We start from the raw sequence: 113,714 nt of genomic DNA, 5'->3' as shown, positions 1-113,714 counted from the left end.
CGGGCCCTGGACGAGCGGCTGGCGCTGCTGTCGGAGACCCTGCTGGCGCCCGTGCTCCCGGTCATCGGGGACCGGCGGCTGGCGCTGGCCGCGGCGGCGATCCTGAACGGGGTGCCCTGGGGGATGCTGCCGGCGATGCGGGGGCGCGTGTTCACCCTCACCGACTCGGCGACGCAGTGGCTGCGCTCCCGCGATCCCGCCCCCTTCCGCGGCGCGGGCTTCGCGATCGGCCCGCGGGTCGCCCGCGGGTCCGAGGAGGTCGCCCGCGCGGCGGGGATGTGGCCCGCGGCGCGGGTGCTCGGCGACGACGCGGCGACGGTCGGTGCGGCGACGGAGCTGTCGGCGCAGGTGAGCGTGCTGCACATCGCCGCGCACGGACGTCACGCCGACGGCAACCCGATGTTCTCCGGTCTCGAGCTCGCGGACGGCGCGCTGTTCGGCTACGACATCGACCGGATGGCGCGGGTCCCCGAAACGGTCGTGCTCTCGGCCTGCGAGGTCGGCCGCTCCTCGGTGCGCTGGGGGTGGGAGGCGATCGGGATGACCCGGGTGTGGCTGCACGCGGGCGCCAGGGCTGTCATCGCCACGCCCGTGATCGTCGCCGACGACGACGCCTGCGAACTGCTCGGGGCGGTGCACGCCGGGCTCGCCGCGGGGCTCGCGCCGGCGCACGCGCTCGCCCAGGCGTCCGAGCACACGGGCGTGCTCTCACCGTTCCAGACGCACGGGAGCGGATTCTGAGATCCGTGTATCACCGACCGGCCACCGTGCTCTAGTTCTCCAGATCGGTGCGGTGTGGCCGGTGCGAGAGCACCGGCCACGGGGGGGCCGCATACTGGGGACGTGCGGAGACGCGATACCGCACCACGATCCGAAGAGGGGGTGCCGTCGGGCGGCACCCCCTCTTGTTTCCGGATCCGTTCAGGCCGGCACGCGGGCCGGTACGTTCTGCTCGAGGTCGACGCAGCCACTCGGCGCAGAGCGCGGGTGCGGCATGCCGCGGTCGGCCGCGGACACCGGCGACTACTCGTCGAGCGGATCCTCTTCGGCCGGCACCGCGCCGACCTCGATCGGGCGACCAGGGGTGTTCGACCACGCGCTCCAGGATCCGGGGTACACGGTCACCTCGCGGCCGATGAGCGCCCCCGCGAGGGCGAGCTGCGCAGCCGTCACGCCGGATCCGCAATACGCCGCGATCGGGACCTCCTCGGCCGCGCCGACGACCTCGAACGCGGACAGGATCTCTTCGGGGCTGCGGAAACGGCCGTCGTCGGTGAGCAGGTCGGCGATCGGCAGGTTGCGCGCGCCCGGGATGTGCCCGGCGACCGGATCGATCGGCTCGGTCTCGCCACGGAACCGCTCGGGTGCGCGGGCGTCCAGCAGCACCCCGCCCCAGCCGGCGACCTGCTCCGTGCTCAGCACGTCGGTGGCCCCGGGCCGGCCGAGCACGACGTCCCCGCGCGGCGGGGTGACCTCGCCCTCCTCGGTCGCCGCGCCGATCGCGCGCCAGGCTCCGAGTCCGCCGTCGAGCACCCGCACGTCGGCGATCCCGGCCCGGCTCAGCGCCCACCAGGCTCGGGATGCCGGCAGCGAGCGGGAGTCGTCGTAGACCACGACCGTCTGCCCCTGCCCGATCCCCCACCGGCGCGCGGCCTCCTCGAGTGCCGCGTCGGAGGGCAGCGGGTGCCGGCCGTCCGAGGGCTCGCCGTGCCCCGCGAGGTCGGCCTCGAGATCGGCGAACACCGCGCCGGGGATGTGCCCGGCGAGGTAGTCCTCGTGCCCGTCGGTGAAGCCGAGTCGATAGCGCACGTCGAGGATCCGGATGCCGGCCCCGCCGGCGAGCAGGGCGCGGAGATCGTCGGCGGTGATGAGCACGGAAGCGGTCATGGACCCATCATGCCAACCCCGTGCTCGGGAGCCGTCGTCGCCATCGAGGAGACCGCCGCGGAATCGGATACCCGTACGCTGGAGCCATGACCGGACTTCGTTGGGGCATCCTCGCCACGGGCGGCATCGCCGCCGCCTTCGCCGCCGACCTGCGCACCGCGGGTCTCGACCTCGCCGCCGTCGGATCCCGGTCGCAGGAGTCCGCCGACGCGTTCGCCGCGCGCTTCGACATCGCACGCGCGCACGGATCCTACGACGCGCTCGTGGCGGATCCCGGGATCGACATCGTGTACGTCGCCACACCGCATCCGATGCACCGCGACGACGCCCGCCTGGCGCTGGAGCACGGCAAGCACGTGCTCGTCGAGAAGGCGTTCACTCTCAATCGAGCCGAGGCGCAGGAGCTCGCCGACCTCGGCCGGGACAAGGGCCTCCTGGTAATGGAGGCGATGTGGACCCGTTACCTGCCGCACATGGTCCGCCTGCGGGAGATCATCGCCGCAGGAACGCTCGGCGAGATCCGCGCGGTCTCCGCGGATCACACCCAGTCCCTGCCCACCGACCCGGCGCACCGCCTGAACGCGCTCGAACTCGGCGGCGGGGCACTGCTCGACCTCGGCATCTACCCGATCTCGTTCGTGTGGGACGTGCTCGGCGCGCCGACGACGGTGCAGGCGACCGCTCGTCTCGCCGAGACCGGGGCCGACGCCGAGGTCGCCACGATCATGACGCACGCCGGCGGCGCGGTGTCCACGACACTGTCGTCCTCGCGCGCGGCCGGACCGAACACGGCCGTGGTGCTCGGCACGAAGGCTCGGATCGAGATCGAGCGGTGGTGGTGGTCGCCGTCGGTCCTCCGCGTGATCGACCCGGACGGCACAGTCCTCGAGGAGTTCGACGGGCGGATCCGGCCTGGCGACGCCCGCGGGATGCAGCATGAGGCCCTCGCGGCCGAGCGCCTCGTGCGCGACGGCCTGCGCGACAGCGACCTGCTCCCCGTCGCCGAGAGCGTCGCGATCCTGGGGCTGCTGGACGAGATCCGGGCGCAGATCGGCGTGCGCTACCCGAACGAGACCGCCTGACCCACCACGAAGGGCACGACATGGCAGAGCCGCAGGACACCCGCGTCGCCGTCTACCTCGACTTCGACAACATCGTCATCTCCTGGTACGACCGCGTGCACGGGCGCAACGCCTACAGCAAGGACCGGCAGCGGATCCAGGAGGGCACGGCCGACGCGGAGGTCGTCGAGCGCCTGAACCGGGCGATGATCGACATCGGCGCGATCATCGACTACGCGTCGTCGTTCGGCACGCTCGTGCTGACCCGCGCCTACGCGGACTGGTCGTCGCACGTGAATGCCGAGTACCGCTCGCAGCTCGTCGCCCGGGCCGTCGACCTCGTGCAGCTGTTCCCCGCCGCGGCCTACGCGAAGAACGGCGCAGACATCCGCCTCGCGGTCGATGCCGTGGAGGACATGTTCCGCCTCCCCGACCTCACCCACGTGGTGATCGTGGCGGGCGACAGCGACTACGTGCCGCTCGCGCAGCGCTGCAAGCGGCTCGGCCGCTACGTCGTCGGGATCGGCGTCGCCGGATCCACGGCGAAGGCGCTCGCCGCCGCGTGCGACGAGTTCGAGGCCTACGACTCCCTGCCCGGCGTGGCCCGGCCGCAGCCGGCGCAGACGCAGGAGCCGAAGAAGACCGCGAAGCAGGCGCCGCGCAAGCAGGCCAAGCCCGCGACGACCGAGACGGTGGCGGCCGAGCCCCCCGCCGAGAAGGACGAGGCGCGCGCGACCGAGCAGGATCAGGCCACCGCGACCCTGGAGCGCGCGCTGCGCCTCGGCCGCGACAAGGGCGACGCCGACGAGTGGCTGCACAGCTCGGCCGTAAAGACGCAGATGCGCCGGATGGATCCGTCGTTCAGCGAGAAGGCCCTCGGCTACCGATCCTTCAACGATTTCCTCAAGTCCCGCAGCGACATCGCGGAGCTCGAGGAGACCGGCCACGAGCGCCTGGTCCGCCTCCGCGACGACTGAGCCGGCGGCTATTGATTGCTGAAGGCGGCGTCGAACGAGGCTGTCGGCTTCGGCCACAGCAGGGACCGCACGAAGCCGACCGCTTCGGCGGCGCCGTGCAGGCGGTCCATGCCGGCGTCCTCCCACTCGATCGAGATCGGGCCGTCGTAGCCGACCGCTTCCAGGGCACGGAACGAGTCCTCCCACGGCACGTCGCCGTGGCCCGTCGAGACGAAGTCCCAGCCGCGCCGTGGGTCGCCCCAGGGCAGGTGCGAGCCGAGCACGCCCGCGCGGCCGTTCTGCGGGCGCATCCGGGTGTCCTTGCAGTCCACGTGGTAGATCCGGTCCTGGAAGTCCCAGATGAAACCGACCGGATCGATGTTCTGCCACATCATGTGCGACGGATCCCAGTTGAAGCCGAACGCCTCGCGGTGCCCGATGGCCTCGAGGGCGCGACGCGAGCTCCAGTAGTCGTATGCGATCTCTGAAGGATGCACCTCGTGCGCGAACCGCACGCCCTCTGCGTCGAACACGTCCAGGATCGGGTTCCAGCGGGTGGCGAAGTCCTCGAAGCCCGCGGCGATCACGTCCTCCCCGACCGGCGGGAACATCGCCACGTACGGCCAGATCGAAGACCCGGTGAAGCCGACGACCGTGTCGACACCGAGCTTGCGGGCCACGCGCGCCGCGCGCTTCATGTCCTCCGCGGCACGCTGCCGCACCCCCTCCTCGTCGCCGTCGCCCCACACGTAGTTGCGCAGGATCGCACGATGACGGAAGTCGATCGGAGCGTCGCACACCGCCTGGCCGGCGAGGTGGTTCGAGATCGCGAAGACGTCGAGCCCGTGCCGTTCCAGGATCTCGCGCCGCGACGCGAGGTAGGCGTCGTCCTCGTCGGCGCGCTGCAGGTCGAGATGGTCGCCGCTCGCGGCGATCTCGAGCCCGTCGTAGCCCCAGGACGCTGCGAGCCGGGCGACCTCCTCGAAGGGCAGGTCGGCCCACTGTCCGGTGAACAGGGTGACCGGATGCGTGCTCTGGCTCATCGTCTCGTCCTCTCAGGCGGTGATGTCGGCGACCCAGCGCGCCGTGTGCTGCGCGCTCTGCACGGGGTCCATGCTCGCGCGGTCCACCTCGATGATGATCCATCCGCCGAAGTCGTCCGGCAGCGCGGAGAGCGTGTCGACGAGGTCGATCTGCCCGAGCCCCGGCTCCTTGTACAGCCCGAGGTCGGTCGCGCGCTCGTAGCCGAGGCCCTCCTCGCGGCTGCGTCGTGCGAGGTCCAGGTCGAGGTCCTTGAGGTGCAGGTCCTGCACTCGCCCGGCCCAGTCGGTGATGGCCTGCTTGGCGCTGATGCCGGCCCATTCCAGGTGGCCGATGTCGAACGCGGCGCCGAGACGGGATGCGTCGATCGCGTTCAGGACGTGCTCGTACTCGTGCTGTGTCTCGATCCAGGTCCCGACGTGGTTGTGCAATCCGGGCTTCACACCCTCCGCGTTGAGCACGTCGACGGCCTCGTCGATGAGGTCGGTGAGCTCGTCCAGCCGGTCCTGGGAGAAGTCGTGGCCCACCGCCGGCCGCTGCCAGCGGATCCCGTCCTGATTCACCTCGGCGGCGAGGAAGATGCGCGACAGCCCGAAGTAGTTCGACTCCTCGGCCTTGCGGCGCACCCCGTCGAACCAGTGGATCCGCTCGAACGTCCCGCGCTCCAGCCGGCCTCCGTGCTCGCTCGCGAGCGGCACCTGCACGTAGCCGGGGGCGAGGGCGAGCCCCGCGTCTGCGATCATCGCGGCGTAGTTCTGCAGGGTCTGCGTGTCGAGCACCTCGAGCATGGTCGCGTCGAATCCTGCCCGGCGGATCTCGCGGAGCACTCCCGGGTACTCCGCGACGAACGAGGGATCGGCGAAGCGCCACAGGCTCGCGCTGTCGAGGTCGCCGGGATCCTCCTTGACGTTGATCCACTGGATGGCGTTGAGGGCGAACGCGAAGTCTTTCACCGGCATGGCGGCGTCCTTTCGACGGGTCACTTCAGTCCGGTGGCGGCGACGCCCTGGATGAAGTACTTCTGCAGGAAGAGGAACAGGATGAGAATCGGCAGCAGCACGACCATGGCGCCGGCCAGCAGCATGCCGAACGCGATGGTGTTGGACGCCTGGGACGCGACCGCGAGTCCGACGGGCGCCGTGTAGACGTCCTGCGACTGCGCGACCACGAGCGGCCAGAGGAAGTTGTTCCAGGACGACAGGAACGACAGGATGCCGACGGTCGCGAGCCCCGGCCCGGTCAGCGGCAGGAAGACCCGGAAGAAGATCCGCGCCTCCCCCGCGCCGTCCAGGCGCGCCGCTTCGAGCAGTTCGAACGGCACACCGTGCGCGAACTGGCGCATGATGAACACGCTGAGCGGCATCACGAGCAGCGGCAGCGCGATCGCGAGGAGCGTGTTCACGAGACCCAGCTGCACGACGATGACGAACTGCGGCACGAACAGAGCGACGTAGGGCACGATCATCGAAACGATCACGAGCGGGAAGATCACGGCCCGGCCGCGGAAGCGCAGCTTCGCGAGCGCATAGCCCGCCATCGCGCTGAACAGGACGTTGCATACCACGACGATCGCCGAGACGACGATGCTGTTGACCATGTAGCCGCCGAACCCGCCGTTCATGAACAGGCCGACGTAGTTCTGCACCTGGAACGAACGCGGGAACCAGGCTCCCGGATCCGAGAAGAACTCGGCCTGCGTCTTGAACGATCCGAAGAACACCCAGACGAACGGGAGCAGCATCAGGACCGTGATCACCGCGAGAGCGACGTAGGTCAACGTGGAGCGGAGGGGGGTCGTCTTGTTCAATGCTTCGGCCTCAGCATTCGGAACTGGATGAAGGCGACGATGCCGACGAGGATCAGCAGGATCACGGATCCGGCCATCGACGAGGCGATGTTGCCGAAACCGAACTGCTGATAGACCCACAGCGCCATCGGCGTGGTCGATCCGAGCGGACCGCCCTTGGTGAGCAGGAACGGCTCCTCGAAGATGTTCAGGAACGACACCGTCATCAGCACCGTGACGAGGAGCGTCGTGGGTCGCAGCAGGGGCAGCGTGATCGACCAGAGCCGGCGCATCGTGGAGGCCCCATCCGTCGCGGCGGCCTCGTAGATCTCCTCTGAGACGGCCTGGAGACCGGCGAGGAACAGGATCATGCAGGTTCCGGCGTTGCGCCAGACCCCCATCATCACCACGGTCACGATCGCCCACTCCGGCTTGCCCAGCCAGTTCACGACCGGGACGCCCAGGTTCGAGAAGGCGCTGTTGACCGGACCGGAGATCGAGAAGGCGTACTGCCAGATCACGGCGGCCGCCACGATGTTCGTGATCACCGGCACGTACACGGCCGCACGGAAGAAGGTGCGCAGCCGCCGGATGCCGTTGTTCAGCATGAGCGCGAGAGCGAACCCGAGCCCCATGCTGAGCGGCACGCACAGCACCACGAACATCACCGTGTTCCCGAACGCGCCCTGGAACGCCGAGGATCCCAGGACCTTGCCGTAGGCCTCGAACCCGGTGAAGTTGACGTTGAACGGATCGCGGATGTCGCGGGCCGTCATGTCGGTGAGGCTCGCGCCGACCGCCAGGGCCGTGGGTACGGCGGTGAAGACGGCGAAGATCAGCAGGAACGGGATCAGGAAGATCCATCCGGTGGCCGCCTCCGCGCGGGAACCCTCATGCACGGAGGCGGCCCGGGTGGTGCCCCGGGGGCGTCGCGAGGACGCCCCCAGGGTGAGCAGAGCGCGCGTGGCGGTCGACATCGGCGACTACTTCCCGCCCAGCCCGATCGACTCCGCCTGCTGCTGCGCGGCATCGAGCGCGTCCTTGGCCGAGACCCCGCCGCGCACGACCCGTTCCATCTGCTTGCCGATCACGTCGCCGACCTGCGACCAGGTCGGGACGTTGGGCTGCGCCACGCCGTTGTCGAGCGCGGAGCGGACGGTCTCCAGCATCGGGTCGCCCTTCATCGCCGAGTCGTCCCAGGCGGCCTTGAGCGCCGGCATGTTGCCGAAGATCTGGTACCACTTCACCTGCTGCGCGGAGGCGGACATCCAGCGTACGAACTTCCAGGACGCGTCCTTGTTCTTGGCGTCCTTGGGCACGAGCCAGCTGCCTCCGCCCGTCGTCGCGCCCTTGCCTCCGTTCGGGCCGGTGGGGTTCTGCCCGAAGGCGAGGTGGTCCTTCGCCCAGTCGGCGCCGTTGGCGTCGTTGAACCAGGCCTTGAACCACGGTCCGCCATCCACGATGGCGGCGTTCTTGCCCTGCGAGGACCACGGCACCGTGTCCAGGAACTGCGGGCCGTCCGGCGACGACAGACCGCTCTTGATGAGACCGGCCCAGTAGTCGAGCGCCGCGACGTTCTTCGGGTCGTTCAGGGTCCACTTCGTGCGGTCCTTGTTCAGGAAGGCACCGCCGTTCTGCACGGCCATGACCTGCAGCTGTCCCGCGCTGTACTTGTCGTAGTTGACGGCGAGCGCGAACGGGAACTCGGACCCCGCGGCCTTGAGCTTCTCGCCGAATGCCTTCTGCTCGTCCCAGGTCTTCGGAGCGGCGGTGACCCCCGCCTTCTGCGCGAGGTCGCTGCGGTAGATGAGCATGTTCGCGTAGGTGTACCACGGCACGCCGTACTGCACGTCCTTCACGATCGAGTTGTTCCAGATCGCCGGGAAGAAGTCGTCCTTCTTCGCCAGGCCGTCCGGCACGGCGTCGAATCCGCCGGTGTTCAGCAGGGCGGGCTGATCCTCGGTATAGGCGAACAGCAGGTCCGGCACGGTGCCGGCGGTGATCGCGGCCGTCATCTTCGACGCGAACTGGTCCGAGGGGATCTTGGTCAGCTTGATGTCGACGTCGGGGTTGGACTTCTTGAACTCGGCGATCATGTCCGGCAGCTTGTCGCCGTCGGCGCCTTCGGCCCAGAGCTGGACCGTGCCCTTCGCCGGCTTGTCGTCGATCGCGGCGCCGGTGCCGCTGCTGGGCGAACCGGTGTCGCTGCTGCGTCCGCAACCGGTCAGCAGCAGGGCGCCGGCGGTGAGGACGGCGGTGCCGAGCAGCATTGCTCGACGCGACCGTCGGGTGGTGAGGTGCATCGCATTCTCCTCTGTATCGGGGTGGGGGGTCGGGTTCGGGTGATACTCAGAGGGCGGCCGCGACGGCGCGGGCGATCCGCACCGAGAGCGTCGCCCCGGTCAGGGTGGCGTTGCAGGTCAGGGCCGTCGGGACGACGCCGTTCCCGGCGAGGTAGAGGTTCTCGAAGCCCCAGACCCGGCCGTCGGTGTCGACGACGCTGGTGCCGTCGTCCTCGGCTCCCATGCGGACCGTGCCGGTGTAGTGCAGCGAGGCGCCGGGCGGCAGGATCTCCGAGTCGCCGTCGGGGAACACCCCGACGGCGTTCGCGGCGGCGCGCTGCACGTCCATCGTGCGGCGGATCACCGCCATGTCCTTCTCCGAGTAGGAGAAATGCACGGTCATGTGGGGCATGCCGACGGCATCGGTGGTTTCGTCGGAGAACTCGATCCGGTTCTCCGGACGGATCTCGGTCGCGCAGTACCAGCCGACACCGAGGATGTGCTTCCCGTCGACCTCGCGCTCCATGAGCTGGCCGTGGGCGGGGCGCTCGGCGCCGATCGACGGGCTCCAGTACGAGCCGATGAACGGCTCCCCGGCGGGCGGGACGGGAATGTCCGCGTCGGTCAGCCCCAGACGGGCGGCGTCGATCTCCACATCGCCGTCGATCGACGCGTGCTCGTTCAGCCGCACGCCGAGCGCCTCGGGGCGGATGCCGGACGCCCAGAGCAGCTGCGGCGTCCGCAGCGCGTCGCCCGCGATCAGCACGACGCGGCCGCGGAACTCCTCCTCGGCACCGGTCGCGAGATCGCGGCCGACGAGGCCGGTCACGCGCCCTCCGTCGTGCTCGATCCGGGTGATCAGCACCCCGGAGCGCAGTGTCAGATTGGGCTCGCTCCCGTCGAACAGGGCGGGCGCAATGTCGCGGGGACCGGTGCGCGCGAACGGACGGTCCGTGTGCGTCACCCCGGCCATGGGCATGTACCCGAACCGCCGCTCGGGGTCGGGGCTGGGCACGGCCGCGCGGATCGCGGCGAAGATCGGCTCGGTGAACGGGTTCTCCACGAGTCTGCCCTCGGTGGTGCGCAGCAGCGCGCGGGCGGTCTCGAGGTCCTCGTCCCACTCCGCGCGCGGGAGGAACGCCGGGATCTCCTCGGCATAGGGCCACGGCGTCGCCGCCGTCCAGTGCACGCCCATGCCGCCGATGTTCCATGCGAGGGACGCACCGGGGAACGAAGCGAAGTTGTGCCCGAAGAAGGCGGCGGGGAAGATCCCGGTCGCGCCCGGGTTCCAGGTGTCCCCCGCGATCTCGTTCATCGACGCGGCACCCTTGACATACTCGATCTGGCGGGCGCGCCGCATGAGGTCCTCGTATGAGGCGTTCATCGCATTCTCGTCCACCTCCACGAGGTGCTCCCCGGCGATGCCGGTGATGGCGGGGCCGGCCTCGACGACGAGGATCCGGGCGTCCGGGTCCTGCTCGTGCACCCGCCGGGCGACGATCGCGCCGTTCGGGCCGGATCCGACGATCACGAGATCGAAGTCGACTGTCATGCTGTCTTCCTGTTCGAGAGGTGGTGCGGCGGGCGGATTGGTCAGGGCCGGCTTTCGGCGACGTCGACCCAGCGCTGCTCGCCGGCGGCCATGAGGACCGCCTCGGTGAGCCGGACCGCGCGCACGCCGTCGTCGAAGGTCGGCAGGCCGTCGGGGGCGTCCCCTGCGATCGCTGCGTAGGCGTCGGCCACGAACGCGTTGAACGCGTCCTGATAGCCCTGGGCGTGGCCGACGGGCAGGCGGGAGAACCGGGCGACGCCGGGGTGCGCGGCCTGCGGGTCGCGGAACAGCTGGCGATTGCCCTCCCGGGCGCCGATCCAGAGCTCTTCGGGACGCTCCTGGTCGAAGCGGATACTCTCCGCCGACCCGTGCAGTTCCAGGGTGAGCGCATTCTTGCGCCCGGCGGCCATCTGCGACACGAGCAGGGTGCCAAGCGCACCGGAGGACATCTCGACGAGGATCGCGACCGCGTCCTCGTTGCCGACCGGGTGGCCGCCGCGCTCGTCGTACACCCGGCGGCTGCGGGCGGTGAGCCGCACGATGCGCTCCCCGGCCACGAACTCGAGCAGGTCGCACAGGTGCGAGCCGATGTCGGCGAAGGCCCGGGAGGGGCCGCCGCCGTCCGAGGTCGCGCGCCAGTCGTCATCCGTGGGAAGGAGCATCCAGTCCTGCAGATAGCCGCAGTCGACGGTGAGCAGCGCGCCCAGTTCGCCGGCCTGAACGCGGGCCCTGGCTTCCCGGACCATCGGGTGGTAGCGGTAGACGAACGGCACGGCTGCCACCGCACTGCGCAGGTGTGCCGCCTCTGCGAGCCCGACCGCATCGACCAGCGCGGTGGCGAGCGGCTTCTCGCAGATGACGTGCTTGCCCGCCTCGAGCGCCCGCAGCGCCAGGGACGCGTGGGTCGCGTTCGGCGTGCAGATGTGCACGACCGCGACATCGCTCGCGAGGAGCTCCTCGACAGTGCCGGACCCGGTGACGCCGAGCTCCGCGGCGGCCGCGGCGGCGCGCTCCGGGGTCGAGCTGGCGAGTCCGGCGAGGACCGCACCAGCGGCCCGGGCGGCGCGGGTGTGCGCCTGCGCCATGAAGCCTCCGCCGAGGAACCCGGCGCGGATCGTTCCGACGTCGACCTGGGTGACATCCGTTGTCATGTCGTCGATTCTGACACAGGTCGACACTCTTTTGTCAAGCAACAGACAAAAGATATGCACCTCCCGTCGAATGTTGGTGAGTAGTTCCGCGGATCCGGTGTGGTTTACTGACGCTATGAACGACCCCGACCGGCTGAACGGCGGCGCGTCGCCGGGCGCGGGCGACATCCTGCAGCTGCTCCTGGACGGCCGCGCCCGCACGAAGGCCGACCTGGTGCACCTCACCGGGCTGGCGCGGTCGACCGTGTCCGCCCGGGTCGACGCGCTTCTCGCCTCCGGCCTGGTCACGCCCGCGGGCGAAGGGGTCTCCACGGGCGGCCGCCCCCCCTCGCGCGTCGCGTTCAATGCGCGCGTCGGCGTCGTCCTCGGCGTGGACCTGGGCGCGTCGCATGCGACGGTCGCCGTCTCGGATCTCGCGGGGCGGATCCTGGAGAGCACGACCCGCACCCTCAGCATCGCCGATGGCCCCACCACCGTCCTCGACCTGGTGATCTCGGACGGCCAGGAGCTCATGGCTCGCGAGTCGATCCGCTCCCAGCGGCTGCTCGGCGTCGGTATCGGCGTGCCCGGGCCGGTGGAGCACTCGACCGGGCGCCCGTACAACCCCCCGATCATGCCGGGCTGGGACCGCTTCGACGTGCCGGAATACGTGCAGCGCACCTTCGACGTGCCTGTCCTCGTGGACAACGACGTGAACGTGCTCGCCCTCGGCGAGCACGCCGTGGGCTTCCCCGACGTCGGCGACCTCGTGTTCGTGAAGGTCGCGACGGGCATCGGCGCCGGCATCATCGCGGGCGGTCAGTTGCAGCGCGGCGCACAGGGCTCGGCCGGCGATATGGGACACGTCAAGGTGCCCTACTCCCCGGAGTCGCCGCACGCCCCGGGTGAGGACCGCGACCTCGAGGACCTCGCCAGCGGCACCGCGATCGCCGCGGCGCTGCGCGCGCACGGACTCGACGCGCGCAGCAGCTCGGACGTCGTGGAGCTCGTGCGCAGCGGCAACGCGCTCGCGATCGAGGCCACCCGGCAGGCCGGGCGCGATGTCGGCGAAGTCCTGGCGACCGTCGTGAATCTGCTGAATCCGTCCGTGATCGTGCTCGGCGGGAGCATCGCCCGCGCCGGGGAGCACCTGCTCGCGGGGGTGCGCGAAGTCGTCTACCGGCGCTCCATCCCGCTCGCGACTCAGCACCTCGCGATCGTGCAGACCCAGGCCGGCGAGCGTGCCGCCGTGCTCGGCGCGGCGATCATGGTCGCCCGGGACGTGCTCTCCACGGCCAACGTCGACGCCTACATCGCCCGCGCCGCGGTGCGCGCCTGACGGCCTCAATCCGACGCTCTGTATCAGACCGGTCTCAGCGCCGGACGATGTCCTGCACCGCGCCCTCGATCTCGGGGAAGCGGAAGACGTAGCCGGCGTCGAGGAGCACCTGCGGGGCGACCCAGCGGCTCTTCAGCACGAGCTCGGTCTCGGTGCCCAGCACGAGCATCGCGGGCTCCAGCATGAACCGCCAGGCGGGGATGCCGAAGGGCGCGTGCACGGCGCGGCGCAGCGTGCGCATGAGCTCGCGGTTCGGTACGGCGTGCAGTCCGATCAGCCGCGCAGCAGCGTGAGCTCGCCCCGCCACGGCGGGTTCGCGCCCGGGCGTGAGACGGTGATCCCCGCACTCTCCTGAGCGATCCGCAGCGCTCCCTCCCAGCCCATCGAGGGCGCCCGGCCGGGCGGCAACCTCGCGAGCGCACCCGTTCACCGTCAGCGCGGCGAGAAGGCCGGACATGAAGGCGTCACCCGCCCCGACGGTGTCTGCGACGACGACGGTTCGGCCCGGCAGCTCGATGAGCTCGGATCCGATCAGCGCGAGGCAGCCGCGCGCGCCGCGGGTGATCACCGCAATACGCGCCCCGAGTCCCGCGAACCGCCGAAGCACGTCTTCGAGGGGCTCCCCGGGGTAGAGCCAGAACGCGTCCTCATCGCTGAGTTTCACCACGTGGCAGAGCGCGGCGATGCCCTCGGTATGCGCGACCGCGTCGGCACGCGTGCCCAGCAGCGCAGGACGGATGTTGGGGTCGAAGCTCACCAGGGTGCCCTCTGGCACGTCGGCGAGCGCCGCAGCGACCGCGGTCGCGCCGGGCTCGAGGTAGACGCCGATGGATCCGACGTGCACGAGATCGACGCCGTCGGCTGTTGCCGCCGCGACGTCCCAGTGCACGTCGAACACGTAGCGTGCGGCGCCCGCGCCGTCGACCGTAACGGTCGCGGTGGATGTGGGCAGGTCGTCGACCGACCCGGGGGCGAGAGTCACACCCGCGCGGGACAGATGGTCCGCGAGCAGGCGGCCGTAGTCGTCCCGGCCGATCCGGGTGCGCAGCTCGACCTCGGTTCCGAGCCTCGCGAGGCCAACGGCGACGTTCACCGGGGAGCCACCGGGGTGCGGATCCCCGGCGATCACGTCGACCAGCGCCTCGCCGATCACGAGCGCGCAGGTCACGATTGCGACCACAGGTCGACGACCTCGAGCCGCTCCGCGACCGCTCCGCCCGCAGCGCGGACGGTGAGGCGGCGGCCGTCTCCGAACGCGACGAGGTCGGTGATCGAGCGTGTGCCGGATCCGTCGAACACCTCGATCGAGCCGGTGTCGACCACGATCGTGAGGTCTATGGCCTCCGCGTCGCCCGCGAGCGGAGCGGATTCCACGCTGCCGCCCGGCCTGACGAAGCTGCCCGCCCCGCTGCGGTGCACGGAGATGCTCTCCGCATCGCAGCGGACCGTGGCCTGGCCGTCGGCTCCGGCGACCTCGAGGTGCAGGGCGGCGCCCGGTGCGCCGCCGAGACGCACGCCGGCCCGGATGCGCGCCACGGGAGGGAGCTCGGCGGCAGGGTCGACAGCCGCGCCCTCGCGCAGGATCGGGTCGGCGCACAGCTGCGGACGCCCGTCCACGGTCGCCAGGCTCAGCCGTCGGGCCAGGGTCATCGCGCCCCGCCACGGCGACGTCTCCGCCGGGGTCAGGCGGGCATAGTCCCAGTTGCCCATCCAGGCGATGAAGGTGCGCTCCTCCTGCGGCAGACCGTTGAAGGTCACGCCGGCGTAGCAGTCGCTTCCGAAGTCGACCCAGTCGACGTCGGTCAGCGTGTCCGAGACCGGACGCTCGGGCGTGAACGTGACCCCGTCGAAGTCACCGACGACGTACTGGGTGCCGGAGCCACCGGCGATCCCGCCGGGGTTGAGGCTGATCACCATCACCCAGCGCACGTCGTCCGGGTCTCCATCCAGGGAGAGCGGGAACAGGTCGGGGCACTCCCACTCGCCGCCGACCGCCCCCGCCGGGCCGTAGGCCGACAGGAACGACCACGAGCGCAGGTCGTCCGACCGGTACAGCATCACCTGGCGGTCGCCGGCCTCGACCGCGACCATCACCCAGTACGCGCCCGCCGGCCCCTCGTAGCGGAAGACCTTGGGGTCGCGGAATGCGAGCGATCCGCGGTCGAGCACGGGGTTGCCGGCGTACTTGGTCCAGGTCATCCCGTCGTCCACGCTGTAGGCGAGGGCCTGGCTCTGGATCGAGGTCTGCGCGTCGACCGAGGTGTAGACGGCCACGAGGGCGGTCTCGCCCTCCGCGGCGAACCCGCTCGTGCCCTCGTTGTCCACGACGACCGATCCCGAGAAGATCTGCTCGTTCTCGTCGGCCGGGATCGCGACAGGATGCTCCTGCCACCGCACGAGGTCGCGGCTGGTGGCGTGGCCCCAGCTCATGTTGGCGTGGACCGGGCCGTGCGGGTTGTACTGGAAGAACAAGTGATACCGCCCCTCGTGGAAGACGAGCCCGTTCGGGTCGTTCATCCAGTTGCGCGCCGGGGTGAAGTGAATGAGGGGTCGCTCGATCATCGGCGGTGAACTCTCCTTGCTGAGTTGGTGGGTCAGTTCCGGCAGCGGGCGACGGGCGATGGCTCGCCGCCGCCTGCGAGGAACCCGAGGCAGGCACCGGACCGGGCGTGGGAGCGTGTGCGGGGACGCGACGCGGTCGTCACCCCTTCACGCCCGACGAGGCGATCGAGTTCACGAACGACCGCTGGAAGGCGATGAACAGGGCAAGCACCGGGATCGTGATCAGGCTGGCGTAGGCCATGATCTGCCCCCACGACACCTTCCCGAGCTGATGGAAGTACCCCATGCCCACCATCACCGGACGCACGGATTCGCTCTGGGTCACCATGAGCGGCCACAGATACTGATTCCAGGCGGGGAGGAAGGTGAGGATCGCAACCGTGGCGATCGCGGGGCCTGCGAGAGGCATGACGATCGAGCGGTAGATGCGGAACCAGCCTGCGCCGTCCACCCTGGCCGCTTCGTCGAGCTCCTTCGGGATCGAGTCGAAATAGGTGTAGAAGAGGTAGATCGAGAACGCGTTGGCGATGAACGGCACGATCTGCACCGCGTAGGTGTCGAGCCATCCCTGCGATCCGTCGATGTAGGGCAGCTGATTGACCTCCCAGAGCATCGGCAGCGCCATCACTTCGAAGGGCACGATCAGGGTGGCCAGCACCACGGCGAGCAGGATGCGCCGACCGGGCAGCTGCATCCGCGCGAGCACGAAGGCCGCCATCGAGTTGATGATGAGACCGAGCCCGACCGTGACGACGGAGATGAGGATCGAGTTCATCATGAACTGCCAGAACGGGACCCGGTCGAACACGCCGGTGTAGTTGTCGAGCGTCAGGCTCCCGACCGGGAGGAAGGCCTGCGGGCCGCCGAGATCGGAGAAGATCTGCAGGTCGGGCTTGAAGCTCGACACGATCATGAAGACGAGCGGCAGCCCGAACACGAGTGCGAGCAGGATCTTGCAGACCAGCAGTACGATCCGGGTACCCCGGCCCTTCCTCCGGTCGGGCGAAGCGGTCCGCCCCGTGACGATGGCTTCGGTGGTCATCGACGTGCCTCCTTGTCGCGAGTCAGGAAGGTCTGGATGATGGTGACGACCAGCACCAGGACGAAGAACACCAGCGAGATCGCCGACGCGTAGCCGGTCTGCTGCTGCTGGAAACCGGATCGCACGGCCTGGAAGACGAGAGTGGTCGTCGAGTTGAGCGGGCCGCCCTGGGTCATCACATTGATCTGCGTGAACAGACCGAACGCGGCGATCGTGATGGTGATCAGGATGAACGTGCGCGTCGCGCGCAGCCCCGGCCACGTGACGTTCGCGAACTTCTGCCACGGGCTCGCTCCGTCGAGAGACGCGGCCTCGTAGAGCTCGGCGGGGATCGTCTGGAGCCCGGAGAGCCAGATGATCATGTGGAACCCCATCGCCTGCCACGCCGACATGACGATGATCGCGATCAGCGACCAGTGCGGGTCACCGAGCCAGTCCGGACCGGAGATCCCGACTTTCGCGAGCAGCACGTTGATCAGGCCGTCCTTCTGGTACATGAACAGCCAGAGCATCGACACGACGACCATCGACGTGACGACCGGCAGGAAGTACACGGTGCGGAAGAACGTCGTGCCCCGGGCCCTGCGGTTCACGAGCAGTGCGAGCACGAGCGCCAGCCCCGACTGCAGCGGCACGATGACGATCGTGAACACGATGGTGTTGCGCAGCGACGCCCAGAAGGTGTCGTCTGTGAAGAGGTTGGCGAAGTTGTCGAGTCCGATGAACTGGGGCGGATCCGGCGAGACGAGCCGCGTGTTCGTGAACGCGAGCCAGAACGTGAGCAGGACGGGGACGATGAGGAAGGTCAGGATGAGGACACCGGCCGGGACGAACATGGCCACGGCCATGGCCTTCTCCCGCCCCTGCCCCCGCACCCTGTGATGCGCGATCGATGTCTGCGTGGTCACGGGAATACTCCTTTGTATCTGAGGACCAGCGGTGCCTGTCGGAGTTGAGGAAGACGGGGCCGGCCGATCGGCCGGCCCCGGGGACGCTCACTGGAAGTAGTTGTTCTGCTTCTGGTTCGCGTCGATGTCCTTGACCGCCTGGTCGAGGGTCTGCTTCGGGTCCGCGCCGTTGATGATGTCCTGCGCGGCCTTGCCGAAGGTCGTGGCGATGAACGGGTAGCCGGGCGTCACCGGCCGCAGCACGGCGTAGTTCTTCGAGTACTGCCGGAAGATGTCGTTCCCGCCGCCGGCCGCGTAGCCCGGCACCTTGGCCGCAGCGGCCTCGGTGGTCGGAATCGTCTTGGTGGCCTTGGCCATCAGCGCGATGTTGTCGTCGGACGCCAGGTACTTCAGGAACGCGGCCGCTCCGTCCGGGTTGGAGCAGCTCTTGGACATGCCCCACTGCCATGAGGCGCCGCCCACCTTCGGGCCCTTGCCGAGGTCCACCGACGGCAGGAACAGGGCGTCATCGCCGAACTTGTCACGGGCCGGCTGCGCCGCCCAGCTTCCCGAGTAGACGATGCCGGTCTTGCCGTTCACGAAGTCGGCGACGGGGTCGGCACCCGACTTCGCCGACACGTATCCCTTGGCGACGAGCCCGTGGAACCAGTTCGCCCAGGCGACCGCCGCCGGGCCGTTCAGCGCACCGTCCGCCGTCTTGTAGTCCGAGCGGTTGATCAGGTCACCGCCGAAGCTCTGCAGGAAGGGCGAGTAGGCGTAGGGCCACCACTCCCCGGTCTGCCCCGTGCCGAGATCGCCCGCCTGCTCGAACTTGCCGCTCGCCTTGAGCTTGGCGAGGGCGGCCTCGTACTCCGCTGCGGTCCAGGGCTGCTGGATCGTCGGGACCCGGATCCCGTTCTCGTCGAGCACGCTCTTGCGCGCGATCATGACGAGGGAGACATCGTAGAGACCGAAGGAGTAGATCTTGTCCTTGAACTTCCCGACGGTCGACGGCAGGAACTTCGAAAGCGTGTCATCCATGCCGCTGATCGGCGCGAGGTAGCCGGCCCAGGCCCAGTTCGGAACGTTGGGGCCATCGATGTCCATGATGCAGGGCAGCTTCTTGGACGCCGCAGCCGCGGTGACCGACTGGTTGTACGAATCCTGCGGGAAGGCCTGGACCTTCACCTTGACCTTGCTCTGGCTCTGGTTGAAGGAGTCGACGACCTGGTTGACCGCCTTGAGCTCATCCGGGTTTCCGGCGTTATGCGTCCAGAGGGTGACGGATCCGTCAGAGTTGCTCGACGATCCGCCCTTCGCGCATCCGGCGAGTCCGAGGAGTGCGCCGACCGTCGCGACGGCGACCGCGACTTTGAAAGCTTTGCTCATCATTGAGATTCTCGTTTCTGTGGGGGAAGGTTCGTTGCAGATTTGGAATGGGTCGGGCTTCTTGGGCCCCTCACCCGGTGCCCGCGGTATCGATCACGACAAGGGGATGTTGAACCGATTTATCAGAAGGTAACACCGGCCCTACCCGCCCCGCAAGAAGAAAGATAAACTGATTCATCATGTTCTCGATCCGTTAGATTGATGAAGGACGAGAGGGAGGCAGCATGGGTGCGACGCGGAGACCGACGCTCGCGGACGTCGCGCGCCTGTCCGGCATGTCCAAGACCGCCGTCAGCCTCATCCTCAACGACCGCCCATCCCGCCTTTCCACCGAAGCTGTCGAGCGCGTCCGCCAGGCGGCGGCGCAACTCGACTACAAGCCCAATCTCGCCGCGCAGAGCCTGCGATCCGGAAAGACTCGCTCGATCGGCTTCATCTCCGACCGGGTCACGATCACCCGACTCGCCACGCCGATGCTGAGCGGCACGCTGCGCGCGGCGAAGGAGCTGGATCACACGGTCCTGATCGCGGAGACCGGCGACGACGTGTCGGAGCTCGCGGATGCGTTCCGGGAGATGATCGACCGCCGGGTCGACGGCGTGATCGTGGGCCTCCTGGCCGCCCGCCTGGTGGACGTGCCGCCGGCACCCCCGAGCTTTCCCGTCGTCATCGTCAACGGACGCACCCCCGACGATCTGCCGAGCGTCCTCCCCGACGAGTATGCGGCAGGGCGCGCGATGGCCAGCGTCCTGCTGGACGCGGGCCACACCCGCGTCGGCTTCATCGGAGACATCCCGCACATCGCATCGGATCCCCGGCGCTCGGTGACGATCGCCGACCGGCTCGCCGGGATCCGCGACGCGTTCGCAGCGCGGGGATTGACGCCCGTCGAGGTGATCGTGCCGGACTGGACCCCCGAGTACGGCTTCATGGAGACGCCGAGGATGCTCGACGAGCACCCCGATCTGACGGCGCTCATCGCCGCCACGGACGCCGTCGCGTTCGGGGTGTACCAGGCGCTCGCGGAACGCGGGCTGCGGGTGCCCGGCGACATCTCGGTCGTCTCCTTCGACGACGAGGAGCTCGGAGCCCTCCTGCGCCCCGGGCTCACCACCGCGCGGCTCCCCTACGAGCAGATGGCCCGACTGGGCGTCGAGATGCTGCTCGGAGTGCGGGAGCTCGCACACGAGACGCTGCCCGTCCCGGTGATCGCGCGCGACTCCGTCCGCGCACTCCGGTAGCGCCGGCTTCCGCCCATGCCCGTTACCCCCTGCGGCTCCGTGCGCACGCTGGTCTGAGATGCCTATCAGACCGGCTCAGCGACGGACGATGTCCTGCACCGCGCCCTCGATCTCGGGGAAGCGGAAGACGTAGCCGGCGTCGAGGAGCACCTGCGGGGCGACCCAGCGGCTCTTCAGCACGAGCTCGGTCTCTGTGCCCAGCACGAGCATCGCGGGCTCCAGCATGAACCGCCAGGCGGGGATGCCGAAGGGCGCGTGCACGGCGCGGCGCAGCGTGCGCATGAGCTCGCGGTTCGGCACGGCGTGCGGCGATGCCATGTTCACCGGGCCGGCGATCTCGTCGTGGTCGCGGAGGAACCGGATCGCCTGCACGAAATCCTGCTCGTGCATCCAGCTGAACATCTGCCGTCCGTGCGATCGCACGTAGCCGGGCGCCGCCGGCTCGGTCGGGTGCGTGCCGATGCCCCGGTAGCGGCGGTGCGGGAACCACCAGCCGTCGAGCTGCGGGCCGCCCGCGCCGAGCCGGGCGAGACGCAGCAGCATGGTCATGACCGGTGCGGTCCGGCCGAGCACGAGCGAGGTGCGCAGGGCGATCCGGCGCGTGCCGGGCAGATCGCCGGCGAACAGCGCCGCCTCCCACTCCCGTGTCACGTCGGGCGAGAACCCGGTGTCGATCGAGTCGTCCTGCTCGGTCTGGGCGCGGTCGAGGGCGTAGCGGTACGCGGTCGCGGAACTGCCGTTCATCCACACCCGCGGCGGGTGCTCGGCGGCGGCGATCGCGTCGTGCAGCGCCCGGGTGGTCCCGACGCGGGAGCGCAGGATCTCGTCGCGGTTGCGGTCGGTGTAGCGGCAGTCCACCCGGCGGCCGGCGAGCCCGATCACGAGGTCGACGCCGTCCACGAGGCGGAGGATCCCCGCCGGGTCGTCCCAGCCGGCGTCGGCGCCGGAGCGGCCGATCGTGCGCACGTCGTAGCCGTCGACGCGCAGCGCGTCGCGGATCGCCGTGCCGAGGTAGCCGCTGCCGCCGCCGATGACGGCGCGCGGCGCGTTGCCGGACGGGGCGGTCATTCCGCGTCCGCCCCGCCCTGGCCGGATCCGTCCTGCTCCTTCTTCTTGCGCTTCTCGATCTCGGCGCGCAGCCGCCACTCCTCGATCTCGCGGTCGAGGTCGGCGATCTGCTGCTCGGTCGAACGGGTATCGGCCGGAGCGGACCGCGACGGCGCGGTGGGGCGGGCCCGGCGCTCGCGCGCGGGCCGCGGCAGCCGCACGCCCTCGCCGGAGTACTCCCGCCCGACGAGGAACCAGATCAGGGATCCGGCCAGCGGGACGAGGATCACGAGGATGATCCAGACGATCTTCGGCAGGTGCTTCACCTGGTCGTCTCGTCGCGTGATGATGTCGATGAGCGCACCGATGACCAGCGCGAGCAACAGGATCGAGAACAGGACGGCCATGCCGACAGCCTGCCAGATCCCCCCGGTCCCGGGGTCGCTCAGGGCAGCGTGTGCCCGGCGGCGCGGAACAGCTCGTACCACTCGGGCCGGCTGAGCACGACGTCGGATCCCTCGGCCGCGTCGCGCAGCCGCGACGGGGTGGTGGTGCCGAGCACGACCTGCATGCCCGCGGGGTGGCGGGTGATCCACGCGGTGGCGATGCCCGTCGGGGTGACGCCGTGCACGGCGGCGATCCGACGGAGCGCGGCGTTCAGCCCGGGGTAGTCCGGGTGGTCCAGGAAGACCCCGTCGAAGAAGCGGGCCTGGTACGGCGACCAGGCCTGCACCGTGATGCCCTGGATCCGGCAGTACTCGAGCACCCCTCCCCCGTCGCGGACGATGCTCTGGTCGAGGCCCGCCATGTTCGAGGCGATCGGCTGGGAGATGATCGGCGCGTGCGTGATCGAGAGCTGCAACTGGTTCGCGACGATCGGCTGCCGCACCGCGGTCTTGAGCAGGTCGATCTGCCGCGGCGTGTGGTTCGAGACGCCGAATGCGCGCACCTTGCCCGCGGCCTCGAGATCGTCGAAGGCGCGGGCGACCTCCTCCGGCTCCACGAGCGCGTCGGGGCGGTGCAGCAGCAGCACGTCGATCCGGTCGGTGCGCAGGGCCCGGAGGGATCCCTCCACCTGTCCGACGATGTGCTCGTAGGAGAAGTCGAACATGCCGTACTCCGGCACGATCCCGCATTTGGTCTGCAGCACGATCTCGTCGCGCTCCGCCGGGGACAGCGCGAGCGCCTCTGCGAACCGGTTCTCGCAGGCGTGCATGGCGGTGCCGTAGATGTCGGCGTGGTCGAAGAAGTCGACGCCGCTGGTCCGGGCCTGCGTGTAGAGCTCGCGGATCTGGGCGTCCGTGCGATCCTCGATGCGCATCATCCCGGCGACGACGGCCGGGGCTGCGCCCTCGCCGAATCGGACCTGCTTCATGCCGTGCTCTCCTTCTTTCGCTTGGTCTTGTTCCGCTGCGCCTGCGCGACGAACGCGCGGTAGTCCTCCGCGGCGAGGTCGGCGTAGGCGTTCGCCCAGCCGACCAGCACCTCGGCGAGCCGGCGCCCCTTGCCGACGTAACCGGAGACGGCCGTCGCGGCGGGGGCCTGCGCGTGCGCGCGGGCGAGCGTGATCGCGCAGGCGATCGCATATTCACGATAGCCCTCGTCCTCGATGACGTCGGTGTCGATGGATCCCTTCATGTCGTGGAACTGCCGCACGTAGTAGTCCTGCTCCGTACCGCGGATGTGCCCGAGGAACGGATCCGAGAAGGCCTGCAGCACCCGCTGCATCCCGACGACCCTGGCGCCCTCGCCGCGCGCCTCGATGAGCTGCTGCAGGTCGGCGGGCTGGTCGATGCCGCCGTATTCGGCGAGCACGCTCCGCGCCGCCTCCTTGACCTGCAGGATCATCGGCTCCGCGTCGGGCGTGCCGAGCACCGCGAGATAGCAGCGCGTCCCCACGCTGCCGACGCCGACCACACGGCGGGCGACGTCGCGCACCCGGTACTGCCGCAGGAGCAGCTGCACGTCGACGTTGGCCGACTCCGCGTACTGCCGGAACGCCCGGTCGCTGATCGACCGGATGTCCGGATCCGCGTGCGTCATCACCGGGGGCTGCTCGACGAACCGGAGGTGCCCGTCGGCGCCCTTCACGGTGAGCCGCCGCGCGGCGCGCTTGCCCGTGCGCTTCTCGGCGGCCGCGATCGCGGTCTGCAGATCCTGCCGGGAGTCGGCGTCGAGCCCCTCCAGGCGGGTGCTCGCATCGAAGTGCGCGAAGTAGCGCTGCAGCGGATCCGCGTCGATCGCCGCGCGCAGCGCCCGGGCGTAGGCGATCACGCCCGACCGCGCCGCCTGGTCGGCGACGGCGGATCCGCGGGCCTCCCGCGCGCCGATCACGATGCTCGCGACGAGCCGCTTCAGGTCCCACTCCCAGGGTGCCCAGGCGGCCTCGTCGAAATCGTTGAGGTCGAACAGCAGCGTGCGCTGCGGCGAGGCGAAGAAGCCGAAGTTCCCGATGTGCGCGTCGCCGCAGGACGGCACGAGGATCCCGGTGTTCGGCTCCCGTGCGAAGTCGGCGGCCATCAGCGCCGCGGTGCCGCGGTAGAACGCGAACGGGCTGGCCGCCATCCGCTCGGTGCGCAGCGGGATCAGGTCCGCGAGCCGGGAGCGATTCTGCCGGTCCAGGATCCCGAGCGGATCCCGCCCCTTCGTCGTGATCTCGGCGAGCGCGGCGCGCGGCGTGCGGGCGCGGGCGGTACGCCCGGCGTCGAGCCCTTCGGCGCGGGTGAGCGCCGGTGTCCCGATGACGTTGGTTTCGACCATGCCTCATTGTGCCGCGGAGGGCGGACATCGGCCTGTAGCGGTCTGCGTCCTCCGGGAGAAGAATGACGCCATGAGCGACCGCGAGGAGTTCCTGGCCTGGTTCGACACCACCTGGCGCGCCGCGGAGGACGCCCTCCATGGCGGCGACGCCGCTCCCCGCCTCGAGACGTGGTCGACCAGGGAGCCGGTCAGTCTGCTCGGGCTCTGGTACGAGGCGTTCGGTGCGGACGAGGCCCGCGACGTCTTCCGGGCCTTGGGCGGCACGTTCTCCGACGTGGCATCCACCCGGATCGAGCTCCTGGTGGCGGACGTACGCGGCGACTTCGCCTACACGGTGCACCGGGAGCTGACGTCCGTCGGCGTCGACGGCACGCCGCGCGAGTATGCGCTGCGGGTGACGCAGGTGTACCGCCGCGAAGACGGCGCATGGAAGGTCGTGCACCGGCACGCCGACCGCGGCACCATCGCGATCGACGACATGTGAGCGGCGCGGACCGGTCCGACGGACGGAGCGGCGCACCCCGCCCTGGCATCACACCGTGTCGCAGTGCGCCGGCCGGAATGTCGGTGCCCCGGCGTAGCGTCGTCCCTGGTGGGAGAGATGCTTCCGCCGCGGAGGAGCGTGGAGCATGGACTGGAAGATCGAACTCATCTTCGTGCCGGTGACGGACGTCGATCGCGCGAAGGAGTTCTACGAGCGGATCGGCTTCCACGCCGACCACGATCGGACGCCCATGGAGGGCCTGCGCTTCGTGCAGATGACCCCGCCCGGATCCGCGTGCTCGATCGCGTTCGGCACGGGCCTCGGCCACACCGAGATCCAGCCCGGTCAGCAGAACACGATCCAGGTCGTCGTCCCCGACGCGGACGAGGCCCTCGCGCACCTGCGTGACGCGGGCGCAGAGGCCGAGGGCGTCGACGAGCTGGCCTGGGGCCGCTTCGTCACGTTCGACGACCCCGACGGCAACACCTGGACCCTGCAGCAGCTGCCGGACTACAGCGCGCGGGTCTGACCCGGAGCGCGGCGAAGGAGGCGCGGAGATGACGTCGGAGGATCATGTCGCGACCGCGGAGGTCGAGATCGCAGCACCGGCGGAGAAGGTCTGGGCGGCGCTCACGGATCCGGCCCGATCGCCGGAGCTGTGGTTCGGCGCCGAGGTGCACACCGACTGGGCGCTCGGGTCCCCGATCACGTGGAGCGGCGAATGGGAGGGCAGGCGCTACCAGGACAGGGGCGAGATCCTCGCGTTCGAACCGGATCGGCTGCTCCGGTTGACGCACTTCAGCCCGCTCAGCGGAGAACCGGACCTTCCGGAGAACCATCACACCCTCGCGTTCACCCTGTCCGGCGACGATGCGACCACACACGTCGTCATGACCCAGGACAACAACCCGAGCGAAGAGGCGGCTCTGCACTCGTCGGGCATGTGGAGTCAGCTGCTGCAGACCCTGAAACAGGTCGTCGAGGCCTCCTGAGCCAGAACATGACGCACGAGAGGAGCCCGGATCCGCGGACGCCTGCGGATCCGGGCTCTTCTCAGCTCCGGCCGATCCTGGTCCCGGGTCTCAGAGCAGGTCCTCCTCGCTCTGCGCATTCGGGTGCCGACGGCGCGAGAGCAGCAGGATCAGGCTGAGGAGGAAGACCACTCCTCCGGCGATCATCAGGATGTAGCCGACGAGGTGGACGTCGATCCATGTCACGGTGACGCGCAGCGCGAACTCGAGGATCGCGCCGACGACGAACAGTACGATGCCAACTCCCATGCCCATGAGGGGTGCCTCCGTTCGGTAGCCGGATGTCGTGCAGGATCACCATCTCCCGGTCGCCGTCGAAGCGGTAGGGGCTTGACAGGACGAGAAGTGTCGTGTTGTCCAGGCCTCCCGCCTCGGGCCCTAGCAGCCCGATCCACAGGGAACGCGCTCGATGGCGGTTCCGGATTATGGAATACATTCCCGCTCGATGGACGGCCTTCGGCATCCTCGACCCTCAATGCCAGCCAACGGCACCCTGTTTTGGTATACCTATTATTTCATTCTGCGGATTTTGATTTCCTTATTGCGGAAGTTTCTCGACTCCGGTTACAGTTCTCGAACGCCCTCCGCACCGGGGCGTCCAGACTCAACTCGACGTCGAGCAAGAGAGGTCTCCGCATCATGTCGTCCGTCCCTTCCCCCGATCCCGCACCTTCCCCCTCCCACAACGCCGCCGCCACGATTCCCCAGACGGGGACGATCGTCCCCCGCGCCGGGAAGATCGGCTGGGTCCGCTGGTCCATCGGCTTCCTGCTGTTCTTCGCCGTGCTCATCAACTACATCGACCGCAGCTCGATGTCGGTCGCCGAGCATGACATGCGCCTGGAGTTCGGCCTGACCGAGGGCCAGATCGGCATCATCCTGGGCAGCTTCGGCTGGTCCTACGCCCTCATGCAGATCCCCATGGGCATGCTGCTGGACAAGATCGGCATCAAGTGGGTGATGCGTGCCGCGACGACGCTGTGGGCGATCTCCTGCTTCCTCACCGCCATGATCAGCGGCATGGGCCTGCTCCTCGTCGCCCGCCTGATCCTGGGCCTCGCCGAGGCGCCGATCTTCCCTGGCGCCATGAAGGTCACGAGCTACTGGTTCCCGCGCTCGGAGCGAGGGCTGGCCACCGTGATCTTCGACAGCGGTCAGCGCCTGTCCAACGTGATCGGCTTCCCGATCGTCGGCGCCGCGGTGGCCGTCTTCGGATGGCGCGGCGCATTCATCACCATCGGCGCGCTCAGCCTCATCTACACGGCGGTCTTCTTCTTCCGCTACCGCGACCCCAAGGAGATGAATCGCCGGGGCAAGCTGAGCGACGCGGAGCTGGACCACATCCTCTCCGGAGGCGCCCAGCACGAGGACGCGCCGAGGCCGAACCCGCTCGCCAACATCGGCTACATCCTTCGCCAGCGCAAGGTGTGGGGCATGTCGCTCGGCCTGGGATGCGCCGGCTACGTGCAGTGGATGCTGCTCACCTGGCTGCCGGGCTTCCTGCAGTCCCAGATGCACATGGACGTCGCCAAGTCCGGTCTCTTCACCGCGATCCCGTGGCTGTTCGCCGTGATCGTCCAGTACTTGCTGCCGGGTTTCTGGCTGGATCGCCTGATCCGCAACGGCAAGTCCAGCACGACCGTCCGCCGGGTGTTCATCGTGAGCGGCATGCTGCTGGCGACCACGATCGTCGGAACCGCGTTCACGCAGGACCTCTTCTGGTCGCTGGTGTGGATCACACTGGGCACGACCGGCATCACCATCGCGTTCAGCGTGACCAACTCCCTCCCCGCCCTGATCGCCCCGGAGGGAGCGGTGGGTGCCACCGGAGCCGTCATGAACACCGTGAACAACATCATCGGCACGACCGCTCCGATCGTCACCGGGTTCATCGTGCAGCTGACCGGAAGCTTCGCCTGGGCGTTCCTCGTCGCCGGCATCATGCTGGTGGTGGGTCTCTTCTTCTACATCGTCGTGCTCGGCCGGATCGAGCAGATCCCGACCGCCGCGGAACGAGCCGAAGCGGTCGGCGTGAAGGCCTGAGGCCGGCATCCTCGCTCGAAGCGGGGAGAACGAAAGAGGCCCGGATCCGCGAAATCTCGCGGATCCGCGCCTCTCATCAGCCCTTTCGGGCAGCCAGCCGAGTCAGGGACTCAGAAGTCCCAGTCCTCGTCCTCGGTGGCCTCGGCCTTGCCGATGACGTACGAGGATCCGGATCCCGAGAAGAAGTCGTGGTTCTCGTCCGCGTTGGGCGAGAGCGCCGACAGGATCGCCGGGTTCACGTTCGTCACGGTCGACGGGAACATCGCCTCGTAGCCGAGGTTCATCAGCGCCTTGTTCGCGTTGTAGTGCAGGAAGCGCTTGACGTCCTCGGTGAGGCCGACCTCGTCGTACAGATCCTGGGTGTACTGCACCTCGTTGTCGTAGAGCTCGTACAGCAGCGAGAACGTGTAGTCCATCAGCTCGTCCTTCTTGGCCTGATCGAGCGTCTCGAGGCCCCGCTGGTACTTGTAGCCGATGTAGTACCCGTGCACGGCCTCGTCGCGGATGATGAGGCGGATGAGGTCGGCCGTGTTGGTGAGCTTCGCCCGGCTCGACCAGTGCATCGGCAGGTAGAAGCCCGAGTAGAACAGGAAGCTCTCCAGCAGGGTCGACGCGACCTTGCGCTTGAGCGGCTCGTCGCCCCGGTAGTAGTCCATGACGATCTGAGCCTTCTTCTGAAGGTTCGGGTTCTCCACGGACCAGCGGAATGCCTCGTCGATCTCCTTCGTCGAGCACAGCGTCGAGAAGATCGACGAGTAGCTCTTCGCGTGCACCGACTCCATGAACGCGATGTTCGTGTAGACGGCCTCCTCGTGCGGGGTGATCGCGTCGGGGATGAGCGACACGGCGCCCACGGTGCCCTGGATGGTGTCCAGCAGGGTGAGGCCGGTGAACACGCGCATAGTGAGGGTCTGCTCCTCGGCGGTGAGCGTGTTCCACGACTGGATGTCGTTCGACAGCGGCACCTTCTCGGGCAGCCAGAAGTTGTTCACCAGGCGGTTCCAGACCTCGAGGTCCTTGTCGTCCTGGATGCGGTTCCAGTTGATCGCCTGCACGCGGTCGACGAGCTTGAGCGGTTCGGGTGTCATGTCTCTTCCTTCAGAATTCCCGGATCAGCGGACGATCAGAGCGTGCAGGAGACGCACTCGGTCATGTCGGTGCCCTCCAGCGCCATCTGCCGCAGGCGGATGTAGTAGATCGTCTTGATGCCCTTGCGCCAGGCGTAGATCTGCGCCTTGTTGATGTCGCGGGTGGTGGCGGTGTCCTTGAAGAACAGCGTCAGCGACAGGCCCTGGTCCACGTGCTGGGTGGCCGCGGCGTACGTGTCGATGACCTTCTCGTAGCCGATCTCGTAGGCGTCCTCGTAGTACTCCAGGTTGTCGTTCGTCATGAACGCCGCCGGGTAGTAGACGCGGCCGAGCTTGCCCTCCTTGCGGATCTCGATCTTCGCGGCGATCGGGTGGATCGAGCTCGTCGAGTTGTTGATGTAGGAGATGGATCCGGTCGGCGGCACCGCCTGCAGGTTCTGGTTGTAGATGCCGTGCTGCTGCACGGACGCCTTCAGCTCGCGCCAGTCGTCCTGCGTCGGGATGTGGTGGCCCGAGAACATGTCCTTGACCTTGTCGGTCGCGGGCACCCACTCCTCGTCGATGTACTTGTCGAAGAACGTGCCGGACGCGTACGTCGAGTCGGCGAATCCGTCGAACGTCTCACCGCGCTCGATGGCGATCCGGTTGGAAGCCCGAAGCGCGTGGAAGAGCACCGTGTAGAAGTAGATGTTCGTGAAGTCGACGCCCTCCTCGGAGCCGTAGAACACGTGCTCGCGGGCGAGGTAGCCGTGCAGGTTCATCTGCCCCAGGCCGATCGCATGCGAGCGGTCGTTGCCGTCCTCGATCGAGCGCACGGAGCCGATGTGGCTCTGGTCGCTCACCGCGGTGAGGGCGCGGATGCTGGTCTCCACGGTCTGCGCGAGGTCGCCTCCGTCCATCGTCAGGGCGATGTTGAGCGAGCCGAGGTTGCACGAGATGTCCTTGCCGATCTGGGCGTAGGACAGGTCCTCGTTGAACGTCGTCGGGGTGTTGACCTGCAGGATCTCGCTGCACAGGTTGGACATGTTGATCCGGCCCTTGATCGGGTTGGCCTTGTTCACCGTGTCCTCGAACATGATGTACGGGTAGCCCGACTCGAACTGGATCTCGGCGAGGGTCTGGAAGAACTCGCGCGCGTTGATCTTGGTCTTCTTGATCCGCGGGTCGTCGACCATCTCGCGGTACTTCTCGGTGACCGAGACGTCGCCGAAAGGCACGCCGTAGACGCGCTCGACGTCGTACGGCGAGAAGAGGTACATGTCCTCGTCGTTCTTCGCGAGCTCGAACGTGATGTCCGGCACGACGACGCCGAGGGACAGCGTCTTGATGCGGATCTTCTCGTCGGCGTTCTCGCGCTTGGTGTCGAGGAACCGCATGATGTCGGGGTGGTGCGCGTTCAGGTACACCGCGCCCGCGCCCTGGCGCGCGCCGAGCTGGTTGGCGTAGCTGAAGCTGTCCTCCAGGAGCTTCATCACGGGGATGATGCCGGAGGACTGGTTCTCGATCTGCTTGATCGGGGCGCCCGACTCGCGGATGTTGCTCAGCAGCAGGGCCACGCCGCCGCCGCGCTTGGACAGCTGCAGGGCGGAGTTGATGCCGCGGGCGATCGACTCCATGTTGTCCTCGATGCGCAGCAGGAAGCAGCTGACGAGCTCGCCGCGCTGCGCCTTGCCGGCGTTGAGGAAGGTCGGGGTCGCCGGCTGGAAGCGGCCGGAGATGATCTCCTCGACGAGCGCGATCGCGAGCTTCTCGTCGCCGTCGGCGAGCGCGAGGGCGGTCATCACGACGCGGTCCTCGAAGCGCTCGAGGTAACGCTTGCCGTCGAAGGTCTTCAGCGTGTAGCTCGTGTAGTACTTGAACGCACCGAGGAACGTCTCGAAGCGGAACTTCTTCGAGTAGGCCAGGTCGTTGAGCTTCTGGATGAACTCGAACGGGTACTTCGCCAGGACCGCGCCCTCGTAGTACTCCTTCTCGACGAGGTAGTCGAGGCGCTCCTTGAGCGAGTGGAAGAACACCGTGTTCTGGTTCACGTGCTGCAGGAAGTACTCCCGCGCCGCGCGCTTGTCGGCGTCGAACTGGATCTGCCCGTTCGCGTCGTACAGGTTCAGCATCGCGTTCAGGGCGTGATAGTCCATGCCCTCGTACGCCGCGTTGACCTTGAAGGCCGCTTCTTCCTTCACTGCTGCTGCTTCCACCATCGTTCCAATCCGCCGGTCACCCGAGCGACGTCGTCCTGTGTGCCGAAGAGTTCGAGCCGGTACAAGTGCGGCACGTGGCACTTGCGGCTGATGATGTCTCCGGCGGCGCAGAACGACTCGCCGAAGTTGGTGTTGCCTGCGGCGATCACGCCGCGGATGTATCGCCGGTTGCGCTCGTCGTTGAGGAACCGGATGACCTGCTTGGGTACTGCGCCCTTCTCCTCGCCGCGCCCCTGCCCGCCGCCGTAGGTCGGCGTGATCAGCACGAAGGGCTCATCGACGACGAGCGGCTCCTCGGTGCTGTGCAACGGGATCCGCCGCGCCGGAAGGCTCAGCTTCTCGACGAATCGGGCGGTGTTGCCCGAGATGCTCGAGAAGTAGACCAGCAGCGGCGCGGCGGTCGCGATGGCGGCGTTCATGCGGGCGCCCCCTCAGGACGGTTATGCGAGACGGGCGGCGAGCTCGTCGATCTTGTCCGGGCGGAATCCGGACCAGTGGTCCTCGTCGGTGACGACGACCGGCGCCTGCAGGTATCCGAGCGATTTCACGTGCTCGAGCGCCGCAGCGTCTTCGGAGACGTCGTGCACTTCGTACTCGATGCCCTTCGCGTCGAGCGCGCGGTAGGTCGCGTTGCACTGCACGCAGGAGGGCTTGGTGTAGACCGTGATGGACATGTATTACGCCTCTTCTTTCCCCTCAGAACCCGGCTGTCGGGCAGGAGGCCCCGCCGGGACTTCAATACTACATATAGGGACAGACATTCGGGTCGACCACAAGGGGTAGTAGTTACATCCTTGTAGTTTTCCACCGCTCTCCACCGGTTCACCACAGGTTCTCCACGGTCTTGTCCACACCCGGCGAGAGGCTCGCCGGCCTCCCGAACCGCGATTTCCCGCGGGTCGGGAACGACCTCGGAGGATCCGTCCACAGAAGCGACGCTAGGAGGGGCCTCCGACATTCCCCAGGCTGTGGAATCCGCCCTCCGGCGTGTCGTCGGCGTGTCGCACCGGAGGCGTCCCGGACGCGCCTCCGAGGCCCCCGCATCCGGAGCATCCCGACCGGTAACGTGGGTCCGTGGCCGGATCGGGATACAGGGAGCTGCTGCGCACGCACGGGGTGGGGCGGATCATCGCCGCTCAGCTGACCGCGCGCTTCCCGAACGGCATGTCGAGCCTCGCGATCCTGCTGCACATCGAGCACGCGACCGGCTCGTACGGCGCCGCGGGCCTCGTGCTCGCCGCCTCCTCGGTGGGCCAGGCCGTCGCCGGCCCGATCACGAGCCGCTGGATGGGCCGCTGGGGCATGCGCCGCGTGCTCACGCTGACGCTCTCGGTCTGCGTGCTCGCGTTCCTCGGCCTCGCCCTCCTGCGGCTGCCCCTCCCCGGGTACATGGCGCTCGGGCTCGTCGCCGGACTCTCCACGCCGCCGATCCAGTCCGCAGTGCGCACCATCTACCCCAAGCTCGTGAACGCCGCGCATCTGACGCCGCTGTTCTCCCTCGACGCGTCACTGCAGGAGATCATCTGGATCGTCGCGCCCGTGCTCATCACGATCGTGTCCACGCAGCTGGGCACGGTGACGGGACTGCTCCTGGTCGCGGGAGTGCTCGTCGCGGGCGGCGCGTGGTTCATCCTCTCCCCCGAGGTCGGACGCGTGCGGATCCCCCGCAGCCGTCGCGGCTTCGGGGCCGTCGTGCTCAAGCCGCCGGTGCTGCTGGCCACCGTGATCGGCTTCCTCCTCATCGGCAGCTGCGCCGCGGTCGAGGTCGGCGTGGTGCGGACCTTCAACGAGGGAGGACTTTCGGCCGGCCTCGTGCTGGCGGTGTTCTCGGTGGGCAGCCTCGTCGGCGGCCTCGCCTCGGGCACGGTGCCGATCGGACCGTGGGCGATGGCGCGACGGCTCGTGATCGTCACGGTCGGCCTTGCACTGACGATGGTCTCGCTCAACGTGTTCTGGCTCGGCGGTACGCTCATCGCCGCCGGCGTCGGGATCGCACCCGCGCTCGCCGTGCTCTTCGCGATCACCTCCGCGAGCGTGAAGTTCTCCGAGACCGCGGAGGCGTTCGGCTGGGTCGGCACCGGCCAGCTCATCGGCGCGGCCGCGGGATCCGCGATCGCCGGCTTCCTCATCGACGGCACGGGCTCCCCCGTCGGCGCCTACCTCACCGCGACCCTGTTCGCCGCCGCAGCCCTCGTCGTCTCGGTCGCGTTCGTGCGCGCGTTCCCCGACCTCCGCGGCCGCGACGCCGCCCCGATCCCGGACACCGAGGCGGTCACGCTGCCCTGACCGCCCGGCCGCCGCCGAACTAAGCTCTCCCCATGGCGTTCGATCCCTCCGCTTTCCTGCCCGACGACCTGCTGGAGAGGATCCGCGAGCGCGCGCCGATCCACGACCTCGAGAACACGTTCCCGCAGCAGGATCTGGACGAGCTCCGCGACGCCGGGTACCTGTCGATCCTCGTTCCCGCCGAGCGGGGCGGTGCGGGGCTCGGGCTCGAGCAGGCCGCGCTCCTGCAGCAGCGGCTCGCCGAGGCGGCGCCCGCGACGGCGCTCGCGATCAACATGCACCTCGTCTGGACCGGGGTCGCGAAGGTGTTCTCGGATCGCGGCGTGCCGGGGCTCGGGTTCGTGCAGGACGGCGCGGTGCGCGGCGAGGTGTTCGCGTTCGGGATCAGCGAGGGCGGGAACGATCTCGTCCTCTTCGGCAGCGACACCGACGCCGCGCCGACCGGCGACGGCGGCTACTCCTTCACCGGCACCAAGATCTTCACCTCCCTCGCCCCGGTGTGGACGATGCTCGGGCTGCACGGCCTCGACACGACGAGCGAGGACGCGCCGAAGCTCGTGTTCGCGTTCGTCGAGCGCACCGACGCCGTCACGACCTCCGACGACTGGGACACCCTCGGCATGCGCGGCACGCAGAGCCGCACCACCCGGCTGAACGGCGCGACCGCCGAGGACGCGCACATCGTCCGCCGGATCGATCCCGGCCCCAACCCGGATCCGATCGTCTTCGGCATCTTCAGCGTGTTCGAGATCCTGCTCGCCTCCGTCTACACCGGCATCGCCCGCCGGGCGCTCGACCTCGCCGTGGAGACCGCGAAGAGCCGGCGATCCAAGCGCACCGGCGCGAGCTACAGCCAGGATCCGGACATCCGCTGGCGGGTCGCGTCGATGGGCCTCGCCTACGACGCCCTGCCGCCGCAGATCGCCGCCCTCGCGCGCGACGTCGACACGCTCGCCGACCACGGCCCGCGCTGGTTCACCCTGCTGTCGGGCCTGAAGCACCGCTCCGTGACGATGGCCAAGCAGGTCGCCGACGAGGCGATGCTCGTCGCGGGCGGCGGCTCCTACTTCTCCCGCAACGAGCTGTCCCGGATCTACCGCGATGTGCTGGCCGGCGCGTTCCACCCCTCGGATCCGGAGTCGGCGCACTCGACCGCCGCGACCGCCTGGCTGGGCCCGCTCGACGACGCCTGATCGTCAAAGCCTCGGAATCCGAAGGCATTCCGGATATTCACATACGATTTCAGTTGTCATCTTCGGACTCGAGTGTCAGAATCAGCACATGAGCGCCGATCTCCAGCAGAAAGCACACGATCACCTCTGGATGCACTTCACCCGCCAGTCCACGATGGACCGCGGCGGCGTGCCGATCATCGTCCGGGGTGAGGGCCACCACATCTGGGACGACACCGGAAAGCAGTACATCGACGGGCTCGCCGGCCTGTTCGTCGTCAACGCCGGCCACGGCCGGCGGCGTCTCGCCGAGGCCGCAGCGAAGCAGGCCGAGCAGCTCGCCTTCTTCCCGCTGTGGTCCTACGCGCACCCGGCGGCGATCGAGCTCGCCGACCGCCTGGCCGGCTACGCACCCGGCGACCTGAACCGGGTCTTCTTCACGAGCGGCGGCGGGGAGGCGGTGGAGACAGCGTTCAAGCTCGCCAAGCACTACTGGAAGCTGCGCGGCAAGCCCACCAAGCACAAGGTCATCTCGCGCTCGATCGCCTACCACGGCACGACGCAGGGCGCGCTCGCGATCACCGGCATCCCCGCGATGAAGGCGATGTTCGAGCCGGTCACCCCGGGCGGCTTCCGGGTGCCGAACACGAACATCTACCGCGCCGCCGAGATGGGCGCGCCGACGGACCCCGAGGCCTTCGGCGTCTGGGCGGCCGACCGGATCGAGGAGATGATCCAGTTCGAGGGCCCCGACACCGTCGCCGCGGTCTTCCTCGAGCCGGTGCAGAACTCGGGCGGCTGCTTCCCGCCGCCCCCCGGCTACTTCCAGCGCGTGCGGGAGATCTGCGACCGCTACGACGTGCTGCTCGTCTCCGACGAGGTGATCTGCGCCTTCGGCCGGATCGGGCACATGTTCGCGTGCGACGCCTACGGCTACGTGCCCGACATCATCACGTGCGCGAAGGGCATCACGAGCGGCTACTCGCCGCTCGGCGCCGCGATCGTGAGCGAGAGGATCTACGAGCCCTTCTCGCACGGCGACCTGTCCTTCCCGCACGGCTACACGTTCGGCGGCCATCCGGTCTCGGCCGCGGTCGCGCTGGAGAACCTCGACATCTTCGAGGAGGAGAAGCTCAACGAGCGGGTCAGGGAGAACTCCCCTCTGTTCCGCGCCGAGCTGGAGACCCTGCTCGACCTGCCGCTGGTCGGCGACGTCCGCGGCGACGGCTACTTCTTCGGGATCGAACTCGTCAAGGACAAGGCGACGCGCGAGACGTTCGACGACGACGAGTCGGAGCGCCTGCTGCGCGGCTTCCTCTCCGGGGCGCTGTACGAGGCCGGGCTGTACTGCCGCGCCGACGACCGCGGCGACCCCGTGATCCAGCTCGCCCCGCCGCTCACGATCGGTCCCGCGGAGTTCCGCGAGATCACCGGGATCCTGCGCGGGGTGCTGAAGGAGGCCGAGTCGGTGCTGTAGCCCGCCGGCCCACGTGGCCTGGTCGCGGGTCTCCGCCCCCCTCTGCGCATCTTCGCCCCCTCGTACGGGCGTCGCCCAGAGGGGGCGAAGACGGCGCGAGGGGGCGAAGACGCGGTTCGACGCGGCGGGTCAGCGCATCGAGTTCCGCGGATCCCGACCCTGGTCTACTTGGCCTGGAAGTCGAACGCCTTCAGCAGTTCGTCGATTGCCTGCTCGCGCTGGTCGCCGCCCTCGTCGAACATGTGCGCGACATGGGTGCGCAGGTGGTTCTCCAGGAGCAGCTTGTTCAGCGACTCGAGGGAGCGCTGGATCGCTCGGGACTGCGTGATGATGTCCATGCAGTACTCCTCGTTCTCGATCATCTTCGCGACGCCGCGGAGCTGCCCCTCCAGGATGCTGGTGCGGTGCAGGGCGCGCTTCTTGATGTCTTCGATCACGAGGACGAGGCTACCGCGCCCGGCACGGGGCGGCCTGCCTGATCGTGTCCTCGACCCAGCCGTACTGACCGTGTCCCACTTTCTGCAGCCTTCCGCCCCTCCGGACAGCAGAAATCGGGACACGATGGTGCCGGAAGTGGGACACGGTCGGCGGCGGGGCGGGGCCGACCGGGCCGGTGGCAGGATGGGCGCATGCACTCCGCACCGACCGCGCTGCTGTCCCTCGCGGATCGGGAGCGCCTGCGTGCGCTGCGGCGGATGAAGGCCGTCGCCCTGACCGCGCTCGGAGTGATGACCCTGGCGTTCATCGTCGCGTTCTGGTTGCAGGGCCGCTACCCGGGCCTCGCCTATCTGCGCGCCGCGGCGGAGGGCGGCATGGTCGGCGCCCTCGCGGACTGGTTCGCGGTGACGGCGCTGTTCCGCCGCCCGCTGGGCCTGCCGATCCCGCACACCGCGATCATCCCGAACCGCAAGAACGAGATCGGCCGCACCCTCGGCGAGTTCGTGGAGACCAACTTCCTGTCCGACGAGGTCGTGCGCACCAAGCTCGGCGAGACCGCGATCGCCCGGCGGCTGGGCGCCTGGCTGGTGATGCCCGAGCACGCGGAGCGGGTCGCCGCGGAAGGCTCCACGATCGCCGCGGCGGTGCTGCGGGCGCTGAGCGACGACGACGTGCGCGACCTCATCGCGGACCTCGCCCGCGAGCACCTCGTCGAACCCGAGTGGGGCACACCCGCGGGGGCGTGGCTCGAGCGGATCGTCGCCGCCGACGCGCACCGCGACGCCGTGGACCTCGCGGTCGACAGCATCGCCACCTGGCTGAACGGCAACGCGGCCGCCTTCCACGGCCTGCTCTCGCGACGGCTGCCGTCATGGATGCCCCGGCTGGCGCATCGCTTCGTCGACGAGGCCGCCTACAACGAGGCGGTGCGGTTCGTGCGGGCGGTGCAGACGGATCCCCGCCATCCGGCCCGGCGCGCCCTGGACGGCTATCTCGCCCGGCTCGCCCGCAATCTGCAGCACGATCCGGCCACCCGGGCCCGCCTGGAGCACGCGAAGGCCGCCGTGTTCGACAGCCCGCGCGTCGGCGCCCTGGCGGCCGAGGCGTGGAACACCGCCAAGGCCGGCCTGCTCGCGGCGCTCGCGGACTCCGACAGCGGGCTGCGGCACCGGGCGACGGCCGCGGTCGCCGACATCGGCCACCGCCTCGCCACCGAGGACGGCCTGCAGCACCGCGTCGACACCTGGGCGACCGACGCCGCCGTGTTCCTCGTCGACCGCTACCGGCACGACATCGCGTCGATTATCACCGACACCGTCGAGCGCTGGGATCCGGCCGAGACCACGGAGAAGATCGAGCTCATGGTCGGGCGGGACCTGCAGTACATCCGCCTGAACGGCACGGTCGTCGGCGCCCTCGCCGGGCTCGCGATCTTCGCCGTCGCGAACGCCGTGATCCCGGGCTGACCGGCCGACGGGTCGGCGCCCCGGCCGCCCTCCGTCGCCCCGCCCTCTCCCCGGCCGGCCTGCGACGATCTGCACGATGCGACACGGATCGCCGGGCCCGATGTCTCGACGACCAGACACCATGAGGGGCGCAGCTCCTGAGCGCGTCGCGGCCCGTGACACGCTGGAAGACGGATGCCGGTCGCGCTTCCGACAACGTCCGAGAAGGGACCCCCATGGCACTGTCGCACGATCCCGTCTGGCCCCGAGGCGGCGATTGGCCGGCCTTCGAGACGGGCGCCGACGCAGTGCTGCTCGGCGTGCCGACGTGGCGGACGTCCCTCTCCCCGACCGGTGCGCACGCGACGCCGGCCGCGATCCGCGACGCGCTGCGCCGCTACAGCCCGACCCTGATGGGGACGCCGGCGGTCGACCTCAACGAGGTGCTGCGGATCGCCGACGCCGGCGACGTGCACGAGCCCGACGGCGATGAAGGCGTGGCGCGGGCGATCGCCCGGGTCGCCGAGGTCTCCGCCGGATCCCGCCTCGTGATCGCGCTCGGCGGCGACAACTCCCTCACCTACCCGGTCGCGCTCGGATCCGGGGCGAACGGCCTCATCACGATCGACGCGCACTTCGACCTGCGCGACGGCGTCTCGAACGGATCCCCCGTGCGCCGACTCGTCGAGGACGCTCCCGACGGCACCGCGATAGACCCGCGTCGCATCGTGCAGATCGGGATCGCCGACTTCGCGAACTCCGCGGCCTACGCCCAGCGCGCGGCCGACTGGGGCATCCGCGTGATCACCCTCGACGAGGTGCGCCGTCGCGGCATCGCCGACGTCGTCGCGGAGGCGCTCGAGATCGCCGGCGCCGGCGACGCCTCCCGCGTGCACCTCGACATCGACGTGGACGCCTGCGACCGCGCAGCGACCCCGGGCTGCCCCGCGTCGATCCCCGGCGGCTTCGCGGCGTGGGAGCTGCGCGCGCTCGTCCGCGGGATCGCCGCGGACGCCCGCGTGGTCAGCGCCGACATCGCCGAGGTCGACGCCACCGCCGACGACGAGGACGCGCGCACGGTGCGGCTCGCAGCACTGTGCGTGCTCGAGCTGCTGGCCGCGCTGGCCGGCCGGGGCTGAGCCGCCGCCGATCCGGGGCGAGTCCGGCGCTCGTCCCGCTCGACCTTCGACCGGGGCTCACCCGTCACCCGGGATCGCGCCGGCGTTCAGCGCACCACGAGGCGCGGCTCGATCAGGATGTGCGCGGCGCCGGCGACGACGTCGCGCGGGGTCACCACCTCCCCGGTCGGGCCCATGAGCAGCTCGAGCGTTCCCGCCGCGACATCCTCGGGCCGCTGCTCGACGCTGGAGAAGCCGAGCGCCTCGGCGGTCGGGGTGTTGTCGAAGCCGATCACGGGCACGCGCCGGGATCCGGACTGCGCGAGCAGCGCCCCGATCGCGAGGGAGTCGCTCGCGCAGACGACCGCGTCGACCTCTTCCGTCGCGGCGGCGACGACCGCGCGGGCCATCGCGACATCCTCCTCGGCCGCCCACCGCGGACCGGAGGCCCCCGCCGCCGCCATCGCCCGGAGCCAGCCGCGCTCACGATCGTCGCCGGTGCCGGATCCGCTCGGCCAGCCGAGGAACGCGACGCGCGGGCCGAAGGTGAGGGCGTGTCGTGTCGCCGCGGCGGTCCCGGCTGCGCCATCCACATCGACCCAGAGGTGCGCGGGCGCCGCGAGGTCGTCCTCGCCCCACGGCCGACCGAAGGCGACGAACGGCAGCCGCGCCTCGTTCAGCCAGTGCGTGCGCGGATCGCCGTGGAAGGTGCCAGTGATGATGGCGGCGTCGATCTCGGATCCCTCCCAGAGCTCGGCGAGCCGGGCGATCTCGTCGTCCGCGGTGCGCGCGGCGTAGACGAGCATCCGCATGCCGCGATCGCTGGCCCGTTCGGTGAGCGCGTGCACGAAGCGGTCCAGCACGACGCCGGAGACCCCGCCGACGTAGGGGTCGAGGTGGATGCCGATCGTGGAGCTGCGGCGGGTGCGCAGCTGCCGGGCGGCCGCGTGCCGCCGGTAGCCGAGGTCGCGGATCGCCTGCTGCACGCGCTCACGCGTGTCCGGCCTCACGATGTCGGGGGCGTTCAGCACGTTGGAGACCGTCTGCCGGGACACCCCGGCACGCAGCGCGACGTCCTCGACGGTCGGCGGTCTGCCCATGCGCTCCCCCTTCTGCGTCCCACGGCGCGCACTTGCGCCCCGCCTGTCACCTTGACACTCCCGATGCTGCCGCCTAGCGTAGTCGACACACCATTTGATCGTTCAAATCATTGATCGATCCGTCTTGCGCATCAGAGACGCTCATCAAGGGAGAAGAGACATGACACGGCACAGCACGCGCGTCGCGATCGGAGCAGGAGCGCTGGTCCTCGCCGGCAGCATCGTCCTCACCGGATGCGGGTCCGGGTTCTCCGGCGGCAGCCCGTCGGCGTCCTCGGGCGACCTCACCTCATCCGACAAGCCGCTGAACATCCTCATCGGCTCCTCCGGCGACGCCGAGACCAAGGCCGTGAACAGCGCGGTCGCGTCGTGGTCGAAGGGATCCGGCACCAAGGCCACGGTCACCGCGGCCAGCGACCTGAACCAGCAGCTCTCACAGGGCTTCGCATCCGGCTCCCCCGCCGACGTGTTCTACCTGTCCACCGACGCTCTCGCCGGCTACGCCTCCAACGGCTCGCTGCTCGCCTACGGAGACCAGCTCAAGAACAAGGACGACTTCTACCCGAGCCTGCTGAAGTCGTTCACCTACGACGGCAAGCTCTACTGCGCACCCAAGGACTTCTCCACGCTGCAGCTCGTGATCAACACCGACATGTGGGCGAAGGCCGGCCTCACCGACGCCGACATCCCGAAGACCTGGGACCAGCTCGCCGCGGTCTCGAAGAAGCTCACCGCGGACGGCCACGTCGGCCTGTCGATGAGCGGCGAGTACGCCCGCGTCGGCGCCTTCATGGTCGCGGCCGGCGGCGGCCTGATGAACGCCGACTCGAGCAAGGCCACGGCGGACGCCGCGGGCAACGTCACGGCGCTGGACTACGTCAAGGGGCTGCTGGGCGGCGGCTCGATGAAGTTCGCCGCCGACCTCGGATCCGGCTGGGGCGGCGAGGCGTTCGGCACCCAGAAGGCCGCGATGGTCGTGGAGGGCAACTGGATCACCGGCGCCATGTCGAACGACTACCCGACGGTGAAGTACAAGGCCGTCGAGCTGCCGGCCGGCCCGGACGGCAAGAAGGGCACCCTGCAGTTCACGAACTGCTGGGGCATCTCCGCCGACAGCAAGAACCAGAAGGCCGCTCTCGACCTCGTCGAGCACCTGACCAGCGCCGACAGCCAGCTCGCCTTCTCGAAGGCGTTCGGCCCGATGCCGTCGATCAAGTCGGCCGCGGACGCCTGGAAGAAGGACAACGCCGCGCTCGTCCCGTTCCTGAACGGTGCCGACTACGCGCAGGGCGTGCCGACGCTGAAGGGCTCGGCCGACGTCGTCAAGGACTTCAACGGCAAGCTGGGCACGCTGGCCACGGGCGACCCGAAGACGATCCTCGACGCCACGCAGAAGAACCTGGAAGCCCTCCTGAAGTAATCATGGCCTCCTCCACCGAGCGGTCTCGCCGTCGCCCGACCCACCAGGGTGTGCGGCGCGGCGAGACCGCATCGGGGTGGCTCTTCACCGCCCCGATGCTCCTCCTGCTGGGACTGTTCCTGCTCGTCCCCGTGCTCATGGCGCTGTGGGTCAGCGTCAGCGACTGGGGCGGCCGCGGGTCGCCCTTCTCCGGCGGCGTCTCCTTCGTCGGCCTGAAGAACTACGCCGCTCTGCTCCTCGGCGGAGGGCTGGACGAGGCCGACTTCGGCATGAGCCTGAAGAACAACGCCTGGTACGTGATCCTCGTCGTGCCGTGCCAGACTGCGCTGAGCCTCCTGCTCGCCGTGCTCGTGAACCGGCAGATCCTGAAGGGCCGCGGCTTCTTCCGCACCGCCTTCTACTTCCCCTCCGTGACCAGCTCGGTGGCGATCACCGTGCTGTTCCTCTTCCTCTTCTCGACCACGGGCGCCATCAACGCCGCCCTCGGCTGGCTCGGGATCAACGGCCCCAACTGGCTCAACGACCCCTCCGGGATCCTGCACTTCGGCGCCGCCTCGGGCCCCGCCGCGCTCACGCAGAACAGCTTCCTCGGCGTCTCGTTCTGGGACTGGATCGGCGGCCCCAGCGTCGCCATGTGCGTCTACATCATCATGGCGATCTTCACCACGAGCGGCACGTTCATGCTGCTCTTCCTCGCCGCCCTGCAGAACATCTCGGGTGAGGTGCAGGAGGCCGCGATGGTGGACGGCGCGAACGGCTGGCAGCGGTTCTGGCGCGTCACGCTTCCGCAGTTGCGCCCCACCCTCTTCACGGTGCTCACGCTCGGACTCATCGGCTGCTGGCAGATCTTCGACCAGATCTACACCGGCACGCGCGGCCAGCCGGCCAAGACCACGATCACCCCGGCGTTCCAGTCGTACCAGGCGTCGTTCCTGAACCAGGAGTGGGGTCAGGGTGCGGCGATCGCGTTCATCCTGTTCGTCATCATCATCGCGTTCACGCTCATCCAGCGCTGGGTGCTGCGCGAGCGCAAGGTCTCCCACCGCCGCAACCGGCCGTACGTCCTCGCCGCCGAGCGCGCCGCCGCCCGGGCCGCAGCGGCCGCCCGCGCCGACGCCGGCACGACGACCGCGACCGAGGGAGGCCCGCGATGAGCGCCACCACGTCCTTCACCCCGCGGCGTCGACACTGGACGACCGCGCGGATCGCCTCCACGTCGATCCTGTACGCGCTGCTCGTCGCGCTCGCGATCGTCTACATCTATCCGTTCCTGATCCAGGTCTCGACGAGCCTCAAGACGGATCCGGATGCCGCGGCGAACCCGCTGACCCTGGTGCCGCAGACTCTCACGACCGAGGCCTACACGCAGCTGTTCCTGCGCAGCGACTTCCCCACCTGGTTCAGGAACTCGGTGACCGTGACGATCGTGGTGACGCTCGGCCGGGTGTTCTTCAACTCGCTGGCCGGCTACGCGCTCGCACGGCTCCGCTTCCGCGGACGGTCCGTCGTGTTCGCCGGCCTCGTGGCCGTCATGAGCGTGCCGACCGTGGTGCTGCTCATCCCGAAGTTCCTGGTGATCAACACACTCGGCATGTACGACTCGTACGCCGGCATGATCCTGCCGCTGCTCGTCGACGCCGCAGGCGTGTTCATCATGAAGAACTTCTTCGAGTCGATCCCTGTCTCCGTCGAGGAGCAGGCCCGGATCGACGGCGCGGGCACCTTCCGGGTGTTCTGGTCGATCGTGCTGCCGATGGCCCGCCCGGCGCTCATCACGATCGTGATCCTGTCGTTCCAGGGCTCCTGGAACGAGCTCGCGCACTTCATCGTGTCGACGCAGTCGCCCGAACTGACCACCCTCACCAAGGGCGTCGCGCAGCTCGCGAACGGCCAGCTCAGCCAGGGCCGTCAGTACCCGCTGAAGCTCGCCGCGGCGATCATCATGACGATCCCCGTCGCGGTGATGTTCTTCGTCTTCCAGAAGCGCATCATGAACTCGAGCGACGGGGCGGTGAAGGAGTGACCCTGTGGCGCGCGCACGGCCTCGCCCGCCCCAACCTGTCGTGATCCCGCCCCTGTCCGCCGCGCCGATCGCACCCCGGATCCCGCATCCCCGCACCCTGCACCCCACGAAGGAGCTCTCTGCATGACCGCCTCCCCGCCGCCCCTCCAGCCGCTGCTCGACGACGCCGTGATCGCCCTGCAGGCGCCGACCCAGGTGTGGTCGGACGAGACCGGGGACCTGGGGTCCGCGCCCATCCACGGCGTCTACCACGGCGACGTACGGCACGTCCGCGTGCTCGCGGTCACGGTCGAGGGCACCGAGGTCGAGTCGATCGCGTGCTCCTCCCCCGGTCCGCAGCAGGTGGTGTTCGCCGGCGTCCTGCGTGGGATCGACGACGACCAGCCCGACCCCAAGGTGCGGCTCGATCGCACGCGCACCGTGCGTGCGGGCGGGGTCGCGGAGCGGATCCGGATCACCTCCCACCGCGAGGTGCCGGTGCCCGTCGCGGTGACGGCGCGCATCGTCCCCGACTTCGCGCCGCTGCAGCAGGTCAAAGCGGGCCTCGCCCACGACGGCGCCTGGGACTGGGACGGCACGCGCGTCACATCGGGGACCGCCTCGTTCGGGCTGACCGCCCCGGGCGCGGAGATCACCGTCTCCGATGCCGGGCTCGCGGTGCGCTGGTCGGCCGTGCTCGCGCCGCGGTCGACGGCGGAGTTCGCTCTCGACCTCGCGCTCGCCGACGACGCCCTGGTGGTGACGGCGCCCGCATCGGCCCCGCACCCGGCCGTGCCCGACACGACGGATCCGCGCCTGCGCCGCTGGCTGGACCGCGCGGCGGGCGACCTGGCGGCGCTGCGCCTCGCCGTGCCCGCCCATCCGGAGGATGCCTTCTACGCCGCCGGGGCGCCGTGGTTCTTCACGCTCTTCGGCCGCGACTCGATCTGGGCGGCGCGTCTCGCACTGACGCTCGACCCGGCGATCGCCGCCTCGACGCTGCGGGTGCTCGGGCGGCTGCAGGGGACGAAGAAGGACCCCGCCACCGCCGAGGCCCCGGGGAAGATCCCGCACGAGCTGCGCAGCGGTGCGCTCTCACTGCCGAACGAGGGGGTCCGCCTGCCGCCGCTCTACTACGGCACCGTGGATGCGACGCCGCTCTGGGTGTGCCTGCTCGCCGACGCGCGCGACGCCGGCATGCCGGAGGCCGAGGTGCGCGCCCTGCTGCCGAACCTGCGCGCCGCGCTCGGCTGGATGATCGACCACGGCGACGCCAGCGGATCCGGCTTCATCGACTACGTGGACCAGACCGGGCACGGCCTCGCCAATCAGGGCTGGAAGGACTCCGGCGACTCGATCCAGTGGCGCGACGGCCGGCTCGCCGAGGGCCCGATCGCGCTCAGCGAGGTGCAGGCCTACGCCTACGAGGCGGCCGTGCGCGGAGCGGACCTGCTCGACGCGCTCGGCGAGGCGGGCAGCGAGGATCTGCGCACCTGGGCCGCGAACCTGCGGGACCGCTTCCGCGCGGCGTACTGGGTGGTCACGCCCGAGGGGCGCTATCCGGCGATCGCGCTCGACGCGCACGGCGCCGCGGTCGACTCCCTGACCAGCAACATCGGCCACCTCATCGGCACCGGGCTGCTCGATCCGGAGGAGGAGCGCGCGTGCACGGCCCTGCTCCGGGGCGACACGATGTCGAGCGGCTTCGGAATCCGCACCATGTCCTCGGGGGCCGCGGGCTTCTGGCCGCTCAGCTACCACGGCGGCAGCGTCTGGGCGCACGACACCGCGGTGGCGGTGCACGGCATGCTCCGCGCCGGTCTGCGCGAGGATGCGGCCGCGGTCGCCCGGCAGCTCGTCGATGCGGCGGAGGGCTTCGACTACCGGATGCCCGAGCTGCACGCCGGCGACGCCCGTGTGCAGGGCGTGCGGCCCGTGCCGTACCCGGCGTCGTGCCGCCCGCAGGCCTGGTCCGCCGCGGCCGCGGTGGTGTGCGCGGAGGCGCTCGGCTGAGGGTGTCCCGCTGAACGCCGGCCGTGTCCCGCTTCCGGCGGGCCGTGTCCCGCTTCCGGCGGGCCGTGTCCCAGTTCCTGCGGGCCGTGTCCCACTTCCTGCTGCGGATCCGGCCGAACTACAGCCGAAAGTGGGACACGATCGTCAGGCCATCAGCGAGGGATCGAGCGGGTCAGACCGCCCGGACGCCGTCCTTCCAGACGGCGTCGACGAGCGGAACGCCCGGGCGGTAGGCCAGGTGCACGCGGCTCGTGCTCTTCAGCAGCACGACGTCGGCGCGCATGCCGGGCGCGATCGCGCCGATGTCGGTGCGGCGCAGGGCCGCCGCTCCCCCGGCGGTGGCGGCGTGGATCGCCTCGGCGACCGTCATCCTCATGTCGCGCACGGCGACGGCGATGCAGAACGGCATGGACGAGGTGAAGCTGGATCCCGGGTTCGTGTCGCAGGCGATCGCGACGGTCACGCCGGCGTCGATGAGGCGGCGGGCGTCCGGGTAGGGCTGGCGGGTGGAGAACTCGACGCCCGGCAGGAGGGTGAGTACCGTGTCGGACGCGGCGAGCGCGTCGACGTCGGCGTCGGTCAGGTAGGTGCCGTGGTCGATCGACGCGGCGCCGAGCTCGACGGCCAGCTGCACGCCCTCGCCCGGGCCGAGCTGGCTGGCGTGCACGCGCGGCTGCAGGCCGCGGGCGATGCCGGCCTCGAGCACGCGGCGGGACTGCGGCACGGTGAACGCGCCGGTCTCGCAGAAGACGTCGATCCACTTGGCGTGCGGGGCACAGGCGTCGAGCATCGCGCCGGTCACGAGGTCGACGTACTCGTCGCCGCGGTCGGCGTACTCGGCGGGCACGACGTGCGCGCCGAGGAAGGTGACCTCGGGGGTGACCTCGGCCGCGAGGCGCACGAGGCGCTCCTCGGTGGCGAGGTCGAGGCCGTAGCCGCTCTTGATCTCGACCGTGGTGGTGCCCTGCGCGAGCATCTCGTCGAGGAAGCCGCGCAGGCGCGCGCGCAGCTCGTCGTCACTCGCGCCGCGGGTCGCGGCGACCGTGGAGCGGATCCCGCCGGCCGCGTACTTCTGGCCCTGCATGCGCGCCTCGAACTCCGCGGCCCGGTCGCCGCCGAAGACGAGATGGCTGTGGCTGTCCACGAAACCGGGGATCACGGCGCGGCCGGCGGCGTCGACCACCTCGTCCGCGTCGGGAGCGTCGTCGGCAGGGCCGACCCACGCGATCCGGTCGTCCTCGATGAGGACTGCGGCGTCGTGCAGCGTGCCGCAGGGGTCCGCCCCTTCGACACGCTCAGGGTCCGCCGGAGTGTTCGTCGTCAGCTCGCCGATGTTCGTGATCAGGATCCGCATGCGTCCTCCGCGTCGATGATGTCCCACATTGTGTACGACGGTGTCCCACTTTCTGCTGCAATTCCGGTCTCGGAACAGCAGAAAGTGGGACACGGTCTTCAGGACCGGTGGTCGGTCCTCAAGAGAGATCCGGCTTGCGCCAGGGTCGCGCCCCGCCCTCCGTGCCCCCATCCCCCGACGGGGAGCAGAGGGCGGGACGCCGTCTGTGTCGGAGCCGGAGCTCAGAGCCCCATCGGGACCTTGAGCCCGCGCTCCCGCGCGATGTCCTTCGCGTGGTCGTAGCCCGCGTCGACGTGCCGCATGACGCCGGTGCCCGGGTCGTTGGTCAGCACGCGCTCGAGCTTCTCCGCGGCCAGCGCCGAACCGTCCGCGACGGTCACCTGACCGGCGTGGATGGAACGGCCGATGCCGACGCCGCCGCCGTGGTGCAGCGACACCCAGGAGGCGCCCGACGCGGTGTTCAGCAGCGCGTTCAGGAGCGGCCAGTCGGCGATCGCGTCCGAGCCGTCCTTCATGGCCTCGGTCTCGCGGTACGGCGAGGCGACCGAGCCGGAGTCGAGGTGGTCGCGGCCGATCACGATCGGCGCGGAGAGCTCGCCCGAGGCGACCATCTCGTTGAACTTCAGGCCCGCCAGGTGGCGCTCCTTGTAGCCCAGCCAGCAGATGCGGGCGGGCAGACCCTCGAAGTGGACCTTCTCGCCGGCCTTCTCCAGCCAGCGGTGCAGGGCCGCGTCCTCGGGGAAGAGCTCGGCGATGGCGCGGTCGGTCTTGTAGATGTCCTCCGGGTCACCCGAGAGGGCGGCCCAGCGGAACGGGCCGCGGCCCTCTTCGAACTGCGGGCGGATGTACGCCGGCACGAAGCCGGGGAACTCGAACGCGCGGTCGAAGCCACCGAGAACGGCCTCGGCGCGGATCGAGTTGCCGTAGTCGAACACGGCGGCGCCGGCGTCCTGGAACGCGACCATGGCACGCACGTGCGCGGCCATGGACTCGCGGGAGCGACGGGTGAACTCCTCCGGGTCGCGCTCGGCCTCGGCCTTCCAGTCCTCGACCGAGATGCCGATGGGCAGGTACGCGAGCGGGTCGTGCGCGCTGGTCTGGTCGGTCACGATGTCGATCGGGACGCCGCGGCGGAACAGCTCGGGGAAGACCTCGGCGGCGTTGCCGACGATGCCGACGGAGAGGGCCTCGCCCGCCTCCTTGGCGGCGACGGCGCGGGCGATCGCCTCGTCGAGGTCGGTGTAGTAGACGTCGAGGTAGCCGTGGTCGACGCGGCGCGCGAGACGCGACTCGTCCACGTCGACGATGAGGCACGCGCCGTCGTTCAGGGTGACGGCGAGCGGCTGCGCACCGCCCATGCCGCCGGCCCCGCCGGTGAGCGAGAGGGTGCCCTTGAGGGACTCCTTGCCGAGCGAGCGGGCCACGGCCGCGAACGTCTCGTAGGTGCCCTGCAGGATGCCCTGGGATCCGATGTAGATCCAGGATCCGGCCGTCATCTGGCCGTACATCATCAGGCCCTCGGCCTCGAGCTTGCGGAACTCGGGCCAGGTGGCCCAGTCGCCGACGAGGTTCGAGTTGGCGATCAGCACGCGCGGCGCCCACTCGTGGGTGCGGAACACGCCGACCGGCTTGCCGGACTGCACGAGCAGGGTTTCGTCGGGCTCGAGCTCGTCGAGGGTGCGCACGATCGCGTCGTACGCCTCCCAGCTGCGCGCGGCGCGGCCGGTGCCGCCGTAGACCACGAGGTCCTCGGGGTGCTCGGCGACCTCGGGGTCGAGGTTGTTCATCAGCATGCGCTTGGCGGCCTCGGCGCCCCAGCTCTTCGCGGTGCGCTCGTTGCCGCGGATGGCGCGGATGTGGCGGGTCGGGTCCGACAGGGTCGGACCCGCGGTCGTCGTGGTGGTGTCAGTCATTCGCGTGCTCCTTCGCAATAGCGGCGATCTGGCCGGACTGCACGAGGGCGGTCACGGCCTCCATGTCGGGAGAGAGGAAACGGTCGGGGCCGGGGCCGCCGGCCACGGTGCGGACCAGGTCGCGGACGGCGCCGGTGGCGGGGCCGGCCTCGAGCGGGGCGCGCAGGTCGAGGGCGCGGGCGCCGGTGAGGATCTCGATCGCGAGGACGCGGCCGAGGCCGTCGATCGCGCGGCGGAGCTTGCGGGCGGCGGACCAGCCCATCGAGACGTGGTCCTCCTGCATGGCCGAGGACGGGATCGAGTCGACCGAGGCCGGCACCGCGAGGCGCTTGAGCTCGGAGACGATGCCGGCGGCGGCGTACTGCGCGATCATCAGACCGGAGTCCACGCCGACCTCGTCCGCGAGGAACGGGGGAAGGCCGTGGTTGCGGGCCGGGTCGAGGGCGCGGTCGGTGCGGCGCTCGGCGACCGAGGCCACGTCGGCGACGGAGATCGCGAGGAAGTCCAGCACCGCGGCGACGGGAGCGCCGTGGAAGTTGCCGTTGGACTCGATGCGGCCGTCGCTGGTGACGACGGGGTTGTCGACCACGCTCGCGAGCTCGCGCTCGGCGATCGTGGTGGCGTAGGCGGCGGTGTCGCGGGCGGCGCCGTGCACCTGCGGCGAGCAGCGCAGCGAGTAGGCGTCCTGCACGCGGCCGTCCTCCGGGCCCTTGTGGCTGGCGACCATCGGGGAGGATCCGAGGAAGGCGCGCAGGTGCGCGGCGGAGACGGCCTGGCCGATCTGCGGACGCAGCGCCATCAGGTCGGCGGCGAAGACCGCGTCCGTGCCGAGCTGCGACTCGATCGACATGGCCGCCGAGATGTCGGCGGTGATGAAGAGGTTGTCCAGGTCGTGCAGCGCGAGCACGAGCATGCCGAGCATGCCGTCCGTGCCGTTGATGAGGGCGAGGCCCTCCTTCTCGAGCAGGACGAGCGGCTCGATGCCGGCCATCGCGAGCGCGTCGGCGGCGGGGACCAGGTCGCCGGCCGCGTTGCGGACGTCGCCCTCGCCCATGCTGGCGAGCGCGACATGGGCGAGCGGGGCGAGGTCGCCCGAGCAGCCCAGCGAGCCGTACTCGCGGACGATCGGGGTGATCCCGGCGTTGAGCATCGCGGCGTAGGTCTCGACGACCTGGGTGCGGACGCCGGTGTGCCCGGAGGCGAGGGTCTGCAGGCGCAGCAGCTGCAGCGCGCGGACGACCTCGGTCTCGACCTCGGCGCCCGTGCCGGCCGCGTGCGAGCGGATCAGGCTGAGCTGCAGCTGGCGGCGGCGCTCCGGGGCGATGAAGGTGGTGGCGAGGGCGCCGAAGCCGGTCGAGACGCCGTAGTGCGGCTTCGGGTCGGCGGCCATGCCGTCGATGACGCCGCGGGCGGCCGCGACGCGGTCGAGCGCGCCGGCGTCGATGACGACCGGGGCGTGGTGGCGGGCGATGGCGACGACATCCTCGGGACGCAGCGGCGTCGAACCGATGGTGACGGGGGAAGTGTGGGGCATGAGATGATTCCACACCCTCGGGCGGGCTCGGAACAGGCGGTTTCGAGGAGGCCTGTCTGTGATTCCAGACAAATGGCATACCGGGGGCAGATCGCGCGGGGACGCTTCGACACGCGCGCGACCGCGCCCGCCCGTACGCCCGTGATCATCCATGAATGTGCGTTATGTCGAAGACATCCTCAGATCAGTGCTGATCGCACATAGTGCATCTCGCACCGTCGAATTAGCGTGGGCGGAATCATCCCCTTCCCGAAGGAAAAGCCCATGGCCCACATCGCGACGCACGACGACTTCGCCCTCTCCCGTGTGACACCCCAGGCCCGCAAGCCCTGGTTCGGCATCGCCGTCCAGCGCTTCGGCCAGGTCTCCGCGCTCTCCCAGTTCCTGCTCGGCGCCACCCTCGGCTACGGCATGACATTCGGCGAGGCCGCGCTCGCGTTCCTGCTCGGATCCCTCATCCTCGAGGTGATCATGTGCATCGTCGGCTTCATCGGCCAGCGCGAGGGCCTGAACACGGCGCTGCTGGCCCGGTGGACCGGCTTCGGCGAGATCGGCGCGTCCCTCGTCGGCCTCGCGATCGGCATCAGCCTGATCGGCTGGTTCGGGATCCAGTCCGCGATCTCCGCACAGTCGCTGAACGCGCTCATGCCCGGCGTGCTGCCGCCCTGGCTGTGGAGCCTGCTGTTCGGCCTCGCGGTCACCGCGATCGTCGCCTTCGGCTTCCTCGGCATGCAGTGGCTCGCCAACATCACCGTGCCGCTGTTCCTCGTGCTCGTCGGCTGGTCGGTGATCTCGGAGCTCAGCCGCCACGACATCGGCTCGCTGATCGCCAGCGCCGCTCCCGGCCCGCACATCAGCGTGTGGGCGGGCACCGGCATCGTCGCCGGCGGCCTCATCGTCGGCGCGATCATCACCGGCGACATGACCCGCTACAACCGCTCCCGCGCAGACGTGGTGAAGCAGACCGTGGTCGGCGTCACCCTCGGCGAGTTCGTGATCGGCCTGGCCGGGGTGCTCCTGGCGCACGCCGCGAAGTCCGGCGACATCGTCGCGATCGTGACCAGCTCGGTCGGCCTCATCGGCCTCGTCATCGTCATCACCGGCACGCTGAAGATCAACGACTGGAACCTGTACTCCTCGACCCTGGGTCTGGTGAACTTCATCTCCACCACGTTCGGCAAGAACCTGCACCGCGTCAGCACCACCATCGTGCTCGGCGTCGTCGGCTCGGTGCTCGCCGCCGCCGGCATCCTCGGCCAGTTCACGCAGTTCCTCATCGTGCTGAGCGTCGCCTTCCCGCCGATCGCCGGGATCATGGTCGCCGAGTACTTCATCGTCCGTCGCTGGCGGCGCGAGCTCGACGAGAGCCGCGAGCAGGGCGTGCTCCCGGCCGTCGCCCCGCGGATCGTGCCCGCGACGATCGTGATCTGGCTGATCTCCTCCCTCGTCGGCTACTTCGTCACCTGGGGGATCCCGTCGCTGATCAGCCTCTTCCTGTCGATGATCCTGTACATCGTCGCCGGCAAGCTCGGCCTCGTCCGCGGCGTCGGCGCCGCGCCCACCCGCCAGGCGGAGATCCCCGCCGAGGCCGCGACGGCCTGACCCCGACCTCCCGCGGGGCGCGGCTCCTCCTGGCGCCCCGCGGGAATCCACCGCAGCGCGCAGACGCCGCACACCCGCTCACGAAGCATCTACGAAAGCGAGAACCATGCACATCGGCATCGACGTCGGAGGCACGAACACCGACGCCGTCCTCATGGACGGCACGACCACCCTCGCCGGGGTGAAGCACTCCACCACCCCGGACGTCACCGATGGCATCGTGCAGGCGATCGAGGATCTGCGCGCCCGCCACCCCTTCGAGGGATCCGACATCGACGCCGTGATGATCGGTACCACGCACTTCATCAACGCCCTCGTGCAGGCGAACCGCCTCGCCCCGACTGCGGCCCTGCGGCTGGGCCTGCCCGCCACCCGCGCCCTGCCCCCGCTCGTGGATTGGCCCGAGGTGCTCATCGACGCCGCGCAGGCCCGCAGCTACCTCGCCCACGGCGGCTACGAGTTCGACGGCCGTCCGATCTCCCCGATCGACCCCGACGAGCTGCGCGCGCACGCCGCCGACATGAAGCAGCACGGGATCCGCTCCGTCGCGATCTCGTCCGTGTTCAGCCCGGTCAACCACGACCTCGAGGTCCGCGCCGCGGAGATCGTCGGCGAGGTGCTCGGCGACGACGTCGCGATCTCGCTCTCGCACGAGATCGGCCGGATCGGGATCCTCGAGCGCGAGAACGCCACCATCATCAACGCGGCGCTGCGCGAGCTCGCCTCCGAGATCGTCGACGGCCTGACCGCCGCGGTCCGCGCGCACGGCATCGAGGCGCCGATCTTCCTCAGCCAGAACGACGGCACGCTCATGGACGAGGACTACGTCCGCCGCTACCCCGTGGCGACGTTCGCCTCCGGCCCGACGAACTCGATGCGCGGGGCCGCGGCCACGAGCGGCCTGCAGGACTGCGCCGTGATCGACGTGGGCGGCACCACGGCCGACATCGGCCTGCTCGTGAACGGCTTCCCGCGGGAGACGGCGAACGAGGTCAAGGTCGCCGGGATCCGCACCAACTTCCGCATGCCCGACGTGCTCTCCCTCGGCATCGGCGGCGGCAGCATCGTCGACACCGAGACCGCCGAGGTCGGCCCCGCGTCCGTCGGCTACCGGCTGACCACCGAGGCGCTCGTCTTCGGCGGATCCACCCTCACCGCCACCGACATCGCCGTCGCGGCCGGCCGCGCCGAGGTCGGCGACCCGGCCAAGGTCGCGCACCTCGACCCGGCGTTCGTCACCCGCGTGCTCGACCGGATCGCCGAGCGCGTCTCCGAGGCCGTGGACCGGATGCGCACGTCCCCCGAGCCGATCGCGGTCGTCGCGGTCGGCGGCGGATCCATCCTGCTGCCCGACGCGCTCGAGCTGTTCGGCACGGTGCACCGCCCGGAGAACTACGCCGTCGCGAACGCGATCGGCGCCTCGATCGCCCAGGTCGGCGGCGAGATCGACAAGGTCTATGCGATCGCCCCCGGCGAGCGCGACGAGACCGTCGCCGCGGTCCGCGCCGAGGCGATCGACAAGGCCATCGCCGCCGGCGCGAAGCCGTCCACGGTCTCGATCATCGACTTCGACGAGGTCCCGATCCCGTACCTCCCCGGCAACGCCACGCGCATCCGCGCGAAGGCCGTCGGCGACCTGGACATGGAGGCCTGAGATGGGCTGGCAGATCGACACCCCGCAGATCGAGGACCTCGCCCGCGGCGCCGCGCTGTTCGGCACCGGCGGCGGCGGGGACCCGTACATCGGATCCCTCCTCGCCCGGCAGGCGCTCGCGGACGGCCCGGTGCCGGTCCTCGACCTCGCCGAGGTCCCGGACGACGCGCACGTGCTGTTCGTCGCGATGATGGGCGCCCCGACCGTCATGGTCGAGAAGCTGCCCAGCCTGGACGAGGTCGTCGAGCCCGTGCGCGCCCTCGGCGCGCACCTGGGCCGCCCGGTCACGCACATCGCCTGCGCCGAGGTCGGCGGGGTCAACTCCACGATCCCGGTCGCCGCCTCGGCCGCCCTCGGCCTGCCGCTCATCGACGCGGACGGCATGGGTCGGGCGTTCCCCGAGCTGCAGATGGTACTGCCCACGCTCGTCGGCGTCACCGCCTCGCCCCTCGCGCTCAGCGACGAGAAGGGCAACACCGCTGTGCTGCAGACGATCGACAACAGCTGGACCGAGCGGATCGCCCGTGTCGCGACCGTCGAGATGGGCTGCTCCACGATGATCGCCGGCTTCTCGATGACCGGCGCGCAGGCGCGCGAGGCCCTCGTCGGCGGATCCCTCTCCCGCTGCATCACGGTCGGCCGCGCGATCGCCGCCGCGCGCGAGGCGAAGACCGACCCGGTCGCCGCCGCCGTCGCTCAGCTCGGTGGACGAGAGCTCTTCGACGGCAAGGTCGTCGACGTGCAGCGCGCCACCACGACCGGCTTCGCCCGAGGGAAGGCCCGGATCGAGGGCGAGGCCGGCACGGCGCTCACCCTGCAGTTCCAGAACGAGCACCTCGTCGCCGAGGCCGACGGCCGGATCCTGGCCACCACCCCCGACCTGATCATGGTCGTCGAGGGAGAGACCGGCGAGCCGATCACGACCGAGGGCCTGCGCTACGGGCAGCGCGTGCGCGTGCTCGCGGCCCCCGCCGACGAGCGCTGGCACTCCGCCGAGGCGCTCGCGATGGTCGGCCCGGGCTACTTCGGCTACGACATGCCCGCGCACCGCTTCGACGGGACGGTCTCCACGGGTCTGGCCCTGGCGGAGGTCGGCGCGGCATGAGCTGGCAGCTCACGGCCGCGGACCTGCCCGACCTCGCCCGGGGCGCCACCCTGCTCGGCACGGGCGGCGGCGGGGATCCGTATATCGGCAGCATGCTCGTCGCGCGGGTCCTCGGCGACGGGGCGATCACGATCCTGGATCCGGACGACCTCGCCGACGACCTGTTCGTCATCCCCACCGCGCAGATGGGCGCACCGACGGTCATGGTGGAGAAGATCCCCGCCGGCACCGAGCCCACCCAGGCCCTGCGCGCCCTCGAGGCGCACCTGGGCCGCGCCGCGGACGCGACCATGCCGATCGAGTGCGGCGGGATCAACTCGATGATCCCGCTCGTCGTCGCCGCCGAGACCGGCCTGCCGGTCGTGGACGCGGACGGGATGGGCCGGGCGTTCCCCGAGCTGTCCATGGAGACCTTCGCGGTCTACGGCGTGCACGGGTCGCCGCTGGCCCTCGCCGGCGAGCGCGGCGAGACGGTCATCATCGACACCGGTGACGACGACCGGCAGATGGAGTGGCTCGCCCGGGCCGTGACGATCCGCCTCGGCGGCGTCGGGCACATCGCCGAGTACGCGATGACCGGTGCCGACGTGCGCCGCACCGCCGTGCCGCGCACGATCTCGATGGCGCTGGCACTGGGCCGGGCGATCCGCGAGGCGCGCGAGCAGCACCGCTCCCCGTTCGATGCGATCGCCGACACGCTGGCGACGACGCTCTACCCGCATCTGCGCGAGCTGTGCACGGGCAAGGTCGTCGACGTCGAGCGGCGGACCACCGAGGGCTTCGCGAAGGGCCGCGCGGTCATCGCGCCGCTCGAGGGCGACGGCACGTTCGAGATCCTGTTCCAGAACGAGAACCTCATCGCGCGCCGCGACGGCGAGGTGGTCGCGATCGTGCCCGACCTCATCTGCGTCGTCGACCACGAGACCGCCGAGCCGATCACGACCGAGGGCCTCCGCTACGGTCAGCGCGTGCGGGTGCTCGGGATCTCCACGCCCGACATGATGCGCACGGACGCGGCGCTGGCCGCGTTCGGCCCGACCGCTTTCGGCCTGGACGAGCCGTTCCGGCCCGTGGAGCGGCTCGGGTCCTGAGCCGTCGCACGTCCCCTGGCCCTCTCGCGGCATCCGCGCCCCCTCGTAGCGTCCGCGCCCCCTTCTCAGCACCGCCGTTCGGAGGGGGCGCGGACGCTGAGAGGGGGCGAAGGCGTGAAGGGCCGCAACCGAGCCGCCTTCGTCCCCCGCGACCTCCTAGGCTGGGACGATGGCGTGGGAACTCCGACCCGAGGACGTGACCGCGCTCGCCCGTGGCTACGCGCTGCTGGGCTCGGGCGGCGGCGGATCGACCACGCTCCTGGAGCTCATGCTCGCCCGCGACCTGCGCGAACCGGTCTCGATCGCAGACATCGACGAGCTGGATCCGGACACCCCGTGCCTCGGCGCCGCGTTCGTCGGATCGACGTTCCTGTTCGGCGAGAAGATGCCGTACGCCCGGCCGTTCGACCACCTCATCGCGGCCGCCGAGCGCTGGCTGGGCACCCGCGTCCCCGCGGTGTGCTCGCTCGAGGGCGGCGGGCTGAACGGGCTCTCCCCGCTCCTGCTCGCCGGCGACCGCACCCTCGTCGACGCGGACTGCACCGGGCGGGCCGTGCCGGAGCTCGACCAGATGTCGTTGTTCGTCGATCGCGTGCCCGGCATGGTGTTCGCCTGCGACACCGGCGCCGGAGGCGTCGCCCTCGTCGAGACCGACCGCGCCGTGGACGCCGAGCGGATCATCCGCGCCGCGATCGTGCAGGCCGGCGGGATCGGCGCCGCGGTGCTGTCCGGCTTCACGGTCGGCGACCTGCGCAGCGCGTCCATCCCGCGCCACCAGCACCGGGCGCTCCAGCTCGGCCGTGCCTGGCTCGCCACGGCCTTCGCCCCGCCGGCCACGCTCGCGGAGGCTCTGGGCGGCCGCCTCCTCACGCACGGCAGGATCGAGGCCGTCACCTCGCACAGCGCACCGCACCGCGAGCAGCGCGTGCAGGCCGTCGAGATCGAGGGACCGGAGGGATCCGTCGACCGCGTCCTCACCGGATCCGAGACCCTCGCGATGCTCCGCGACGGGGTCCTCGTCTCCGCGACGCCGTCCGTGATCGTCGTGCTGGACGCGGTGTCGCGGGACATCCTGCAGGTGACCGACCTCGCCCCGGGCCGCCGCGTGATCGTGCTCGACCTGCCCGCACCCCAGTGGTGGCAGCTGCGCCCCGAGCGGCTGCGCCGCGTGCTGCCCTCGGCATACGGCCTTCCCGAGCTGGACGCCGCATGAACGCCCCGCTCACCCTCGCCGCCCTCCGCGCCCAGCCCGGCAACGGAGGCCTGCGCCATGTCGCCGGCCCCGACGACGCCGGGTGGCGGACGGTGCGCGTGGAGACGGCGGAGAAGGATCTGCCCGCGCACGAGGAGGACGCGCTCGCGATCCTGATGACGACGGGCCCCTCCGCGTCCTGGCAGCAGGACGCGCTGATCCGGCGCGTGCACGAGCGCGGCTACCGCGGGCTCGTGCTGCCGGGCGCGGCCGGCTTCGACCCCGGATCCCTCCGCCTCGCCGGCCGGCTGGGACTCTGCGTCTGCGACGTCGACCGGGCGATCGACCTGGCCGAGGCGTGCTGGATGCTGCTCGAGGCGCACGACGCGCTCACCCTCGCGCACGTGCGCAAGGTGGCGCAGTCCTTCGAGTACAGCGCCCGCGACCTGCCCGACCTGCTGCGCCAGGTCGCCGCGAACCTCGGCCACGCCCTCGCGGTCGTCGACGAGTCCGGCGTGCTGCACGAGTCCGGCGGAGAGCTGCCCGAGGCGCTGCACGCCGCGATCGACTTCCGGCCCTGGGTCGACCTCGCCCGCGCCGACGGCTACGCCGCCGCCTCCGTGCGGGTGGACAGCCCGAGCCGGCCGGGCCTGCGTCTCGCCGTGTTCGGCGAGGGGCTGGGCGAGGCGCAGCTGACCGCGCTGTCGGTCGCGGCCGAGGTCGCGATGCCCGCGATCGCCGCGCGGATCCTCATCGACGAGGTCGCCGAGGTGAACGACGTCGCCAGCTCCGCCGCCCTGCTCCGCGACTTCATGGACACCCGCGGCCAGACCGACGCCGACCTCGACCGACGCATGGGCGAGCGCGGCTGGCGCCCGGCCGGCCACCACCTCGGTTTCCGGATGCGCGGACGCGGGCGGCTCGACCCGCTGCAGCTGCTGCGCACCGTGCGTCCCGCCCTCGCCGGGATCGGCGCCGAGGCGCACGCCACCACCGCCGGCCGCGGGATCACCGGCTGGCTGACGTTCCCCGCGCCGCCGGAGCCGGCCGCCGTCGAGCGGCACGCGCAGGCCCTCCGCGCCCTGCACCAGGAGGTCGGCCGCTCCTTCGCGATCGCGACCGGGATCGGATCCCTGCAGAACGGTGCGCCGGGGCTCGCCGTCACGCTCGACGAGGCCACCGACGCCGCCCGGATCGCGTCGTCGCGGTCGGCGACCGGCTGGTTCGTGCGCGTGGACAGCCTGGGTCTGGAGCAGCTGCTGCTGGCCTGGACCGGCAACGACACGTTCGTCCCCGCCGCGGCCTCGCTTCTGGCGCCGCTGCAGGACGCGGGCGGGGATCTGCTGCGCACCCTGTCCACCTACCTCGACCACGAGTCGAGCCTCGTCGCGACCGCCGACGCGCTGAACCTGCATCGCAACACGATCGCGATCCGGATCCGCCGGGTGCAGGAGCTGCTGGGGGTCGACCTGTCCGACCCGGAGACCCGCCTCGCCGTGCACCTCGCCTGCCGCGCCGTGCTCACTCTGCCCGCCGCGCCCGACGCCGCGAACGGACGGCGCGATCATGGCATCCTGGGATCGTGAGCTCCGAACGGGCGGACGGCGTCGCCGGCGATGACCGACCGCAGGTGCCCGCGGCGGACCACACGCTGCGGATCCTGCGGTTCCTCGCCCGGCGCGCCGGCCCCGTGGCGGCCTCGGCCCTCGCCCGCGAGCTGGGGATCCCCCGCTCGACCGTCTACCACCTGCTCGCGACGCTCGAGGCGCACGGCTTCGTCGTGCACCTGCCGCAGGAGCGGCGCTGGGGACTCGGCACGAGCGCGTTCGAGCTCGCCGGCGGGTACGCGCGCCAGGAGCCGCTCGCACGGCTCGGCCGCCCGCTGCTCGCCGGGCTCGCCGACCGCCTCGGCGAGAGCGCGCACCTCGCCGTGATGACCGGCCGCGACGTGCTCTACATCGTCGAGGAGCGGGCGCTGCGCCGCCCCGCACTCATCACGGACGTCGGCGTGCGGCTGCCCGCGCACCTCACCGCGACCGGGCGGGCGATGCTCGCCGCGCTCCCCCGCGAGCAGGTGCGCGCGCTGTACCCGGACCTCGCGGCGTTCACCGAGCGCACCGGCCGGGGCCCGGCCCGCCCCGGCGAGCTGAGGGATCTGCTCCGCGAGGTGCGGCGCGAGGGCTTCGCCCGGGAGGACGGCGAGATCACAGCCGGGTTCCGCTCGGTGGGCGTCTCGGTGCGCGACCACGTCGGCTGGCCGGTCGCCGCGGTCGCCGTGACCTGGGCCGAGGAGGCCGCCGTGGATCCGGCCGCGATCGCGACCGCCGTGACCGAGACCGCGCAGCAGCTGCAGCGCCGCCTCGGCTACGGGACCAGGGCGTGAGCATGAGTGCGCTCACCGCTCACGGTGATCGGCGTGGCTGGGCCGTGTTCACAGGTGCTGCCGCCAGGCTCGGTCCGTGACCCGGTCCCTCCGTCCACGCCTGTGGCGCATCGCGGTGCTCAGCGGTGGCGTCGCGACGCTCGCGGGCGCGCTCGGATCCTGGATCCCGTCGTTCTGGGGCGACGAGGCGGCGAGCATCATGTCCGCCACGCGCACCTGGCCCGAGCTCTGGCGGCTGCTGCAGACCGTGGACGGCGTGCACGGCGCCTACTACGCGTTCCTGCACGTGTGGATCGGGCTGTTCGGCGCGAGCGAGTTCTCGGTCCGGCTGCCGAGCGCGATCGCCGTGGGCTTCCTGGCCGCGGGCACGGCGGTGCTCGCCGGGCGCCTCGGCGGTCCGCGGCTCGCCCTCATCGCCGGGCTCGTCGTCGCCGTGCTGCCGCGGACCACCCTGATGGCCGTCGAGGCCCGCTCGTACGCGATCGGATCCGCGATCGCCGTCTGGCTGACCGTGCTGCTCGTGCACCTGCTGACCCGGCGCCGACCGTGGTGGGCGTGGGCCGGGTACGCCGTCGGGCTCGCCGCGGGCGTCTACGTCTTCCTCTACCTCGCGCTGCTGCTCGTCGTGCACGGGTTGTACGTCGTGCTGCGGCACCGCCGCGCGCTCTGGCCGTGGGCGAGCTGGGCCGGGGTCGGGGTGGTGCTCGCGCTCCCGATCGTGGCGCTGGCCGCGGCCGAGCGGAACCAGATCGGCTTCCTCGCCCACCGCGACTACATCACGCCGCTCAACGTGCTCGCACTGCAGTGGTTCGACCCGGTCACCGCCTTCCCGTGCTGGGCGCTGATCGTGCTCGGCGTCGTCGCGCGGATCCGCAGCCGTCGTGGTGACCCGGACGGCGACCGGCTGGCCCTGCTCGCCGGGATCTGGCTCGTGCTGCCGACCGTCGCGGTGCTGCTCGGCAGCGCGCTGATCGCGCCGATGTACACCGTCCGGTACCTGTCGTTCTGCACCCCGGCGGCCGCGATCCTGATCGCCTTCGGCGTGCTCGCGCTGGTGCGCGGGCTCACTCGGCGCTCTCCTGCCCGCACCCGTCTCGTCACCGGGATCGCGGTCGCGGTGCTGCTCGCGGCGTTCGTGCCGGGGTGGATCGTGCAGCGCGGTCCGTACGCGAAGGACGACAGCGACTGGCGCGAGGCCGCCGCCTACCTGCACGCGCATGCCCGTGCGGGCGACGCCGTCGTGTTCGACGAGCGGCAGAAGCACTCGCAGAACCCGCGGCTGATCCTCGCCGTCCACCCGGCGGACTTCGCCGGACTGAAGGATCCGGCCCTGATCGCCGGCTTCCGCTCCCAGCCCGGACTGTGGGACAGGACGCGCCCCAACGCCTCGCTCACGGCCGCGGACCTCGGATCCGACGTCTGGGCTCTCGAGCGCGGACCCGCCGCCGCGGACTCCCCCGACGTCCGGCACCTCGAGTCTCTCGGCTACCGGGTCGTGTCCAGCCACCGCATCACCGTGACGACGCTGCTGCACCTCACCCCCGGTCGTTGAGCGAGCGCAGCGAGACGGAACGCTCCCCGATCACCGACCGTTCGCGGGCACCGGCACGTACATGACGACGGTGAGCCCGGTCGCGTCGGACGGCACCAGGCTGTGGTGCTCGAAGACCCGGCGCCCGTCCTCGGGGTGCAGGAACACCCGCTGCCGCGACGTGAAGCGCTCCACGGCGTGCTCGGCCCACTGCACCCGGAAGTCCTCGCTCGCCCCGAGCAGCCGCTCGATCAGCGCGCGGTGCCGGTCCGAACTCAGTCGCACTCCCGATTCGGCGCGGAACTCGGCGAGGAAGCGACGGCTCTCCTGATCCCAGTCCGGCAGCATCCGGCGCAGCCGCGGATCCGTGTAGATCAGCCAGAGCAGATTCCGATCGGCGGGATCCAGCCCCGCGATCGGCGCGTACAGGCGGGCGTACGGGGCGTTCCAGCCGACGATGGCCCACTCGCTGGCGACGACGAAGGCGGGGAACTCCAGGGCGTCGACGAGCCGCTGCAGGTGATCCGGGATCCGCTCCGCCTCCTCCGCCGGCGCGTCCTCGGCCGGCCCGGCGAGGCGCACGACGTAGTCGGTCTCGGCGGCGCTGAGCTGCAGCACCCGGGCCACCGCGCCCAGCACCTGCCGGGAGACGCCGATGTCGCGGCCCTGCTCGAGCCAGGTGAACCAGCTGGCGCTGACCCCGGCGAGCGCGGCGACCTCCTCGCGGCTGAGGCCGATGTCCCCCCGGCGCGCGGCCTGGGGCAGACCGAGCGCGGAACGGCTGGCGGCTCGGCGGCGGGAGGCCAGGAAGTCGCCCAGTTGCTCGCGGCGCGGGGTGCGCGGACGGATCATGAACAAACAGTACTCCGAGTACTAGTACAAACCCTCCTCGCCCGAGGGCTCCGCAGATCGATCCGACGGGTCCACAATTGTCTCCATGGTCGCTTATCGCTCTCGCACGGTCACCCACGGACGCAACATGGCCGGCGCCCGCGCCCTCTTCCGCGCCGCCGGCGTCGACGGCGCCGATCTCGGTCGCAAGCCGATCATCGCCGTGGCGAACTCGTTCACCGAGTTCGTGCCGGGGCACACCCACCTCGCCCCGGTCGGGCGCATCGTCTCCGAGGCGATCAGCGCGGCCGGCGGCATCCCCCGCGAGTTCAACACGATCGCCGTCGACGACGGCATCGCGATGGGCCACGGCGGCATGCTCTACTCGCTGCCCTCGCGCGACCTCATCGCCGACTCGGTCGAGTACATGGCGAACGCGCACTGCGCCGACGCCCTCGTCTGCATCTCGAACTGCGACAAGATCACCCCGGGCATGCTGCTCGCCGCGCTCCGCCTGAACATCCCGACGGTGTTCGTCTCGGGCGGCCCGATGGAGGCCGGCCGCGCCACCCTCGTCGACGGCACCGTGCGCTCGCTCGACCTCGTCGACGCGATCAGCGACGCCGTGAACGAGAAGATCTCCGACGCCGACATCCTGCGCATCGAGGAGTCGGCCTGCCCGACCTGCGGATCCTGCTCCGGAATGTTCACCGCGAACTCGATGAACTGCCTCACCGAGGCGATCGGCCTGTCCCTGCCGGGCAACGGCTCGGTGCTCGCGACGCACACCGCGCGCCGGGCGCTGTACGAGAAGGCCGGATCCCTCGTCGTCGACATCACCAAGCGCTACTACGACGAGGACGACGCGAGCGTGCTGCCGCTGAGCATCGCCACCCCCGCCGCGTTCGGCAACGCGATGGCGCTCGACATCGCGATGGGCGGATCGACGAACACGATCCTGCACCTGCTCGCTGCCGCGCACGAGGCCGGCGTCGAGTTCGGCCTCGCCGACATCGACGCCATCTCCCGCCGCGTGCCGTGCCTGGCGAAGGTCGCCCCGAACTCGGCCGGCGGCCGCACCTACTACATGGAGGACGTGCACCGCGCGGGCGGCATCCCGGCCCTGCTCGGCGAGCTGCGCCGCGGCGGCCTGCTCGACGACCAGGTGCACACCGTGCACGCCCCGACGCTCGGCGAGTGGCTGGACGAGTGGGACGTGCGCAGCGGATCCGCCTCGGCCGAGTCCGAGGACCTCTGGCACGCCGCCCCGGGCGGGCGCCGCTCGGCCACCGCGTTCTCGCAGTCCGAGCGCTGGGCCTCGCTCGACGTCGACGCCGAGGGCGGTTGCATCCGCGACGTCGCGCACGCGTACTCGAAGGACGGCGGCCTCGGCGTGCTGCACGGCAACATCGCCGAGAACGGCGCGGTCGTGAAGACCGCCGGTGTCGACGAGTCGATCTGGACGTTCTCCGGACCCGCCGTCGTCTGCGAGTCGCAGGACGAGGCGGTCGAGAAGATCCTGAACAAGCAGGTCAAGGAGGGCGACGTCGTCGTCATCCGCTACGAGGGCCCCAAGGGCGGCCCCGGCATGCAGGAGATGCTGTACCCGACGTCCTTCCTCAAGGGCCGCGGGCTCGGCAAGGCGTGCGCGCTCGTCACCGACGGGCGCTTCTCCGGCGGCACCTCAGGCCTGTCCATCGGCCACGTCTCCCCCGAGGCGGCGGCCGGCGGCGTGATCGCGCTCGTCGAGGACGGCGACATCGTGTCGATCGACATCCCCACCCGCAAGCTCGAACTCGACGTGCCGTGGGAGGAGCTGGAGCGCCGCCGCGAGCACCTCGAGGCGAACGGCGGCTACCGGCCGCGCAACCGCGTCCGCGAGGTGAGCGACGCGCTGCGCGCCTACGCGCACTTCGCCCAGTCCGCCGACAAGGGCGCGATCCGCGTCGTCCCGGAGTTGTAGTCCCCGGCCCCCAGCCCCGCGAGAAACCACTTCCCGCATGAGAAACCACGCCTGGCGTGATGTCTCATGCGGGAAGTGGTTTCTCACCCGCGGACGGCGGGGCGGGCGCGGGCCCCGGGCCCGGGCGCGGGCCCGCGGGTCAGACCGCCTCGGCCACCAGACGCGCGGCGAGCGTGCGCGCGAGCAGCACCTTGGCGGATCCGGATCCCGCGACGAGCGCGCGCATGCGCTCGGAGTAGCCGATGCAGTCGAGGAAGATCCACTCCACGCCCTCGGCGCGCAGCCTCTCCCCCGCGGCGACGAACGCCCCGTCCGGCGCGGTGTACGGATCCGCGACCGCGACCGTCGCGAGCAGACCGTGGTCCTCCCACCAGCGCTCGGCGATGGGACCCGCCTGCTCGGGCTCGGGCACGACGACGCCGAGCGGCCCGCCGCCGATGAGCGCCGCGGCCGCACCGCGGCCCAGCTGCTCGGCGGTGTACAGCGGCACGGCCGCGGTGAGCCCGGGAAGGTGCCCCGTGCACAGCAGCAGCACCGCGCCGGCGCCGTCCGCGACGACGCGGTCGATCGCGGCCTGCACCAGCGGCAGCATCCGCTCCTCGCCGAGCACGGCCATGCCGCCGCCGCGGAGCCGGGAGACGAGCACGCGCTCCCCCTCCGCCGGGGCGAGCGCGGCGATGCCATCGGCGTCGAGCTCGTCCAGGGCGCCGCGCTCGACGAGCTCGACGCCCGCGAGCAGCGGCGCGATGTCCGGGGTGACGTCGACCCGCGGCGCCTGCCCGATCGTGACCAGCCCGAGCACGCTCATGCGTCCACTCCGGCACCGACCGGCGCGGCGAGGCCCGCCTCGATGAGGGCACGGCGCGCGGCGCGGTCCTCGTGGGCGTCCGGATCCGGCACCGGCACGGCCGCGAGCAGCGCCTTCGTGTAGGGATCCTGCGGGGCGGCGAGCACCTCGGCGCACACGCCCGACTCGACGACCCTGCCCTTGTTCATCACGATGACGTCGTCGGCCATGAACTCGACCACGGCGATGTCGTGCGAGATGAAGAGGTAGCTGAGCCCGAGCTCGTCCTGCAGGTCCTTCATCAGGTTGAGCACTTGCGCCTGCACCGACACGTCGAGGGCGGAGACCGGCTCGTCGCACACCACGAGGCGGGGCTTGAGCATGAGCGCCCGGGCGATGCCGATGCGCTGGCGCTGGCCGCCGGAGAACTCGTGCGGGTAGCGGTCGGCGTGCGCGGCCTCGAGCCCGACGAGCTCGAGCATCTCGCCGACCCTGGCGCGCTGCTGCGCGGGCGTGAGGCGCTCGCGCAGCAGCAGGGGCTCGGCGAGCAGGCGGCCGACCGTCCAGCGCGGGTCGAGCGAGGCGTAGGTGTCCTGGAACACGATCTGCATGTGCGCGCGCTGCGCCCGCATCCGGGCGGGGCCGAGCCCGAGCAGGTCGACGCCGTCGTACATGACGCTGCCCGCCGTCGGCTCGGTCAGCCGCAGCACGCAGCGCCCGGTCGTGGACTTGCCGGATCCGGACTCGCCGACGATCGCGAGGGTCGTGCCCTCCTCCAGGTCGAAGTCGACACCGTCGACCGCGCGGAAGATCTCGCCGCGACGGCCGCCGCGCTGCGGATACTCCTTGACCAGTCCGCGGACGCTCAGCAGAGCGCTCATCCGAACACCTCCTCACCCAGGGTGGGAAGACGCAGCTTCCCGGCGTTGCGCGCCGGCATCGACTCGAGCAGCGCCTGCGTGTAGGCGTGCTGCGGCGCGTGGAAGATCTGGCGCACCCCGCCGGTCTCCAGGATCCGGCCGTGGCGCATCACCGCGACCCGCTGGCACGACTCCGCGACGACGCCGAGGTCGTGCGTGACGAGCAGCACCGCGGTGCCGTGGCTCTCCTGCAGCTGCAGGATCAGATCCAGGATCTGCGCCTGCGTGGTGACGTCGAGCGCGGTGGTCGGCTCATCGGCGATGAGCAGGTCGGGTTCGCACGACATCGCGATCGCGATCATGACGCGCTGCCGCATGCCGCCGGAGAGGTGGTGCGGGTAGGACGCCGCGACCTGCGCCGAGCGCTCGATCCCCACCATCTCCAGGAGTTCCCTGACCCGGTCGTCCGCGGCCTTGCGGCCGAGGCCCAGGTGCCGGCGCAGCGGCTCGCGGATCTGGAAGCCGACCGTGAACGCGGGGTTCAGCGCGGTCATCGGCTCCTGGAAGATCGTGCCGATCCGGTTGCCGCGGACCCTGCGCATGTCCTTCACGCTGATCCCCGCCATGTCCTCGCCGTCGAACAGGATCCGCCCGCCGTCCATCCGCACGGCGCGGGTGGGCAGCAGCCGGATGATCGACATCGCGGTCAGGCTCTTGCCCGAGCCGGACTCGCCGACGAGACCGAGGGTCTCGCCGCGGCCGATCTCGAAGCCGATCCCGTCCACGGGGAACGAGGTGCCCCGGCGGGCGTCCACCCGCACCCGGAGGTCCTCGACGCGAAGCAGCGCGGACATGTCAGACCTCGACGTTCCCGAGGGTCTGCAGGTGGCCGGCGCTGCCGTAGAGCGACGTCAGCCGGGCGAACTGCTCCTCGTCGAAGAAGGACAGGCTGCCGGCGCCGAAGTACTTCGCGGTCTCCACGGCGAAGCGGGCGGCGAGCTCGATGTCGACCTCGTGGCTCGCACCCGTGGCGCAGCCGGCGACCGGGACCGCGGTCGTGATCGCGACGCCCACGACGGGCGCCTCGGTGGCGACGGCCGGCTGCAGGATCGAGTTCAGGTGGTGCAGGTCGTTGCCGTACGGGGTGATGTCCTGCGTGGCGAGCGGGAAGACCACGGCCGAGCGGCCGGTCACGGTCTCGGCGACGCCGACGAGGTCCTCGCTCGGGCGGAGGATGTAGCCCTGCTTCACGGTCGGGGAGATGGCGATGCCGCGGTGGTTGATCGTGCGGTTGCCCTTCGTGGTGTCGATCGAGAGCACCGCGTCCATCGCCTCGTCGACCTCGTGCACGTTCATCGTGAGGATGTCGACCGGCGAGTCCATGAACGGGACCGGGTCGTGCGGCTGGGTGGGCGCCCACCCGGTGACGTGCGTGGTGACGACGACGTCGCCGGGCAGGACGTCACCGCGGGCGGCCATCTGCAGCAGCTTGGCGGCGGCGGCGAGCGCGGCGGCCGCGCCATCCCCGTCGGACACGTAGCCGATCAGCTCGGGGCGGGCGCCGACGCCGCCGAGGCGGCCGATGATGCCGAGGGTGCGCGCGGATCCGCCCGTGGAGCGGCCCGCGGATCCGGGCAGGAAGACGCGGACGAAGTCGGTGCTGCCCTTGTCGCCCTCCACCGCGGTCACGGTGATCTCGGCGTTCGGGGCGCCGAAGGCGCGCAGGTGCTCGGCGAGCAGCTCGCCGGAGGTGAGGGGCGAGTCGAGCAGGTCGACGACGTTCAGGACATGGTTCAGCATGGGGACGGATCTCTCTCAGAGGGCGGGAAGGTCGGCGTCGTCGCGCAGGCCCAGGTAGCGCAGGGCCGTGAGCGCGTACACCTTGGCGGCGAGCACCACGTCGCTGGCGCGGGCGCGCTCGTCGAAGCTGTGGATGGTCTTCAGGTCGGCGGGGCCGTACTGCAGCACGGGGATCCCGTGGCGGCGGAACGTGCGCGCGTCGGAGGAGGCCCACTGCAGCACGCCCTGGGCCTCGGGGTCGGAGAGCTCGCGCAGCGCCCCGACGAGGGTCTCGACGATCGGATCCGTCGGCGCGGTCCAGTTCGGCTCGCTCTGGAAGCCGATGGGCTCGATCTCGGCGTCGATGCCCTCCTCGGCCAGGATCTCCTCGGCCCGGGCGAGCACCTGGGCGCGGCTGAGGCCGATCGGCACGCGAGTGTCGAACTCGATCACGCAGGTGTCGGCGACGACGTTCGTCGAGGTGCCGCCGCGGATCGTGCCGACGTTGATCGTGACGTGCTCGAACACCTGGGCGACCTCGGGCGCGTAGCCCTCACGCTGGACGGCGAAGTGCTGCGAGTCGGCGATGAGCTGGCGCAGCTCGGCCGGGGCGTCGGGCACCATGTCCCAGAGTCGCTGCAGGGCGAGGATCGCACGGGCGCCGAGCAGGTTCGCGCTCACGCCGTGCACGGGCTGGAGGCTGCCGTGGCCCGGGATGCCGCGGACGGTCAGCCGGAACCAGTTGCTGCCCTTCTGCCCGATCGTGGGGTGGTCGCGCTCGGCGGGCTCGGCGATCACGCCACCGGTCGCGCCCTCGAGCACGCCCTGGCCGAGCAGCCAGTCCGCGCCGAGGCGGCCGCCGGTCTCCTCGTCCGGGACCGCGGCCAGCGAGATCCGGCCGCGCAGCGGCACGCCCAGGCGGTGCAGCAGCAGGTAGACGTGGATGAGGCCGGCGAGGCCCGCCTTCATGTCGCTCGCGCCGCGGCCGCGGAGCCAGCCGTCGACGACGTCGCCCGCGGTCGGCGGGAAGGTCCACCGCGAGACGTCCCCGATCGGGACGACGTCACTGTGGCCGGCGAAGACCAGATGGCGGTCCTCGCCCTTCTGGCCGCGGTGCGCGACCACGCTCACGCGGCCCTGACCGGCATCGAAGAGCTCCGGGTCCACGCCCCCGTCGCGCAGGAGACCCGCGATCACGCCGGCGATCTCGGTGCAGTCCCCGGGCGGGTTCTCGCTCGGGGTCCGGATGAGCAGGCCGGCGAGCGCCAGCAACTCGTCCTGCGAGTCATCGATCGCGGCGAGCAGCCGCTGCTCCCATTCGGCGGTGGTGGGCATGGTGTGTTCTCTCTCTTCGATGCCGGTCGGGCGACGGTCAGGACTTCTTGCTGAGCTGGAAGAACCGGATCAGGCCGTCGGGGTACGAGGTGTAGCCCTGGACGTCGCTGCGCTCGGCGACCGCGATGTTGTACTCGTACAGGTAGCCCCACGGCGAGTCGGCGTCGATCTGGTCCTGCATCTTCGCGTAGAGCGCGTTGCGCTTGGCCGCGTCCGGCTCGGTCGCCGCCTGCTTCCACTCGCTGTCCACCGACGGGTTGCTGTAGTTCATGTAGTTGCTCGACCCGGACGAGGTCATCAGCAGGCCGAGGTGGTAGCCGGGGTCGTTCACGAACGAGGTCCAGCGGCTGATGTACGACTGCACGTTCTTGCCGGCCAGGGCCTCGAGGAACTGGGCGCGCGCCATGTTGTGGATGTTCATGGTGACGCCGATCTTGGCGAGCTCGGCCTGGATCAGCACCGCGTCGTCGTTCCAGTCCGGGAAGCCGGATCCGAGCGTGAAGTCGAACGAGAAGCCGTTCGGGTAACCGGCCTCGGCGAGCAGCTGCTTGGCCTTGGTCAGGTCGTACTTGGCGGCGTAGTTCTTGTCCGTGAAGCCCGGGGTCGAGCTGGCGACCGAGGAGCGCATCGGGCTCGCCTGCCCCTGCATGACGTCGGAGGTGAGCTTGCTGTAGGGGATCGCGTAGGTGATCGCCTGGCGCACCTTGGGGTTGTCGAACGGGGCGATCTTGTTGTTCATCGCGAAGAACAGGATCTTGTTGCTCGGGCGGGAGTCGACGACGACGTCCTTGCCGTTCAGGCCCCTCAGGTCCTTCGGCGCGATCTCCAGGGCCATGTCGACCGATCCCTTCTGGATCAGCTGCAGGCGGTTGGAGGCGTCGCCGACGAACTTCATGTTCACGGTGCCGACGGCCGGCTTCCTGCCCCAGTACGACGTCGTCGCGGAGAGCTTGGCGGCGTTGGCCGGGTCGTAGCTGTCGATCTTGTACGGACCGGATCCGGCGGTGTTGGTGGCGAGCCAGGTGGCGCCGCCGTTCTTGTCGACCTGGTCCATGTCGATGATCGAGAACGAGTACATCGGGATGATCTGCAGGAACAGGTGGTTCGGCGCGGTGAGGGTGATCACGACGGTGCTGTCGTCCTTCGCCGTCACCGTGGCGATCCCGGCCATCTTGTAGAGGAAGCTCGCCGAGGCGGAGGCCTTGATGTGGTCGTAGCTGCGCACGACGTCCTTGGCGGTCAGCTTCTTGCCGTCCTGGAACGTGACGTCCTTGCGCAGGGTGAAGGTGTAGGTCGTGCTGGTGGCGTCGGCCTCCCACTTCTCCGCGATCATCGGCTTGATCGTCGCAGTGTCGGAGACCTGCTTGCCGTTCACGGTCTTCGTGCCGTAGGTGACCAGCTGGTCGTACGCGGCGAGCACCAGGGTGTCGCTCGTGCCGTCGTTCGCCTCGGCCGGGTCGAGGGTCTTGCCGCCCTCGGAGTACGCGATCGTGAGCGCCTGGTTCGCGGAGCCGGTGGCGGTGCCGCCCTTGTTCGCGTTGGCGTTCGCGTTTCCCGCGCAGCCGGCGGCGACGAGCATCACGCCGGTGGCGAGGGCGACCGCGGCGATCATCCTCATCTTCTTCATGGTGGGGGTGCCTTTCGTTGTGCTGTGATGCGCGTCGTCGCGCGGAGTCGTGCCACGGGACGTCCCGGCGGCCTCGTGAGTGCCGGGCGCCCCGCTTATCGGGCGGAGGTGCGGAGTCGGGGGTCGAGGGTGTCGCGCAGGCCGTCGCCGAGGAGGTTGAAGGCGAGGATCGACGAGGCGATCGCGAGCCCGGGGAAGAAGGTCATCCACCACTCCCCGGAGATGATGTAGCCGCGGCCGTCCGAGATCATCACGCCCCACTCGGCGAGCGGCGGCTGGGCGCCGAGGCCGATGAAGCTGAGCGCCGCGGCGGTGAGGATCGCGTAGCCCATGCCGAGCGCCGAGCGCACCATGATCGGGGCCATGCCGTTGGGCAGGATGTGCCGGAACAGGATCAGGGCGTCGCGGAGGCCGATCGCGTGGGATGCCTCGACGAACTCCCGCTCGCGCAGGGCGACGGTCTGGCCGTACATGATGCGGGCGAACTCGGGGATGCCGACGACGCCGACGGCGATCATCGCGGATCCGAGCCCCGGGCCCAGGGCGACGGCGAGCGCCATCGCGAGCAGCAGCGACGGGAACGCGAGGAGCATGTCCATGATCCGCATGAGGATCATCCCGATGGCGCCGCGCACGTAGCCGGCGATCGCACCGATCGGCAGCCCGACCACGAGCGACACGGCGACCGCGATGAGGCCGGTCCACAGCGACACCCGGGCGCCGGCGAGAACGCGGGCGAAGATGTCGCGGCCGAAGTTGTCGGTGCCGAACGGGTGCGCCCCGGTCGGCGGCGACAGCAGCGGGCCGACGCCGGTCTGGTTCGGCGCGTACGGCGATGCGAAGAGCGCGATCAGACCGCCGAGGGTCCAGAACAGGATGATCGCGATGCCGACGACGGCGGACGGGTTGCGCAGCAGCAGCGAGAGCGTCCCGGTGGCGGTCCGACGGGGGCGGAGTCGTGTGTCAAGCATTGCGCACCTTCGGGTCGAAGATCCCCTGGGAGAGGTCGACGAGCAGGTTCACGACGAGGAAGATGATCGCCGCGACCAGGGTCATCGCCTGCACCGGGGCGTAGTCGTTGGCCTTGATCGACTCGGTCACGTAGCCGCCGATCCCGGGCCAGCTGAAGATCGTCTCGGTGATCACCGCGCCGCCGAGGAGCTGACCGAGCTCGAGGCCGATGATCGTGATGATCGACGGGGCCGCGTTCTTCAGCGCGTGCCCGCCGATGACCCGGGCCGGGCTCATCCCCTTCGCCTCGGCGGTGCGGATGTAGTCCTGCCCCAGCACTTCGAGCATCGCCGAGCGGGTCATCCGGGAGATGATCGCGACGCCGCCGACGGACAGCACCATGGCCGGCCAGATCAGGTGCGAGAACGCGCTCGCGAAGGCCACGCCGTCGCCGGTGAGGATGCTGTCGATCAGGTACAGCCCCGTCACGTGGGTGGGCGGGTTGACCTCGTCGCCGATCCGGCCGATCGGCGCCGGCGCCCAGCCGAGCGTCCCGAAGAACAGCGAGATCACGAGCAGGCCGAGCCAGAACAGCGGCATGGAGACGCCGAGCAGCGAGATCACCCGGGTGAGGTGGTCGACGAGGCGGCCGCGCTTCATCGCGCTGAGGATGCCGAGCGGCACGCCGACGACGATCCCGATGAGCAGCGCCGCGAGCGCGAGCTCGACCGTCGCCGGGAACCGGGTGGCGAAGTCCTGTGCGACCGGGTGGCCGGTGTGCCATGCGTAGCCCAGGTCGCCGCGCAGGAGGCCGACGAAGTAGTCGCCGAACTGCTGCCAGAGGGGCTTGTCCAGGCCCATCTGCTCCCGGAGCTTGACCACGACGCTCTGGTCGGCGTTCTCCCCCGCGAGGGTGCGGGCCGGATCGCCGGGGAGGACCCGGGTGATCAGGAAGATGAGGACGACGACACCGAGCAGCGTGGGGATCATCGCGAGCACACGACGGACGACAGTCGGCATGGCTCTCCTCACTTCGATGGGGGGTGGTTTCCGCGCCGGATCGGCACGTAGCGACCACTATCTGCGATGTGAAATACTTGTGCAACTCAATCTCACTATTTGATCCGCGGGTGCACGGCGGGTCGGGAGGACCTGTTCATGGACAAGGGATCGGGGTCCCGTCCCCCGCTGCAGACGGTCGACCGCGCCCTCTCGGTGCTGCTGTCGTTCACCGGCCGGCGCAGCGAATGGGGCGTGCTGGAGCTCGCCGAGGAGTTCGATCTGGACAAGTCGACCGCGCAGCGCCTGCTCGCGACGCTCGCCGGGCGCGGCTTCCTGTCGGCGGATCCGTACACGCGTCGCTACCGGCTGGGCCCGGCGCTCTGGCGGATCGCCTCGGCCTGGGAGCGCCAGGGCGGCATGGCCGCGCTCGTCGAGCCCGTGCTCGCGGTGCTCGCCGAGGAGACCTCGCGCACGGCCGTGTTCGCGATCGGCGACGGGGCACACGTGCGCGCGGTCGCGGCGGTCGAGGGCGGCGGCGTGCCGATGCGCAACCATCCGCTCGTCGGCGAGCTGTACCCCGCGCACGCCGGCGCCACCTCGCGGGCCTACTTCGCGTTCCTCTCCGCCCAGCAGCGGCAGGCTCTGATGTACTCGCTGCCGCTGGCGCGCTTCAACGACCTCACGATCCACGACGCCACGCTCATCGAGCAGGCGATGTCGGAGGCGGCCACGTCCGGCTGGGCCTACTCGGACGGCGAGTACGACTTCGACACCCGGGCCGTCGCCGCACCGGTGTTCGTCGCCGGACGGCCGATCGGATCCGTCAGCATCGGCGAGCACAAGAGCGAGCGGCTCGGAGACATCCGCGCGCACAAGGACGCCGTGCTCCGCACCGCGCACGCGATCGGCCAGCTGCTCTCCCTCCGGGCCCCCAGCCCTGCACCGACCTCCACCCCTGCTTCCGCCCCCGAAAGGACCTCATGAACCTGCTGCTCATGTCCAACTCGTCCAACGCCGGATCCGGCTACCTCGCGCACGCCTGGGACGCGGTGCGCGAGGCGCTCGGCGGCGCGACGAGGCTCGTGTTCGTGCCCTACGCGCTCGCCGACCGCGACGCCTACACCGCCACGGCGCGCACGGCGTTCGCCGCGCAGGGCGTGACCGTGACGGGGGCGCACGAGTCCGGTGATCCGGTCGCGGCGGTCCGCGACGCGGAGGCCGTGTTCGTGGGCGGCGGCAACACGTTCCGGCTCCTGAAGACTGTGCGCGAGCTCGGCCTGATCGAGGCGCTCCGGGCTCACGCGGCGGCGGGCCGCCCCTACCTCGGCGCGAGCGCGGGCACGAACCTCGCCGCCGCGACGATCCGCACCACGAACGACATGCCGATCGTCGAGCCGGGCAGTTTCGACGCGCTGGGCCTGGTGCCGTTCCAGATCAACGCGCACTACCTCGATGCGGATCCGACCTCGACCCACGCCGGTGAGACCAGGGCGCAGCGCCTGGCCGAGTTCCACGAGGAGAACGACACGCCCGTGCTCGCCCTGCGCGAGGGCGCCTGGCTGCGTGTGCGCGACGGGCGCCGCACGATCGGCGGGACCGCGGTCACGCCCGGCCGCGGCCCGGCCGTGCTGTTCCGCCGGGGCGCCGAGGCCGTCGAGATCGACGGAGACGTGACGGAGCTCCTCCCGGCGTGAGCCCCGCCCCCGGCCCCCGGCCCTCGGCCCCCGGCCCTCGGCGCCGGCCCCCGGCCCCGGCCCCCGGCCCTCGGCCCCCGCGAGAAACCACTTCCCGCATGAGAAACCATGCCTGAAGTGTTGTCTCATGCGGGAAGTGGTTTCTCACCCGCGGACGGCGGGGTGGGGGGACGGCGGAGCGGACGGCGGGGTGGGGGCGGGGCGGACGGCGGGGTGGGGGGCGGACGGCGGAGCGGGGGCGGAGCGGACGGCGGAGCGGGGGCGGAGCGGACGGTGGGACGGCGGAGCGGACGGCGGTGCGGGGAGCGGCGCGAGCGGGTCAGGAGACCGCCGTCGAGTCGCGCACGATGAGCGTGCCGTGCTCGGGCTCCGGCACGTCCAGCTCCAGGTCGGGCTCGAGCTGGCGGAGAAGGGCGGCGGCCGCCTGACGCCCGAGCGCCTCGGGCTGCAGGTCGACCGCGGTGATGGTGGGCGCCGGGGCGCGCAGGCTCGCCGCGTCGGACCCGCAGACCACCGCGATGTCCTCGGGCACGCGGATCCCGCGCTCGACGAAGCGATCCACGATCGCGCGCGCGTGGTCGCTGGTCATGCAGTAGACGCCGTCCGGCCGCTCGGGCAGCGCGAGCAGCTCGTCGCCCGCGCGCACGGCCTCGGCCCGGTCGGCGCGCTCGGGGACCCGCAGCACGACCTCGGGCATCCCCTCGACCCGCATCCGCTCCCGGTAGCGCCGCTCGGTGAGCGCGTTCCACTCGATCGGGTCGGTCCCGAGCACGAGCGCCGGGCGCCGGACGCCCGCCTCCGCCAGGTGCGCGAGCACCCGATCCGTGATCAGCACGGTCGCGATGTCGATCGCGTGCGGATCCCGCGGGTCGTTCATGTCCTCGCCCACGAGCGTGTAGGGCGTGGCGCTCGAGCGCAGCACGGCGATCAGCGGATCGTCGTCGACCGGATCCGTGACGATGATGCCGTCGCACGCGTAGGCCGTCACCGGTGCGCCCTGCTCGGTCGGATCCGCGACCAGCATGAGCGCGTAGCCGTGCGCGAGGGAGGTGAGGGCTGCGGCTCCGGCGAACCTCGGGAAGTAGTCGACGTCGCCGACCGGCTGCGGCTCGGCCCCCACCGCGGGCCGCAGCACGAGGCCGATGACTCCGAGCCGGCTGCGGCGGAGCCCGCTCGCGACGACGTCGGGGTGGTAGCCGAGCTCGGTGGCCGCCGCCCGCACCCGCGCCTGCGTGCGCGGGTTCACGACGCCGTTGCCGGAGAACGTGTGGGACACCGTGGTCACCGAGACGCCGGCTCGGCGCGCCACGTCGCGAATGGTGGCCCGCTCTCTGCGCATAGGCAGATGATAGCCGCGGAATCCGCTTGCCCAAATCGTTTTGGGTATCTAGCGTGGCACATCGAGCGCGAACAAGGACGTCGCGCAACCCGAACTCTTGCACCCCCTGGAGGATCCCATGTCACAGGTGACACCCCCGGAGATCACGGAACCCGCCCCCGCGACCGCCGCCCCCGCACCCGCGGAGACCACGCCCCCGACCGAAGCCCCGGCCCTCACGCACCCGGAGCCGGGCGAGGCGACCATGCGCGTCGAGACGCACGGCATCGACTACATCCCGTCGAGCGAGCGGCACGGCCGTGCCCGCGACCTCTTCGCGGTGTGGGCGGCCCCGAACGTCAACTTCCTCGCGGTGGTGATCGGCGCGACCCTCATCGTGATGGGCCTGAACCTGTGGCAGGCGCTCGCGGCGATCGTCCTCGGCAACGTGTTCTCGATCATCACCGGCATCGTCGCGGCGTCCGGCCCCGCGGCCGGCACCCCGAGCGAGGTCATCACGCGTGCCATGTACGGCGTCCGCGGGAACCGGATCAACGTCGCGATCGCCGGCTGGCTGATCAGCGTGTGCTATCTCGCGATCAACTGGGCGGCGGCCACCACCGTCATGGTCGGCCTGCTCGGCCGCGTGGGGATCCCGTCCTCCGGATGGACCATCGCCGTCAGCGCGATCGTGATCGCCGCCGTCACCATGGCGATCAGCGTCTACGGCCACGGTCTCATCATGCGTCTCTACCAGCCGCTCGCGATCGTGCTCGCGGTGATCTTCGCGGTGATGGCGGTCTTCGTGGTCGGCGGCGCCCACTGGGGCTTCGCCCCGGCCAAGCCCCTCGGCGGCGTCGAGCTCGTCGCGATGATGGCCGCCGGCGTCGCGCTGGTCGCCTCCGCCCCGCTCTCCTACACGAACAGCGCCGACTTCGCCCGCTACCTGCCGGCCGCCACGCGCGTGCGCGACGTCGCCCTGTGGACCACCCTCGGCATGGTGGTGCCCGGAGTGCTCGCGACGTTCGTCGGCGTTCTCGCCGCGAGCGCGGTCGACATGAGCTCCCCCGAGGCCGGGCTGGAGAAGTTCCTGCCGGCGTGGTTCGCACCGATCTTCCTGATCTCGGTGATCATCGGCACGATCGCGAACAACGCCATGACCGCGTACAGCTCCGGCCTCGCGCTGCAGGCCGTGGGCATCCGGCTCCCGCGCTCGCGCACCGTCCTGCTCGACGGCACGGTCGGCGTGATCATGACTCTCGTCGCCCTGCTGGTGTGGAACTTCCTGGACAGCGTCTCGAACGCGCTGCAGCTGTCGGTGACGGTGCTCGGACCGGTGATGGGCGTGTACCTTGCCGACATGCTGTGGCGGCGCAACCGCTACGACGGCGTCGCGCTGAGCGACGAGGCGCGCGGCAGCCGGTTCTGGTTCTCGGGCGGCGTGCACGCCGCGGGCGCGGTCGCCGTGCTGGTCGGCATCCTCCTCTCCCTGCTCTGCAGCGCGACCCTGGTGTTCACCGGCCCGATCGCCGCGGCGATGGGCGGGATCGACCTCTCCGTGCCGGTCGGCATCGTGGTGCCGTTCGTCATCTACCTCGTGATGGTGCGCTCCTCGGCCCGCTCGCGGGCCTCGCTGTGACCGACGCCGTCCTCACCTCCGGAAAGGGAACCATGCGCACGATCCACTACCGCGGCGGAGCGATCTTCACCTCCGACACGGAGGCATGGGCCTCCTCGCTCATCGTCGAGGACGGCCGGATCCGCTACGTCGGCGACACCGCGACGGCCGACCGCCACGAGGTCGCCGAGGTGGTCGACCTCGGCGGGGCCCTGGTGATCCCCGGGGTCGTCGATGCGCACACGCACCTCGTCAGCCTCGGCGAGTCGCTCGCGCACGTCGACCTGCAGGACGCGGCGGATCTCGCCGAGGTGCAGGCGCGGCTGGCCGCGGCCGCTGCGGCGGATCCGGCCGCTCCGCGCATCATCGGGCGCAGCTGGCTGTTCTCCGCGCTCGACGGCCGGGCCCCGCACCGCGACATGATCGACGCGGTCGTCGCCGACCGCCCGGTGTACCTCAACGCGAACGACCACCACTCGGCGTGGGTGAACAGCGCCGCCCTCGCCGAGCTGGGCATCGACGACACGACGCCGGATCCGCTCGGCGGCACGATCGAGCGGGACGCGACCGGCGCCGCCACGGGCATGCTGCTCGAGAACGCGGTGTTCACGCTGGTGCGGGAGCGCGTGGACGCGCTCACCTCCGACGCGGAGCGGGAGGCGCAGCTCGAAGCCGCGTTCGCCAGCTACGTCGCCGTGGGCGTCTCCGCCGCGGTCGACATGGCGATGACCGAGCACGATCTGCGCGCACTCGTCGCCGTGCAGCAGCGCCGCGGGGGCACACTCCCGCTCCGCGTCGCGGCGCACTGGGCGGTGTACCGCACGGGCACGGCCGCCGGCGACCTCGCCGCGGTCGAGCGGGCGATCGAGCTCGCCCGCACCCACGACGGGCCCTGGCTCCGCATCGCCGGGATCAAGATCTTCGTGGACGGCGTGATCGACAGCTGCACGGCCGCGATGCGCGCGCCGTTCGCCGACGGATCCCAGCCCGAGGCGCTGTGGGACCTCCCCTCGCTCTCGGCCGTGGTGACCGCCGCCGACGCCGCAGGGCTCCAGGTCGCGATGCACGCGATCGGCGACGCGGCGTCGGCCCTCGCGCTCGACGCGCTCGACGCCGCGGTCGCCGAGAACGGTCCGCGCGCCGACCGCCGGCACCGCATCGAACACCTGGAGACCGTCGACGCTGCGACGCCGATCCGGCTCGCCCGGCTCGGCGTGGTGGCCTCGGTGCAGCCCGTGCACTGCGACCCCGCGATCCAGGACAACTGGCGCGCCGTCCTCGGCGACGACCGGATCGAGCGCGCCTACCCGTGGGGCGAGTTCGCCGAGGCCGGGGCCACGCTCGCGCTCGGCACGGATGCCCCGACGGCGCCATACGACCCGCTGCCGAATCTGTACATCGCCGCGACCCGCCGCTCCGCGTTCGACCCGGAGCTGCCGGCGAACGTCCCCGGCAACGCCATGGCGATCGCCGACGCCGTGCGCCGGGCGACCCGCGACGCCGCCTACGCCGCCCGCTGGGACGGCGAGCTCGGCGTGCTCCGCCCCGGCGCCTCGGCCGACTTCGCGGTCCTCGACACGGATCCGTTCCGCGATGGACCCGAGGCCTTCCTCGACGCACGGGTGACGCGCACGGTGATCGCCGGCGAGGTCGTGCACCAGGCCTGACCCTGCGTCCCACTTCCCGTCCGGTCGTTGAGCGAGGACGGAGCGGAGCGACGACCGAGACGAAACGCGGTGATCCTTCAGCGCGGACCGGGGTCGGTTCGTCAGGCGCAGGCGTTTCGTCTCGCTCCTCGCTGACGCTCGTGCTCGCTCAACGACCGGAAGACGCGGATCCGCTCAGCGCTCGTAGAGCAGGATCACGCTGCCGGCGCCGTCGATCCGGCGGGTCTCGTGGAATCCGAGCGCGGCCAGGTCGTCCAGACCCCAGGTGTCCTCGACGCCCTCGAACCTCAGCTCGACGACCCACACCCGCGAGACGCCGTCGAAACGGCCGAGCTCGGCGGCGTGCGGGATCCCGTAGGTCTGGTCGTACCAGGTGTACGACGTCGTGTAGTGCGTCCGCAGCAGCAGGTCGCGGGTGTCGCGGAACGCCGCAGGGTTCGTCTCCTTGGCGAGCCGGGTGCGCTGCGAGGGCCGGGCGCCGTCGTCGAACACGATCCCGTCGCCGGGGCGGGCGTTCTCCTGGATCCGCGCCTGGATGTCGTTCCAGTCCGACTCGTTCTTCGCATACGGCCCGCGCTGCAGGATCACCACCGGCACGGCGGCCGCGACCACCGCGACCACCGCGACCGCGGCGAGCCATCGCGGCCGCCCGAGCCGCGCCAGCCGGCGCACGGCGAGCGCGAGCACGATCGCCACCGCCGGAGCCGAGTACGTGCCGTATCGCGCCGTGTAGCCGGGGGCGAACGGACTCGCCGCGATGAGCAGGCCCATCGGGACGATCGTCCAGCTGAACGCGAGCGTGTCCAGCCGCAGGCCGAACGTCTCCCCGGAGCGCCGGGCCCGCACGATCTCGATCCCGAAGGCCACCGCGGCGACGACGACCAGCGCCCAGGCGACGACGGCGAACCACCACTCCTGGAACCACATCTCGACCAGCGCGCCCTGGGCGGTCAGCGGATCGCGCTCCCCGATGAACGCGATCTGGCGGCGCTGCAGGAAGCCGAACCAGGCGAGCGGCGACGCCAGGGCCAGCCCGGCCGCGGTGCTCACCGCCCAGGCCCGCCATCGCTGTCGCAGCGGGGCGGAGCAGAACACGGTCACCGCGAGGGCGCACACGAGAAGCGCGAAGTACAGGAACGTCCAGATCCCCGCGGTCAGGACGGCGGCGTAGGCGATCCACCATCCGCGCGCCCGCCCCTCCCGGCGGGCGATCTCGACGAGGATCGCGCAGGCGACGGCGGCGAACGCGGCGGCGAACGCGTACGAGCGCGCCTCCTCCCCGGCATACGTCAGCCGGGGCAGGAGCGCCGCGAACACGCCGGCGAGCACGGCGAACCGCAGCGAGCCGAACCGGCCGCAGAGCCAGACCACGGCGCTCGCACAGACCCCGATCGCGAGAGCGGACGGGAACCGGATCGAGAACGTGCTCGGCCCGAAGACGTCGACCCAGGCGTGCAGCCCGAGATAGTAGAGCCCGTGCACGGCGTCGACGTAGCCGAGCATGGGCCAGAGCGTGGAGAGCGGCCGTGTCGCCGACATCAGGCTGGCCGCCTCGTCGCCCCACAGCGAGGGGATCCAGGATCCGGCGGCGCTGGTCGCGACCGCGAGAACGCCCACGACGACGGCCCAGACACCCAGACGGCGCGGGTCCGCGACAGCGTCGCGGACCGCGGCGGTCCGGGACGAAGAGGCGACGCGGCCGGCGGAGGAGGTCACGGGCATCGAGCCTAATGCGCACGCCTTGGCGCTCGTTCCCAGCACCGCACGGGCTTAGCCGCCGCAAAGGCGGCTCAGAGGTTTCGTCCGGGCAGGGGCACCTATCCTTGATCGGTGGTCCTCTCCTTCCCCGTCCGGCGCGCACGCACGGCGGCTCATCGTCTGAAGCGCGCCGTCGACGCCGAACGCATCGCCTTCTGGCGTTCCCGCCCGGTCCGCTCCGATCAGGTGCTGTACGAGTCCTTCGCCGGCAACGGCGTCCTGTGCAACCCCGAGGCGATCTTCCGGCACCTGATCGACGACCCCGCCTACGCGCACCTGCGCCACATCTGGGTGATCGCCGACGACGCCGCCGTCGCCCGGTTCCGGGCCGAGTTCCAGGGGCACCCGCGGGTGTCGTTCGTGCGCCGCGGATCCGCCTCGTACAGGCAGGCGCTGGCCGTGAGCGGCTGGCTCGTCAACAACGCCACGTTCCCGAGCTGGTTCGGCAAGCGCGAGGGACAGGTGTACCTGAACACCTGGCACGGGACCCCGCTCAAGCTCATGGGCTTCGACATGCCCGACGGCGCGGTGCAGTCCGCCAACACACTGCGCAACTTCCTGATGTCGGACTACCTGCTGGCGGCGAACCCGTTCATGGCCGAGACCATGTACGAGAGCGCCTACCGGCTGACCAACGTCTACCCCGGCACGATCATCGAGGAGGGCTACCCGCGCATCGACCGGCAGCGCCTCGACGCCGCGGCCGAGGCCGCCGTGCGCGCCGAGCTCGAGGCGAGCGGGGTCGCACTCGACGGCAAGCCGATCGTGCTGTTCGCGCCGACCTGGCGCGGATCCTCGTTCGACGACCCCGAGGACAACGTCGACGAGCTCGCGGCCCACCTCGCCGCGCTGCAGGCGGGCGTCGGCGCGGAGCGCGTCGTCGTGCTGAAGACGCACCAGATCGTGCACGCGCATGCGGCGAACCGGCCGGAGCTGGCCCGTTCCCTGGCGCCGAACACGATCCCGACGAACGTGCTCCTCGGCATCGCGGACGGGCTCGTCACCGACTACTCCTCGATCTTCTTCGACTACCTCGCGACAGGCCGTCCGATCGCGTTCTTCACGCCCGATGCGGAGCTGTACTCGTCCGGCCGCGGCACCTACATGCCGCTGGACACGCTGCCCGGCCCGGTCCACGCCGACCCCGCCGAGGCCGGCCGCGCCCTCCGCGACCTCCTCGCCGCGGGGGCGGATCCGCATCCGCAGTACGCATCCTGGGCCGAGCGGTTCACCCCCTTCGAGGACGGCGGCGCCACCGCCCGCGTCGTCGACATCGTGTTCGGCGGGGCGCGGGACGGCTACCGCGCCCGCCCCTCGGCGAACGACGGCCGCAAGCGCCTGCTCGTCTACCTCGGCGGCATGAAGCCGAACGGCATCACCACGTCGGCCCTGAACCTGCTCGGCGCGCTGGACCACGAGAAGTACGACGTCACCGCCCTGCTGCCCAAACGCAAGCTGGCCGTCGACCCGATGACCCAGGCGCGGATCCCCGCGGAGGTGCGGCAGGTGTTCCGGATCGGCGGGATGAACGGATCCAAGGCCGTGCACCTGCGCCGTCGCATCGACGACTGGCGCAGCTCCCCCCGTCGCCCCGGCGAGGAGGCGTGGCACGAGCGGATGTGGAACGCCGAATGGATGCGCGTGCTCGGGCACTCCCACTACGACTGGGTGGCCGACTTCAGCGGCTACGGCCCGCTGTTCACGAGCCTGCTCCTGCACTCCGGCGCGGGCGGCGGCTCACCGACGAAGCATGCGATCTGGCTGCACAACGAGATGGTGGCCGACCGCGAGCGGATGATCGACGGCCGGGCGCGGATGAGGCGCAGCCTCGGCGCCGTGTTCTCGCTGTACGCCGAGTACGACCAGCTCGTGTCGGTGTCGCACCAGCTCACCGAGCTGAACCGGGTGGAGCTCGCCGAGTACGCCCCGGCCGACAGCTTCCGCACGGTCCGCAACTTCCCGGACGTCGAGCACGTGTCCCGGGGGATGCTCCGCCCGCTCGGCGAGCTCCTGGAGCCGGACGAGCCGGTCCCGGCGTGGTTCGACGCGATGCAGGCCGACGAGGGCGACCTGCGCTGGTTCGTCACGGTCGGCCGCCTCTCCCCGGAGAAGAACCACGCGCGGCTGATCCGCTCCTTCCTCACCGTGCGCGCGGCGCACCCCGAGGCCCGGCTGCTCATCATCGGCGGCGGTCCGCTGCACGAGCAGCTCGAGCAGCAGATCGCCGACGCCGGCGCCCAGGACGTCGCCTTCCTCACCGGCGCCCTGGGCAACCCGCACGCGCTGCTCGCGGCGTCGGACTGCTTCGTGCTCTCCAGCCTGTACGAGGGCCAGCCGATGGTGCTCCTCGAGGCCGCGATCTGCGGGCTGCCGATCGTGTCGACCTCGTTCGGATCCGTCTTCGGCGCGCTCCCGGAGGGATCCATCCGGATCGTGGATCAGGAGGACGATGCCCTCGCGGCCGGCATGACGGCGTTCCTGGACGGCGACGTGCCGCCGGCGACGCTCGACGTGGACCGGTACCGCGCCGACGTGATGGCCGAGCTCGAGGCGCTGCTCGAGGACTGAGCGCCGTCACGCCCGGGCGCATCGATCGGAAGTGCCCGGGCGCGCGTCCGCATGTGCAGCGAGGCCGGCCGCCCTCGTGCTGGTCGAGAGGCGGCCGGCCTGTTCGGCCTGCCGGTCGCGATCAGCTCGCGGAGCCGTCGTTCTTGCCGCGACGTGCCACCAGGGCGAGAACGAGGCCTGCGCCGAGGAGGAGGATCCCGCCGGCGATCGGCAGCATCGGGATCGTCCCACCGGTGCGGGCGAGGCTCGGGTCACCGAGGTACGACAGCAGGTCGCCGACCGTCGGCGGGTCCGGGATGACCAGCGGCGGGGTGGGCCCCGTGAGGGTGACGCTGTCCGTGGCGTCCGGCGCCCGGTCGCTGCTCGCGGTGGCGGTGTTCGTCACCGTCCGCTTCGCGACGTCGTCCGCGGTGAGCAGGTAGGCGGCCTTCGCGGTCACCTTCTCTCCGGGTGCGAGCACGCCGGGCTGTCCCGGCCAGGTGTAGACGATCGTCGACAGTCCGGGCAGCGGGTCGGCGATGACGACGTCCGTCAGCGTCACGTTGCCCGTGTTCTCGGCGGTGAAGCCGTAGTCCACGCGCATCCCCGCCTTCCAGTACCCGTCCGCGATCGCGCCGGTCTTCGTGAGCGTCAGCTTCGCGTCCGCGGGCAGCACGAGCGTGAACGTGGCCTGTGCCGTGACGGTGTTCTGCGCCGGGTCGATGCCCGTGGTCGTGGCGGTGTTGAGGACCTTGCTCGCGTCGACGTCGGCTTGGGTGAGGGTGTACCTCCCGGTCGCCGTCACCGTCTGCCCCGGGGCGAGCTCCCCCGGCGTTCCCGGCCACGTGAAGGTGAGCGGCGACAGGCCCGGCATCGGGTCGGTGATCGTGTCGTCGTGGAGCGTCACCGCGCCGAGGTTCGTCGCGGCGAGGCGGTACGTGACCGTGTCGCCGGCGCGGGGCGCGTGGCCGGTGTCGTCGAGCGTGCCCGTCTTCACCAGCTGCACGCCACTGTTCGCCGGGGTCGGCATGTGCACCGTGTCCTGCGCGGTCGGGTGCGTGCCGTCGGGTGCGTCCGAGGTCACCGTGGCGGTGTTCGTGACGCCCCGAAGCCCATCGACGTCCGCCTGCGTCACCGTGCGCGACGCGGTCGCGGTCGCGGCCTGTCCGGGAAGCAGCACTCCGGGGGCGCCCGGCCACGTGTACGTGATCCTGGTCAGGCCCGCGAGCGGGTCGGTGATCGTCACGTTCGTGAGCGTGGTGTTTCCCGCGTTCGTGACCGTGAACCCGTACCGGAGCTGGTCGCCCGCGTCGCCGCGCGTGCCCGGGTCGTAGGCGCCGGTCTTGTGGAGGGTGATCGCCGGGGTCCGGTTGATCAGGATCTCCGCCGAGTGCCGGTCGGTCGCGGTCGCACCGCCCAGGGTGGTGCCCTTCGCGGTCGCCGTGTTGTCGATCCTGCCGGCATCCACATCGGCCTGCGAGGCCGTGTATGTGGCAGTCGCGATCACCGACTGGCCCGGCGCGAGCACACCGGCTGCTCCCGGCCACGCTCCGAACGTGAGCGAGGACAGGCGGGGCATCGGGTCCGTGATGGTCACGTTCCGCAGCGTGAGGGCGCTCGTGTTCGTCACCGTGAACGTGTACGTGACCGGGTCACCCGCATCGCGCACGACGGATGCCGACTGCTTGTCGAGTGCGATCGTCGGGGTCGCGGTCCCGTCGATGGTGCGGGTCGCGGTCGCCTTCACGTTCGCGCCCGCCGGCGAGGTGCCGGTCGCGGTCGCCGTGTTCGTCCCCTTCGTGGCGTCCACATCGGCCTGGGACACCGTGTACGTCGCGGAAGCCGTCACCTTCTGCCCCGGCGCGAGCACGCCCGCGGCACCGGGCCACGCGTACGTGATCCCGGACAGGCCCGGGAGCGGGTCGGAGATCGCGACACCCGTCAGCGTGACGTTGCCCGTGTTCGAGGCGGCGAACGTGTAATGGACGGTGTCGCCGGCCTTCGTGAACGACGTCTCGAGCGAGTCCTTCGTCAGCGAGATCGCCGGGGCTTCACTGATGGTCACGGTCGCCGTGTGCTGGTCGGTCGCGGTGGCTCCTCGGTTGGTGGCGCCGGTGACGGTCGCAGTGTTGTCGATGCGGTGCGCGTCCACGTCCGCCTGGGTCGCGGTGTACGTCGCGGTGGCCGTGACCTTCTCCCCCGGCTTGAGCACACCGGTCGATCCCGGCCACGCGCGGTAGGTGATCGTCGACAGGCCCGGCAGCGGATCCGTGATCGTCACGTCGTTCAGCGTCAGCGGGCTCGTGTTCGTGACGGTGAAGTCGTAGGTCACGACGTCGCCCGCCCTGCTGACGATCGAGGCCGTCTGCTTGTCGAGCAGGATCGACTGCGTCGCGGTTCCGTTGATCGTCCGCGTCGCGGTGGCCGTCACGTCCGATCCGGCCGGGGGCGTGCCCGTCACAGAGGCGTTGTTGGTCACGGACGTCGCGTCCACGTCGGCCTGCGTGATCGTGTACGTCGCCGCCGCCGTCACCGTCTCACCGGGCGCCAGCGTACCCGCGGCGCCCGGCCACGAGTAGGTGATCAGACCGAGCCCCGGCCGCGGATCCGTGATCACGACGCCCGTCAGGGTCACGTTGCCGGTGTTCTGCGCGGCGAACGTGTAGTGGACCTGGTCCCCGGCCTTCGCGAACGCGGCCTCGACCGAGCCCTTCGTCATCCCGATCGCGGGCGCGGGCGTGATCGTCACGACGGCGGCGTGCTCGTCGGTCAGGGTCGCACCGCCGACGGTCGTTCCCGTCACGGTGGCGGTGTTGTCGATGCTGCCCCGGTTCACGTCCGCCTGTGTGGCCTTGTAGGTGGCGGTCGCCGTCACCGACTGCCCCGGTGCCAGCGTGCCCGCCGTCCCCGGCCAGGCGCCGAACGTGATCGGCGACAGGCCCGACAACGGGTCGGTGATCGAGACGTTCTGCAGGGTGAGCAGGCTCGTATTGGTGACGGTGAAGCTGTACGCCACCACGTCGCCGGCCCGGCTGACCGTGGAGGTCGTCCGCTTGTCGAGGAGGATCGACGGGGCGGCCGTACCGCTCACCGTGTGCGTGTCCCTGGCGGTGACGTCGGCGCCGGACGGGGTCTTCCCCCCGACCGTGGCGGTGTTCGTCACCTTCGTGGCATCCATGTCGGCCTGGGCGATCGTGTACGTCGCGGTCGCCGTGACGGTCTGTCCCGGCGCGAGCATGCCCGCAGTCCCGGACGGCCAGGTGCCGTAGGTCAAGGCGGACAGCCCGGGCAGCGGATCGGCGATCGCCACATTCTGCAGCGTCACGTCACCCGTGTTGGTCGACGAGAACGTGTAGCTGACCGTGTCGCCGACCTTCGAATACGTCGGCTGGGCGGTGCTCTTCGTGAGCGTGATCGCCGGGTTCGTCCTCACCGTGTCGGTGTCCGTCGCGGTCCCGGTGAACGTCGCGCTCGGGTTCGCGGGGTCGGGTGCGGTGACCATCGCGGTGTTCTTCAGCGTCGCGGAGGCGACGGTGGAGAGCACCGTCACCGTGACGGTGCGGGTCGCGGATCCGTCGCCGGGCATGTCCGGCAGCGCCCACGACAGGGTGCGGGTGCTGGCGTCGTAGGTGCCGCCGTCGGACGCGCTGACGAACTGCAGCCCGCCGGGGATGACGTCCGTGAGCCTCGCGCCGGTGAGCGTCTCGTAGAGGAGGGGGTTGTGCACCGGGATCCTGTACGTGAGCGTGTCCCCCGGCTTCGCCGTGGTCACGCCGTCGTCCTTGGCGACCCCGATGTCGCCCGCCGGAGGCGCGGCAGTGGCCGACATCGTCGCGTCGTTGTTGGCGAGGTTCCCGTCATAGAGACGACCGGAGACATGCGCTGCCGAGGTGAACGTCGACACCGTCGAAACGACCGGCACGTCGAGCTGCTGCGGGACGCCCTTCAACAGCGGGCTGTCGGGGGTGCAGGTGAGCGTGGAAGGGCCTACAGCCGTGCCGTACTGCGGGTTGCCGTTCGCGTCCGCCCCGGTGCACCGCCATCCGGAGAACTGCAGCGAGGTGGCCGACAGCCCCGCCGGGATCGTCACTGTGACGTTCCCCTGGGTGGATGCGGCACCGCCGTTGTTGACGACGGTCCAGGGGAGGATCCCGGGGCGCCCGATCTGCAGCAGTGGGGTCCCCGCGGTGATGGCGAGATCCGTCTCCTCGATCGACGCGCACACCGGCGCCGGCTCGGACACGTTCGACAGGCCGGTGACCCGCACGGCCAGCGAGTTGCAGCCGACCGCGCCGTTGCCGGGGCTGTTCAGCACCGCGGTGCTGTACTGCATCGAGATGTACTGGCCGGGCGCGAGCGTGCCCGCACGGCTGATCCGGATCGCCTGCGCGCCGAGGGCGCTGCCCTGCCAATCGTTCGCGCAGTTCGCCACGTTCGGGTTCACCTCAGGGCGACACGGCTGTGTCGAGGCGGAGTAGCTCACGCTCGGTGAGCCGAGGAGGTTCGACACCGAATCGACGTTCTCGGTGAGGGTGCTCCCTCGGGGAGTGCCGGACGTGGCGTCGCTCGTCCCGGTGTCACCCGGGTACGGGAGGATGTCGTACCCGACGGCATCGCTGAGATCGGTGTTGCCGGTGTTCGTGACCGTCAACCGGTAACGGATGCTCGTCGAGTTGGGCGGCACCCCCACCCGGTTGTTCGGGTCCGCGAACCACTGGCAGCCGTCCAGCTTCGATGCGTCCGGGAGGCAGATCTCCTTCAGAACCTGCATCGCGGCGACGGCGGCGACGGGCACCCCCGTGACAGCCGGAGCCTCACTGAACCGCGTCGTCGCGGCGTTGCCGTCGATATCCGGGGTGTCCGTGAATTCATGGGTGAAGGTGTCCGCCGGCTGCAGTGTCCCCGTGTTCGTGATGAAGCCGCGCGGGACTCCGACGGCACCGGCCGCGACGGAGGTGCTGGGCCGTGCGATCACCGACATGTTCGGCAGCGTGGTGTTCTTGCCGAAACTCGTCCCCGCCGGCCAGGTGGCGACGACGACCTGCCGGTCGACGCCGGCGATGGTCACCGTGCGATAGCCGAAGGTGACGCCGGGCGGGACGGACCCGACGGGGAACGAGGCCGAACCCGGGGTGATGTTCCACCCGGCCGGCGCCATCAGCACATATTCGGGAGTGATATCCCTGGTCAGCGGCACCTGCGCCGTGGACCCGCCCAGCGTGAAGGTCACATCCGTCGTGGTGGTCGCCTGGGTGGCTCCCCCCGCGACGGTGGGTGGGCCGAGCGTCGCCGTCATCACGGGGTTCGAACCCACGAGATGCACGCTGAAGGTATTCGCGGCTGTCAGATTCGGAACGCTCGGGTTCCGATAGTCGAGAGAGCCCGTGAACGTGTTCGAGTGGGTCGAGTTCGGCGTCGCGGTCGGGCCGACAGAACCGACCATGCTCACGATGAAGCTGTTCCAACCCCCGTCCGCCGGTGTCGTCGACCCTCCCGTGATCGCGGTCACCGTCGTGGCCGTGTACGAGGCGATCCGCCGGCCGGCGGGCGCGTTGTAGACGGTGACGTTCGACTTCGTCTCCACGGTGCCGTCGTCCAACGTGACCTGGAAGTCGGACGGGATGCCCCCGCAGCAGCCACCGGCGCTGGACCACGTCAAGGCTTGAAGCTGAGTGATCGGAATCTCCGGGTCGTCCAGGGTCGTATCCGTGATGGTCGCGATCGCGGGCGCATTGCCCGAGTTGACGACCCACGCGTTCCACCAGAACGAGGTCGGCGAGGTGGGGATGGTGAGGTCGACCGATCCGGACGGATGATCGTTGTTGTTCCCGCCGACGACCCCGCCGGGCACGTCGGCGGACATGTAGCCGCCCTTCCACGCGCTGATCCGGCCGAACGGGGCTATCAGCGTCACCGCGCCAGAGGTCGACCCGAGAACCGTATCGGGGAACTCCGAGTGGCCCGGCCACTGCATCACGGCGGATGCGGTGTTGATGCGGCGCATGGTCGGGTTGGTCGCATCCGGCGTCACCCTGTACCGATACGCGACCGTGAACGTCGTCCGATAGGTCTGCTCCCTGATCTGATTCGACGGCGCCAGCGTCGGCGAGGTCACCGTGGACGTCACGAACCGGAAGCCCGCCGGCGCATTCGCCGTGCCTGTCGACGTCCCCGACCGGGTCGTCGTGCCGTCTGTCGCGGTCCAGGTGATCGTCGACCCCGCCGGGGCGGCGATCTGGTAGACGGGCAGATCCGGAAGATCGAGTGTGTTGTCTGTGATCACCGCAACGCCGGGGATGTTGGCCGTGTTGGCGACCGTGACGTGCCACTCCTTGTCGTTCTCCCCGCTCGCCGGGATGACGACGGTCGCGTCAGCGGTGGCCGGACGCGCGGACCCGTCATAGGTCGACTGCTTGGGGTCCAGCTCCGCACGCGGGAACGGGCTGGTGCACTTGATCGGGAACGGTCCGTACGCCGGCAACGGCGCCGTTCCGGTCGCACCCGGCACACCCGGCATGCTGATGTACGTCGCGTCCACCCGACCGGTCGGACCGTTGAACGACGTCGTGAAATCGCACGTCTGCCCCGCCGGTGCGATGTTCGCCGCGGGGAACGTGATCGTCACGTTGCGGGGGTTCCCCGCCCAGCCGGTGAACGTCCACAAGGCGCCGGGGTTGGCGGCGGTCCACGCCGGGCTGTTCCAGGTCAGGATCAGACCCGTGGACACGCTCCCGGTGACGGTCGGGTTGTCATCGGCCGACACCAGCACCGCCCCGGGCGGGAGCTGATGTGTCACCGTCCAGGCCGACGAGCAGATGTTGTCGTACGTGAAGTTGTTGGTGTCGCTCCGGCAGCCTGTCGTCATGCGGATCTGATAGGTGATGTTGGTGTCGGTCGTGAAGAAACCCGACGACGGGATCCCGAGATTCTGCAGGGCGATCGTCGGCGTGGAGCCCGCGACGTGCCAGGTCACGGGCACCGTCGTCGCGTCGTGGACCACGGACGCGGTGTCGGCGTTTCCGTGCACGGTCTGCGCGATAGGGAACCCGTCCGGGAAGAGGGCATAGGGGAACGACGTGGGCCACCCCTGGTTGAGGGCCGGCCAGCCGTACTCGAGCGTGAACTGCCCCGACGCGCCGGAGGCCAGGTTGCCGAGGGTGACCGTCCAGCCATTGGCGTCGTCACCGGTGACCGTTCCACCGGACAGCGGCGGCGTGAACCCGGTCTTGTACAGCAGCCGGTACGTGTTGTCGTTGGGGTCCAGCTGCGTCGGATCGAACTTCACCGTCGCGTTCGTGCAGTCGCTGGTCACGCAGGAGAAGTCCACCCGGAACGCGATCCTGCGGGGCGACTGAGACGACGTCACCGAGGTGATCGGGTTGCCTGTCGAGGCGTCGACGGCGACGACGCTCACGAGCAGCTGGGCGCTGCCGGCCGCCTGCGCGGTCAGACCCTCGCCGACGACGAGTCCGAGGGCCAGCAGCGGCGCCACGATCGCCGCGAGGACTGCGCGAACCTTCGTGCGCATCCTCTCCCCCGTCGTGCCCGACCTCCGTACCACGATGCCGCGACCGCGCATGCCGTTCCCCCGATGCCCCCGTCGGTGTCCGCGGATCATCCGTGCGACCGACAACTCCTAATCGCTTGCGATCCTAGAGGTATACCAACATCTCGGCATCCTGCACGAACCGGGAGCACGCCGTGCTCGTCGCCGCAGCGCGCCCGTGATGGTGCGGAACGGCTGAAGGACGCCCTGGCGGTGAGTGTCCCGTCAGTTCACGGGATCCGGCCCTCGACCCCTCCTGCGGGGTTAGCATCGCGGTGTACGAGAGCGCAGGACGGATCCGGATCGCGCCAGTCCGCGTCGGCCGGGCCCGTGAGGAGTTCCTCGAGGAGGAGCGATCATGAGGACACGACCGCAGTTGCCCGGAGCGGCATCCACGACGCACTCGGAGTGGGGATCCGGCCGCCCGCGTCTGCTCATCACGGCGGACGACACCCACGTCCTGCAGGAGATCACGGCGGATGTGACCCGGATCGGATCGTCCGAGGAGTGCGACATCCGCCTGCCCGGCATCTCCCCCGTGCACGCGATCATCCGGCACGACGGGCACGACGACTACGACCTCGAGATGCTCGGCCCCGGCGAGACCAGCGCGAACATCCGCAAGTCCGCGGCCGAGGAGGGCAGGACCGTCGAGGTGCTGCACACCGGAGCCCGGTTCACCGCCGGCGGCTGGCGCTTCGTGTTCGTGCGGGACGAGTTCGCCGACCACGGCCGTCCGTACGGCGGGCGCCTCGGCGGCGAAGGCGCGCATCAGCAGATGCAGCCTCCGCGCCCGGACTACGAGCAGGAGGGCCACCACGGCTCCGAGATCGCCGGGGCCGACCCGGAGCACGTCCCGAGCCGCGGCGAGGACATCCCCGTCGACTGACGCTCCCCGTCCGGGCGGTCAGGACTCCGAGGGCTGCAACGGCAGCTCGGGTCCGTGGTTCCAGGCGAGGATCGCAGGTTGCTCGCGCGCGAAGCCGAGCACCGAGACGGACCCGGCGTCCAGGGTGATCGCGGCGCCGAAGCGCGGGGCCGCGCGGAGGAACACGGCGGTGAGGATCCGCAGGTAGTGCCCGTGCGCGATCAGCGCGACGTCGCCCTCCGCCATCGCCGGCAGCACCCGGGTGAGCACCCGCGACGCCCGCGCGGCGACCTCCTCGACGGTCTCGCCCGGGGTCTCGCCGCGGATCACGCCGTGCGTGAAGGCGCTCCAGTTGTAACCGAGCTCGGCGCGGATGTCCTTGGTCGTGCGCCCCTCGTACCCGCCGTAGTCCCATTCGACCAGGAGCGGGTCGACCTCGGCGTCGAGACCGGCGAGCTCCGCGGTGCGCCGGGCGCGCTGCAGCGGCGAGGTCAGGATCAGCCGGAAGTCGTATCCGGTGACGAGCGAGCCGGCGAGGCGTGCCAGCTCCTCCCCGCGCGCGGTGAGCGGGACGTCGGTGCGGCCGGTGTGCCGGCCCGACCGGGACCACTCGGTCTCGCCGTGGCGCAGCAGCACGAGCTTGCCCTGAGGGTTGTCGGGGGCCGGGCGGTCGGGCAGCGGGTCGGCGACGGGCTGTTCGGGGTTCTCCACGCCGCCACGGTACGCCCTCCCGCTTCTGCGGTCCGCGCCCGTGTCGCGGTCCGCCGTCATCGGTACTCGGGGTTCGCGTCGTAGCCCCAGCGCTCGCCGTCCTTCCAGGCCTGGCGCAGGTTCCCGTACGCGGGGATGCCACCGGCGTCCTTGAGCCGCCGGGCGGTGTGCAGCAGGTTCCAGGTCATGAACGTCGTGTTGCGGTTGGTGAAGTCGCTCTCCGGCCCGCCGGATCCCGGATCCAGATAGCTCGGCCCCGGCCCGATCGCCCCGATCCAGCCCGCGTCCGCGGCCGGAGGGATGGTGAACCCGATGTGCTGCAGGCTGTACAGGATGGACATGGCGCAGTGCTTCACGCCGTCCTCGTTGCCGGTGATGAGCGCCCCGCCCACCTTGCCGTAGTAGATGTACTGACCCTTCTCGTTGAACAGGCCGCTCATCGAGTACAGCCGTTCGATGAGCTTGCGCGTGATCGACGCGTTGTCGCCGAGCCAGATGGGCCCGCCGACCACGAGGATGTCCGCCGCGTCGATCGAAGGCCAGATCTCGTCCGGCCACGCGTCGGTCGCCCAGCCGTGCTCGCGCATGTCCGGATACACGCCGGTCGCCACGTCGTGATCGACGAAGCGGAAGTTCTGCACCGTGACGCCCTGTGCGCGCATCAGGGCGATGCTGCGGTCCATCAGCCCCTGGGTGTTGCTGATCTCCGGACTGCGCTTCAGGGTGCAGTTGATGAACACGGCCCGCAGGTCGTCGTAGGTCGCCGGTGGGCGCGTCTCGTGTGCCATGACGGGAGCGTACGCCCGCCGCGCCGGATCCGTCTGCCCGCCGGCCTATCCTGCCTCGTCACCCCGCAGCAGGACCCGACCGGCGACGACGGACGAGCCAGGGCGCGCGGAGCCGGATCACGTCGTCCAGAGTCCTGCCGTGCCGCCACTCGCGCACCGTCAGCCAGATGATCACGACGTCGAGCACGGTCAGCAGCAGCACGCCGACGGAGAACTTCAGCACGAGGTCGACGATCTGGATGATCAGGAGCACGCCGAGCGCGCCGACCGCCCACGGGTAGATCCGGCGGGATCCGAGCACGAGGGCCACCACGATCGCCACCTTCACCGCGCCGTGGATCACGAGGTAGATGCCCGCGATCAGCAGCGCACCCGCGCTCAGCCGCGACGACAGGTGCAGGATCAGGTTCGCGATCAGATCGTGCGGATCCTCCGCGAGCTCGCCCGCGGTGAGCGCATGCGCCAGCGCCGCGAGCTGCAGCTTGCTGATGAACAGCGCCGGAATCCCCACGACCAGCTCGAACAGCCCGTCGAGCGCCTTGAAGAACACGCCGACCAGGAACACCCAGTCCAGCACCAGCTCCCGGTGCGCCGCGGAACGGAACCACTTCATGATCCGACTCTGACAGAGCCACGCGCGGAACGCACTGCCGAGATGCGGACGGCGACGAAAGAGGCCCCGAGCGAACTGGCAACTCGCGCGGCCAGTTCATACCGCAACTCGACGGGCCTGCCATGACGAAGCCTGCACGCCGGCTGCGGGCCGAAGAAGTCGCCGGCATCGTCGAAGGGGCACGACTCGATGTCGTCGAGCGCCCTACGCTTGAGTCGTGAGCACAGTTCCCGCGTCGCAGGTGGCCGGCGACGGATCAGCCTCAGGCGACAGGAGTCGGATGGTCGCGCTCTTGCTCACGCAGTTCTTCGCGGGCGGGCTCGTCTTGTTCGTCGCCGCGCTTCTGGTGATCTCCGAGACTGCACAGAGTTCCTATGACGGAGGCACGTCGGCAATCGGATGGGCGATCACAGCCGTGACAGGTGCGCTCGCGTCCATGATCGTCGCCCTCGCGGTCGGCGTGCCCCTTCGAATCGTTTCTACGTTGACGAAATGGTGGCTGCGCAACGGCGAGGTGACGCTCGCAGGCGCGCTCGTGGGCGCGGCAGCCTGCTGGTTTGTTGTGGCCACGTCACCTGTCGAAACCCTCGTCGACAACTTGGGCACCTACACGACACACCTTCCCAATCCCTGGGCGTTGGGCGCAGCATGGGCGTTGTTCACGCTCTCGATAGCCCACTTCGTCTGGCCTGCACGATGGAAGCGACACGCACGGCGATGACCCTCAGCGCTCCGCTGAGCGGCGTGGTCATCGGGCCCCGGGGACCGGGAACTCTTCGCCTTCGGCGGTCACCGCGTGGGATGCCCTTCCTCATGGAAGTCTGCTGTCTCTACCGCAGCGCGATCACGCGGCGACGTACTCCTGTCGGACTCTGCCGTCGGTGGCGAGTTCGATGTAGCCGAAGTCGTGGTCGGAGTTGAGAATCACGGCGTCGTTGGCGACCGCGTACGCGGCGATCAGGCAATCGAGCGCGGCGGCGGCGCGGGTGAGCCCCTTGTCCCAGAGAGCCTGCTGGATGTCGAGGGCGCCCTGCTCGTCGGGATGTTCCCAGGCCGGCAGCAGCTGTTCCATGTCCTCGCGCAGTGCGGCATACTCGCGTGGATTCCGCGCGGAGTGGCAGTACTCGAGCACCTGCGGCGGGCAGGTGATGATCAGGTGGTTGGGTGAGAGCTCGCGGAGTCTGTCAGCGATCGCCGTGCTCCCGCCGGCCTTCTGCCAGATGCTGTTATCGACGAGGTACGTCGTCATTCGTGGGCAATCGAAGGCGGGATCGTCGGAGCGTCGATCTGGTCGGGCGTGAAGTGACGCCCGATGATGCGCTCGACGGCGGCCGGCTGCCGGCGGACCGCGATGAGGGTCCGCAGCGCAAGGTCCACGGTCTCCCGATTGGAGGTCGTACCGGCGAGCTTCTTCGCCTGCTTGAGTTCGTCTGGGTCGATGTCGATAGACGTGACGGTCATCACCCCTCCTTCGATCGTTTGTATATGCAATTATATAAGACGAGCCGGGCGAGTTGAACCGTCTGTGGGTGACGCCGGTGACGTCCTGGCCTGCCCGGTCCCGGACCCAGAGGGCCATCTCCAGCGCGTCCAACGGCAACTCCGTCGGTATGCGGGACGTCGTCCGCCAGCCCACCATGCGCCGCGAGTAGACGTCGGTGACCAACGCGGTGAACGCCATCCCCGACCAGGTCGGCCCCACTGTCCTGAGGCACGCACTGCCGAGATGCGGACGGCGACGAAAGAGGCCCCGAGCATCTGCTCGGGGCCTCTTGTTCTCGGTGGACCCAGGGGGATTCGAACCCCCGACCTCTTCATTGCGAACGAAGCGCGCTACCAACTGCGCCATGGGCCCGTGAACCTGATCAGCCTAGCACGGCGGTGCACGGCGTCCGGTCATCGGCGGGCGCCGACCGGCCCGCCGGGCGTGTCGGATCCGCTCAGCCCGCGGCGCGCTGGGCGAGCAGCCGCCGCACGTGCGCCTCGATCTCGGCGTCGTCGACGTAGCCCATCCGCGCGTACGGCGACGCCTCGGCCGCGGCCGGAGCGGGCAGCTCGACCGGGGCCGGCGGGGCCATCCGCTCGGCACGGCGCTGCAGTTCGGCGGCGCGGGCGGCCGCGCGGGCGAGGGTCTGCGCGTCGATGGTGGCCCGCGCGGCGTGGGCACGGGATCCGGCGACGGAGACGAGGGGCTCGGGGAGCGTGCGCGGCGACCAGGTGCGCGGGCCCTGGTCGTGCAGCTCGGGCGCCGCGGCGGCCTCGACGACCGGCTCGGCGACCACGGCCGATGCCGGCGCGGCACGGCGGGCGGCGCGCGCGGCGACCGAGGCCATCCGCTGCAGCGTGAGCGCGGCGAGCACCATCACGGAGCCGCCGGCCCAGAGCAGAACCGACGTGCCGGCGGTCAGCTGCTGCCAGACGCCGACGCCGATCGCGCCGAGCGCGAGAACGAACAGGATCGTGGCGACGAGGCGGGTGCGCCGACGCGCACGGGCGCGCCGGAAGGCCGGATCCGCATGCGTCGCGGCCAGCTGTTCGCGCAGGCGCTGCAGATCGGCCTGCTTGCGGTCGGCCTGCAGCCGCTTGGCGAGACGCTGCTGGGCGTGCGCGGTGCGCGCGGTCAGCTCGAGCCGCACCTCCCGCGGCGCCTCGCTCGACTCGGCGAGCACCCGCAGTGCGCGATTCAAGCGCAGGGCGTTGCGCTCGGCCGCGTCGTACTGGTGCTGACCACGCCAGGACGGCAGGAAGTACAGCAGCCACAGCAGCGCGGCGACGAGGACGATCACTCCCCCGCTCAGCACCGGCCCGTTCATGCCCTCCACGGTATGCGACGGCCCGCCGGAGGCCCGGCCGACACGCGCAGGCCGTGCCGTCGATTCGCGCACGCGAGCGCCTTTCCGCGCACGCGAGCGCCGGTGTCCGTGCACCCGAGTAGGGTCGCCTCGTGGCCTCGTTCACCCCGTTGCAGAGACTCGTCATCGCGGTCGCGGTGCTCGCGTCGTTCGTGACGTTCCTCGACGGCACGGTGGTCACGGTCGCCCTGCCGGCGCTCAGCCGTGAGCTGGGCGGCGGGATCACCACTCAGCAGTGGGCCGTCGACTCGTATCTGATCACGCTGAGCTCGCTGATCCTGCTGGCCGGATCCGTCTCCGACGCGTACGGCCGCGTGCTCGTCATGCGGATCGGGCTGATCGCGTTCGGCGTGGCATCGGTCGCGGTCGCCGCCGCACCCGACCCGCTGATCCTCATCATCGCGCGAGCGCTGCAGGGCGCCGCCGGCGCACTGCTCGTACCGAGCTCGCTCGCGCTGATCACCGCCGTGATGCGCGGCGAGGTGCAGTCCAGGGCGATCGGGGTGTGGACCGCGTTCACGACCGCGGCGCAGCTCGTCGGGCCGCTGCTCGGCGGGCTGTTCGTCGACTTCCTGTCCTGGCGGTTCGTGTTCCTCATCAACGTGCTGCCGATCGGCGTGAACCTCGTGCTGCTCGCCCGGCTTCGCCTGTCCGAGGCTCCGCACGACGCCCGGGTGGACTGGCTGGGCGGCGCCCTGTGCGCGCTCGGGCTCGGCGGGGTCGTCTACGCGCTCATCGAGCAGCCGCACCAGGGCTGGTCCTCCCCCGCGATCCTGATCACCGGCATCGGCGGCGCCGTGCTGCTGGTCGTGTTCCTGCTCCGCCAGCGTCGGCCGCGGCCGCTCCTGCCGCTGTCCCTGTTCCGGGTGCGCAACTTCGCCTGGGGCAACGCCGCCACGCTCTTCGTCTACGCCGCACTGTCTCTGAACGGCTTCGTGATCGGCGTCTACCTGCAGCAGGGCGCGGGCCTCAAGGCGACCGAGGCGGGGCTCGCGAGCCTTCCGATCACGATCCTGATGATCCTGCTCAGCCCGCGCGCGGGGCGCGCGGCGGGCAGGTTCGGCCCGCGGATCTTCATGGCCGCGGGGCCGATCGTCATGGCCGCCGCGGCGCTCCTGCTGCTGCTCGTCTCCCCGCAGTTCGACTACTGGTGGCAGGTGCTGCCGGCGATGATCGTGTTCGGGATCGGCCTGTCGCTGACCGTGGCACCGCTCACGTCCGCGATCCTCGGATCGATCGACGAGAGCCGCTCCGGGATCGCCTCGGCGGTGAACAACGCGGTCGCCCGCGTCGCCGGACTGCTCGTCGTCGCGATGCTCTCGACGATCGTCGGTGGGACGCTCGACCTCGGCGGCTTCCACGACGCCGCACGGGTGACCGCCGCCCTGATGGCGATCGGCGGCGTGCTGTCCTGGATCGGCATCCGCCGGCCCGCTCCGGAACCGGTCGCCGAACAGGATCCGGATCCGGTCCCCGACCCGGCCGACGGCTGACGGCGACGCGACGCCGGGCCCTCAGCCCTGGACGTCCGCGGACGGCAGATCCGTCGGCGGGACGGCAGCCCAGTCCGCCGGGACCCTGCCCTGCACCCAGCGCGCGAGCACGCCTTCCGGTACGTCCTCCTTGATGAGGGCGAACGCGAGGTGGTCGCGCCAGTCCCCGTCGATGTGGATGAACCTCCGGCGCATCCCCTCGTACCGGAACCCGAGCTTCTGCACGACGCGCAGACTCGGCGCGTTCTCCGGGCGCAGGCAGATCTCGATGCGGTGCAGTCCCAGATCCGTGAACGCGAGATCGGTCGCCATCGCGACCGCGGCCGGGGTGATCCCCTTCCCGGCGAACCGCTCGCTCACCCAGTAGCCGATCGTCGCCGACCCCAGGGATCCGCGCATCACGCCCCAGATGTTCAGCTGCCCGGCGATCTCGCCGTCGTACTCCATCACGAACGGATAGCCGTTGCCGTCGCGGTACTGCTGCAGCAGCCGCCGGATGCTCACCCGCATGTCGATGCCGGTGTACATGCCCGGCAGAGTGGCCTCCCAGGGCTGCAGCCAGCGCCGGTTCGTGACCAGCTCGTGCTGCAGGGTGCGCGCGTCCTTCGGCCGGATGAGCCGCAGCTCCACCGGGCCGTGCCGCATCGTGACCGAGGCGTCCATGCTGCTGTTCCGCGGGGTCACAGACGCCCCGCGAACTCCTTCAGCCAGTCGCGCAGGTCCGGCCCGAGGTCCTCGCGGTCGGTGGCGAGCTGGACGATCGCCTTGATGTACTCCAGCCGGTCACCGGTGTCGTAGCGGCGACCGCGGAAGATCACGCCGCGCACGCCGGGGCCGTCCGGATCCGCCGCCAGCTCCTGCAGCGCGTCGGTGAGCTGGATCTCGCCGCCCTTGCCGGGAGCGGTGCGCTCGAGCACGTCGAACACGGCGGCGGGCAGCACGTACCGCCCGATCACGGCGAGGTTCGAGGGCGCCTCGTCGCGGGCCGGCTTCTCCACGAGCCCGGCCACCCGCACGACGTCGCCGTCCGGGGCGCCGTCGACATCGGCGGTGCCGTACAGATGGATCTGCGCGGGATCGACCTCCATCAGGGCGATCACGGCGGCGCCGGTACGCAGGTGCTCGTCGATCATCGTGCAGAGCAGTGGATCCCTGGCGTCCATCAGGTCGTCGCCGAGCAGCACCGCGAACGAGCTGTCGCCCACGTGCGTCCGGGCGCGCAGCACCGCGTGCCCGAGCCCCTTGGGCTCGCCCTGGCGGACGTAGTGGATGTCGGCCATGTCGCTCGAAGCGACGACGCTCGCGAGACGGCCGTGATCGCCCTTCTCGACGAGCTTCGCCTCGAGCTCGGGCACGGCGTCGAAATGGTTCGAGATGGCGTTCTTGTTGCGCCCCGTGATGACGAGGATGTCGCCGATCCCGGCGCTCACCGCCTCCTCGACCACGTACTGGATGGCGGGCTTGTCGACGAGCGGGAGCATCTCCTTCGGCATCGCCTTCGTCGCCGGCAGGAAGCGCGTTCCCAGACCGGCGGCGGGGATGACGGCCTTGATCCGTGCCTTCGCCATTCGCCCAGCTTAGTCGTGGCGCTCCGGCGCCGGACGGCCCCGCCACGGCCGGTGACGGGGCGGGATGCGCCGTCGAGCCGGGCTTCAGGCCGCGCCGGTAGAATCGGCGCCATGCCTGCGGAGATCGACCACGCGAAACGCGCGCTGCGAGCCGACCTCCGCGAGCGCCGCGCGCTGCTCTCCGACCAGCAGCGGGCGGCCGCCGAGGCCGGCATCACCGCCCGGCTCGACGAGCTGATCGCCGCGCGCGGCGCCCGCTCCGTGTCGTGCTTCCTGTCCACGACGACCGAGCCGGGGACGCGCGCGTTCATCCGCGCGGCCGTCGCCCGCGGGATCCGCGTGCTGCTGCCCATCACCCGCGCCGACGGCCTGCTGGACTGGGCGGTCGCGGACGGCGACGACGAGGTGAACATCGGCCTGCACGGCCTGCCCGAGCCGACCGGCGAGATCCTCAACCCGATGGCGCTCGACGAGGTCGACCTGCTGATCGTCCCCGCCGCGGCCGTCGACCGCAGCGGAATGCGGATGGGCTGGGGGCGCGGCTACTTCGACCGCACGCTCGGCTCGATGCAGAAGTGCCCGCCGGTGTACGCCGTCGTGTTCGACTCCGAGATCCTCGACGAGGTGCCCCGCGACGTGCACGACCAGCCCGTCACCGGGGCCGTCACGCCGCTGCGCACCGTCGTCTTCCCCCTTTCCTGACCCCGACCGAAGAGGCCTCATGCCCACCTACTCCTATGCCTGCACCGTCTGCGGTCACCGATTCGACGCCGTGCAGTCCTTCTCCGACTCCGCCCTCACCGACTGCCCCGAATGCCAGGGACGCCTGCGCAAGGAGTACGGCTCCATCGGCGTGACCTTCAACGGCTCCGGCTTCTATCGCACCGACTCGCGCTCCGGATCGGGGGTTTCGTCCCCCGCTCCGGCATCATCGAAGACGGAATCCACGGCGAGCGCGAAACCCGCGCCTGCCGCCACCGCGGCCTCGGCATCCTGAGGTCGCTTTTCCTGGGGAGGGAAAACGCAATGATCAAGGGATTCAAGGAGTTCATCCTCCGCGGCAACGTCATCGACCTCGCGGTCGCGGTGGTCATCGGCGCGGCGTTCTCCGCGATCGTCACGGTCGTCGTCGCGAAGCTGATCAACCCGCTCATCGGCCTGGTCTTCAAGGCCGAGAGCCTGGACAAGGCGATGATCGTCACGATCGGCTCGTCGCATTTCGGGTTCGGCGCGATCCTCGGAGCGATCATCAACTTCGTCGCGGTCGCCGCCGTCGTCTACTTCGTCTTCGTGATGCCGATGAACCACTTCAAGCAGCGCCAGGCGGCCAAGGCCGGCGTCTCCGACGAGCCGGAGGCCCTGCCCACCGAGCAGGAGCTGCTGATCCAGATCCGCGACCTGCTGGAGAAGCAGAACTCGCGCTGATCCGGGATCGTCTTCGACGCCCCGGCGCCCTCGCGGCGACCGGGGCGTCGTCGTATCCGGGGCGCCCGCGAACAGTGCGTCAGTAGTGCGGCGGGATCTCGCGGCGCATCCGGTCGTCATTCGGGCCGGTTCCCTCCGTCGGCGCCGCCGGGGACTCCCGATCCCGCTCGTCCGGCTCGGCGTGCGTGCCCGGTGCCGGAGTCAGTCGCGCGCGACGGGATCCGCGCACGCGCACGATCCGCTGCCGGGGCTCGGTGCCGTCCCGCTCCGGATCTGCCTCGTCCCGCTCAGGCATCGGGGTCGAGCGGCTGGGTGTCGCCGTCCACGCGCGGAGCGTCCGAGGGGACGCCGAGCACCTCGCCGATCCGGCGCGCGACACCGGCCGGGTCGCTGTACAGGTCGAACGCGTGCACGCGGATGTAGTGCCAGCCCAGGCGCCGGAGCACCTGCGGGCGCAGCCGCAGCGTCTCGCGCAGCGACTCCGGCCGCGACTCCGGATCCGGTTCGATGACGACGGCCTTGCCGCGGTGCTGTGCGACGAGCGGCAGCAGCCCGCGGTAGTCGACGTCGACGGAGGCTCCGAGGCGGCGCAGTTCCCGCGCGAGGGCGAGGGTGAGCGGATCCGCCTGGTCCTCCGCGCGCTCCTCGCGGGAGTGCCCGGCGAGCCCGCCCAGGATCGACATGAGCGTCGCGGCGCCGTGCTCCAGGCGCCCCTCGTCGAACGAGGACGGCTGGATCGACGACACGATCACCATCGACCGGCGGGCCCGGGTCATCCCGATCGTGAGCAGGCGGTCGCCGTCCGGCGTGGACAGGTCGCCGAAGTCGCTGAGCACGCGGCCGTGCTTGGTGACGCCGTAGCCGAGCGAGAGGATCACCCGGTCGCGGCTCTCCGCCGCGGCCTCCTCGAGCGTGAGCACGACGAACGGCTCCTGCGTGTCCCGGCCCACGAAGTCGGCGACGTCGGAACGGCCGGCGAACGCGGCGGACACGGCGGCGAACACGCGCTCGGCGTGCCTGCGGCTCGCGGTGACGACCATGAGCGACTCGGCGGGGCGGTGCACGGCGTGCTCGACGACGAGCGTGACGACCCGGGCGACCTCGGCCTCCGGACTCTCCATCGCCCCGGTCTCGGGGTGCGGGATCCCCACGCCGCCCTCGACGTAGTCGACCGTGAGGGATCCGCGGCCGAGGTACGAGCCCGCCCACGGCAGCGAGACGATCTCGCCGCCGTAGAAGGCGTCGTTGATGAGTTCGGCGAGATCCTCACCGCCGGCCCGGTAGCTGCGGGTGAGGGTGAGCACGGGGAGCAGCGCGGAGAGCCGTTCGAACACCGAGGTCTCGTCGAACTCGGTCTCGTCGTCCCGGTCCTCCGCGGGCACGGCCGCGACGTCGAACGGGGTCGGCTTCTGCGCGACCGGGTCGCCGAACGCGATGACCTGACGCGCCCGGCGGATCGCCGGGGTCGCCTCGGTGAGGTTGATCGCGGCCGCGTCGACCAGGATCACGGCGTCGAAGTCGACCGAGTCGGGGATGTCCGGCACCTGGTACGGCGAGGCGATCCAGACCGGTGCGAGGACGCGCATCAGGGTCGGTGCGGCGGTGACGAGCTCGGCGACGGTGGTGCGGTTCTGCGTCAGGTTGTGCCGCAGGTTCGCCGCCTCGGTCGCCTCGTCGACGATCGCGATCCGCCACTGGCCGGCCATCTGCCAGGCCAGCAGCGGCCCGGACGCGGCGGCGTGCGCCTCGTCCACGAGCCGGAAGTCGCGCTCGAGCCGGTCGACGACCGCGGTGTTCGCGCCGAGCAGCGAGCGGTTCTGCTGCAGCGCCTGCTCGAGCAGCGACTGCCACCACGCGAACTCGAGCTCGGGGCCGACCCGGTCCTCGGCGAGGTGCCGGGTGGACAGGTCGATCAGCAGGGGCTCGAGCCCGAGACCGGCGAGCTCGTCGCGGATCTGCGCACGCTCGATGAGGTTGTCGAAGACGTCGGACTTCGCGGCGAGGCCGGCGAGGGTCCGCACCAGGCGGGCGACCGGCAGGGTGGCGAGCGGCTCGCGGCGGCCGAGCGCCACATCGAGCTCGGCGAGCTCGGCGTCCACGCGCTGCCACGACACGGACACGTCGCCGAGGCCGAGCGGCACCTCGGGCGCGACCCCCGCGTCGACGTAGCGCTGCCACTGCGTGCGCTGCGACTGGATCCGGCTGAGCGCCTCGTGCATGTCGCCCACGTGCCCGCCGGGGCGCACGTACTCCCTCGCGAGCTTGCGCAGGCGGCGCCGGTTCGCGCCGGTCATCCCCGCGGTGTCGCGGCGGGTGCCGTGCGCCTTGATCAGCTCGCCGAGCGGGCGCTCGAAGACGGCGGGGACGAACCGGTCCAGCGAGTCGCGGATGCCCTGCAGCAGTCGCAAGTACTCGCCGAGCTCGGAGATCGTCGCGAACGGGCGCATGTGCGTCTGCGCGACCAGCTCGTACCCGTGCTCGAGGAGCTCCGGCACGGTGCTCGCGTGCAGGCGCTCGGCGAGCGCGTGCACCGTGCGCGCCTCCTCGGTCGAGGCGAAGGTCACGCCGTACCAGGGCGAGTCGTCCGGTCCGAACCGGAACTCGCCCAGGCGCGCGGCCTGGCGCAGCGCCTCCGCGGCGTGCGCGCGATCCGCGGCGAGCTTCACGAGCGCCTGACGGCCGAGCCGGGCCGAGGTGGTCGGCGGCGTCGGAAGCAGCGCGAGCCGGGTGAGGGTCCTCGTCGCGTCGAGCACGCTGGCGCCGAGGGCCGGGTCCTTCTCGGTCAGCGCCCGCCGGTAGTCGCGCAGCACCGTGCGCAGGCGCAGCAGCGCGTCGTCGATCTCCGCGAGCTTGGGCGCGACCGCCTTCTCGTTGCGGCCGATCGCCCGCACGAGGTCGCGCCGCACCGAGGCGGGCGAGACGGCGAACCCGTCCAGCCCGATCCCGCTCAGCCGGTGCCGCACGCCGTCCAGGGTGGACCGGCGCGGCGAGACGACGAGGACGCGCTTGCCGGCGCGCACGAGCTCGCCGATCGCGTTGATGACGGTCTGCGTGCCGCCGGTGCCGGGAAGGGTCGAGACCGTGAGCGAGTGCCCCGCGGCGATCCGGGCGAGGACCAGCTCCTGCTCCGCGTCGGCGTCCAGCAGGAGGTTGTCCGAGGCAGGGGCGCGGTCGTCGGGCCCGGCCGTGGACGGCGCGGGGCCGGGCGCGGTGATCCGTTCGCGGTCGGCGGCGTGCCCGGCGAGCGCGTTCAGCATGGGGTGGTCGAGGTCGTGCGCGTCGCGTGCCATCGTGGTGCCGACGTCGGCGAAGGTCGACACGACCATGCGCGGCTGCACCGAGAAGGTGTCGATCGTCGCGGTCGCGGCACGCAGCATGTCGATCGCCGCCTGCGGGGCGAACACGCCGTTCTGGTAGGCGAGGGCGGCGAGCCGGGCGTCGTCGATCGTGATCCCGAAGTGGTCGCGCGCGATCCGCACGAGCTCCGGGTTGACGAAGAAGTGCCCGTGCAGCTTCAGCTCATAGTCGGTGTAGTGCCGGCGGATCGCGAGCGGGCGCAGCAGCATCGGGGCGGCGTAGTCGACGCCGCCGATCCGCCAGGTGGCGAGGCCCACTGCGAGGTGCACGGCGTCGAGCCCGCGCACCGTGCGCAGTTCGGTGTGCTTCGCCGTGATCCGGTCGGCGGCCAGGCGCGCGGTGCGCAGGCCCACCTCGTCCCGGAACAGGTTGGACAGCAGCGTGGAGCGTCCGGTGATGAACTGCGGCAGGCTCCCGGGGTGGGCGCGGGAGATGTCGATCCCGGCCGCCGCGACGTCGCGGTAGGCGGTCAGCGGCGAGGGCCCGCCGAGCTCGGCGGCCTCGGCCCTGAGCCTGGTCCGTTCGCTCGCCGCGGCGTGCACGACGTCGACTCCCGGCTCGGCCACGCTGACGTCGCTGGGCGTCACGGACTTCTCCTCCGCCGTCTTGCCGTCACGTCGCCACACACGTCAAAGACTAGGCGCGTCGTCCGGCTGTGACGGTCAGATCCGCCGGGTTTCGGCCATTTCCTCCGCGTTCTCCCTCCACAGCGGGCCTTTTCCGTGCTCTTCGCACGGGTTCCGCATTCCGCTCCCGCAGCCGCGGCGGCTGTCCGAGGATGGGTGCATGACGTTCCGCTACGACTTCGCCGACACCCCGTTCGGGGACGCCCTCGTCGTGTTCTCCGATGAGGGCCTGATCTCCTTCGACCTGCCGGAGGGCCTGCACCGCGGCGCACCGTGGGCGCTCGAGGCGACGGCCCGGCGGCTGCACGCCCTGCCCGAGCCGGATCCGGGGGCCGCGAACGAGGTCGACCTGCTGCTGCGCGCGTACTTCGACGGCGATCCGGTGCGCTTCGACGACGAGCTCGCGCTGGACTGGCGGCTCGTCGAGGGGTTCACCCGGTCGGCGCTGCAGGCGGTGTGCGAGATCCCGTGGGGCGAGAGCGCGAGCTACGGGGAGGTCGCAGCTCTCGCGGGGAGCCCCGGTGCGGCGCGCGCAGTGGGGACGGCCTGTCGCAACACCCCGTTCTCGATCATCGTGCCGGTGCATCGTGTGGTGCGCGCGGACGGGTCCATGGGCCACTACGGCGCGCATCCCGAGCGCAAGCGCTACCTGCTCGATCTCGAGGCCGATGCCGCCGCCCGTCGCGGATCGGCCTCCCCCGACGGCGTCCGCCCCGGCGTGTAGGCCGCCGGGGCGGACGTGCATTCCGTCCTGTCTCCGCGGATCCGTCTCCGCGGATCGCTCCGTCTCAGCTCCGCACCGTTGCGGTCGGTCCCGTGGAGGACTCCGCATCCGGGGTACGAAATCGGAAAATGTCGCGCGAATGCGTGACGAAGCGCGGCACGCGCATTTGACGGAAGGATCGTCGCTCTGCGTCATGCCGTTCTTCCCCGGGGCGCCGAAACCGTGCGGGGATGATAACGTCGTTGCCTACGATTCCCCTGGAAGGCCCTCGGTGAGCACGTTCGACCCCGTCGGATCCGATGCGGATCTGGTCGCGCAGGCAGTGCGCGACATCGCGCGGCGCACGCGTTTCCCGGTCGCATTCGGCGGACTGCTCTCGAGCGGCGAGGTCGCCGTCACGACGATCGTCGGAAATCGGACGAACAGGCTCGAGGGGCTGCGCGTGCAATTGCACCGCGGGCTCGGCGGGCGGGCGATGACCGAACTGCGGCCGCGGATGACACGCGACTACGGCTCGTCCCAGCAGATCACGCACGACTACGACGGCTTCGTGCTGGGCGAGGGGCTGCGCACGCTGCTCGCGATCCCGGTCGTCGTCGCCGGGCGCCCGCGCGGTGTCCTGTACGCGGGCGCGTGGGAACAGTCCCCGTCCGGCGGCGTGACGACTGCCCCGGCACTGCAGATCGCCGATGCGCTGGCGGATGAGCTGCGGATCCGCGGGGAGGTCGACCGGCGGGTCCGCGCGACGCGGATGCAGGGGCCGGCACTCTCCGCGGCCCACCGCGAGGAGCTCCGCGACACGTTCGCGGAGCTGCGCCGTGTCGCCGCGACGGTGCAGGATCCGCAGGTGCGCGAGCGGCTCGGCGGCATCGAGCGCCGCCTCCTGGCGCTCTCCGCCCCGACTCCTCCCCCGGGCACCGCGGCAGTGCACCTCTCGCCGCGCGAGCTCGACGTGCTCTCCTGCGCGGCGCTCGGCCTCACGAACGCCCAGGTCGCGGACGACCTGGGCCTGCGCGAATCGACCGTCAAGGCGTACCTCGGGACGGCGATGGCGAAGCTGGACGCGCCGACCCGGCACGCCGCCGTCGCCCGGGCGCGACGCGAAGGTCTGATCCCCTGAGGCCCCGGGGTGCACGGGCCCTGCCCAGGCAGACGCGGTAGGCTCGGACCGCGCGCGCCGCGCACCCGGACGAGGCGGGCCAGTACCCGGAACGCGAAAAGACTGGCTCTCGAAGGAGAGCCATCATGGCGTGGATCGTGCTCATCGTGTCGGGAATGTGCGAGGCCGTCTGGGCGACCGCACTGGGCAAGTCGGAGGGCTTCACGAAGCTCTGGCCGAGCGTCCTCTTCGTCGTCGGCCTCGCGGCGTCGATGTTCGGGCTCGGCTGGGCGATGCGCGATATCCCGACCGCGACCGCCTATGCGGTGTGGGTGGGAATCGGTGCGGCATTGACCGTCGTCTGGGCGATGATCGCCGGCGATTCCGATGTGTCCTGGATCCGCATTCTGCTCATCGTCGGACTCGTCGGCTGCATTGTCGGCCTGAAGGTGATCGACCCCGGACACGAATGACATTCTGCGGCGCAATCATTGCATCGAGCAATTGATCGACATATCTTTGTGAGCATGGCACGCAAAATCGTTCATCAGCTCGTCGACGACATCGACGGTTCGGTTCTCGAGATCGGAGAAGGCGAGACGGTTCATTTCTCGCTGGACGGATCCGCATTCGAGATCGACCTGACCAGTGCGCACGCGGCCGAGCTCCGCGCGGCTCTCGCCCCCTACATCTCGTCGGGGCGGCGGACCCAGCGTGCGATCGCCGGGCGCGCCGCGCCCGCGGCGAAGCGCCCGAACCGCAACCCGGAGACCGCCTCGATCCGCGCCTGGGCCGGCACCAACGGCTACAAGCTCTCGGAGCGCGGCCGCATCCCGGCCGAGGTGATCGAGGCCTACCGCTCGGCGCACTGACCCGTCCGCACGAGAAGGGGCGTCCTCCGGGGCGCCCCTTCTCGTGCTTCCGGCGGCGGCGCCCTCCACGCTCGCTAGACTGGAGGGGCGCCTTCGTAGCTCAGTCGGATAGAGCAGCCCTCTCCTAAAGGGCAGGTCGCAGGTTCGAATCCTGTCGAGGGCACGAGACGCGAAAGAGGGGACCGCCCGAAGGACGGTCCCCTCTTTCGCGCCTCCCCCTCGACAGGCGGGTCCCCATCGCCCAGGAGACTCCGCGCGCCGCGATACCCGCGAAATGCGACGGGTTTCGGGGACGAGTGGCGCGTGGAGGGGACGATGCGGAAGCCAGACCGGAGAACAGATCTTCGAATGTCGGTGGTCGCTGAGAGCATGGGGTATGGCTTCCTTCGATGCGATCGCGGCGTTGATCCCGACCCTGGCGGGGCGGATCGGCGCGGGCGCGTGCGCGTCCGAGGTGCAGGCGGTGATCCAGTCGCTGGGTGATGCGGAGGTGGTCGCGGTGCGGCGGGAGGCGGGCGCGGTCGGGCGCCTGGTCGAGCAGATCCAGCTGATCAGCGCCGGGGGTTCCTCGCCCGATTCGAGAAGCGATCGTTCCGCACGTTCCTCGATCACGACGGGATGCGGCGGGCGTCGATCGCGTTCGACGACGAGGGCGGCGCGTTCGTGGAGTCGCTCTTCGCCGCCGCGCTGCGCCCGCGTCGAGGCGGGCCGCGCTTCGTCGACCCGGACGAGAAGACCCGCGGCGCCGACCTCGCGGAGGATCCGCGCACGAACGATCAACTCGCGTACGACCTGCTGCTCGACCTGATCCGAGCCGGGACGCTGGCGGAACCCGACGCCGTGTTCGGCACCCGACAGGCCGGGCTCCGCCTCATCCAGATCATCGACCGCGACGGCGTGCCCGGCCGGGTCACGCTCACGGAAGACGGACTGACTGCACTGCCCGCCGCAGTCGCGGCGCGGCACCGGTGTGAGACCGGGGCCGTCACGGTGACCGTCGACGGACGCGGGAACCCGCTGAACGTGGGCCGGGAGTCCCGGGTGTTCACCGCCCGGCAGCGGGTCGCGCTCGCGATCCGGGACGGCGGCTGCCGGTGGACCGGCTGCGACCGGCCCGCCTCGTACGGCGAAGCCCACCACATCGACGAATGGCAGCGCGACCGGGGCCGCACCGACATCGACCGGGGGGTCCTGCTCTGCCGGTACCACCATTTGCAACTCCACCGCGGCGGATGGACCATCACCCGGGACGGCACCCGCGACTTCGTCCTGCACGACCCCACGGGGCATGCGCATGTCCTGCGGGCACGACTGCCGCTGCGCTACCTCTGGGGCCAAATCGACCCGCCGCCCAGACGATTCCGCCCCGCCGCCTGAACCCGCCCCGCTGAAGGACCGCGTCAGGCAGGAGCGGAGTGCGCCGAGGCGGGGAGCGAATCCCTTCGACAGGCTCAGGGGCCGGGTGGGCGCGTCTCCTCTCGCTGCGCTCGTCCGACGACCGGGGCGGACCCGGCCCGGTTCACGCGGACGCGTCTACGCGGCCATCTCCAGGTACGGCTCCCAGCACGGGTCGCCGCGTTCGACGCCGCGCACCGTCCAGGTCGTTCCACGCGGCGGACCCGGGGTCAGCCGGAGCTCCCACCCCATCTCCTGCGGGGTGCGATCGCTCTTGATGTTGTTGCAGCGCAGGCAGCAGGCGACGAGATTCTCCCAGGAGTCCTTGCCGCCGCGGGAACGGGGCAGGACGTGGTCGATCGTGGACGCCGTCTTCCCGCAGTAGCCGCACCGGTTGGCGTCTCTGCGGAGCACCCCGCGGCGGGTGACCGGCGCTCTGCGCGCTCTCGGCATCCGCACGTAACGGCTGAGGACGATGACCGTCGGGCGGTCGTAGCGTCCGCTCGCGGCCCAGACCGGATCGTCGACGACGTGCTCGACGATCGACGCCTTCTCGTTCATGACCAGCACGAGCGCGCGTCGGAACGACACGATCGTGAGCGGTTCGTATCCCGCGTTGAGCACCAGTGTGCGCATCCTGCATCCCTTCGATTCCACCGGGACGGCTTCCCGGTGTCTCGACCGTGCGCAGGCGGAGGGTCCGCAGAAATGACGAAAGGCGCTGTCTACGAGAGATAGCGCCTTTCGCGCACGGGAGAACCGTGCACATCCTGCGGGCAATGCCGAAGAACGAGGCGACCGAGTGCATCCGTGGTTCGGATGTCTGGTATTCGTTCCATCGAGTTCCTCCGCCCTTGCGACGACGGAATCAGGCTAACCCATGGTTCCTGTGTGTGGCGCGGAACATCCGGTGAACGGAATCGAAGTCTGTTCAGCCCGCGTTGGCCTGCAACCAGGACTGCGGGTCGATGACACTGCCGTTCAGGCGCACCTCGAAGTGCAGGTGGGTGCCGAACGCGTGCCCGGTGTCTCCGACGAGACCGATCATCTGCCCCGCGCTGACCCTCTGACCCTGCTGGACCAGCCGGCTGCCGTAGGTCATGTGCGCGTACGTCGTCTGGATGTCGTTTCCGGCGACCTGCCCGTCGATGACCACGGCGACGCCGTAGCCGAAGTAGTCCTCGCTGGACACCGTGACCGTGCCGGCGGTGGCGGCGTAGATCGGGGTGCCGCCGGGAGCGAGCAGGTCCCAGCCCTGGTGGTTGCGACCGGCGTCCAGGCCCTCGCCGGGGGTGAACTGCCCCGGCAGGACGGGCCAGCGCACCTGCCCCGAGCCGGGCGAGACCATCGACAGGTTCAGGCGCGCCGTCACCCCGGCGGTCTTCGCGGCCTGGGCGGCGCGGGCGGCGGCGGCCTCCTCTGCCTTCTTCTGCTCGATCTGGTCGGGCGTGGTCGCGGTGAAGGCGCTGCGCACCGCGGGCGCCGCGGTCGCCTCGGACGCGACGACGATCGACTGCGCGTGGCTCGCGGCGAGCTGCTGCGTGGTGGTGGTCGCGGCGCGGGCGTGCGAGGTGGCGCCGCTCGCGAAGGCGGGAAGCGCGATCGCGGTGACGAGCGCGCCGACGGCGGCCAGGATCGCGACCGTGCGCACGGAGCGGACCACCTTGCGGCCCGATCCCCCTCCCGTTGCCTTCACGGTGCCACGCGGAGTACGGGCGACGGTCTTCTCTGACGTGTCGAGCTCTGCAGCCAAGGGATTCCTCCGGGCCTCGGCGCAAGACGCCGGCTCGTCCTCAGTCGCTTCTCGGGAGCACGTGTGATTCGGGCACGATGCGCACTGGGTGACCGTGGCGGCGACGAGCCGGGAGGCGACCGTCACGGCGATCGTCGGCGGGCTTCTCGCAGACGACCTTTCCGACGCTACCGGAAGGCCGGCGCGCTGTCACCAGGGAAATTCCGGCGATCCCCATCGTCGAGCCGGACGGGATGCCCCTCGGACTCAACCGGCGTTGGCTGCGAGCCAGGGCTCCGGGTCCACGATCCCGCCGCCGATGTGCACCTCGAAGTGCAGGTGCGAGCCGTAGGAGTTCCCGGTGTTGCCGACCTGGCCGATCAGCTGACCCGCGGAGACCTGCTGGCCCGACTCGACGAGACGGCTGCCGTAGACCATGTGGCCGTAGAGGGTCGAGACCGGGGTGCCGTTGATCACGTGGTCGATCACGATGGCCACGCCGTAGCCGTAGTAGCCCTCGGTGGAGACGCGCACGGTGCCCGCCGCGGCGGCGTAGATCGGCGTGCCCTCGGGGGCGAGCATGTCCCAGCCCTGGTGGCCGCGTCCGGATCCGGGTCCTTCGCCGCCGCGGAAGGATCCGGGGATCAGCGGGTAGCGGACCGCACCGGAACCGGGGGCGACGAGCGCGTAGCCGGCCGTCGAGCGCACGGAGGCGGTCTTCGCGGCCGCCTGGGCGGCGCGGGCCGCGGCGGCCTCCTCGGCCTTGCGCTGTTCGATCTCATCCGGCGTCGTGGCGGAGAACGTGCCGCGGCTCGACGGGGCCTGCGTGGCCTCGGAGGCGACGACGATCGACTGGGCGTTGTCCGCGGCGATCCGCTCGTTCGTGACCTTGGCCGAGACGGCAGGGCCCCCGTGGGTGGAGGCGAAGGCGGGCAGGGCGATGGCGGTGACGAGCGCCCCCACGGCGCCGAGGATGGCGACCGTGCGGAGGGGGTGGACCACGTTGCGGGACCGGGTTCCCGTGGTCGGACGCGGCGTCGCGTCCGTGGTGCTCAGGGCCGTGCTCTTCTTCTCATTGTGGTTCTGCAGTGACAAGGGCGTCCTCCGGCCCCTGCGCGGATGCGCCGGTCCGTCGTCGATCGGGTAGGCCCATGCGATGCACGGACGCAGGAGTCCCCACGACGGCGACGGGCCGATGGGGCGAGCGCCGTGGAGGCCGGCGGCGGGCTTCTCGCCGACGACCTTTCCGAGGGTACTCGAAAGTCACGGTTGTGTCACGCTGATCAAGGGATCCGCTGATCGTGAGCAATGGATCCGCCGTATTCGGCGGCCCTCCCGGGTGGCCGGGTCGGCGCGGGCCGGAACCCGTTCCGAGCCCTCGCTCAGGCGACGAGGAAGATGTGCGAGGCCAGTTCGACGGGCAGCTCGAGCCCCTCGTCCTTGCCCTCGACCTCGATCAGCACGTAGCCCTCGTTGAAGCGGAAGCGGCCGTGCGCGCCCGGCACGACGCCCGCGTCGCGGAGCTGCTCGAGCAGTTCGGGATCCACCTGGGCGGGCTCGGCGAGACGGCGCACCGTGCCCTCGGTCGGCGTGCCGGCGGTGTTCATGTGCTCGACGAGGCCGATCACGCCCTCGTCGAAGGTGCGCGCCGCCGCGCCGCCGATCTGGTCGAGGCCGGGGATCGGGTTGCCGTAGGGCGACTCGGTGGGGTGACCGAGGAGCTCGACGAGACGGCGTTCGACCTGCTCGCTCATCACGTGCTCCCAGCGGCAGGCCTCCTCGTGCACGTAGGCCCAGTCCAGGCCGATCACGTCGGAGAGCAGCCGCTCGGCGAGGCGGTGCTTGCGCATCACGTCGACGGCCTTGCGCCGGCCGGCGTCGGTGAGCTCGAGGCGACGGTCCTCGGAGACGACGACGAGGCCGTCGCGCTCCATCCGTCCGACCGTCTGCGACACCGTCGGGCCGGAGTGCCCGAGACGCTCGGAGATCCGGGCGCGCAGCGGGACGATGTTCTCCTCCTCGAGTTCGAGGATGGTGCGGAGGTACATCTCCGTGGTGTCGATCAGATCGGCCATCGATCCCCCTGTCCGGCTGTCGAGCCTGTCGCGCGCTTAGGCAAGCCTACCTTCTGCCGACCAGGCGGGATTCCGCGCGGACACGGCCGGAAACAGGGGTCTTCGCCCCCTCTGTCGCACAGCGTCATGCGGTCGGGACGGCCACGGCCCGAACCCTAGACTCTGTGCATGGCGATCGAGATTCCCCGTGAACTTCTGCCCGTCGACGGCCGCTTCGGATGCGGCCCGTCCAAGATCCGCCCGGAGCAGGTCGCTGCTCTCGCCGCGGTCGGATCGAGCCTGCTGGGCACCTCGCACCGCCAGGCGCCGGTGAAGAACCTCGTCGGCAGCGTCCGCGCGGGCCTGTCGTCGCTGTTCCGCCTGCCCGAGGGCTACGAGATCATCCTCGGCAACGGCGGATCCACCGCCTTCTGGGACGCCGCGGCGTTCGGCCTCATCGAGAACCGCAGCCAGAACCTCGTCTCCGGCGAGTTCGGCGGCAAGTTCGCCGCGGCCGCGAAGACCCCGTGGCTGCAGGATCCGGACGTGCGCAAGGCCGAGCCGGGATCCCGCGCCGAGGCCGAGATCGTCGAGGGCGTGGACGTGTACGCCTGGCCGCACAACGAGACCTCGACCGGCGTCGCCTCACCGATCCGGCGGGTGGCCGCCGAGGGTGCGCTCACCGTGATCGACGCGACGAGCGCGGCGGGCGGCATCGACTTCGACGTCACCGAGACGGACGTCTACTACTTCGCCCCGCAGAAGAACCTCGGCTCGGACGGCGGACTCTGGTTCGCCGCGGTCTCGCCTGCCGCGATCGAGCGGATCGAGCGGATCGCCGCCTCCGGGCGCTACATCCCGGAGTTCCTCAGCCTGAAGAACGCGGTCGACAACTCGCGCCTCGAGCAGACCCTGAACACCCCTGCGCTCACGACGCTGCACCTGCTCGACTCGCAGCTGCAGTGGATCAACGGCAACGGCGGGCTCGCCTGGGCGTCTGCCCGGACGAACGAGTCCTCGCAGGAGCTGTACCGCTGGGCCGAGGCCTCCTCGGTCGCGACGCCGTTCGTCGCGAACCCGGCCGACCGCTCCCCCGTCGTCGCGACCATCGACTTCGACGAGTCCGTCGACGCTGCCGCCGTGGCGAAGACGCTGCGCGCCAACGGCATCGTCGACACCGAGCCGTACCGCAAGCTCGGCCGCAACCAGCTGCGCATCGCGACGTTCGTGTCGATCGAGCCGGACGACGTGCGTCGGCTGATCCGCGCGATCGACTACGTGCTGGAGCGCCAGGACGTCTGACGCCCGGTTCGTCCGAAAAGGCGTCCTCCCCGAGACCGACCCCGGGGAGGGCGCCTTTTTCGCGCCTGCGTGTCCCGCATCCCGGGCGCTCGCGCTGTCATAACCCGCCGGCGCTGCGAAGGTTTCGAGTGTGATGTCTCAGGACTTCGGTGACGGTTCTGTATCAGGACATCGGTGACAGTTGGTGTCTCAGGACATCGGTGACAGTTGGTGTCTCAGGACATCGGTGACAGTGGGCGTCTTCTGGGGGCCGATCCTCGGGGTCTGCCGTTGCCGACGTAGCGGGTGCCGGGTTGTGGCCAGGGGTGTTCGATGA

97 protein-coding genes, 2 tRNA genes and 1 riboswitch (1 of these 100 running past the window's edge) are annotated in these 113,714 nt (G+C 70.7%); of the genes, 45 read left to right on the top strand and 54 right to left on the bottom strand.

All coding sequences use genetic code 11. The features are described 5' to 3' along the window. Positions 1-741: the end of a CHAT domain-containing protein gene (locus RBR11_RS08165; protein ID WP_308488835.1), read on the top strand. Its footprint begins 1,728 nt before the window's first position; only the last 741 of its 2,469 coding nucleotides appear in the window; its start codon lies off the left edge, out of view; it ends in the stop codon at positions 739-741. Positions 742-1,023: 282 nt separating this feature from the next. On the opposite strand, the gene RBR11_RS08160 is transcribed toward RBR11_RS08165, so the two are convergent. Next, entirely contained in the window at positions 1,024-1,887 is an 864-nt protein-coding gene (locus RBR11_RS08160) for a sulfurtransferase (protein ID WP_308488834.1), read from the bottom strand. A gap of 86 nt (positions 1,888-1,973) precedes the next feature. On the opposite strand from RBR11_RS08160, the gene RBR11_RS08155 reads away from it, so the two are divergent. Both RBR11_RS08155 and RBR11_RS08150 read left to right on the top strand, forming a co-directional pair. Next, on the top strand, positions 1,974-2,969 hold the full coding sequence (locus RBR11_RS08155) for a Gfo/Idh/MocA family protein (RefSeq protein WP_308488833.1): 996 nt from the start codon (positions 1,974-1,976) through the stop codon (positions 2,967-2,969). Between the two features lie 20 nt (positions 2,970-2,989). Continuing rightward, positions 2,990-3,925, top strand: a complete 936-nt coding sequence (locus tag RBR11_RS08150; RefSeq protein ID WP_308488832.1) for an NYN domain-containing protein — start codon at positions 2,990-2,992, stop codon at positions 3,923-3,925. Positions 3,926-3,933: 8 nt separating this feature from the next. On the opposite strand, the gene RBR11_RS08145 is transcribed toward RBR11_RS08150, so the two are convergent. Genes RBR11_RS08145 through RBR11_RS08115 form a run of 7 tightly spaced genes read right to left on the bottom strand, consistent with a single transcriptional unit; the run spans position 3,934 to position 11,716 of the window. Further along, positions 3,934-4,947 carry a sugar phosphate isomerase/epimerase family protein gene (locus RBR11_RS08145; protein ID WP_308488831.1) on the bottom strand — a complete coding sequence of 338 codons (1,014 nt, stop codon included), beginning with the start codon at positions 4,945-4,947 and terminating at the stop codon, positions 3,934-3,936. Positions 4,948-4,959: 12 nt separating this feature from the next. Further along, a complete protein-coding gene (locus RBR11_RS08140; protein ID WP_308488830.1) occupies positions 4,960-5,904 on the bottom strand; it encodes a sugar phosphate isomerase/epimerase family protein in 945 nt (314 codons plus the stop codon). A 20-nt stretch (positions 5,905-5,924) separates the two neighbouring features. Continuing rightward, positions 5,925-6,752 (bottom strand): carbohydrate ABC transporter permease, encoded by an 828-nt coding sequence (locus RBR11_RS08135; protein ID WP_308488829.1) that lies wholly within the window; start codon positions 6,750-6,752, stop codon positions 5,925-5,927. Next, positions 6,749-7,708, bottom strand: coding sequence for a carbohydrate ABC transporter permease (locus RBR11_RS08130; RefSeq protein WP_308488828.1), 960 nt, complete (start codon positions 7,706-7,708; stop codon positions 6,749-6,751). The genes RBR11_RS08135 and RBR11_RS08130 overlap by 4 nt, the downstream gene beginning before the upstream one ends. A gap of 6 nt (positions 7,709-7,714) precedes the next feature. Then, entirely contained in the window at positions 7,715-9,034 is a 1,320-nt protein-coding gene (locus tag RBR11_RS08125) for a sugar ABC transporter substrate-binding protein (RefSeq protein ID WP_308488827.1), read from the bottom strand. Positions 9,035-9,080: 46 nt separating this feature from the next. After that, positions 9,081-10,565: a GMC oxidoreductase gene (locus RBR11_RS08120; protein WP_308488826.1), complete on the bottom strand. Its 1,485-nt coding sequence runs from the start codon at positions 10,563-10,565 to the stop codon at positions 9,081-9,083. A 41-nt stretch (positions 10,566-10,606) separates the two neighbouring features. Continuing rightward, a complete protein-coding gene (locus tag RBR11_RS08115) occupies positions 10,607-11,716 on the bottom strand; it encodes a Gfo/Idh/MocA family protein (RefSeq protein ID WP_308488825.1) in 1,110 nt (369 codons plus the stop codon). Positions 11,717-11,831: 115 nt separating this feature from the next. Here RBR11_RS08115 and RBR11_RS08110 point away from each other — a divergent pair, with 115 nt between their 5' ends. Further along, positions 11,832-13,034, top strand: a complete 1,203-nt coding sequence (locus tag RBR11_RS08110) for an ROK family transcriptional regulator (protein WP_308488824.1) — start codon at positions 11,832-11,834, stop codon at positions 13,032-13,034. Positions 13,035-13,068: 34 nt separating this feature from the next. Here RBR11_RS08110 and RBR11_RS08105 read toward each other — a convergent pair whose 3' ends face one another. The 5 genes from RBR11_RS08105 to RBR11_RS08085 form a co-directional block, all read right to left on the bottom strand. Next, positions 13,069-14,214 (bottom strand): PfkB family carbohydrate kinase, encoded by a 1,146-nt coding sequence (locus tag RBR11_RS08105; RefSeq protein WP_308488823.1) that lies wholly within the window; start codon positions 14,212-14,214, stop codon positions 13,069-13,071. Further along, complete coding sequence (locus RBR11_RS08100) at positions 14,199-15,596, bottom strand: glycoside hydrolase family 32 protein (RefSeq protein WP_308488822.1); 1,398 nt, start codon at positions 15,594-15,596, stop codon at positions 14,199-14,201. Before RBR11_RS08100 ends, RBR11_RS08105 begins: the two co-directional genes overlap by 16 nt. 139 nt (positions 15,597-15,735) lie before the next feature. Continuing rightward, positions 15,736-16,638: a carbohydrate ABC transporter permease gene (locus RBR11_RS08095; protein WP_373889781.1), complete on the bottom strand. Its 903-nt coding sequence runs from the start codon at positions 16,636-16,638 to the stop codon at positions 15,736-15,738. Beyond that, positions 16,635-17,546 (bottom strand): carbohydrate ABC transporter permease, encoded by a 912-nt coding sequence (locus RBR11_RS08090; protein WP_373889780.1) that lies wholly within the window; start codon positions 17,544-17,546, stop codon positions 16,635-16,637. Before RBR11_RS08090 ends, RBR11_RS08095 begins: the two co-directional genes overlap by 4 nt. A gap of 87 nt (positions 17,547-17,633) precedes the next feature. Further along, on the bottom strand, positions 17,634-18,914 hold the full coding sequence (locus tag RBR11_RS08085) for an ABC transporter substrate-binding protein (RefSeq protein WP_308488821.1): 1,281 nt from the start codon (positions 18,912-18,914) through the stop codon (positions 17,634-17,636). Positions 18,915-19,138: 224 nt separating this feature from the next. On the opposite strand from RBR11_RS08085, the gene RBR11_RS08080 reads away from it, so the two are divergent. Beyond that, on the top strand, positions 19,139-20,155 hold the full coding sequence (locus RBR11_RS08080; protein WP_308488820.1) for a LacI family DNA-binding transcriptional regulator: 1,017 nt from the start codon (positions 19,139-19,141) through the stop codon (positions 20,153-20,155). 75 nt (positions 20,156-20,230) lie between these two features. Here RBR11_RS08080 and RBR11_RS08075 read toward each other — a convergent pair whose 3' ends face one another. The 4 genes from RBR11_RS08075 to RBR11_RS08060 are packed head-to-tail and all read right to left on the bottom strand — an operon-like array spanning position 20,231 to position 23,962. Beyond that, complete coding sequence (locus tag RBR11_RS08075; RefSeq protein WP_308488819.1) at positions 20,231-21,223, bottom strand: epimerase; 993 nt, start codon at positions 21,221-21,223, stop codon at positions 20,231-20,233. After that, positions 21,220-21,609, bottom strand: coding sequence for a PLD nuclease N-terminal domain-containing protein (locus tag RBR11_RS08070; RefSeq protein WP_308488818.1), 390 nt, complete (start codon positions 21,607-21,609; stop codon positions 21,220-21,222). Before RBR11_RS08070 ends, RBR11_RS08075 begins: the two co-directional genes overlap by 4 nt. Before the next feature lie 38 nt (positions 21,610-21,647). Further along, positions 21,648-22,577, bottom strand: coding sequence for an aldo/keto reductase (locus RBR11_RS08065; protein WP_308488817.1), 930 nt, complete (start codon positions 22,575-22,577; stop codon positions 21,648-21,650). Then, positions 22,574-23,962, bottom strand: coding sequence for a DUF2252 domain-containing protein (locus RBR11_RS08060; protein WP_308488816.1), 1,389 nt, complete (start codon positions 23,960-23,962; stop codon positions 22,574-22,576). Before RBR11_RS08060 ends, RBR11_RS08065 begins: the two co-directional genes overlap by 4 nt. A gap of 70 nt (positions 23,963-24,032) precedes the next feature. On the opposite strand from RBR11_RS08060, the gene RBR11_RS08055 reads away from it, so the two are divergent. From RBR11_RS08055 to RBR11_RS08045, 3 genes are all read left to right on the top strand, one after another. Continuing rightward, the gene (locus RBR11_RS08055) at positions 24,033-24,446 is read left to right on the top strand and encodes a nuclear transport factor 2 family protein (protein ID WP_308488815.1); all 414 of its coding nucleotides are present in this window, start codon (positions 24,033-24,035) and stop codon (positions 24,444-24,446) included. 145 nt (positions 24,447-24,591) lie between these two features. After that, on the top strand, positions 24,592-24,975 hold the full coding sequence (locus RBR11_RS08050; protein WP_308488814.1) for a VOC family protein: 384 nt from the start codon (positions 24,592-24,594) through the stop codon (positions 24,973-24,975). 28 nt (positions 24,976-25,003) lie between these two features. After that, the gene (locus tag RBR11_RS08045) at positions 25,004-25,438 is read left to right on the top strand and encodes an SRPBCC family protein (protein WP_308488813.1); all 435 of its coding nucleotides are present in this window, start codon (positions 25,004-25,006) and stop codon (positions 25,436-25,438) included. A gap of 90 nt (positions 25,439-25,528) precedes the next feature. On the opposite strand, the gene RBR11_RS08040 is transcribed toward RBR11_RS08045, so the two are convergent. Beyond that, positions 25,529-25,732, bottom strand: a complete 204-nt coding sequence (locus RBR11_RS08040; protein WP_308488812.1) for a DUF6458 family protein — start codon at positions 25,730-25,732, stop codon at positions 25,529-25,531. Between the two features lie 384 nt (positions 25,733-26,116). On the opposite strand from RBR11_RS08040, the gene RBR11_RS08035 reads away from it, so the two are divergent. Continuing rightward, positions 26,117-27,520, top strand: a complete 1,404-nt coding sequence (locus tag RBR11_RS08035) for an MFS transporter (RefSeq protein WP_308488811.1) — start codon at positions 26,117-26,119, stop codon at positions 27,518-27,520. Positions 27,521-27,630: 110 nt separating this feature from the next. Here RBR11_RS08035 and nrdF read toward each other — a convergent pair whose 3' ends face one another. Genes nrdF through nrdH form a run of 4 tightly spaced genes read right to left on the bottom strand, consistent with a single transcriptional unit; the run spans position 27,631 to position 31,480 of the window. Then, positions 27,631-28,608 carry a class 1b ribonucleoside-diphosphate reductase subunit beta gene (nrdF, locus tag RBR11_RS08030; protein ID WP_308488810.1) on the bottom strand — a complete coding sequence of 326 codons (978 nt, stop codon included), beginning with the start codon at positions 28,606-28,608 and terminating at the stop codon, positions 27,631-27,633. Between the two features lie 35 nt (positions 28,609-28,643). Continuing rightward, complete coding sequence (gene nrdE, locus RBR11_RS08025) at positions 28,644-30,806, bottom strand: class 1b ribonucleoside-diphosphate reductase subunit alpha (protein ID WP_308488809.1); 2,163 nt, start codon at positions 30,804-30,806, stop codon at positions 28,644-28,646. Further along, entirely contained in the window at positions 30,785-31,225 is a 441-nt protein-coding gene (gene nrdI / locus RBR11_RS08020) for a class Ib ribonucleoside-diphosphate reductase assembly flavoprotein NrdI (protein WP_308488808.1), read from the bottom strand. Before nrdI ends, nrdE begins: the two co-directional genes overlap by 22 nt. Positions 31,226-31,246: 21 nt before the next feature. Then, positions 31,247-31,480 (bottom strand): glutaredoxin-like protein NrdH, encoded by a 234-nt coding sequence (gene nrdH, locus RBR11_RS08015; protein ID WP_045251249.1) that lies wholly within the window; start codon positions 31,478-31,480, stop codon positions 31,247-31,249. Between the two features lie 451 nt (positions 31,481-31,931). On the opposite strand from nrdH, the gene RBR11_RS08010 reads away from it, so the two are divergent. The 3 genes from RBR11_RS08010 to RBR11_RS08000 all read left to right on the top strand — a co-directional run bounded on the left by RBR11_RS08010 (position 31,932) and on the right by RBR11_RS08000 (position 35,741). Then, on the top strand, positions 31,932-33,092 hold the full coding sequence (locus RBR11_RS08010) for an MFS transporter (protein WP_373889786.1): 1,161 nt from the start codon (positions 31,932-31,934) through the stop codon (positions 33,090-33,092). 32 nt (positions 33,093-33,124) lie between these two features. Then, the gene (locus RBR11_RS08005) at positions 33,125-34,285 is read left to right on the top strand and encodes an acyl-CoA dehydrogenase family protein (protein ID WP_308488806.1); all 1,161 of its coding nucleotides are present in this window, start codon (positions 33,125-33,127) and stop codon (positions 34,283-34,285) included. An 88-nt stretch (positions 34,286-34,373) separates the two neighbouring features. Continuing rightward, positions 34,374-35,741, top strand: a complete 1,368-nt coding sequence (locus RBR11_RS08000; RefSeq protein ID WP_308488805.1) for an aspartate aminotransferase family protein — start codon at positions 34,374-34,376, stop codon at positions 35,739-35,741. Between the two features lie 164 nt (positions 35,742-35,905). Here RBR11_RS08000 and RBR11_RS07995 read toward each other — a convergent pair whose 3' ends face one another. Further along, on the bottom strand, positions 35,906-36,178 hold the full coding sequence (locus tag RBR11_RS07995; RefSeq protein ID WP_308488804.1) for a metal-sensitive transcriptional regulator: 273 nt from the start codon (positions 36,176-36,178) through the stop codon (positions 35,906-35,908). 192 nt (positions 36,179-36,370) lie between these two features. Between RBR11_RS07995 and RBR11_RS07990 the strand changes: the two genes are divergently transcribed. After that, positions 36,371-37,645: a DUF445 domain-containing protein gene (locus RBR11_RS07990; RefSeq protein ID WP_308488803.1), complete on the top strand. Its 1,275-nt coding sequence runs from the start codon at positions 36,371-36,373 to the stop codon at positions 37,643-37,645. A gap of 215 nt (positions 37,646-37,860) precedes the next feature. Further along, positions 37,861-38,763 carry an agmatinase family protein gene (locus RBR11_RS07985; protein WP_308488802.1) on the top strand — a complete coding sequence of 301 codons (903 nt, stop codon included), beginning with the start codon at positions 37,861-37,863 and terminating at the stop codon, positions 38,761-38,763. Between the two features lie 86 nt (positions 38,764-38,849). Here RBR11_RS07985 and RBR11_RS07980 read toward each other — a convergent pair whose 3' ends face one another. Next, on the bottom strand, positions 38,850-39,842 hold the full coding sequence (locus tag RBR11_RS07980) for a LacI family DNA-binding transcriptional regulator (RefSeq protein ID WP_308488801.1): 993 nt from the start codon (positions 39,840-39,842) through the stop codon (positions 38,850-38,852). A 160-nt stretch (positions 39,843-40,002) separates the two neighbouring features. On the opposite strand from RBR11_RS07980, the gene RBR11_RS07975 reads away from it, so the two are divergent. The 4 genes from RBR11_RS07975 to RBR11_RS07960 all read left to right on the top strand — a co-directional run bounded on the left by RBR11_RS07975 (position 40,003) and on the right by RBR11_RS07960 (position 45,277). Continuing rightward, positions 40,003-41,262, top strand: coding sequence for a sugar ABC transporter substrate-binding protein (locus tag RBR11_RS07975; protein ID WP_308488800.1), 1,260 nt, complete (start codon positions 40,003-40,005; stop codon positions 41,260-41,262). Positions 41,263-41,264: 2 nt separating this feature from the next. After that, a complete protein-coding gene (locus RBR11_RS07970; protein WP_308488799.1) occupies positions 41,265-42,416 on the top strand; it encodes a carbohydrate ABC transporter permease in 1,152 nt (383 codons plus the stop codon). Further along, positions 42,413-43,285, top strand: a complete 873-nt coding sequence (locus RBR11_RS07965; RefSeq protein ID WP_308488798.1) for a carbohydrate ABC transporter permease — start codon at positions 42,413-42,415, stop codon at positions 43,283-43,285. Before RBR11_RS07970 ends, RBR11_RS07965 begins: the two co-directional genes overlap by 4 nt. Before the next feature lie 123 nt (positions 43,286-43,408). Next, positions 43,409-45,277, top strand: coding sequence for a glycogen debranching N-terminal domain-containing protein (locus RBR11_RS07960; protein WP_308488797.1), 1,869 nt, complete (start codon positions 43,409-43,411; stop codon positions 45,275-45,277). A 172-nt stretch (positions 45,278-45,449) separates the two neighbouring features. On the opposite strand, the gene hutI is transcribed toward RBR11_RS07960, so the two are convergent. From hutI to hutH, 3 genes are all read right to left on the bottom strand, one after another. Beyond that, complete coding sequence (gene hutI, locus RBR11_RS07955) at positions 45,450-46,631, bottom strand: imidazolonepropionase (RefSeq protein WP_308488796.1); 1,182 nt, start codon at positions 46,629-46,631, stop codon at positions 45,450-45,452. A 221-nt stretch (positions 46,632-46,852) separates the two neighbouring features. Then, positions 46,853-48,544 carry a urocanate hydratase gene (gene hutU, locus RBR11_RS07950; RefSeq protein WP_308488795.1) on the bottom strand — a complete coding sequence of 564 codons (1,692 nt, stop codon included), beginning with the start codon at positions 48,542-48,544 and terminating at the stop codon, positions 46,853-46,855. After that, positions 48,537-50,078: a histidine ammonia-lyase gene (gene hutH / locus RBR11_RS07945; RefSeq protein WP_308488794.1), complete on the bottom strand. Its 1,542-nt coding sequence runs from the start codon at positions 50,076-50,078 to the stop codon at positions 48,537-48,539. Before hutH ends, hutU begins: the two co-directional genes overlap by 8 nt. 264 nt (positions 50,079-50,342) lie before the next feature. On the opposite strand from hutH, the gene RBR11_RS07940 reads away from it, so the two are divergent. From RBR11_RS07940 to RBR11_RS07905, 8 genes are all read left to right on the top strand, one after another. Then, complete coding sequence (locus tag RBR11_RS07940) at positions 50,343-51,680, top strand: purine-cytosine permease family protein (RefSeq protein ID WP_308488793.1); 1,338 nt, start codon at positions 50,343-50,345, stop codon at positions 51,678-51,680. A 106-nt stretch (positions 51,681-51,786) separates the two neighbouring features. After that, positions 51,787-53,334, top strand: a complete 1,548-nt coding sequence (locus RBR11_RS07935) for a hydantoinase/oxoprolinase N-terminal domain-containing protein (protein WP_308488792.1) — start codon at positions 51,787-51,789, stop codon at positions 53,332-53,334. Position 53,335: 1 nt separating this feature from the next. After that, positions 53,336-54,439 carry a DUF917 domain-containing protein gene (locus tag RBR11_RS07930; RefSeq protein WP_308488791.1) on the top strand — a complete coding sequence of 368 codons (1,104 nt, stop codon included), beginning with the start codon at positions 53,336-53,338 and terminating at the stop codon, positions 54,437-54,439. Further along, positions 54,436-55,530 (top strand): DUF917 domain-containing protein, encoded by a 1,095-nt coding sequence (locus tag RBR11_RS07925; protein WP_308488790.1) that lies wholly within the window; start codon positions 54,436-54,438, stop codon positions 55,528-55,530. The genes RBR11_RS07930 and RBR11_RS07925 overlap by 4 nt, the downstream gene beginning before the upstream one ends. Before the next feature lie 169 nt (positions 55,531-55,699). Beyond that, a complete protein-coding gene (locus RBR11_RS07920) occupies positions 55,700-56,743 on the top strand; it encodes a DUF917 domain-containing protein (protein WP_308488789.1) in 1,044 nt (347 codons plus the stop codon). After that, the gene (locus tag RBR11_RS07915; protein ID WP_308488788.1) at positions 56,740-58,308 is read left to right on the top strand and encodes a PucR family transcriptional regulator; all 1,569 of its coding nucleotides are present in this window, start codon (positions 56,740-56,742) and stop codon (positions 58,306-58,308) included. Before RBR11_RS07920 ends, RBR11_RS07915 begins: the two co-directional genes overlap by 4 nt. After that, positions 58,305-59,105, top strand: a complete 801-nt coding sequence (locus RBR11_RS07910; RefSeq protein WP_308488787.1) for an IclR family transcriptional regulator — start codon at positions 58,305-58,307, stop codon at positions 59,103-59,105. Before RBR11_RS07915 ends, RBR11_RS07910 begins: the two co-directional genes overlap by 4 nt. A gap of 76 nt (positions 59,106-59,181) precedes the next feature. Further along, a complete protein-coding gene (locus RBR11_RS07905; RefSeq protein WP_308488786.1) occupies positions 59,182-60,657 on the top strand; it encodes a glycosyltransferase family 39 protein in 1,476 nt (491 codons plus the stop codon). Between the two features lie 30 nt (positions 60,658-60,687). On the opposite strand, the gene RBR11_RS07900 is transcribed toward RBR11_RS07905, so the two are convergent. Next, positions 60,688-61,488: a helix-turn-helix transcriptional regulator gene (locus RBR11_RS07900; RefSeq protein WP_308488784.1), complete on the bottom strand. Its 801-nt coding sequence runs from the start codon at positions 61,486-61,488 to the stop codon at positions 60,688-60,690. An 85-nt stretch (positions 61,489-61,573) separates the two neighbouring features. Here RBR11_RS07900 and ilvD point away from each other — a divergent pair, with 85 nt between their 5' ends. Beyond that, complete coding sequence (ilvD, locus tag RBR11_RS07895; RefSeq protein WP_308488783.1) at positions 61,574-63,430, top strand: dihydroxy-acid dehydratase; 1,857 nt, start codon at positions 61,574-61,576, stop codon at positions 63,428-63,430. A gap of 139 nt (positions 63,431-63,569) precedes the next feature. Here ilvD and RBR11_RS07890 read toward each other — a convergent pair whose 3' ends face one another. From RBR11_RS07890 to RBR11_RS07855, 8 genes are all read right to left on the bottom strand, one after another. After that, positions 63,570-64,238 carry an AroM family protein gene (locus tag RBR11_RS07890; RefSeq protein ID WP_308488782.1) on the bottom strand — a complete coding sequence of 223 codons (669 nt, stop codon included), beginning with the start codon at positions 64,236-64,238 and terminating at the stop codon, positions 63,570-63,572. Beyond that, entirely contained in the window at positions 64,235-65,098 is an 864-nt protein-coding gene (locus RBR11_RS07885; protein ID WP_308488781.1) for an ABC transporter ATP-binding protein, read from the bottom strand. Before RBR11_RS07885 ends, RBR11_RS07890 begins: the two co-directional genes overlap by 4 nt. After that, complete coding sequence (locus RBR11_RS07880) at positions 65,095-65,931, bottom strand: ABC transporter ATP-binding protein (RefSeq protein ID WP_308488780.1); 837 nt, start codon at positions 65,929-65,931, stop codon at positions 65,095-65,097. The genes RBR11_RS07885 and RBR11_RS07880 overlap by 4 nt, the downstream gene beginning before the upstream one ends. Position 65,932: 1 nt before the next feature. After that, complete coding sequence (locus tag RBR11_RS07875; protein WP_308488779.1) at positions 65,933-66,877, bottom strand: DUF1177 domain-containing protein; 945 nt, start codon at positions 66,875-66,877, stop codon at positions 65,933-65,935. 15 nt (positions 66,878-66,892) lie between these two features. Further along, positions 66,893-68,191, bottom strand: a complete 1,299-nt coding sequence (locus RBR11_RS07870; RefSeq protein ID WP_308488778.1) for a M20 family metallopeptidase — start codon at positions 68,189-68,191, stop codon at positions 66,893-66,895. 37 nt (positions 68,192-68,228) lie between these two features. Continuing rightward, positions 68,229-69,818, bottom strand: coding sequence for an ABC transporter substrate-binding protein (locus RBR11_RS07865; protein WP_308488777.1), 1,590 nt, complete (start codon positions 69,816-69,818; stop codon positions 68,229-68,231). Between the two features lie 95 nt (positions 69,819-69,913). Beyond that, positions 69,914-70,789 carry an ABC transporter permease gene (locus RBR11_RS07860; protein WP_308488776.1) on the bottom strand — a complete coding sequence of 292 codons (876 nt, stop codon included), beginning with the start codon at positions 70,787-70,789 and terminating at the stop codon, positions 69,914-69,916. Beyond that, the gene (locus tag RBR11_RS07855; protein WP_308488775.1) at positions 70,782-71,789 is read right to left on the bottom strand and encodes an ABC transporter permease; all 1,008 of its coding nucleotides are present in this window, start codon (positions 71,787-71,789) and stop codon (positions 70,782-70,784) included. Before RBR11_RS07855 ends, RBR11_RS07860 begins: the two co-directional genes overlap by 8 nt. Positions 71,790-71,927: 138 nt before the next feature. Here RBR11_RS07855 and RBR11_RS07850 point away from each other — a divergent pair, with 138 nt between their 5' ends. Both RBR11_RS07850 and pepE read left to right on the top strand, forming a co-directional pair. After that, on the top strand, positions 71,928-72,755 hold the full coding sequence (locus RBR11_RS07850) for an IclR family transcriptional regulator (RefSeq protein ID WP_308488774.1): 828 nt from the start codon (positions 71,928-71,930) through the stop codon (positions 72,753-72,755). After that, complete coding sequence (gene pepE, locus RBR11_RS07845; RefSeq protein ID WP_308488773.1) at positions 72,752-73,465, top strand: dipeptidase PepE; 714 nt, start codon at positions 72,752-72,754, stop codon at positions 73,463-73,465. The genes RBR11_RS07850 and pepE overlap by 4 nt, the downstream gene beginning before the upstream one ends. A gap of 319 nt (positions 73,466-73,784) precedes the next feature. Here pepE and RBR11_RS07840 read toward each other — a convergent pair whose 3' ends face one another. After that, on the bottom strand, positions 73,785-74,804 hold the full coding sequence (locus RBR11_RS07840) for a LacI family DNA-binding transcriptional regulator (RefSeq protein WP_308488772.1): 1,020 nt from the start codon (positions 74,802-74,804) through the stop codon (positions 73,785-73,787). A gap of 118 nt (positions 74,805-74,922) precedes the next feature. Here RBR11_RS07840 and RBR11_RS07835 point away from each other — a divergent pair, with 118 nt between their 5' ends. Further along, entirely contained in the window at positions 74,923-76,422 is a 1,500-nt protein-coding gene (locus tag RBR11_RS07835) for a purine-cytosine permease family protein (protein WP_308488771.1), read from the top strand. Continuing rightward, entirely contained in the window at positions 76,419-78,068 is a 1,650-nt protein-coding gene (locus tag RBR11_RS07830) for an amidohydrolase (RefSeq protein ID WP_308488770.1), read from the top strand. The genes RBR11_RS07835 and RBR11_RS07830 overlap by 4 nt, the downstream gene beginning before the upstream one ends. Before the next feature lie 174 nt (positions 78,069-78,242). On the opposite strand, the gene RBR11_RS07825 is transcribed toward RBR11_RS07830, so the two are convergent. Further along, on the bottom strand, positions 78,243-79,784 hold the full coding sequence (locus tag RBR11_RS07825; RefSeq protein ID WP_308488769.1) for a glycosyltransferase family 39 protein: 1,542 nt from the start codon (positions 79,782-79,784) through the stop codon (positions 78,243-78,245). Between the two features lie 114 nt (positions 79,785-79,898). On the opposite strand from RBR11_RS07825, the gene RBR11_RS07820 reads away from it, so the two are divergent. Next, positions 79,899-82,394 (top strand): CDP-glycerol glycerophosphotransferase family protein, encoded by a 2,496-nt coding sequence (locus RBR11_RS07820; RefSeq protein ID WP_308488768.1) that lies wholly within the window; start codon positions 79,899-79,901, stop codon positions 82,392-82,394. Positions 82,395-82,515: 121 nt separating this feature from the next. Here the strand turns inward: RBR11_RS07820 and RBR11_RS07815 are convergent, their stop codons facing one another. Beyond that, positions 82,516-89,901 (bottom strand): beta strand repeat-containing protein, encoded by a 7,386-nt coding sequence (locus RBR11_RS07815; RefSeq protein WP_308488767.1) that lies wholly within the window; start codon positions 89,899-89,901, stop codon positions 82,516-82,518. 376 nt (positions 89,902-90,277) lie between these two features. Between RBR11_RS07815 and RBR11_RS07810 the strand changes: the two genes are divergently transcribed. Beyond that, positions 90,278-90,808 carry an FHA domain-containing protein gene (locus RBR11_RS07810; RefSeq protein ID WP_308488766.1) on the top strand — a complete coding sequence of 177 codons (531 nt, stop codon included), beginning with the start codon at positions 90,278-90,280 and terminating at the stop codon, positions 90,806-90,808. 18 nt (positions 90,809-90,826) lie between these two features. Here RBR11_RS07810 and RBR11_RS07805 read toward each other — a convergent pair whose 3' ends face one another. Genes RBR11_RS07805 through RBR11_RS07795 form a run of 3 tightly spaced genes read right to left on the bottom strand, consistent with a single transcriptional unit; the run spans position 90,827 to position 92,899 of the window. After that, positions 90,827-91,498, bottom strand: coding sequence for a histidine phosphatase family protein (locus RBR11_RS07805; protein ID WP_308488765.1), 672 nt, complete (start codon positions 91,496-91,498; stop codon positions 90,827-90,829). 56 nt (positions 91,499-91,554) lie between these two features. Further along, entirely contained in the window at positions 91,555-92,286 is a 732-nt protein-coding gene (locus tag RBR11_RS07800) for a flavodoxin family protein (protein ID WP_308488764.1), read from the bottom strand. 58 nt (positions 92,287-92,344) lie between these two features. Further along, positions 92,345-92,899, bottom strand: a complete 555-nt coding sequence (locus tag RBR11_RS07795) for a DUF2127 domain-containing protein (RefSeq protein WP_308488763.1) — start codon at positions 92,897-92,899, stop codon at positions 92,345-92,347. Between the two features lie 217 nt (positions 92,900-93,116). Here RBR11_RS07795 and RBR11_RS07790 point away from each other — a divergent pair, with 217 nt between their 5' ends. After that, complete coding sequence (locus RBR11_RS07790; RefSeq protein WP_308488762.1) at positions 93,117-93,620, top strand: hypothetical protein; 504 nt, start codon at positions 93,117-93,119, stop codon at positions 93,618-93,620. A 123-nt stretch (positions 93,621-93,743) separates the two neighbouring features. Here RBR11_RS07790 and RBR11_RS07785 read toward each other — a convergent pair whose 3' ends face one another. The 4 genes from RBR11_RS07785 to RBR11_RS07770 all read right to left on the bottom strand — a co-directional run bounded on the left by RBR11_RS07785 (position 93,744) and on the right by RBR11_RS07770 (position 95,712). Further along, a complete protein-coding gene (locus RBR11_RS07785; protein ID WP_308488761.1) occupies positions 93,744-94,148 on the bottom strand; it encodes a PIN domain-containing protein in 405 nt (134 codons plus the stop codon). After that, positions 94,145-94,360, bottom strand: a complete 216-nt coding sequence (locus tag RBR11_RS07780; RefSeq protein WP_308488760.1) for a type II toxin-antitoxin system VapB family antitoxin — start codon at positions 94,358-94,360, stop codon at positions 94,145-94,147. Before RBR11_RS07780 ends, RBR11_RS07785 begins: the two co-directional genes overlap by 4 nt. Before the next feature lie 321 nt (positions 94,361-94,681). Beyond that, a tRNA-Ala gene (locus RBR11_RS07775) sits at positions 94,682-94,754 on the bottom strand. A gap of 85 nt (positions 94,755-94,839) precedes the next feature. Then, complete coding sequence (locus RBR11_RS07770; RefSeq protein ID WP_308488759.1) at positions 94,840-95,712, bottom strand: hypothetical protein; 873 nt, start codon at positions 95,710-95,712, stop codon at positions 94,840-94,842. Between the two features lie 131 nt (positions 95,713-95,843). Here RBR11_RS07770 and RBR11_RS07765 point away from each other — a divergent pair, with 131 nt between their 5' ends. After that, the gene (locus tag RBR11_RS07765; protein WP_308488758.1) at positions 95,844-97,244 is read left to right on the top strand and encodes an MFS transporter; all 1,401 of its coding nucleotides are present in this window, start codon (positions 95,844-95,846) and stop codon (positions 97,242-97,244) included. A gap of 21 nt (positions 97,245-97,265) precedes the next feature. Here RBR11_RS07765 and RBR11_RS07760 read toward each other — a convergent pair whose 3' ends face one another. Together RBR11_RS07760 and galU are read right to left on the bottom strand one after the other, a co-directional pair. Further along, positions 97,266-97,907, bottom strand: coding sequence for a GNAT family N-acetyltransferase (locus RBR11_RS07760; RefSeq protein WP_308488757.1), 642 nt, complete (start codon positions 97,905-97,907; stop codon positions 97,266-97,268). Between the two features lie 17 nt (positions 97,908-97,924). Beyond that, positions 97,925-98,812 carry a UTP--glucose-1-phosphate uridylyltransferase GalU gene (gene galU / locus RBR11_RS07755; RefSeq protein WP_308488756.1) on the bottom strand — a complete coding sequence of 296 codons (888 nt, stop codon included), beginning with the start codon at positions 98,810-98,812 and terminating at the stop codon, positions 97,925-97,927. A 111-nt stretch (positions 98,813-98,923) separates the two neighbouring features. Here galU and RBR11_RS07750 point away from each other — a divergent pair, with 111 nt between their 5' ends. From RBR11_RS07750 to mscL, 3 genes are read left to right on the top strand one after another with little or no spacing between them, the layout of a single operon-like run. Beyond that, complete coding sequence (locus RBR11_RS07750; RefSeq protein WP_308488755.1) at positions 98,924-99,514, top strand: 5-formyltetrahydrofolate cyclo-ligase; 591 nt, start codon at positions 98,924-98,926, stop codon at positions 99,512-99,514. 19 nt (positions 99,515-99,533) lie between these two features. Further along, a complete protein-coding gene (locus RBR11_RS07745; protein WP_308488754.1) occupies positions 99,534-99,809 on the top strand; it encodes an FmdB family zinc ribbon protein in 276 nt (91 codons plus the stop codon). Positions 99,810-99,838: 29 nt separating this feature from the next. Next, positions 99,839-100,237: a large conductance mechanosensitive channel protein MscL gene (gene mscL, locus RBR11_RS07740; RefSeq protein WP_308488753.1), complete on the top strand. Its 399-nt coding sequence runs from the start codon at positions 99,839-99,841 to the stop codon at positions 100,235-100,237. Positions 100,238-100,316: 79 nt separating this feature from the next. Here the strand turns inward: mscL and RBR11_RS07735 are convergent, their stop codons facing one another. Further along, on the bottom strand, positions 100,317-100,532 hold the full coding sequence (locus RBR11_RS07735) for a hypothetical protein (protein WP_308488752.1): 216 nt from the start codon (positions 100,530-100,532) through the stop codon (positions 100,317-100,319). Further along, positions 100,525-104,220 (bottom strand): AAA family ATPase, encoded by a 3,696-nt coding sequence (locus RBR11_RS07730; RefSeq protein WP_308488751.1) that lies wholly within the window; start codon positions 104,218-104,220, stop codon positions 100,525-100,527. The genes RBR11_RS07735 and RBR11_RS07730 overlap by 8 nt, the downstream gene beginning before the upstream one ends. A 160-nt stretch (positions 104,221-104,380) precedes the next feature. Here RBR11_RS07730 and RBR11_RS07725 point away from each other — a divergent pair, with 160 nt between their 5' ends. From RBR11_RS07725 to RBR11_RS07700, 6 genes are all read left to right on the top strand, one after another. After that, positions 104,381-104,944, top strand: a complete 564-nt coding sequence (locus tag RBR11_RS07725; RefSeq protein ID WP_308488750.1) for a methylated-DNA--[protein]-cysteine S-methyltransferase — start codon at positions 104,381-104,383, stop codon at positions 104,942-104,944. A 271-nt stretch (positions 104,945-105,215) separates the two neighbouring features. Next, positions 105,216-106,064, top strand: a complete 849-nt coding sequence (locus RBR11_RS07720) for a LuxR C-terminal-related transcriptional regulator (RefSeq protein ID WP_308488749.1) — start codon at positions 105,216-105,218, stop codon at positions 106,062-106,064. Between the two features lie 45 nt (positions 106,065-106,109). Beyond that, a riboswitch (guanidine-III (ykkC-III) riboswitch) is annotated at positions 106,110-106,175 on the top strand. Positions 106,176-106,189: 14 nt separating this feature from the next. Next, the gene (locus tag RBR11_RS07715) at positions 106,190-106,516 is read left to right on the top strand and encodes a DMT family transporter (RefSeq protein ID WP_308488748.1); all 327 of its coding nucleotides are present in this window, start codon (positions 106,190-106,192) and stop codon (positions 106,514-106,516) included. Positions 106,517-106,570: 54 nt separating this feature from the next. Continuing rightward, on the top strand, positions 106,571-106,915 hold the full coding sequence (locus RBR11_RS07710) for a histone-like nucleoid-structuring protein Lsr2 (protein ID WP_308488747.1): 345 nt from the start codon (positions 106,571-106,573) through the stop codon (positions 106,913-106,915). Positions 106,916-107,004: 89 nt separating this feature from the next. Next, a tRNA-Arg gene (locus tag RBR11_RS07705) sits at positions 107,005-107,078 on the top strand. A 455-nt stretch (positions 107,079-107,533) separates the two neighbouring features. Next, positions 107,534-108,292 carry an HNH endonuclease signature motif containing protein gene (locus RBR11_RS07700; RefSeq protein WP_308488746.1) on the top strand — a complete coding sequence of 253 codons (759 nt, stop codon included), beginning with the start codon at positions 107,534-107,536 and terminating at the stop codon, positions 108,290-108,292. A 156-nt stretch (positions 108,293-108,448) separates the two neighbouring features. On the opposite strand, the gene RBR11_RS07695 is transcribed toward RBR11_RS07700, so the two are convergent. The 4 genes from RBR11_RS07695 to RBR11_RS07680 all read right to left on the bottom strand — a co-directional run bounded on the left by RBR11_RS07695 (position 108,449) and on the right by RBR11_RS07680 (position 112,117). Continuing rightward, entirely contained in the window at positions 108,449-108,946 is a 498-nt protein-coding gene (locus tag RBR11_RS07695) for an HNH endonuclease (RefSeq protein WP_308488745.1), read from the bottom strand. 295 nt (positions 108,947-109,241) lie between these two features. After that, positions 109,242-109,973 (bottom strand): M23 family metallopeptidase, encoded by a 732-nt coding sequence (locus RBR11_RS07690; RefSeq protein WP_308488744.1) that lies wholly within the window; start codon positions 109,971-109,973, stop codon positions 109,242-109,244. Between the two features lie 336 nt (positions 109,974-110,309). Then, positions 110,310-111,137: a M23 family metallopeptidase gene (locus RBR11_RS07685; protein WP_308488743.1), complete on the bottom strand. Its 828-nt coding sequence runs from the start codon at positions 111,135-111,137 to the stop codon at positions 110,310-110,312. A gap of 287 nt (positions 111,138-111,424) precedes the next feature. Then, positions 111,425-112,117, bottom strand: coding sequence for an iron-dependent transcriptional repressor DtxR (locus tag RBR11_RS07680; RefSeq protein ID WP_308488742.1), 693 nt, complete (start codon positions 112,115-112,117; stop codon positions 111,425-111,427). A gap of 168 nt (positions 112,118-112,285) precedes the next feature. Here RBR11_RS07680 and serC point away from each other — a divergent pair, with 168 nt between their 5' ends. Then, complete coding sequence (serC, locus tag RBR11_RS07675) at positions 112,286-113,398, top strand: phosphoserine transaminase (protein WP_308488741.1); 1,113 nt, start codon at positions 112,286-112,288, stop codon at positions 113,396-113,398. Positions 113,399-113,714: the final 316 nt, after the last annotated feature.

Origin of the sequence: Microbacterium capsulatum, assembly GCF_030865425.1 — a bacterium.
GTDB classification, from domain to species: domain Bacteria; phylum Actinomycetota; class Actinomycetes; order Actinomycetales; family Microbacteriaceae; genus Microbacterium; species Microbacterium capsulatum.
This window is presented reverse-complemented; position numbering and strand designations above follow the sequence as displayed.

What these genes read in the sequence shown, in the direction of transcription:
- RBR11_RS07930 (WP_308488791.1), top strand. Translation starts at nt 53,336, where the DNA reads ATGGGCTGGCAGATCGACACCCCGCAGATCGAGGACCTCGCCCGCGGC.
- RBR11_RS07835 (WP_308488771.1), top strand. Translation starts at nt 74,923, where the DNA reads ATGTCACAGGTGACACCCCCGGAGATCACGGAACCCGCCCCCGCGACC.
- RBR11_RS07855 (WP_308488775.1), bottom strand. Translation starts at nt 71,789, where the DNA reads ATGCCGACTGTCGTCCGTCGTGTGCTCGCGATGATCCCCACGCTGCTC.
- nrdF (WP_308488810.1), bottom strand. Translation starts at nt 28,608, where the DNA reads ATGACACCCGAACCGCTCAAGCTCGTCGACCGCGTGCAGGCGATCAAC.
- RBR11_RS08140 (WP_308488830.1), bottom strand. Translation starts at nt 5,904, where the DNA reads ATGCCGGTGAAAGACTTCGCGTTCGCCCTCAACGCCATCCAGTGGATC.
- nrdI (WP_308488808.1), bottom strand. Translation starts at nt 31,225, where the DNA reads ATGAACGCCGCCATCGCGACCGCCGCGCCGCTGCTGGTCTACTTCTCG.
- RBR11_RS07985 (WP_308488802.1), top strand. Translation starts at nt 37,861, where the DNA reads ATGGCACTGTCGCACGATCCCGTCTGGCCCCGAGGCGGCGATTGGCCG.
- RBR11_RS07745 (WP_308488754.1), top strand. Translation starts at nt 99,534, where the DNA reads ATGCCCACCTACTCCTATGCCTGCACCGTCTGCGGTCACCGATTCGAC.
- RBR11_RS07735 (WP_308488752.1), bottom strand. Translation starts at nt 100,532, where the DNA reads ATGCCTGAGCGGGACGAGGCAGATCCGGAGCGGGACGGCACCGAGCCC.
- RBR11_RS07965 (WP_308488798.1), top strand. Translation starts at nt 42,413, where the DNA reads ATGAGCGCCACCACGTCCTTCACCCCGCGGCGTCGACACTGGACGACC.
- RBR11_RS07850 (WP_308488774.1), top strand. Translation starts at nt 71,928, where the DNA reads ATGGACAAGGGATCGGGGTCCCGTCCCCCGCTGCAGACGGTCGACCGC.
- RBR11_RS07770 (WP_308488759.1), bottom strand. Translation starts at nt 95,712, where the DNA reads ATGAACGGGCCGGTGCTGAGCGGGGGAGTGATCGTCCTCGTCGCCGCG.
- RBR11_RS08075 (WP_308488819.1), bottom strand. Translation starts at nt 21,223, where the DNA reads ATGACCGCCCCGTCCGGCAACGCGCCGCGCGCCGTCATCGGCGGCGGC.
- RBR11_RS07780 (WP_308488760.1), bottom strand. Translation starts at nt 94,360, where the DNA reads ATGACCGTCACGTCTATCGACATCGACCCAGACGAACTCAAGCAGGCG.
- RBR11_RS07890 (WP_308488782.1), bottom strand. Translation starts at nt 64,238, where the DNA reads ATGAGCGTGCTCGGGCTGGTCACGATCGGGCAGGCGCCGCGGGTCGAC.
- hutI (WP_308488796.1), bottom strand. Translation starts at nt 46,631, where the DNA reads ATGCGGATCCTGATCACGAACATCGGCGAGCTGACGACGAACACTCCG.
- hutH (WP_308488794.1), bottom strand. Translation starts at nt 50,078, where the DNA reads ATGCCCCACACTTCCCCCGTCACCATCGGTTCGACGCCGCTGCGTCCC.
- serC (WP_308488741.1), top strand. Translation starts at nt 112,286, where the DNA reads ATGGCGATCGAGATTCCCCGTGAACTTCTGCCCGTCGACGGCCGCTTC.
- RBR11_RS07900 (WP_308488784.1), bottom strand. Translation starts at nt 61,488, where the DNA reads ATGATCCGTCCGCGCACCCCGCGCCGCGAGCAACTGGGCGACTTCCTG.
- RBR11_RS08085 (WP_308488821.1), bottom strand. Translation starts at nt 18,914, where the DNA reads ATGAGCAAAGCTTTCAAAGTCGCGGTCGCCGTCGCGACGGTCGGCGCA.
- RBR11_RS07725 (WP_308488750.1), top strand. Translation starts at nt 104,381, where the DNA reads ATGACGTTCCGCTACGACTTCGCCGACACCCCGTTCGGGGACGCCCTC.
- RBR11_RS07695 (WP_308488745.1), bottom strand. Translation starts at nt 108,946, where the DNA reads ATGCGCACACTGGTGCTCAACGCGGGATACGAACCGCTCACGATCGTG.
- RBR11_RS07680 (WP_308488742.1), bottom strand. Translation starts at nt 112,117, where the DNA reads ATGGCCGATCTGATCGACACCACGGAGATGTACCTCCGCACCATCCTC.
- RBR11_RS08065 (WP_308488817.1), bottom strand. Translation starts at nt 22,577, where the DNA reads ATGAAGCAGGTCCGATTCGGCGAGGGCGCAGCCCCGGCCGTCGTCGCC.
- RBR11_RS07880 (WP_308488780.1), bottom strand. Translation starts at nt 65,931, where the DNA reads ATGTCCGCGCTGCTTCGCGTCGAGGACCTCCGGGTGCGGGTGGACGCC.
- RBR11_RS07875 (WP_308488779.1), bottom strand. Translation starts at nt 66,877, where the DNA reads ATGCTGAACCATGTCCTGAACGTCGTCGACCTGCTCGACTCGCCCCTC.
- galU (WP_308488756.1), bottom strand. Translation starts at nt 98,812, where the DNA reads ATGGCGAAGGCACGGATCAAGGCCGTCATCCCCGCCGCCGGTCTGGGA.
- RBR11_RS07975 (WP_308488800.1), top strand. Translation starts at nt 40,003, where the DNA reads ATGACACGGCACAGCACGCGCGTCGCGATCGGAGCAGGAGCGCTGGTC.
- RBR11_RS07860 (WP_308488776.1), bottom strand. Translation starts at nt 70,789, where the DNA reads ATGCTTGACACACGACTCCGCCCCCGTCGGACCGCCACCGGGACGCTC.
- RBR11_RS08155 (WP_308488833.1), top strand. Translation starts at nt 1,974, where the DNA reads ATGACCGGACTTCGTTGGGGCATCCTCGCCACGGGCGGCATCGCCGCC.
- RBR11_RS07865 (WP_308488777.1), bottom strand. Translation starts at nt 69,818, where the DNA reads ATGAAGAAGATGAGGATGATCGCCGCGGTCGCCCTCGCCACCGGCGTG.
- RBR11_RS08000 (WP_308488805.1), top strand. Translation starts at nt 34,374, where the DNA reads ATGAGCGCCGATCTCCAGCAGAAAGCACACGATCACCTCTGGATGCAC.
- RBR11_RS08160 (WP_308488834.1), bottom strand. Translation starts at nt 1,887, where the DNA reads ATGACCGCTTCCGTGCTCATCACCGCCGACGATCTCCGCGCCCTGCTC.
- pepE (WP_308488773.1), top strand. Translation starts at nt 72,752, where the DNA reads ATGAACCTGCTGCTCATGTCCAACTCGTCCAACGCCGGATCCGGCTAC.
- RBR11_RS07980 (WP_308488801.1), bottom strand. Translation starts at nt 39,842, where the DNA reads ATGGGCAGACCGCCGACCGTCGAGGACGTCGCGCTGCGTGCCGGGGTG.
- RBR11_RS08150 (WP_308488832.1), top strand. Translation starts at nt 2,990, where the DNA reads ATGGCAGAGCCGCAGGACACCCGCGTCGCCGTCTACCTCGACTTCGAC.
- RBR11_RS08060 (WP_308488816.1), bottom strand. Translation starts at nt 23,962, where the DNA reads ATGGTCGAAACCAACGTCATCGGGACACCGGCGCTCACCCGCGCCGAA.
- RBR11_RS08100 (WP_308488822.1), bottom strand. Translation starts at nt 15,596, where the DNA reads ATGATCGAGCGACCCCTCATTCACTTCACCCCGGCGCGCAACTGGATG.
- RBR11_RS08095 (WP_373889781.1), bottom strand. Translation starts at nt 16,638, where the DNA reads ATGACCACCGAAGCCATCGTCACGGGGCGGACCGCTTCGCCCGACCGG.
- RBR11_RS07960 (WP_308488797.1), top strand. Translation starts at nt 43,409, where the DNA reads ATGACCGCCTCCCCGCCGCCCCTCCAGCCGCTGCTCGACGACGCCGTG.
- RBR11_RS07940 (WP_308488793.1), top strand. Translation starts at nt 50,343, where the DNA reads ATGGCCCACATCGCGACGCACGACGACTTCGCCCTCTCCCGTGTGACA.
- ilvD (WP_308488783.1), top strand. Translation starts at nt 61,574, where the DNA reads ATGGTCGCTTATCGCTCTCGCACGGTCACCCACGGACGCAACATGGCC.
- RBR11_RS08040 (WP_308488812.1), bottom strand. Translation starts at nt 25,732, where the DNA reads ATGGGCATGGGAGTTGGCATCGTACTGTTCGTCGTCGGCGCGATCCTC.
- RBR11_RS08070 (WP_308488818.1), bottom strand. Translation starts at nt 21,609, where the DNA reads ATGGCCGTCCTGTTCTCGATCCTGTTGCTCGCGCTGGTCATCGGTGCG.
- RBR11_RS07760 (WP_308488757.1), bottom strand. Translation starts at nt 97,907, where the DNA reads ATGGACGCCTCGGTCACGATGCGGCACGGCCCGGTGGAGCTGCGGCTC.
- RBR11_RS07795 (WP_308488763.1), bottom strand. Translation starts at nt 92,899, where the DNA reads ATGAAGTGGTTCCGTTCCGCGGCGCACCGGGAGCTGGTGCTGGACTGG.
- RBR11_RS08120 (WP_308488826.1), bottom strand. Translation starts at nt 10,565, where the DNA reads ATGACAGTCGACTTCGATCTCGTGATCGTCGGATCCGGCCCGAACGGC.
- RBR11_RS08110 (WP_308488824.1), top strand. Translation starts at nt 11,832, where the DNA reads ATGAACGACCCCGACCGGCTGAACGGCGGCGCGTCGCCGGGCGCGGGC.
- RBR11_RS08080 (WP_308488820.1), top strand. Translation starts at nt 19,139, where the DNA reads ATGGGTGCGACGCGGAGACCGACGCTCGCGGACGTCGCGCGCCTGTCC.
- RBR11_RS08125 (WP_308488827.1), bottom strand. Translation starts at nt 9,034, where the DNA reads ATGCACCTCACCACCCGACGGTCGCGTCGAGCAATGCTGCTCGGCACC.
- RBR11_RS07840 (WP_308488772.1), bottom strand. Translation starts at nt 74,804, where the DNA reads ATGCGCAGAGAGCGGGCCACCATTCGCGACGTGGCGCGCCGAGCCGGC.
- RBR11_RS08055 (WP_308488815.1), top strand. Translation starts at nt 24,033, where the DNA reads ATGAGCGACCGCGAGGAGTTCCTGGCCTGGTTCGACACCACCTGGCGC.
- RBR11_RS08005 (WP_308488806.1), top strand. Translation starts at nt 33,125, where the DNA reads ATGGCGTTCGATCCCTCCGCTTTCCTGCCCGACGACCTGCTGGAGAGG.
- RBR11_RS08145 (WP_308488831.1), bottom strand. Translation starts at nt 4,947, where the DNA reads ATGAGCCAGAGCACGCATCCGGTCACCCTGTTCACCGGACAGTGGGCC.
- RBR11_RS08115 (WP_308488825.1), bottom strand. Translation starts at nt 11,716, where the DNA reads ATGACAACGGATGTCACCCAGGTCGACGTCGGAACGATCCGCGCCGGG.
- RBR11_RS08035 (WP_308488811.1), top strand. Translation starts at nt 26,117, where the DNA reads ATGTCGTCCGTCCCTTCCCCCGATCCCGCACCTTCCCCCTCCCACAAC.
- RBR11_RS07920 (WP_308488789.1), top strand. Translation starts at nt 55,700, where the DNA reads ATGGCGTGGGAACTCCGACCCGAGGACGTGACCGCGCTCGCCCGTGGC.
- RBR11_RS08045 (WP_308488813.1), top strand. Translation starts at nt 25,004, where the DNA reads ATGACGTCGGAGGATCATGTCGCGACCGCGGAGGTCGAGATCGCAGCA.
- RBR11_RS07785 (WP_308488761.1), bottom strand. Translation starts at nt 94,148, where the DNA reads ATGACGACGTACCTCGTCGATAACAGCATCTGGCAGAAGGCCGGCGGG.
- RBR11_RS07715 (WP_308488748.1), top strand. Translation starts at nt 106,190, where the DNA reads ATGGCGTGGATCGTGCTCATCGTGTCGGGAATGTGCGAGGCCGTCTGG.
- RBR11_RS07915 (WP_308488788.1), top strand. Translation starts at nt 56,740, where the DNA reads ATGAACGCCCCGCTCACCCTCGCCGCCCTCCGCGCCCAGCCCGGCAAC.
- RBR11_RS08130 (WP_308488828.1), bottom strand. Translation starts at nt 7,708, where the DNA reads ATGTCGACCGCCACGCGCGCTCTGCTCACCCTGGGGGCGTCCTCGCGA.
- RBR11_RS08050 (WP_308488814.1), top strand. Translation starts at nt 24,592, where the DNA reads ATGGACTGGAAGATCGAACTCATCTTCGTGCCGGTGACGGACGTCGAT.
- RBR11_RS07970 (WP_308488799.1), top strand. Translation starts at nt 41,265, where the DNA reads ATGGCCTCCTCCACCGAGCGGTCTCGCCGTCGCCCGACCCACCAGGGT.
- mscL (WP_308488753.1), top strand. Translation starts at nt 99,839, where the DNA reads ATGATCAAGGGATTCAAGGAGTTCATCCTCCGCGGCAACGTCATCGAC.
- RBR11_RS07870 (WP_308488778.1), bottom strand. Translation starts at nt 68,191, where the DNA reads ATGCCCACCACCGCCGAATGGGAGCAGCGGCTGCTCGCCGCGATCGAT.
- nrdE (WP_308488809.1), bottom strand. Translation starts at nt 30,806, where the DNA reads ATGGTGGAAGCAGCAGCAGTGAAGGAAGAAGCGGCCTTCAAGGTCAAC.
- RBR11_RS07700 (WP_308488746.1), top strand. Translation starts at nt 107,534, where the DNA reads ATGCGGCGGGCGTCGATCGCGTTCGACGACGAGGGCGGCGCGTTCGTG.
- RBR11_RS07810 (WP_308488766.1), top strand. Translation starts at nt 90,278, where the DNA reads ATGAGGACACGACCGCAGTTGCCCGGAGCGGCATCCACGACGCACTCG.
- RBR11_RS07800 (WP_308488764.1), bottom strand. Translation starts at nt 92,286, where the DNA reads ATGGCACACGAGACGCGCCCACCGGCGACCTACGACGACCTGCGGGCC.
- RBR11_RS07990 (WP_308488803.1), top strand. Translation starts at nt 36,371, where the DNA reads ATGCACTCCGCACCGACCGCGCTGCTGTCCCTCGCGGATCGGGAGCGC.
- RBR11_RS07710 (WP_308488747.1), top strand. Translation starts at nt 106,571, where the DNA reads ATGGCACGCAAAATCGTTCATCAGCTCGTCGACGACATCGACGGTTCG.
- RBR11_RS07815 (WP_308488767.1), bottom strand. Translation starts at nt 89,901, where the DNA reads ATGCGCACGAAGGTTCGCGCAGTCCTCGCGGCGATCGTGGCGCCGCTG.
- RBR11_RS07925 (WP_308488790.1), top strand. Translation starts at nt 54,436, where the DNA reads ATGAGCTGGCAGCTCACGGCCGCGGACCTGCCCGACCTCGCCCGGGGC.
- nrdH (WP_045251249.1), bottom strand. Translation starts at nt 31,480, where the DNA reads ATGTCCATCACGGTCTACACCAAGCCCTCCTGCGTGCAGTGCAACGCG.
- RBR11_RS07885 (WP_308488781.1), bottom strand. Translation starts at nt 65,098, where the DNA reads ATGAGCGCTCTGCTGAGCGTCCGCGGACTGGTCAAGGAGTATCCGCAG.
- RBR11_RS07750 (WP_308488755.1), top strand. Translation starts at nt 98,924, where the DNA reads ATGCCTGCGGAGATCGACCACGCGAAACGCGCGCTGCGAGCCGACCTC.
- RBR11_RS07935 (WP_308488792.1), top strand. Translation starts at nt 51,787, where the DNA reads ATGCACATCGGCATCGACGTCGGAGGCACGAACACCGACGCCGTCCTC.
- hutU (WP_308488795.1), bottom strand. Translation starts at nt 48,544, where the DNA reads ATGACTGACACCACCACGACGACCGCGGGTCCGACCCTGTCGGACCCG.